Genomic DNA, 115,343 nt, shown 5'->3' with positions numbered 1-115,343 from the left:
AGGACTTCTACGACGAACTCACCCGGTCCGAGGAGTTCACCGCGACCGTGTCGTGGGCGGATGTCGATGTGACGGGGTTCGACGGTCTGCTCCTGCCCGGCGGGCATGCGCCGGGGATGCGGCAGTACCTCGGCTCAGAGGTCCTGCACCGGCAGGTCGCACGGTTCTGGGCGCTGGAGCGGCCCGTCGGTGCGATCTGCCACGGCGTACTCGTACTGGCCCGGTCGCACGACACCGCCACGGGCCGCAGCGTACTGGCGAACCGCCGTACGACCTGTCTGCCCAAGTACATGGAACGCTCGGCCTATCTGACCACCGCGTGGCGCCTCGGCCGCTACTACCGCACCTACCCGGCCTACGTCGAGGACGAGGTCAAAAGCGCCCTCGACGATCCGGGCACTCAGTTCGAACGCGGCCCCAGAGTCCTCACCGCGCGCGGCACCGCGACCGACGACACGCCCGCGTTCGTCGTCCAGGACCGCAACTACGTTTCCGCCCGCTGGCCGGGGGACGCCTACCTGTTCGGCCGCCGGTATCTGGAGCTCCTGGCAGCCTGAGCGAGGCACTGGGCGGCTCTCGGCTGAACGGCCGACCAGGCGGGCGTACCCCGACCGCGCGCCTCAGTCCCCCGCGGCGGGGACTGTCTGCCCCCGGCCGCCGCGGCGGTCCGGCAGTCCGAGCATCGTGAAGGTGCGGTCGGCCGCACCACCGCGGCGTACGACCAGGAGCGCGGCGAGAAGGACGGCGACCGGCACGCCGAGCCACCAGCCGAACAGGTGTACCAGGACCGAGGCGGCGACGGCCGTGCCGAGTGCCACCCCGAAGACGGCTCCGAGCACGGCGGCAAGGATGCGGAAGCGGCCCGTCACAGTCCGCGTGCCACTCTCGCGCTGCCCGGACCGGATCCAGAGCGCCATCGACGCCAGCATCACCGGGACGAGCACGACCCCCATTCCGTAAAGCGTCAGGGCGACCGGCGACGTGAGCCAGTCACCCACGCGCGCCAGTGCCTCTTCCGCCGAGGGCTGCTCCGGCCACGCCGCGAAGGTCTCCCGGTCGGCGGAGAAGAACCGCTGGTAGCCGCGGCCGTCCCAGCCGTGGACAAGGATGAAGAACATGCCCGCGTATCCGATCCCGGCCTGGAGGAACGCCGCGTACACCCGGCCCGAGGCGATGAGCCGCTCAGCGACCCGGAAGCCGAGTGCGCCCTGGCTGACATTGGTCGCGGCGAACAGTGCGACGAGCCAGGCGGGCAGCGCGCCGTGCCCGTCTGCGACCTGCATCGTCTCCCAGTCGGGAAAGCCCCACAGGAGCCATGCGCCGCTGGGCGCGAAGAGGATCGCGCAGTAGAGAACAGCGCCCATCAGGTAGGGGTTGGACCACCGGCCGCCGTGCCCGGTGCCGCCGGTGCGGGCCTTGAGCTGCTGGGCGGCGGCGGTCGCGAAACTCGCGCCTATCCCGTAGGACCAGAAGACATCGACCTGGACCATCGTGCTCCCTTCCGGAATGACACGTCATTCCGTTCTCGAGGCAGAAGAAATGAGCGGTCCGTGCGGGCCTGTGGTTCAGGGGGAACCGAGGCCGTCGAACATGAGCGTCTCCACCGTGCGGATCCACGGATCACGCATGGCCTCGGGATCCTGTGCGTGCAGCAGTCGCACCGCACCGGTGACGATCATTCCGTTCACCGCGAGGCCGACGACATGGGCGTCGAGATCACGCCGCAGAAAGCCGCGGTCCTGTCCGTTGTGGATGAAGGCAGCGGTGTACCGCGCTGCCGCCTCCATGGCCCGGCCGGCCAGCTCCGGCTCGGCCCTGTCGATCGCGATGGCGTCGTAGAAGAGAATGCGGCAGAGCGCCGGTTCCGCGACGACAAGATCGAAGAGCTTGTGCCCGATGCGGCGGACCTGCTCCCGGTACTGCGCCAGCGATTCACAGGAGCCGGGGTCTTCGTCGGCGAGGGCATGGTTGACCTGCCCCAGCGCGCGGGCGACCACGCTGCGCGCGATGTCCTCCTTGTTCTTGAAGTACCGGTAGAAGGTGCCGTGCCCGGCACCCAGCTCTCGGGCGATGTCGGAGATGCCGGTCGCGTGGTACCCGCGCTCGGCGAACACCTTGCCCGCCGCGCGCAGTATCGCGTCCCGCTTGTCCACCAGGCCCTGCGGCACGACCGGCTCCTCCCGCGACGGAATGACGTGTCATTCTGGAACCGGCGAACAACTCACGTCAAGAGCACGGCAGTTGGACCGATGGGCCGCACTCCGCCTGCGCAGTGGGGTGGTCGCCGGGCAACGCACTGACCTGCGCGCAGCCCTCCGCGGTGAGAAAATCGGTGGCGGGGAACGGTGGCCGCTGGAGGACTGTGGACCTGGAGAGCGTTACCGACGAGCTGTACGAGCTGCGGCCCCAGGACTTCACCGCCGCCCGCAACGAGCGCGCGGCCGCGGCCCGCAAGGAAGGGAACAGCGACCTCGCCCACCAGATCAAGGACCTGCGCCGCCCGACGCTCTCGGCCTGGGCCGGCAACCTGCTCGTGCGTCGTCGGCCCCAAAAGGCGCAGTCGCTGATCAGTCTCGGGGAAGGCCTGCGCCAGGCCCACCGGAATCTTGACGGCGAGCAGCTGCGGGAGCTCGGCCGCCGGCAGCATGCTGTGGTGGGCGCGCTGGCCCGCGAGGCACGGCAGCTGGCACAGGCGGCGGGGCAGCCGATCAGCGACGAGGCCCAGCAGGAGATCGAAGCCACCCTCCACGCGGTGCTGGCCGACCCACAGGCAGCCCAGGAATGGGCAACGGGGCACCTCGCCAGACCGCTCAGCCCGCCCATCGGTTTCACCGAGGCCGTACGGACCGCCGTGCCGCAGCGGAAGCCGCCCGCCCGGCCGGCCGGCAGGAAGCAGGAGCCACGCCGCGAGCAGGAGCAGCAGGAGCGGGAACAAGAACAGGAACAGGAAAAGCACAGGAAGGTCGACCAGGCCCGCAAGGACGCAAGAGCCGCCGAGGAAGAGGCGCACACACTGGAGGCGGAGAAGAAGCAGACGGCTGCGGAGAAGGAGCGGGCCGAAGACGCACTCAAGGAGGCCGAGGAGCGGGCCTCCGCACTGGCCCGGGAGCTGAAGGATGCCCAGCAGCAGCGGCAGGCTACCCGTAACAGTGCGCGCGAAGCTCGGGACCGGGCCCAGGCGGCGGACCGTGCGGCTGGAGCGGCGCGGCGCAAGGCGCAGCGGGCTGCCGAGGCTGCCGAGCGTCTGGCGGCCGAGAGACCGTGACAGCGGGCCGTGACAGCGGGCCGTGACACCGCCGGCCGATGTACGCCACGGGAAGTGGCCAAAGCCACGACCCGCTTCGACGAAACCCGCGCCCGGATCCGCTTCAGGGGCACACTCAGGTGACGTTGCCGTCCCTGACGCCGAGGAGCACCGTGCCTGTCCCGATCATCATCGACTGCGACCCCGGGCACGACGACGCCATCGCCATCATGCTCGCCGCGGGGGATCCGGCGATCGACCTGCTGGCGATCACCACGGTCGCGGGCAATCAGACGGTCGAGAAGACCACCTTGAACGCGCGCCGCGTCTGCACGGTCGCAGGAATCACCGGTGTTCCCATCGCGGCGGGATGCGCCAGGCCGCTCGTCCAGCCCCTGCTCGTCGCGGACGACGTCCATGGGGACTCCGGCCTCGACGGGCCGAAGTTTCCGGAGCCCACCGTCGATGTGGTCCCCGAGCACGCGGTCGACCTCATGTACCGGATCCTGACCGGACATCCGGAACCCGTCACTCTCGTCCCGACGGCCCCGCTGACCAACATCGCCCTGCTGCTGACCCGCTACCCCGACAGTGCCGCGTACATCCGCGAGATCGTGCTCATGGGCGGCTCCACCGAGCGCGGCAACAGGACCCCGGCCGCCGAGTTCAACATCCACGTCGACCCCGAGGCCGCTGACATCGTCTTCCGCAGCGGCGTACCGGTCACGATGTGCGGGCTCAATGTCACCCATCAGGCGCTCGCCACGCCGGAGGTGCTGGCCCGTCTCGACGGGCTCGGCACCGAACTCGGCCGTATCTGCGCCGAGTTGATGATGTTCTTCGCGGCCACGTACCGGCGGCTGTGGGGCTTCGAAGCGCCGCCGCTGCACGACCCCGTCGCGGTGGCCCGGGTCATCGACCCGGCCATCGTGCACTGCGCCGACGCGAGCGTGGTGGTCGAACTGCACGGACAGCACACTCGCGGGGCGACGGTGGTGGATCTGCACCACTATCTGGACCGGCCCGTGAACGCGCGGGTCGCGGTGGCGCTGGAGCGCGAGCTGTTCTGGGACCGGGTGATCGCGGCGGTCGAAGCGCTCGGGAAGCGTACGGCCTGAGCCGCGGTTCGCGGCAGGTCCTCGGCAGGTCCTCGGCAGGTCCGCCGACGTAGCATGACGGCATGGAACAGCGAGTGCTGGGCAGGGCGGGCAGGAGCACTTCCGTCGTAGGTCTGGGTACGTGGCAGCTGGGCGCCGACTGGGGTGAGGTGCGGGAGGCGGATGCCTTCGCGGTCCTCGATGCGGCCGTCGAGTCGGGCGTGACTTTCTTCGACACCGCCGACGTCTATGGCGACGGGCGCAGCGAGCAACTCATCGGCCGCTATCTCCAAAGCCACGCCGACGCCGATGTGTTCGTCGCCACGAAGATGGGGCGCCGAGCCGCTCAGCTGCCGGAGAACTACGTCCTGGACAACTTCCGTGCCTGGACCGACCGTTCGCGCACCAATCTCGGCATGGACACCCTCGACCTGGTGCAACTGCACTGTCCTCCGACGCCCGTATTCGCGTCCGATGCCGTATTCGACGCGCTCGACACGCTCGTCGAGGAGGAGCGCATCGCCGCATACGGCGTGAGCGTGGAAACGTGCGCCGAGGCGCTGACGGCCATTGCCCGACCGGGAACCGCCGGCGTCCAGATCATCCTCAACCCCTTCCGGCGCAAGCCACTTGAAGAGGTGCTGCCGGCCGCACGGGCGGCGGGCGTCGGCATCATCGCCCGGGTGCCGCTGGCCTCCGGCCTCCTGTCCGGCAGGTATACGAAGGACACGGTGTTCGCGGCCGACGACCACCGGACGTACAACCGCCACGGGGAGGCGTTCGACCAGGGCGAAACCTTCTCCGGCGTCGACTACGAGACCGGCGTCGAAGCGGCGGCTGAATTCTCCGCGCTCGCCCCGGAAGGTGCCACGCCGGCCCAGACCGCTCTGCGCTGGATCCTCCAGCAGCAGGGCGTCACCAGCGTCATTCCCGGTGCCCGCTCGGTCGACCAGGCCCGTGCCAACGCCGCGGTCGCTTCGCTGCCGCCGCTCACCGAAGAGACTCTGGACGCGGTGCGCGAGCTGTACGACCGACGCATCCGCGGCCAAGTGCACCACCGCTGGTAGCCGCGGCCGGCGGCCCAAGTCGCAAATCGTCCCCTCGGCGCGATGATTGATGTGGGAGTCATCGCCGCATCGGGTCGTGAGCCGATACGGCCGGCTGCTCCAGAAAGGAGCGGCAGCCATGCCCACCACCGGTACGAGGAGATCACCCGGAGCCGCCCTCGTGGCATTGACGGCGGCAGTGATCCTGGCCATGTCCGGATGCGACGGCGGCGGTACGGCCCCATCGCCGGACGGACATACTCCGTCGGCGCGGGAAGCCGTTCCGCGTGCCCACGTCCTCGCCGTGAAGATCGACAACGTGGTGCCGGCCAGGCCGCAGACGGGCCTCGAGAAGGCGGACATCGTCTATGTGGAGCAGGTGGAGGCCGGCCTCAGCCGGATACTCGCCGTCTACTCCTCACAACTGCCCCCCGTCATCGGGCCGGTGCGCAGCGCCCGGGAGAGCGATCTGGAACTGCTTCGCCAGTTCGACCGGCCGACGCTCGCCTATTCCGGGTCACAGTCCAAGCTCGTGCCCCTCATCAAGAAGGCACCGCTGAACGCGGTCCCTCACGGCAGGGCACCCGACGCGTACTTCCGCAGCGGTGACCGGGCGGCACCGCACAATCTCTATCTGCGGCCCGAACGCGTACTGCGTGCCGTCCCCGGAACGAACGCCGCCGAGAGCATCGGGATCCGCTTCGGTCCCCCGCCTCCGGGAGGGGACCGGGCCACCGAGGAGGAGGTGAGCTACCCGGCGGCACGTTTCGCCTTCACGTGGTCCGCGGACAGACAACAGTGGCTGGTGACCATGGACGGCACCGCGGCACGCACAGCCGAGGGTAAGCCGCTGGGTGCGGCCACGGTCGTTCTTCAGTACGTCACCGTGCGCCCGTCGCTCTTCCGCGACCGGTCGGGGAACACCACTCCGTACACCGAGACCGTGGGCGCCGGCGGAGCACTCGTCCTGCGCGACGGCAAGGCGTACGAGGCAGGGTGGTCGCGCAGCACGGCTCCGTCAGGGACCGTGTTCACCACGGCTGACGGAAAGCAGATGGCATTCGCGTCCGGGCAGATCTGGATCGTGTACGTACGACGGTGACGCCCGTCCCGCTCCCACTCCGTGGGATCACCTGTCCCTCGTACGCCCCGACATGCGGGGCTCCACCTCGTCCCACTCCCGCGCCCACTGCGCGTACCTTCTGCGGTCCATCAGGTGGACGAAGCCCTTCCACGACACATAGACGATCCCCGTCACCAGGGCGCTGGTGACAATCGCCGTCAGCCAGCCGGCCACGGCCGCTTCCGAGGCGGTCTGCGGCGGCACCGTGGACACGACGCCACCCGGGCTCACCCAGAGCGGTACGGGCGCAAGGACACTGGTTTCCACGTCCACCCGCACCAGCGCCGTGCGCACCGCGCCGTCGCGCTCGGTCCAGCGGACCGGTGTCGTCACGTTGTCGTCGCCACGGGCGGCCGCCTTGCGCACACCCGCACCACTGACCAGGTGTGCCTCCACGGCATAGGAGCCCGCGGAGGCGTGGACCTTGGCCATCTCGACCCGGTGGACCGCCTGCCCCACGCCGGTGGCCGCCGCCGGGACGGCCGCCAGCGACAGCATCACCACGAGAGCGCCGACCCAGTGCTGCACTCGGTCCGACGTACGGCGCAGCGGGTTCGCACGCGGTGGCGTGCGCTCCGGCTCCGCATGCGTGCCCTGACCCCAATCGGGCAGATCTGCAGTCATGGCCTGACCTCGCTCACTCGATGGACCGAGCTGACGTGATTCGACGGAGCTGACGTCTGTTCGCCGGTACCACGGTGTCTGTTCGTCCCCACTCCAGCATGAGCCCAGCGGGCCGAATTCACAGCTGCCCAGCTCCGATGCGACAGAGGCCCTACCGAGGGGTTGAATGGTTGTATGAGCGTCCGGGCTCGGGTGAGACACCGGCGGAGGCGAGCACTGGCCGTAGCAGGTGTGGCCTCTCTGCTGCTGGCGACCTGCGCCACCACAGCGACCGCAGCAGCGCCGCCCCTGACCCCACCCTCTCTCCTGCGCGCGCCTCCGCCGCAGCCACCACCGCTGCTCACCAAGGCCGATGTCGACGCCGCTCTCGGCAAGCTCGACAGCATCGTCCAGAACGGCATGAAGAAGACCGGCGTCCCCGGAGTGTCCGTGGCCGTTGTGCACCAGGACCGCGTCGTCTATCTCAAGGGCTTCGGCCGGCGCCAGACGGGCAAGCCCGGCGCCGTCGAGCCCGACACGGTGTTCCAGCTCGCGTCGCTGTCGAAGCCCATCTCCTCCACCGTCGTCGCCGGTGTCGTCGGCACCAAGGCGATCACCTGGGACGACCCCGTCATCAAGCATCTCCCGGACTTCGCGCTCAAGGACCCCTGGGTCACGGGCCATGTCACGATCGCCGACCTCTTCTCGCACCGCAGCGGCCTTCCCGACCACGCCGGCGACCTTCTCGAAGACCTCGGATACGACCAGGACTACATACTTGAGCACCTGCGCCACGAACCGCTTGCCCCCTTCCGTGCGAGCTACGCCTACACCAACTTCGGCATCACAGCCGCCGCCGAAGCCGTCGCCCGTGCCAAGAACACCAGCTGGGGGAAGCTGGCCGAGGACACGCTGTACACCCCGGCCGGGATGAACTCGACCAGTTCCCTGTTCGCCGACTACGAAAAGGCCGACAATAAGGCCGTCACCCATGTGAAGTCCGAGGACGGCAGCTGGCAGCCGAAGTACGTCCGGGACGCCGACGCGCAGTCCCCCGCCGGCGGTGTCAGCTCCACAGCACGCGACATGTCCGCCTGGCTGCGCCTCCAGCTCGCCAACGGAAAGCTCGGTGGCAAGCAGATCGTCGCCGCCGAACCCCTGGAGCAGACGCATCTGCCCGAGATCGTCTCCCAGCCGCCGGCAGCCCCAGCCGGCCGGACCGGTTTCTACGGTCTCGGCTGGAACGTCTCGTACGACGACCACGGCAGACTCCGGCTCAGCCACTCCGGCGCATTCGCGCTGGGCGCCAACACCAACGTCACGATGTTGCCGGGCGAGCAGCTTGGCATCGTCGTACTCACCAACGGAGAACCGGTGGGCCTCGCCGACGCCATCGCGTTCGACTTCTTCGACACCGCGCAGGAAGGCAAGCCCACAGCCGACTGGCTCAGCCTCCTGGGACAGATCTACGCGCAGGAAGAACAGGCGGGCAAGTCCCCCACCGACTACGCCAAGCCACCGTCCGACGCCACCGAGGCGGCCCCCCTCGACACATACGTCGGGACCTACCGCAACGACTACTACGGGCCGCTCTCCGTCAGTGCCGACAACGGCGTGCTGACCATGCAACTGGGCCCGAAGCAGATGCGGTTCCGCCTCACGCACTACGACGGCGACACCTTCAGCTTCCAGACCGTGGGAGAGAACGCGGTCGGCCTGTCCGGCGTCACTTTCACGTCCGACTCCGACGGCAAGGCCACAAAAGTGCGTGTCGAAAGCCTCGACGAGAACGGCCTCGGTACCTTCACCCGCCGCTAGGACTACCTTCACCCGCAGCGAGGACTTCCCGACTCTCAGTCCCTCAGTGCGCGGCGTTGAGCTGGTCGAGCGCGCTGTGCCCGCGGGCCGGTGGCGCGGGCGCGCCGCACAGGACACCGCGCGCGCCCTGGCCGCCCGGATGCGGGAGGAGGACGGCGTGGGCCCGGTCCTCGCGGCCGTGAACCGGATCGCCGGGACGCAAGCCGGCTGACGCTTCCGCCTCTCCGGTCCGGCCACCACCACAGCGCCCTGCGGAAGAGCCCGCCGCGACGACGGACCGGCGCGGAGCCGGGATCCGGGTCGCGACGGGCACTGCCCGTGGGGGGCGTCTCGTCAGGCCGTGTGCAGCGTCAGGCCGTACCGGCCGAGGATTTCGTTGACCGGCTGGTACCAGGTCTCGCCTCCACCGCTGCAGTTGCCCCAGCCGCCGGAGGTCACTCCCTGAGCCTGGTCACCGGTGATGAAGGAGCCGCCCGAGTCGCCGGGCTCGGCGCACGCGCTGGTCTTCGTCATCTGATGGACCGCGCCCTGGCTGTAGTTGACGGTCTCGTTCTTGGCCAGGACAGTGCCGCAGTGCCAGTGGCTCGTGGATCCGGAGCGGCATATCGAGGCGCCGACGGGGGCCTCGGCGGACCCGCGGACCAGCCGGTCGGGGACGGTGCCCCAGCCGAGGACCACGGGGACGGTCCACCAGCCGTTGCCGACGCTGACCCAGGCGTAGTCGTTGTCGGGGAAGGACGAGCCCTGGAACGAGCCGATGGTGGAGCCGTCCCAGCCGCGTACCGCCGCTCCCGGCCGGCCGCAGTGCCCGGCCGTGACGAAGCCGCCGTACACGGAGAAGCCGATGGAGCACCGGACGTTGCCGGTGTAGTAGGGGTCGCCGCCCACCGTGCCCGCCGCGAAGGTCTTCGGTGCCGCCGATGTCTCCTTGACCTGGATCGGACCGGCCTGCCGGGCCCGGGTCAGGAATGCTTCGACATCGTTGTCACGATGTTCGGACGCAACGACGTTCACCACGACCCGGTTGGTCTTCGGATCGACGTGCCAACTGCTGACTCCGGCGGGGGCGGAGAGCGCGTCGATCTTCTTCTTGGCCGAGTCGAGCTGGTGCGCGCTGTACGTCACCAGCCGCACCGAGGCACCCGTCGCGCGTACGGCGTCGGCCTTTTGCGTGCCCGCGAGGGCAACCGTCAGCCTTCCGCTGTCCGCGTCGAACCAGGCGCCTCCGTACGACGACCCTGCGGCGCGCCGCGCCTTTCCGTCGATGGCCATCGCTGTCTTCTCCGCCGTCAGACGCGCCTGGGCCTCGCTCTTCGTCAGGCCCAGGTCCGTCTGCATGGCGCTCAGCAGGCCGGCGGAGGCCTGTGGTTCGGGTGTGGGGGTGGGAGTTGCGGCCGAGGCGGGGGCGAACCCTCCGGCCGCCCACGTACCCAGCAGGAGAAGTGCGGACAGGCCGCTACGCATAGCTGTTGTGCGTCTCAAGGCTTTGACCCTTCGGTTGTTCCAGCTTCGTGGGGGTGGAACAGCAGGGAGTGAAAGCGCTCTCAGGGAGCACCCGGCCCGGAGCGTAGCCGAGGAGCGCAAGCAGGTCTACGCCAGTTCTCCGCCAACACGCGTTCGCTGTCCCGAGGTTGGCAGAGTCGGCCGTCCGCTGGACCGAGGCGGGCGTTCACGCTCAGCCGAGTTCCCGTCGTACGGGCGCGGGGAATTCGGCATTGCTTTCCGCGCATTCGTAGCACTAGAGTTGACGACATGACTGCCGGGTCGGCCTTGAGCCATGAACGAGTTGGGCACCCGGCCTCGGCGTGAGTCCGAGGCGGGCGCGAGGCCCGCCTTTCCCTTTCCTTCCGCGCACTTCGCGCGATGCTTCCACATGCACGGCGGTGTCATTCCCGCCGCCGATTTCCGCGAGCCATTCAGGAACCGGCCCGGTCGGCGAATCGCCTGACCACGGCCGGGTATTCGGCACACCTTCCCGCATTGCACGCACCACGGCCGGGCCGCCCCGTGGTGAATTCATGCCGCCACCGGGCGGTTCTTCGTCATGCCCGCGAGCAGCCCGCGGGACCATCAATCCGAGCAGAAAGCAGCGAATGCCGAACGATTTCAACCAGCAGATCGTCGAGGAGTTCCGTGCTAACGACGGGAGGGTCGGCGGCTATTTCGAGGGCGCCCGGTTGCTCCTGCTGACCACCGTCGGAGTGCGCTCCGGCGCCCCGCACACGACCCCCGTCGGCTACCTTCCCGACGGCGGCGAACAAGTCCTCGTCATCGCCTCGGCCGGTGGCGCACCGAAGCATCCCGACTGGTACCACAACCTGGTGGCCAACCCTCGCGTCACCGTCGAGAGCGGTGTCTTCACTTATGAAGCGACGGCCGTCGTCCTTGAAGGGGCCGAACGCGACCGCGCCTTCGCCCGCGCGGTCGACGCCGACCCCGGGTGGGCCGACTACCAGGCCAAGACGACACGCGTCATCCCCGTGGTCGCTCTGCAGGCGGTCCCGGGCCCCCCGCAGCCGAACGCGACATCGTGGGGTGCGGCCCTCAAACTGGTCCACGACGGGTTCCGCCGGGAACTCGCCCTGATCCGCAAGGAGATCACCGAGTCGGGCCGCCCCGGGCTCGGCGCGCAGCTCCGGGTGAACTGTCTGACTCTCTGCCAAGGGCTGCACAATCACCACACCGGTGAGGGCACCATGATGTTCCCGTCGCTCGCCGAGCGCCATCCCGAGCTCGCCCCGGTCCTGGACCGGCTCCGCGAGGAGCACGAGAGGATCGCCGCTCTCCTCGACGACCTGCAGGAGGTCATCTCCTCCGGCGCAGCGGATCCGCTGCTGGTCGTCGCCGAGGTCGAGCGGCTCACAGCGGAGCTCGAGAGCCATCTGGCCTACGAGGAGGAGCAGTTGATTCCGATTCTCGACGCGCCGGCTGCCTGAGCCTCATCGGGCGGCGCGGTTGACGGTCCGCACTCCCTGGCCCCCGGGCCGGGGAGCTCGGCCTGACGCCGCCCCTGCGCGGGCACCATCGGCAGCTGGAGCACCTTGGGCACGCTCACCGGCGCGGAACGGTCGCCACGGCCGCGGGTATCGAGGGTGGGTGCGGCGGACAGCGCGCTCGAAACCTGCGTCGCCGCGCTGGCCGACTCGCCGCGCCCCTGCGACGATGGACTCCAGGAAGTCCGCCCACAGGACGGAGCCGCCCGATGCTCCTGGGTACGTGGAACCTCGAGAACCTCTACCGGCCGGGCGGCGAGTTCGGCCCCAGCGACAAGGCCTCGTACGAGGCGAAACTCGCCTCACTCGCCGCGACCATTTCCGCACTCGAGCCCGGCCTCCTGGGCATACAGGAAGTCGGCGACCCGGACGCTCTGGACGACCTCACCTCGCTGCTCAGCGGGACCTGGCACACGGCACTGTCACAGCACGCGGACGGCCGGGGCATCCGTGTCGGCTTCCTCAGCCGCCATCCGCTCGACGTTCGCAGCGACACCAGCACCCTTGCCCCGCTGCTGCGGCCGGTGCAGAGCGACGACAACGGCGACCCGGCCCCCACCATGGGCCGCGGGGCACTCGTGGTGCAGATCCATCCCGAGCAGGGGCCCGAGCTCCAAGCAGCCGTCTGTCACCTCAAGTCCAAGCTGCTCAGCTATCCGGGCAAGCGGTTCGCGCCGCGCGACGAGGACGAGCGTGCCCGCTACGGCTCCTACGCCCTCTTCCGCCGTGCCGCCGAGGCAACCACCATGCGTGCGCTGGCCGACGGGCTGATCGACGGAAAGGGTAAGCAGCGCGCGGTCGTGGTGCTGGGCGACATGAATGACGAGGCGGGTGCCGCCACCACGCAGATTCTGCACGGGCCGCCGGGATCCGAGATCGGCACAACCGGGTTCGAGCGCGAGGACAACGGTGATCACTGGCGGCTCTGGAACATCGCCCCGCTCATCCCCGGGGACCGGCGGTACTCGCGGATCCACTCCGGGCGCAGGGAGTTGATCGACCACATACTGATCAGCCACCGGCTGCTCAAGGATGTGGAGTCGGCGGGGACCGGCATCATCGGGGCCGCCGACCCGCCGCCGCTGCCCTCGGTCGACGAATCGCCCACCGAGCGCCGCGACGCCCGTGGGTCCGACCACGCGCCGGTCTGGGTCCGGTTGCGCACCTGACGAGACAACGCGCCCTCATCCGTGTCTGCTTCCGGCCAACAAGCCGTCCCGGAGTCCCCGACCGTCCAGCAGAGGTAACTGTGGGTAAGTGATCAGTTTCACTGCGCACGACACTCGGCTCGCGGTTTACGCCCGTTCCCCGCTGCCATGATCCCTACTGACGAGTAGTTCAGTCGGCTGCGTGCCGACCAAATGGGCGGCAGAACAGGGGTGTTGGCGTGAGAATTGCCTTGACCAGGCGATTGGCTGCGGCGGCCGGAACGGGGGTGCTCCTCGGCCAGTTGCTCGGCGGGACACCCGCCGCGGCAGGGACCGCCGCTCTGCCGGGATCTGCGTACCCGCTCGTCCTCGACGTGGATCTGACGCCGAACCCGGTGTGCAGCGGACCCGTACGAGGCCGGGTGGCGGTGTACGACCCGGCTGCGGCGAAGTCCGGTGCCACGGTCGAGTGGCGCCTGCGCGCCGGTCAGCAGCAGCTGGCCGGCGGGCAGGTCGCCATGGGCGCGTCCATGGGGACGGCCGAGTTCAGCATCCCCTTCGACCAGGTGCCGGCCGCCGACACCGCCCTGCAGATCGACGCGCGCCTGGCCTCTCCGTCTCCCGGCAAGGAGCCCGGCCGCTACGGCAAGGTCTGGCGGGACACGGTCCGGCGGGGCTGCGACCCGGTGCGCGTGGCATCCGTCGGTGACTCCGTCGTCTGGGGACAGGGCCTGGACCACGACCAGAAGTTTCCGTATCTGACGGGCGAGTTGCTGGGCCGTGCCACCGGGCGGGGGCATCAGCACCTGGACTACTCGATCTCCGGCGCGGTGCTCGACGCGCCCGGGCTTCCCGCGGGAAACAACGACGCGGCCTGCCTGGACAGGAGGGAGAAGCAGGACCCGGACGACGACGGGGAGATGGAGTTCGGCGAGGTCACCCAGCAAATGCCGGATGTGTTCTGCCAGTTGGAGGTGGCGGGTGCCCAGGCACGTGCGGGCGGATACGGTCTCGACCTCGTCGTGGTGAACGGGTGCATCAACGACCTCGACCCCTTCTTCGGGATCGGCGTCGGCATCACTCCCGGCTCGAAGAACCTGCCCGAGGCCGTGAAACGCGAGTGCTCGGGCATCGGCGCGGCGCCCGAGAACCCGGCCAAGGACGTGCCGTACTTCAGCGGCGCAAAGGTCGGTTACGGCGGGCGCGGCATACAGGAAGCGATCGAGAAGGCCCACTCCCTGCCCGGGCATCCGAAGGTGATCCTGGCCGACTTCTACTATGCGCTCAGCCGCCGAAGCGCCGCGGTCCCGGCGAGCAGATGCTCGACGCCCGGGCTCACCGGCGCACAGCTGAGCAGCTGCAAGGGCGCGCTCGGGCAGGTGGCCGGGCGCTACGAGCAGTACACGCAGCTGGCCAACGACGCCTACCGCCAGGCAGCCGGCGCGGCCAACGAGGCTTCCACGGACGGCCCGTACGCGGTCGCGGCCGACGGTCTGTTCAGCCTGGACAGCGCCGTCCTCGCCCCGCACTCCAAGCTCTGGGGCACTCCGGTCACCGACTCGGCGTTCCCGCTGCGCACGCGGGCCTGCCCGGAGCTGAGCGAGACTCCCGCGCAGTGCCTCACCGCCGCGGTGGCCCATCCGGACATCGAGGGCGCCCGGCAGTACGCCGACTCCTTCCTGCTCAATCCGCGCGTCCGCGAGTGGTTCGGGCTTCCGGCCGGCGGACCGCGGGCGCAGCTGAGCGTCCCCACGGAGACCTCGGTCGGCAGCGACGTACGGCTGAGCGCGACGGTGGACGGCGAGCCACCTGCCGACGGGTACCAGTACCACTGGTACTTCGGGGACGGCACGGTGCAGGTGACGAGCGAGCCGAACGTCAACCACGCCTATGACCGCGAAGGACCCTATCTGCCACGGCTGGTGCTGAGTTCCGGGGACGGCCGCCAGGTCCTGACCGAGGCCGCGCACGCTGTCACCGCGAGCTGACGGCTCTCGGCAGCAGGGGGCGGCTCGCCAACGCGAGCCGCCCTCTCATTTCGTCGCATTGACGATAACGACCCTCTCCATATATCGTCGATACGACGAAAAGGGGAGGCCGTCATGGCAGACATCACCAGGCGCTTCGGCTGGCGCCATCTCCGTTCCACGCCCACCGCTCATGTGCGTCACCACCGGCGCGGACAGCTGGTCCACGACGGGCCCGGGCTGAGCTTCTGGTTCCGCGCCCTGAGCGCCGCGCTGTGCGAAGTACCGGTCGACGACCGGGAGTTGGCCATGGCCTTTCACGCCCGTACGTCCGACTTCCAGGACGTCACCGTGCAGGCGACAGTGACGTACCGGATCAGCGATCCCGCCACTGCCGCCGCCCGCCTGGACTTCTCCATCGACCCCGACACGGGCATCTGGCGCAGTGCCCCGCTGGAGCAGATCTCCACGCTGCTCACGGAGACCGCTCAGCAGCATGCCCTCGATGTGCTGGCCCGTACACCGCTGGCGGCAGCTCTGGTCGACGGCGTCGCATCGGTGCGGGAGCGGATCGGTCAGGGACTGGGTGCCGAGCCCCGGCTGGAGGCCACCGGGATCGCGGTGGTTGCGGTACGCGTCGTCGCGCTGCGGCCGGAGCCCGAGGTCGAGCGGGCGCTGCGCACCCCGGCGCGGGAGCAGATTCAGCAGGAGGCGGACCGGGCGACGTACGAACGACGCGCCGTGGCCGTCGAGCGGGAGCGGGCCATCGCCGAGAACGAGCTGGCCAGCCGGATCGAACTGGCCCGCCGTGAGGAGCAGTTGGTCGAGCAGCGCGGCACCAATGCGCGCCGCGAGGCGGAGGAGAACGCGGCGGCCGACGCGGTACGGGCAGAGGCGGAGGCCGCGCGCGCGGTGCGGCTTGCGACGGCCGAAGCCGAGGCCGCACGCGAGGTCGGCGAGGCACGCGCCCAGGCCCAGGCCGCCTGGCTACGGGTGCACGCCGACGTCGACGCCGCGACCCTGCACGCCCTGACCGCTACCCGGCTCGCCGAGAACCTGCCCCGTATCGACAGCCTCACCGTCTCCCCCGACGTCCTCACCGGCCTGCTCGCCAAGCTCGGCCGGCCGGGCGGGGAGCAGGCATGAGCCTCGCCCCGCGGGCGGTCCTGGTGCATCGCACCACGGAGTACGAGGAGCTGCTCGCCCGGCACGGTACGCACGGCCAGGCCGGGTTCTTCCTCTCCTCGCGCGGACGCGGCATCGAGGAGGTGGCCGAGCGCCACCACCGTGCGCGGCGGACGCTCGCGCAGGTGGCGGCGGCGGTTCCGCTGCAGTGGCGACAGGCGCGCGTGGAACGCGGGGACCTGGACCGATTTCTGTTCGCGCCCGAGGACGTGGTGGTCGTGGTGGGAGCGGACGGGCTGGTGGCCAACGCGGCCAAGTATCTGTCCGGCCAGCCGGTGATCGGGATCGACACCGATCCCGGCCGCAACCCCGGCGTCCTGGTCCGCCACCGGGTGGCCGACGCGGCGACCTTGCTTCCCGCAGCCGCATCGCCCCGGTGCGCGGCCGAGGAGCTGACGATGGTGGAGGCCGTCGCCGACGACACCCAGCGTCTGCTGGCCCTCAACGAGATCTATCTCGGTGCGTCCGGACATCAGACCGCCCGCTACCGCATCGGACAGGACGAGGAGGCGACAGAAACCCAGGCCTCGTCGGGCGTCCTGGTCGGCACTGGCACCGGCGCCACCGGGTGGCTGCGCTCCCTGTGGCAGGAGCGCGGCAGCACGCTGACGCTCCCGAGCCCCGCCGACCCGCGGCTCATCTGGTTCGTACGCGAGGCCTGGCCCTCCCCCGCGACCGGCACGTCCCGGGTGGCGGGCACGCTCCAACGGGACCAACAGCTCAGTCTCGTCGTCGAGTCCGACCGGCTGGTCGCCTTCGGCGACGGGATCGAAAGCGACGCGCTGGAACTCACCTGGGGCCAGACGGTACGGCTCGGCATCGCGGACACGAGGCTGCGGCTGCTCCTGTGAGAGGGCTGCCGGTCAGTGCGCGCGTCGGCCCGTTCAGAACCGGACACACGGGCCGGGTGGTCGAACGGTGGCGATTGCCCCATAGCACCGCCCGCAGCCGCCGAAGCAAACACGGCAGGCATGCCCCCTTCCTGGGCGTGGAGTTGGGCCGGGTGGGGGCGGCAGACGGTTCGAGCACCCCGGCACCGACGGAGAGTGTGTGCATGCGCCACTGTCCCGGATGGACGTGATGCGCGTAGACCCTGGTGGGACATGCGGCAGCGTCACCTCACCCGGGGCGACAGGTCGTTCGATGCCATACGACCCTGAGCAGCGCCTACGGCGGGTGGAATTCCGGTTACGGTTCCGGGCTGCAACTCGGCCGGGGGTCCAATCCTGCTGACTCACAGATCAGTTGACGGACGCCTGCAAACGATGTGCGATCTTTGCCGCGCCCGCGAGACGGGCACGTCGCCCCGCCCGCACCCCCGTTCCGTGCGACAGGCCGCTGAGGCCGGCACGCCCCTGACACCGCGACCCGGCGTACCACCCCCGCTGGACGCGCGTAGAGCGGCCGAAAGGCGATCTTGTCGCCCACGCCATCCGGAGCTGAGGATTCCTAACACACCGATTGTCAGGACCATGACCGGAACCGAGAGATGCAGGTCCGGTCATGGTCCCCGTCATCCGTGCTCTGAAAGGGCCCGCCCCCAACGGGCCCCGGAACCCCCACCGGAGGATGTAGTGAACATCAAGCGCTTCTCCCCCCTCGGCGGCGTCGCGAGACGTGCGCGACTGATCGCTGTCGCGTCCGGTCTGCTGGCCGTCTCCGCGCTCGCCGCCCCGAGCGCCGTCGCCGAATCGGGCGACGGCGTACGGGCCACCACCGCCCAGCTCACGCAGGCGAGCGACGCCGTGCTCGGCGCGGACGTGCCCGGCACCGCCTGGTACACGGACAAGGCATCGGGCAAGATCGTCGTCACGGCCGACAGCAGCGTGTCGGCCGCCGAGATAGCCGAGCTCAAGAAGGCCGCCGGCGCACATGCCGGAGCCCTTGAAATCAAGCGCACGCAGGGCACGTTCAACAAGCTCATCGCCGGTGGCCAGGCCATCTACACCGGCGGCGGACGCTGCTCGCTCGGCTTCAACGTCCGCAGCGGAAGCACGTACTACGCCCTGACCGCCGGCCACTGCACCAACATCGGCAGCACCTGGTACACCAACTCCTCGAACACCACGGTGCTCGGGTCCACGGCGGGCTCCAGCTTCCCGACCAACGACTACGGCATCATCCGGCACTCCAGTGCATCGGCCGCCGACGGCCGGGTCTACCTCTACAACGGCACGTACCGCGACATCACCGCAGCGGGCAACGCGACCGTCGGCCAGTCAGTACAGCGCAGCGGCAGCACCACCGGCGTGCACGGCGGCACGGTGACGGGTCTCAACGCGACGGTCAACTACGGCGACGGAGACATCGTCTACGGGCTGATCCAGACCAACGTGTGCGCGGAGCCCGGGGACAGCGGCGGCTCCCTGTTCTCCGGCAGCATCGCACTCGGTCTGACCTCCGGAGGCAGCGGCGACTGCACCTCGGGGGGCACCACGTTCTTCCAGCCCGTGACCGAGGCGCTGAGCGCCTACGGGGTGAGCATCTTCTAGCAGCGCCGAACGGGACGGCGGTCCTCCCTCGGGCGGACCGCCGGTTCTGTCCCCCTACTGATCCGGCCCGGACTGATCCTGCCCGGTCCGATCCAGGCCGGTCCGATCCAGGCCGGCGACGTCGGCGGCGTACCGGAAGACCTCGACAAGCATCGCGAGGGTGAGAAGCCCGGTGAAGGTGTTGCGCTGGCTCGGGTGGTAGCAGCCGAGCAGGTGCAGCTCCCGCCCCGTAGCACCGTCGGCCAGCGTCACGTGGGCGCCGTGGCCGAACACGGGCCGGGGTCTGGGCAGTTGGTACCCCGCGTCGCTCAACACCGGGAGCAGCGCCTGCCAGCCGAAGGCTCCCAGAGCGACCACGGCGCGCAGGGTGGGGCCCAGCAGTTCCAGTTCTCGCGCGAGCCAGGGCCGACAGGCGTCCCGCTCGCGCGGGGTCGGCCTGTTCTGCGGCGGCGCGCAGTGGACTGGAGCCGCGAGCCGCACGCCGCGCAGCTCCAGCCCGTCACCGATATGGGTGCCGGTCGGCTGGGAAGCCAGGCCGACAGCGTGCAGCGCCTTGAAGAGGATGTCGCCCGAGGCGTCCCCGGTGAACATACGGCCGGTCCGGTTTCCGCCGTGCGCGGCGGGCGCGAGGCCGACCACGGCCAGCGACGCGTCCGGCGGACCGAACCCCGGGACCGGCCTGCCCCAGTACTCCCAGTCCCGGAACGCCGCGCGTTTCGTGCGGGCGACCTCCTCCCGCCAGGCCACCAGCCTCGGGCACGCCCGGCACTCGGTCACGGCGGAGTCCAGCTCGGCGAGTCCCGCGCAGCCGGGCGCCCGGCGCGCGGGAAAGTCGCCGCCCTCAGGATCAGGGCGCGGACCTGCGGACTCCTGCGTGTCCATGTCTCCACGCTAGCCCGGGGAGCCGTCAGATGCGGTGGACCGTGCGCAGAGTGCGGGCGTAGAAACCGGTGCCTTCGAGGAGTGAGGGACCCCGAGGTAGGCGGAATTCCATCGTCTACCTCATTCCTTCCTCGACCTTTCCATCGCATTCGAACCGCGAAAGCACACGCCGCCAAGACGGCCGCCGCGAAAGAACCTGCCGCCACGAGCGGTGGCACGGCACGGGCGGCGAAGGCCGCGGCATGCGGTGTGAGCTGGCAGCAGCCTGGCGGCGCGAACACGACGGTCTTCATGCAGTACGTCAACTGCGGCTCGACCGCCCGGGTGTTGGCGCCCTTCGCCGTGGGCGCGGGCAGCGAGTCCCAGTACACACTCGCCCGGGTGTGCCGGACCGTACAGCCGGAAGGGGGAACGCGGTGGGTGATCGATCCCTCGTACTTCCCGCCCGAGAACACCACTATGCAGACGGTGACCCACTGCTGGCCCCCCGCGCCCGGCGCGGCGGCACGCTCGCAGTCCATCGCGCCGAAGGCCGCCGCTGACCGGGCCGGCACACCGCCCGCGCAGGTCGGCGGTGCCAAGCTGGGCGCGGGCCTGAACCAGCAGGGCACGGGTGGCACCCGGCGCACCGCTGCCGTGCCGTGCGGTACCACCTGGGCCCAGCCCGGCGGTCCGGGCACGACCGTGACCGTCGACTACGGCAACTGCATGGGCGTGCCGACCCTGATCGCGCCGCTCGCCGTCGGTGACGGACACGGACCCGACGCCCGGTACAGCTACACGGGCATCGCCCAGTACGTACCCCCGGGCGGCCAGGCAGCGCAATTCCGCATCGACGCACCGCTGTTTCCGCCGGAGCCGACCAACCTCCAGTGGACCACGCGCGTCATGTAGAGCGTCGCGTGCAGAGCTTCGTCGCACACAGGGGATGCGATGACGCATCGGCCTTCACGAACCCCCGTGGTTCGTGAAGGCCGACGGCGCGTGCTCGTGCCGCCATCGATCTACGGATCGTCGCGCTCCGGGATCTCACTTCCCAGTACACCGGCGCCGAGCGGGGTGGCCAGTGCCAGGCCCAGAACCAGCAGGCGAAGGTACTCCCGGTGCCTGGCCAACCAGAGAGAAGCAACCACAAGCAGAAGTACTGCGCAGGTCGTGACAGCCCACCACCACCGGTCCCACCAGGTGGGCGTGGAGCCGATGGTGACGGACAGGAACTCGGCTCCAAGTCGGCGGTCCGCGTCTGTGGCATCGGTGATGACGATCTTCCCGCCCACCTCGCCGAATTCGGTTCCGGCGCTGAAGGAGACGGTGAACGGCACCGGATCCTTCAGGCCCGGCGGAATCGTGACCGTGCGCGGACTGATTCGGAGCGCGGCATCCGTCGGCTGGTCCTCCAGCGACAGTTGCAGCGTGTGCGGACGGTTGTCGTCGTTGCGGACGATCAGTAGCCGACCGTGTACGCGTCCGCCGGGATGAGTGAGGTGCGTGTCCAGGGAGATGCCGGCCAGGAAGAGCCGCCGGGACGCCGCAGAGACCGATGTGGTGAGGGGGCGGCGGTCGGGCAGCATTCCCGGCGCTTTCGTGTCGGTGGTGAGCTGCAACTTGCCTGTAGCCGTTGACGGCACGGTGAACCAACCCGTGAACTGCAGATCGTTGGGCTTCTCGTCTCCGCTGGTTCCGTCGTCGCGCAGCACCACCTTCGTCGGTGAGAAGCCGTCGCCCGTCAGCAGCGCCCCCGCCTTCACGCCGTTCAGTTGCGATGCGCTGGTGACGAGCATCCCGCGGCCTGTCTGCAGCCGCACCCGGACCCGGACTTCCTCTTTCGGCCGAGGGGAAGCGGGTTCCATGGAGACTGACGAGTGCAGGGACCCCTGCCACATCGCCCCTACGCTGGCGGCCTTGGCAGCCAGCCCTCCGGGGGCGTGAAGCGTGATCCGCCACGTCCCGGGAAGCGGGGCGGTCACCCGCAGTGCCTCGACGGGGCCGTCGCGGCCGCTCACGCTGAATACTGAGCCATCGAATGTGCCGGCCAGCGGCGCCTTGCGCCCCATGGGGTCGAAGTAGGTGACGGAGATCGAAGGATCACCTTTGGTGACAGTGATCGAGCCGGCGGCGGCGAGCGGTGGGATATTTATTTTCAGTTCAGTGGCAGGACTCCCCACGTTCCCGTGCGCAACCCTGGCGCAGCGAGCGACGGCAAATGCCAGCTGCAGGGCTGCTTCCACCTCGCTCGAGTCCGCGACAATGTGCGCGCGGGGCACGGCCTCCGGCAGGTCCGAGCAGCCTTTCTGGTAGCCGTTTGCGGCGATTTCCCAGAGCGCGCGCTTGTCGAGTTCTTCACCGAACCCGAGTGGCCAGATCTGCACCTGGTCTTTTTGGGCTTGATTGAGGACGGCATGCATGGCCCTGATCCCATTTGCTTCCCGCTCGACTGTGTCAGAGCCGTACGAGGGAACGTCCCGCACATCCAGTCTTCCGTCAGTGAGGAGGAAGATCATCTTTGGTGCGCCGGAGGGGTGCCCGCCGTCAGCCAGGCGGCGCAGAGCCTGGTTGAGAGCTGCGGGAAAGTCAGTGCCCGGTCCGAGGTTGAGTGACGCTCTGCTGTTGAGTCTCCGCGCACATTCGGTGAGCTTCTTCCGTCCCACCGCGTCGACAACCGTGGGTGGGCAGATCTCGTTGACCGGCCGCTGGCCGGACTTCTCCGCGCTGCCGAAGGCGATGAAGGTCGCGCGGGACCGGTCCGAGATCTCTGCCTGGCCGAGCAACGCGGCAGCTTGGGCCTCCCTGTTCAGGTCCTGTCTGTCCAAGCTTGCCGAAGCGTCGACGAGCACAACAAAGTCGACTGGTTCGATGCCTTCGGATTGCGCGACCGAGCCTTGCGCGCTCACGGGGTCGGCCAGCGGTCCAGCCAGTACGCACAGCGCCGCCATCAGCAGCACCGTCAGCTTCCGCATCCGTGAACTCCAGTGTTCAGCGTCAGGAGCCGGCCGGCTCATCGTTCTCACCCCCCCGTGCCGGTTGGTGATGAGCCACCCGTCCGGAGAGATGCCGTCGGAGCGGCGGGAGGCCTTCGCCGCAATAGCGGCAAGATGGCGAACGCCGCTCCGGCCGCCAGAACCGCAGAGATCAACAGGACGCGCGCGTATCCGACGGACAGCGCTTCGGCGTAGCCCCAAGCCTGTGGCTGGTCGGCGAGCGTGTGTTCCGTGTGGCGGACGGCAACACTGGTCAGCGCGGCCAGGCCGAACGCACCGCCTGCCAGCGACGCTACATGGGTCAGCTGCTGCGGCAGTCCGTCAGAGGTTGTGTCACGGCCCGCGAGGCCTGCCAGGCGCGCCGGTACGAGCCCGAGGCCCAGTGCCGTGACTTCCAACGGGCCGAGAAGGTCGGTGAGGAAACTGCCGTCCGGGGAGACTCGGCTGAGCCAGGCCAGACCGGCGGCGATCAGGAACAGTCCCAGGAACAGCGGGCCGTGCTCACCGGAAGCCGGTCTGGGCCCCGCCATCGACACCGCAATGACGGTCGCCGCAGGGACGAGAAGCACCAGTCCCGCGGCCAGTGGGCCATAGCCCAGCACGTTTTGCGCATAGAGGGAGACGAACACAGCTTCGCTGAGCAGGGCGGCGTGGAGCAGCGCGCTGACGGTCACGGCCGCACCCAGCGGCAGGGACCGGACCCGTGCCAACGGCACGAGCGCTCTCTGGCCGGACCGCCGCTGGCAGGCCACGAACCCCACCGAGCAGACCACCCCGGCCGCGAGCGACAGCAGAGTCGGGACAGATCCCCAACCGTGCTGCTCGGTGCCGGCGAAGGCGAAAGTGATGGCCACGAGCGCCCCGCTGAGGGCCAGCGTGCCAAGGATCCCGAGCGTGATCCCCTGGTCGGTGGCGTCCTTTCGCAGCAGCGACACCCCGGCAGAGAAGAGGCTGACCGCCACAGCGAAGTTGACCAGGAAGAGAGCCCTCCACCCGAACTGCCCGGTGATGAGGCCGGCGATGGCGTCGCTGCACAAGACAGCCACACTCGTCGCTGCGGCGAGCCGGCCCAGGCCGCGTCCGCTGAGGGCGGCGGCCGCAATCGACATCGCCGATGCGCTGACCAGCGCGGCACCGCATCCTTGCGCAGCACGCGATGCCAGCAGAAGCTCCGGCGACAGCACACCAACGCAAGCCAGGCTCGCCAGGCCGAACAACGCGACACCGGCGAGGAAGACCGGGCGGGCACCGTAGCGTTCGGTGGCTCGCCGACCGGACAGCAACAGACCGGCCAGGCCCAGGCCGTAGGCGTTCACCGGCCATGCCGCGTCGGCCAGGTCCAGGTCGAGGGACTCCTGAAGGGAGGGGAGAGCGACGTTCATTTGCATGGCTCCGAGGACGACCGCGAACTGGGCCACGCAAGCCATCAGCATGACGCGCCACACCGGGGCGCCATCCGATGCCTCGCTCTCGGCCGGGCCTCGGGTCTTCGTCGGTCCGCGCTCGGTCGGCGATGGCACCGCGATGCCCACAGCGTCAGGGGCGGGCACCGTTGATTGAGCATTCTCGATGCCTTGCGCGCGTGAGCGCCCGTCATCTGTGTCGAGGCCATGGGTCGCAGTCTCGGCTTCCACCGCCGCAACTCTCATGACATCGCTGTCCGGTTGACCGGAGTCCGGCCTGTTCAGAGGATTGTCCGGAGTTGTCGCGGACAACCCCGCGTCCTGCACCACCTCGCCCCGCACGACAACAACGCCGTCCGGGCCCGGCTCCGTGCCGGGTGTGGCCTTCCACCCGATGTCCTCGGCCGCCTCCTTCGTGGCTTCGTGCCCCTCGTGCAGGACACGCTTGAACGTATCCAGTGTCCGGTCCACGTCAGCGAGCGCCCCGTCCAGGGGATTGGGGAACGCCAGGCCCGGCTCCGCCACCTCCGGGCCATCGCCCTGCGAGGTGTCGGCCGGCGGTACCTGGCCGGCCGTTCGGTCCTGCAGCCGAGCGACCTCTGCTTCCAGGGTCTGGATCCGCCGCGCCGCGAAATCCACCACCTGCTGTGCGGTGTCCCGCTCCTGCACAGCATGATCAAACTGTTGCTGAATGGAGCGCTGCCGCTCCTCATACCGTGCAAGGAGTTGCTCCAGCAGGCTCAGCTCTCCCGGATCGCCCGCGAGGCGAGCCTGAAAGCCGTCGATCTGACGACTCAGCTCATCGATCTTCGACTGCGCCCAGCCCAGCAGGAGAAACAGCATGCCGCCGACCCGCTCGGCCTGAAACCGGCTTGCCTCGCTCACTTGTAGTGCTTGCCGCGCACGGCCGAGTTCCTCCTGCGTCTCGATGATCCGGTCCTTCGCCGCGGACAACTCCCGGCTCAGTTCCCAGTCACCGGCCGACCGAGCCCCGACTGACGTGGGATGATCCCGTGCGGCCAGCCACAGTCTCCGGGCATCCCCGCACCGCTCCCGTGTCTCCTCGGCGCTGTCGGCGGGAAAGCAAAGCTCCGCGACGGCCTCCACCAAGTCCCATCCCAGGTCGTCGCCCGCGAGCATGGCGTAGAGCTTTCCCTCGGAGGGCACCGCGCCGGAGCCGAAGTGATCAGGTGTCAGACGCTCCCGCAGCTTGCGCGCGGAGATGCCTGCCGCGTCCAGCCATCCACGCAGCAGCCAGGCGAGCTCGTTGCTCTCCTCGCAGTTCCCCCGGACAGGGCCCCAGGGTCTCCCCGCCCTCGCCGTGCGCGGCGCCCCCGCGGACTGTGCCTCCACTTGCCCCGCCCCGTTATCGCCCGATAACCCCGTGTTGTCGCAGGGACAATATCCAACCGCTGGAACGCCCTCCTGTACAGGCTCATCGTCGACCCAACGCCCGCACCGCATAGGAGTTTTCGATGAATCTGCCCACCCCCACGCTCGTCACCACTGCGACCGCCGCCAGCGCCACGACCGCGTTCTTCCTCGCGGGGGTGCCTGGCTGGATCAGTGTCGCTCCCGCCCTGGCCGGCGCCGCGGTCGTGCTCGTTACGCATGTGCACCAGGAGGTCCGGGCCACGCGTCGGGTCACCCACCAACAGCGCCAGGAACGCGCCCATGCCCGGCAGCAACGCGCTTTGGAGCACCAAGCCGTAGCGGCGGCGCAGGCCCTTACTGATCCTGATCTGCGCGTCGACGCTCTCCTGCGTCTCGTCGAACTCCACAACACCGCGCCCCCAGGGGCCCTTGAACCCGCCCCGGCCGAACCAGGTCAGTCGGTGCCGGGCGGGTGAGCGCTGATGCGTCGAAAGAGACGCCTGGTTGTGCAGACAAGGACGGTTCATCTGCCACAAGTCCATCGGGGAGCGACGTGAGTCGCTCCCCGATGGCACTGCGGTCCGGTCATCCCTCGGAAGGGCCGCCGTCCGGCTTGGGCTCATCCGACCCGGCGTCCTCCACGGGGGCCTCGGCCGCCGCGGGATCCAGGATGCGCATCAGGAAGTTCCTGGTCCGCTCGTGCTGCGGATCGCCCACAACCTGCTCGGCCGGCCCCTGCTCGACGATGACTCCGCCGTCCATGAACACGACCCGGTCGGCGACCTCCCGAGCGAAGCTCATCTCGTGCGTGACGACCATCATCGTCATGCCCTCGGCGGCAAGCAGCCGCATCACCGACAGCACATCGCCCACCAGCTCGGGGTCGAGCGCCGAGGTCGGCTCGTCGAAAAGCATCACCTCAGGACCCATCGACAGCGCCCGTGCGATCGCCACCCGCTGCTGCTGCCCACCGGACAGCTGTGCCGGATAGGCATCCGCCTTGTCGGCAAGACCCACGCGGTCGAGGTTCTCCCGGGCCACAGCCGCGGCCCGTGTCTTGTTCCGGCCCAGCACGCGCCGCTGTGGCAGCGTGAGGTTCTCGGTCACGTTCACGTGCGGGAAGAGGTTGAACTGCTGGAAGACCATGCCGATACGGCGGCGTACCGCGTCGATGTCCACGTCCAGGTCGGTGACTTCCGTACCGCCCACGAAGACCTGGCCGGAGGTGGGCTCCTCCAGCAGATTGACGCAGCGCAGCAGGGTCGACTTGCCCGATCCGGACGGCCCGATGACGCACACCACCTCGCCGCGGGCGATGTCCAGGTCGATTCCCCGCAGGACCTCGTTGTCCCCGAAGGACTTGTGCAGGCCCCGGATCTCGATCTCCGCGTGGTCCGCACCCATGCTGTCCACCGTGTCCGTCTTCTGAGACATCACGTCCTCACCTGGCCTTCTCGGAGCGGGCCTCCAGGCGGCGCACCACGAAGCTCAGCGGCACGGTCACCAGGAGATAGCAGAGCCCCGCGACCAGGATCGGGGTCGAGTTGGCAGTCTGGCTGGCCAGGTCCCTGCCGAACTTGGTCAGCTCCCGTTCCTCCAGCGTGACACCGAGGAACAGCACCAGCGAGGAGTCCTTGAACAGCAGGACGAGCTCGTTGGTCAGCGGTGGGATGACGATGCGGAACGCCTGCGGAATGATCACCGACACCATGGCCCGGCCGTGTGAGAAGCCGAGCGAACGGGCCGCCTCCATCTGTCCCTTGGGCACCGCCTGGATGCCGGCCCTGATCGTTTCCGCCATATAGGCCGCGGCGACCAGTCCGAGACCGAGCGCGACCTTGCCGTACGTACCGCCGGGGATCTGGGTCCCGGGGAACGCCAGTGGCACCGCCACGCCCACGAAGATGAAGATCAGCAGGGCGGGCAGGCCACGGAAGAGCTCGATGTAGACGGTGGCGACCCACCGGTAGGGAGCGACGGAGGAGAGCCGCATCAGCGCGATGATCAGACCGAGTACCAGGCCGAAGACGAAGCCGGAGAGCGTGTACACCACCGTGTTGCGCAGCGCGGTGGTGATGATGTCGGGGAAGAGCTCCTTGGCCAGGTCCTTCTGCGCGAACTGGTTCTGCAGCCTGCCCCAGTCGGCCAGCAGGCCGATCACGACTATCGCGGCGACGAAAACGGCGTACTGGATGCCCTGCGAGACGCGGCGCCGCTGGCGCCTGGTCAGCCGAGATGTCACGACGTGCCCTGGGGCAGCGGGCCGATCCACTGCTCGTACAGCTTCTTGTACGTGCCGTCCGCGCGGGCGTCCGTGATCGCCTTGTTGATGGCGTCGAGGAGCTTCTTGTTGCCCTTCTTCACCGAGATGCCGTACTGCTCGCCAGTCTTGATGTTGTCGCCGAGGACGAATTCGGCGGCGTTCTTCTTGTCCTTGAGCCAGCCCTGGACGACCGGGTAGTCAATGACGACGGCGTCGACCTGGCCGGTGCGCAGCCCGTTGAGCACCGCGTCAGAGCTCTCGAACGCGACCGGGTTGAAGCCCTGCTCCTTGGCGTAGCTCTCGCCGGTGGTCTCCGCCTGGGCACCCAGCTTCTTGTTCTTGGCCTTGACGTCGGCCAGGGACTTCACGCCGCTCTTCTTGGTCGCGAGCAGCGCCTGCGTGGCGTCGAAGTACGGGACGGAGAAGTCCACGTTCTTCTTGCGCTCATCCGTGATCGTCATGCCCGCGGCGGCCAGGTCGCATTCCCCGGAGTTGAGGAAGGCGCCGGTCTTGAAGTTCTCGAACGGGGTGTCCACGATCTTCTGCTCGACCTCGAGGTTCTTCGCCACAAGATCGACCAGCGACACGTCGAATCCGACGACCTTACCGCCCTGCTCGAACTGGAACGGCGGGTACGGCAGGTGGGTGCAGGTGGTCAGCTTGCCCTTGTGGACCACGGGAACGCCGCCCGCCGCTTCGCCCGCTCCGTCGTCCCCGGAGGAACAGCCCACGGCAAGGAACATCCCCGCCGCCACGGCTCCGGCGGTGGCGCGGGCGCGGATGCTGGTGCGGTTACTGCGGTGTCCGCTGGCCGTCCAGAACACGGTTGACCTCCATGGGTGAGCGGTGCGGGCGGTCCGCACTTCGCGACTGCCCGCGGAGATCGTAAGGCACCGAGGGCGCGGCATGACGCAGCTGTCCACGCCGCGTTCCGCCTGGTGAGACGGTGGTCGCCCAGTCCCGGCCGGACAAGACAGGCTGAATGGGCGCGAACGAGGGCGTGTGCGTCGGGGCGTGCGGTGGTCCGGCCCGGGTCCTCGTCAGGTGATCGCAATGACCAGTTCGGGACGGTCCCACATCACCGCGGGCGGATTAGCGCGCACGGTGCCGATCCGCTGCGCGCCCACGCTGAGGTAGAAGCCTTCGGCGGGCGGGTGTGAGACGACGCGCACGGCCTCGATCCCCGCGTCGCGCGCCTCGCCGGCCATGTGCTCGATGAGCAGGCGGCCGATGCCGAGTCCCTGGGCGGCATCGGCGACGAACATCAGGTCGAGTTCCGGCGGGGACAGGATGAGGGCATAGAAGCCCAGAGCTCTCCCGTCCTCGCCGACGGCGGCGAAGACCGGATGAGTCTCGAGGTAGTCGGGCCCCACCCGGTATCCGGCGATCATCGGGGCATACGGGCCCTCATAGGCGCGGGAAGTGCGCACCAGCCGGGTCAGCCGCTTCGCGTCGCGGGCGGTGGCTCGTCTGATCCGTACGGCCGCCCGGCGCGCCCCGCCGCGGCCGTCCGTCATACGCGAAGTCATGGAGTGAGTATTACCTGTCGGCGCAGGCGCGGCAGTCCACCTGCAGACTGGACAGAAGAATGGGGACCAAATGATCAGTCCCAGCGCCATCGATCGGCGATTGCCCGAGAGCCCCTCGCCACGCCAGGTCTGGTACGCCTCGTACGGCTCCAACATGCACCTCGGCCGGCTGATGCACTACATCGCGGGCGGTCGGCCACCCGGCGCCATGAAAACGCACCCCGGATGTCGCGACAGCCGGCCGCCACAAGCGTCCGTCCCGGTGGAGCTGCACGGCCAGGTGTACTTCGCCACCGAGTCGGCCGTGTGGACCGGCGGGCGAGCCCTCTACGATCCGGACGCCCCGGGGCAGGCGCTCGCGAGGGCGCATCTGGTCACAGCCGGACAGTTCTCGGACATCGCGGCGCAGGAGATGTACGCGGAGCCCGGCCTGGACCTCGACCTCACGGAAGTCCTGCGCGACGGCAGGGCGGCGCTCGGGGACGGGCGTTACGAGACGCTTGTCTGTCCGGGCGCGCTGGACGGCGTTCCGGTCCTCACCTTCACGGCTCCGTGGGCCATGGCCGATGTCGAGTGGAACACGCCGTCGGCGCCCCACCTGAAGCAACTGTCGGCCGGCCTCCTGGAGGCGGGTGCTTGGAACATGTCCGACATTGCCGAGTATGTGGCGGCGCGCCCAGGCGCAGCCGGGCACTGGAGTGCGTTGGAGATCGCCCGCCTCATCGAGTGATGCCGTGCACGGCGCCCTCTGCGTCGCAGCCCGTCCAGGGGTCCCCCCTTGCCCATTATCTGCACACCTGCATATATTGCAGATACGCAACCTTCATGTCGGCGCAACCAACGGGAGGACCCCATGGACACCACAGCGGACGAGCACGCGGTCGCCGCCGTCATCGCCGCCCTCGTCGAGGCCTGGCGACGGCACGACGCCGACGCGTACGGCGAGCTCTTCACCGCCGACGCCACGTACACCACCTTCCTCGGCACCCACTACCGCGGCCGCCGCGACATCGCCGAGAGCCACCGCACCCTGTTCTCCACCTTCCTCAAGGGCACCCGACTGGCCGACGAGATCGTCGGCATCCGCTTCTACGGGCCCGACACGGCCGTGGTCACCGGACGGGGCGACACCTACAAGGGCAAGCAGCCGAAGAAGCTCGGCAAGGCGCAGACGTACACGATCGTCCGCGAAGCCGACGGGCTATGGCGCATCGCTGCCTTCCACAACACCAAGGGCAGACCGTTCATGGAGGGCATCTCCTTCAAGGTGGCCCCCGGGCTCGTACCGGCGGCCCGGAGGTAACCCCTACTACGGGGGGCTGCTCGGGCGGCACCTCCACCCTGAGCCGGACGGCGAGTTGGCTCCGTGGAGTGATGCCGCACCTCCTGCGTGATTCCTAGGCTCGCCTCCATCAGGCCGTCGTCCGACGCCCGGCCACCAGGAGAAGGAGACTCCGGGATGACCCGAGTCCGTCATGCCACCATCGCCGCCGCGCTCGTGCTGTCGATGGCCGGGGCGGGTACGGCACTGGCCGCTCCGCAGCAGGGGAGCGCCGCCGCGCCCGCCGCCGCGTCCTTGGACGCCAAGGGCGTTCAGCTGGAACTGCCGCGCCCTACAGGGCCGTACGCCGTCGGGCGCAACACGCTGCACCTCGTCGACGCGTCCCGCCGCGACCACTGGGTGCCCACAGCGGGTGCGCGGGAACTGATGGTGTCGATGTACTACCCGGCACGGCCCGGTACCGGCACGCCCTCCCCTTACATGACCACCAATGAAGCCCGGCTGCTGCTGGAGTACCAGGACCTGGACAAGCTGATTCCGGCCACGGTCCTCAGCGGCACCCGCACCCACTCGGCGCTCGGCGCGCGGCCCGCGCACGGCCGTTTCCCGCTCGTGGTGCTCTCCCCCGGCTTCACCGCGCCGCGCAGCACTATCACCGCTCTCGCCGAGGAACTGACCAGCCGCGGCTATGTCGTCGCCACCGTCGACCACGCCTACGAGGCGGTGGGTGTGACCTTCCCCGGCGGCCGGACCCTGCCCTGTACGGCCTGTGACTCCGCTCAGGGGACCGGCCAGATCGCCGACGGGCGGGCGAAGGATCTCTCCTTCGTACTGGACCGGTTGACGGGACGTCACCCGGCGTGGCGGTATGCCCGGATGATCGACCCGAGGCGGATCGGCATGGGCGGTCACTCCATCGGCGGCGCGAGCACCGCTGCGACCATGGCGCTCGACCGGCGGATACGTGCCGGTGTGAACATGGACGGCGCCTTCGCGACCGCGCCCACCGCCGCGGGCCTGGGCGGACGTCCCTTCATGATGCTCGGCACCGAGGCCGGGCACAGCCCCGGCAGCAAGGACACCACCTGGGACCGCGCCTGGAGCAATCTGGACGGCTGGAAGCGCTGGGTTACCGTCGCCGGTTCGGGCCACTTCGCGTTCACCGATCTGCCGGTGCTCGGTGCGCAGTTGGGACTGAGCGATCCCGAGGATCCGCTGCCCGGGAAACGTGCGGGCGAGATCACCCGTGACTATGTGGGGGCCTTCTACGACCTGCATCTGCGGGGCATCGCACAGCCCCTGCTCGACGGTCCGTCGCCGCAGAACCCGGAAGTAGAGCTGCACAGCCCTTCCTGGGCCCGGCGCTCGCATGTGGTGTACGTGGCGGGAGTTGCGCTCTGGCGCGGGGCGGTGCGTGCGCGATGGAATGTGCGCGCGCTCCCCGCGTGATCGTCACTTTCCGGGCTCTGGAGGCACGATGGCGAGACCCACCGCGTTACGTACGGCACGGAGGCTGGGCGTCGGTGCCCTCGCGGCCTGCCTGATGACGGCGCTGCCCGCCCCCACGGCGCGGGCGAACGACCCCGCGCGCCCCGAAGCCCCGGCACTGAAGATCGTCGGCAATGAGACACAGCCCGCCTTCTCGCGCGCCGACGCGATGTTCCAGCAGGTGAACGTCGAGACGAAGACGGACAGCGACGGCGACGGGCAGCGCGACACCGTGCGGATGCGGATCCTGCGGCCGAAGGAGACCGAGACCGGACTGAAGGTCGCCACGATCATCGAGGCGAGCCCGTACTGGGCCGGGGGGAACGATGTGCCGAACCATGGGGTGGATCTGGACGAGGACGGGCTGCCGGCCGACAGGCTGCGCTCCGGCGAACGGCGGCAGCCCGGCCTCGTCGGACCGTCCGTGCCGTTCTCCGGCTATACGGACAACTACTTTCTGCCGCGCGGCTATGCGGTCGCCCAGGTCGACAGCGTCGGCACAGGCGGTTCGACCGGCTGCCCGACGTCCGGTGGCCGCAATGAGACTCTCGGCGCGAAGGCGGTCGTGGACTGGCTGAACGGCCGGGCCAGGGGCTGGGACCTGGAGGGCAGGCCCATCGGCGCGGCCTGGTCGACCGGCAATGCGGCGATGATGGGGATCTCGTACAACGGGACGCTGCCGACTGCCGTTGCCACGACGGGAGTTGAGGGACTCAAGGCGATCGTGCCGATCTCCGGCATATCGTCCTGGTACGACTACTACCGGGCGAACGGCGGAGTCGTGGCCCCCGGCGGCTATCAGGGCGAGGACACCGACGTCCTCGCCAAGTACGTCTACAGCCGCACCGACCGGGAGATCTGCAAGCCCGTCCTAGACCGGCTGACGGCCGATCAGGACCGCACGACCGGTGACTGGAGCCGGTTCTGGGCTGAGCGTGACTATGTCAAGGACGTACGGAAGATCAGGGCCGGGGTCTTCGCGGTGCACGGCGGCAACGACTGGAATGTGAAGACCCAGCACTTCGGGCAGTTGTGGGAGGCCCTGAAGAAGTACGACGTGCCGCGCAAGCTGTGGCTGCATCAGGCGGGCCACACCAACCCCATGCCGCTGCGGATGGAGGAGTGGCTGCGGCAGCTGCACCAGTGGTTCGACTACTGGCTGTACGACCTGGACAACGGCGCGCTGGACGCACCGCGGGTCGATGTCGAGCAGTCCGACTTCAGCTGGCGTCAACAGTCCGAGTGGCCGGCGCGCGGCACCCGTGATGTGACGCTGCGGCTGAACAAGGGTGGCCTCGCGCCGCTGCCCGGCCCGCCGGTCAAGCAGTCGCTGACGGACGAGGGCCGCACGGTCACGGCGGAGCGGCTGGCAGCCGATCCGGATACGGCGAAAACGAACCGGCTGGCGTACACGACCGGCCCACTGCCGCAGGATCTGCGGGTCAACGGCGTGCCCGAGGCGTCAGTACGGGCCTCACTGGACGGGACGTCCCCGTATGTGACGGCGCTGCTCGTCGACTACGGCACGGACACGCGCGCGACAGCGGGCACGGTCGCGGACACCTCCAAGCTGATCTGCTACGGAGAGGGCATCCCCGAGGACACCGGCTGCACCTACCGGACGGTGCACCGCACCGAGACCGCCGACTTCAAGATTGTGTCGCGCGGCTGGCTGGACGCCCGTAACCGCAATTCGATCGCTCGGCAGGACAAGGTCGTGGAGGGCCGTGAGTACCGGCTGGAGTGGTCGATGCAGCCTCAGGACTATGTCTTCAAGAGGGGACACCGGCTGGGTGTGGTGCTGATCTCGACGGACTACGACTACACGCTGCGGTATCCGGCAGGGACGCGGATGACCGTACGGGCCGGGGTCAGTACGGTCACGCTCCCGATCGGGAGGCCGTAAGTCCCGTACACCTCACCCGTGCACCGGATAGGAGGCCTGGAAGTCCAGGCGCGCGTCGGCGCCCTCGCCGATGCGCGCCAGGACTGCGTCGAACTCCATGAACTCCTCCCAGACCGACCGCCTGGCCGGAATTGTTTCTCGAACTGCCATCATCTAAGTTAGGTCAGCCTAACCTAAGAGAGTCGGGGAGCAGTGTGAACGCAAAGATCTACCGGGACGCCTGGGGGATCCCGCATCTGCGGGCCGGCAGTCCGGACGAACTCGCCTACGTCCAGGGGCGCAACGTCGCGGCGGACCGGGCCTGGCAGATCGAGGTCGAGCGGCACCGTTCGCAGGGCACCACTGCCGCCTTTCTCGGTGCGGAGGCCGTCGGCTGGGACCGCTTCGTACGCCAGGCGCGCCTTGACGACACCGCGCGGCGCTGCTTCCGCAGCCTCGACGCGAGCACCGCCGTGTGGCTCACCAGGTACGTCGACGGTGTCAACGACTCTCTCGCCGACGGGGCTCGCCGCGCTCCGCAGTTCGCCGCCACGGGGCTTGCCCCCGGACGGTGGGAGCCGTGGACGCCACTGGGGATCTGGCTCAGCGCGCACATTCTCTTCGCCGGCTTTCCGACCAAGCTGTGGCGAGAGGAGGTCGCCCACGCCCTCGGCGACGACGCGATCGAGCTGTTCGCCACCGACGGGAACCGCACCTCGGGAAGCAACGGCTGGCTCGTCACCGGCGAGCGCACGGTCACGGGGGCGCCGCTCATCGCGGGCGACCCCCATCGGTTCATCGAGGACCCGGGGATCTACCAGCAGATCCATCTGTGCTGCCCCGAGTTCGACGTGGTGGGACTGGCCGTGCCCGGCGTCCCCGGCATCGCGCACTTCGCGCATACAGGCAGCGTGGCATGGGCGATCACCAACGCCATGGCCGACTACCAGGACCTCTACCGGGAGCGCCTGCGAAGACGGGGAGCGGAGGTGGAGTCGCTCGGCCCCCAGGGCTGGCGGCCCGCGTCCGCGCACCGGGAAATCATCGAGGTGGCGGGCGGCGACCCGGTCGAGATCGAAGTGATCGAGACCGAGCGCGGGCCTGTCGTGATCGGCGGCGTCGACGAGGCGACCGCGATCAGCCTCCGTCTTCCCCCGCGGGTCGGCGGGGACCTGGGCTTTGGCGCACTGCCCGCGCTGCTGCGGGCGCGGACCGTCGACGATGTGGACCGCGCCCTCGACCAGTGGGCGGAGCCCGTCAACGTCGTACAAGCCGCCGACACCGCGGGCGGACTGCTGCACCGCGTCGCCGGCCGGGTGCCGCAGCGGCACCGGGACAACACGCTGCGTGTCGTGCCCGCCTGGGAGGCGGTGTACGAGTGGCACGGTCCGCACGAACCACTACCCCGCGAGACGGTCGACGGCATCGCCGTGATGGCGAACCAACGAGGTCTGGCCGCTCCCCTCGGGGTCGAGTTCGCACCCTCGCACCGGGCCGAGCGCATTCGCAGCCTCCTTGAGCAGTCGGCCACGTGGTCCGCCAAGGACATCGCGACTGTCCATATGGACACTCAACTCGCCTCCGCCAAACCGTTGTTGGAACTGGTAGGCAGACTCGACGGGTTGAGCGCCGGCGCCACACTGCTGCGGGACAGGCTGGTGGGCTGGGACATGCGGATGGACGCCGAGAGCACGGACGCGACGGCCTACGCCGACGTGCGGTCGGCGGTCGTACGCCGGATCGCGGCCCACCTGGCACTGCAAGAGCTGGCGGAACGGGTCGAGGCCGCGCCGTATCCACAGCTTTTCGCGCCCTGGCTGGCCGTCGTCCCCCGGGTCGCCTTCGCGCTGGAGGGGCTGCTCACGGCGGACGCGCTGCCCGGCATCGACCGTCCGGCGGTCGTGCGGGAGGCCGTCGAGGAGGTGGCCGCCGCCGGCCGGACAGCAACACCCTGGGGCGAGCGGCACCGGCTCGCTCCCTGGCAGGCGCTGCCCGACGCGCGTCCCGAGGTGTGGCAGGGGCTCTCCGGCGACCACGACTGTGTGCTGTCCACGTCGAGTGTGCCGGGCCTGACCGACCTCAGCTCACGGGGACCGGCGGCGCGCTACGTATGGGACCTGGCCGAGCGCGAGGACAGCCTCTGGGTGGTCCCGTTCGGCGCGTCCGGCATCCCCGGCGACGCCCACCACCGCGACCAGCTGCCGCTGTGGCTGCGCGGCGAACTCGTCCCCGTCATCACCGACTGGAACCGACTCACCGAGGAAGGCATGACGTCCGAAACCCCCGCCCGCCGCGAGGCCGTGTACGAACAGACTGTCGACGGCTTCGGGACGGTACGCATCGTCCCGCTGGATCCCGCCGCCGACGTCGATCTGATCCACGGTTGGGTCACCGAGGAACGGGCCCGGTTCTGGGGCATGGCCGACCACACCCGCGAGCAGGTCCTGGAGATATACGAGTATCTGGACTCGCTCACGACCCATCACGCCTTCCTGGTCCAGCGGGACGGCGAACCGGTGGCGCTCTTCCAGACGTACGAACCGGACGCCGACCCGGTCGGCGAGTGCTACGAGGTGCAGCCCGGCGACTACGGCATACATATCCTCATCGGTCCCGCGGACGGTGGTACGGAGCGGGGCTTCACCGGCGAAATCTTTCGCGTCCTCATCGCCTACGTGCTGGCCGACCCGGAGCACCGGCGGATCATCGTCGAGCCGGATGCCCGCAACCAGAAGGCCATCGAGCGCATGGTCCGCGCCGGGTTCGAGCTCGGACCGGAGATCGACAAGCCGGAGAAGCGGGCGCGGCTGGCGTTCTTCAGCCGCGAGCCGCAGGAGCGCCGCGGCTGAACGACCCGGGCCGACCGGCTCGGGCTGCACCCCGGACGACCGGCTGGGCCCGGGCTACCAGCTGGGCCCCGGACGACCGGCTGGGCCCCGGATGCGGGCCCGGCCGGTCGGCGCGGCGGGGCACGCCGTTCGGAGCAAGAGGCCCGGCCCGTCAGCCGGTCAGGCGTGCTGGTCGAGGAAGTCGGCGACCAGCTCCGCGAACTCGTCCGGGGTGGCGATCCGAGTGCCCAGCTGTTCCGCCTTCTCCCGCTTCGATCCGGCGTTCTCACCGGCGACGAGGAGCGACGTGCGCTTCGAGACGCTGGAGGACGACTTGCCCCCGGCCCGCTCGACAAGTTCGTTCATCTGATTGCGGGACAGCTTCTCCAGAGCTCCGGTCATCGCGCCGGTCACCACCACGGTCATGCCGTCCAGCGGGGACGCGTCCGCATCGGCCGAGTCGTCGCCTTCTTCCGCCTTCCCCGCTTCGGGGGGCGGGGTCGCACCGGGCTCGGTCATATTGACGCCCGCTGCGGTCAGCTTGTCGATGAAGGGGCCCAGTTCGGCGAGCTCGGCGACCACCAGCCTGGCCTTCTCCACACCGATGCCGTCGACCTGCTGAAGGGCTTCATCGTCGGCCGCGCGTATGTGCTCCATCGTCGCGAAGTGGCGGGCGATGCGGCGCGACATCGAACGGCCGGTGCCGCGTACGCCGAGCGCGCAGAAGACCCGGGACAGCGGCCGCGCCTTCGCCCCCTCGATGGCCGCGAGCAGATTGTCGGTGCTTGTCTCCCCCATCCGCTCCAGGCCGAGGAGCTGTTCCCGGTTGAGCGTGAACAGATCGGCGAAGTCGCTGACGAGTTGCGCTTCGACCAGCTGGACGACGCGGGTCGCGCCGAGGCCCTCGATGTCGAGCTGGTCGCGTCCGGCCGCGTACGAGACGGAGGCCACCAGCCGGCAGTCGCGTCCCCGCACACACCGCCAGCGCTGCTCGGAGCTGTCGATCTCCGAGCCGCACTGCGGGCATGCCTCGGGGAAGGCGATCGGCTGCTCCTCGCCCGTCCGCAGATGGGCCACCGGCGCCTCGATGCGGGGGATGATGTCGCCCGCCTTGTAGACCATGACGCGATCGCCGATGCGCAGGTCGCGTCGGGTGATGTCGGCGGGGTTGTGGAGGGTCGCATAGGTGACGGTCGATCCGTCGATCTCCACCGGCTCCAGCACGGCGCGGGGCGCGATGATGCCGGTGCGTCCCACGTTCCACTCCACGCCGAGGAGGGTGGTGACCTTCTCCACGGCGGGCAGCTTGTACGCGATCGCCCAGCGCGGAGCCCGCGAGCCGGACCCGGCGGCGGCCTGATCGGCGGCGAGGTCCGCCTTGATGACGATGCCGTCGATACCGAACGCCAGCTCCGGCCGCAGCGCCGCTATTTCATCGACACGTGCCTGTATCCCGTCGACCGTCGCCAGGGTGCGCGGCGCGACCGGGGTGGCCTCGGCGGTGTGCACACCCAGGCCCGAGACGTAGGTCATGAGGCTGCTGTGCGGCCAGTCCCGCAGTTGCCCGGCGAGCCCCGCGTCGGAGGCGGCCAGCGGCAGTGCGCCGTAGCCGAAGAACGTCATCTCGACCCGGTATTGGCGGTCCTTGGCGCGCAGCGTGCCCGCCGCGCCGTTGCGCGGGTTGGCGAAGGGCGCGCCGCCGTGCGCGGTGCGCACCGTGTTGGCCTGCTCGAACTGCTCGTTGGTCATCAGCACTTCGCCGCGCACCTCCAGCGTGACCGGCTCGGCGAGCCGGTCCGGCAGGCCGATGACCGTGCCGATCGCGTGCGACACGTCCTCGCCCGCGCTCCCGTCACCGCGGGTGATGAGCCGGGTGAGCCGTCCGTCCTCGTACCGCGCGGCGATCGCGAGTCCGTCCAGCTTCGGCTCGACGCTCCACTGCTCGACCGTCCTGCCGATCCGGCGCTCCACCGATGCGACCCACGCGTGCAGCTGCTCGCCGGAGAAGACGTTGTCCAGGGAGAGCATCGGCACCGTGTGCGGCACATCCCCGACGGCCGCTCCCCCGGCGACCTTCCCGGTCGGCGACGCGGCCACTGTCTCGTCGGGATGGGCCTGTTCGTACGCGGCGATCCCGTGCACCAGGCGGTCGTACGCATCGTCGTCGAGGGTGCTCTCACCCGTCGCGTAGTACGCAGCGGCGGCCTGTGTCGCGGTCTCGACCGCTTCGGCGTACGCGGCGGAGTCGGCGAGAGCCGCGGCAGCGGCATGCGCGGCAGTTGAAGTCGTCATGGCTCTCATACTGCCGCCCACCACTGACAATGGCCCCGGCCCGCGACTTCGCCCGGGCGGCCGCACCTGCCCCCGCGCGCGGCCTCCCGCTCCGCTCGGGCTTCTGCTGGGGCTCTACTCCTCGCCGATCGGCGTGCCCTGGTGGAAGTACATCCGCCAGCCTTCCGAGGTCCAGCGCCAAAGGGAGCTCCGGCGGGCCCGGCGTCCGCCGGAGTCGGACACGTACGTCAATTGGACGAGGCCGGGAGCCAGCAACTTCCCGACCAGGTCGCTGACCGCGGTGGTGGTCACCGGCTCGCCAGGAGCCGGCGTGATCGCGCCCAGAATCGTCTTACGGTCCCAGCGCCGGCCCGAAGCGCCGAATTCGAAGAACTCCGGGTCCAGCAGCTCAAGGACCAGGTCGGGTGAGTCACGCACCGCGGGATCGAGGAGCCGCAGCTCCCTCTCGACGACGGCATCGACGGCCTGCTCCTCCTGGTCAGTCATGCCGGGAGCCTAACTCCCCACGTCATCGAGCTCGGGCAGACGTGCGCGGTCGGCCTTCCCGCTCGTCGTGTGCGGCACTCCGTGACGACGATCCTTGCGGAAGGCGCATCTCTGCGGCTCACATGGGGCAGTGCGTCAGAAGGGAAGGACTCTGCCTGACGGAGTCCGCAGGTCCAGATCGCGTGCGGGCTTCTGACGCACGGGTTTGCGGATACGGATCTGAGGAGTCTTGGCCATCGCACTCACCCTCTCGAGCCGCCGCCCGCACACGCTCTTCGGCCGCGTACCAGGGCGACACCACCCGTCCGTCGGGCAGCAGTTCACCCAGGTCGTCGGAAACGATCGCACCATCGCACAACAGGCTCCAGCCTGGCTAGGGACGCGATACAGCGACGCGGGCGACGCCATGGCCGACGCTCCCGCCGAGAGCCGATGACCCAACCGCCCGGCCTATGGCATATGACAAAGGCACCACCGTATCGAGTGTTGCCAAATCCCTTACGGGCCATCGCTCCCTGTGCAACAGTCGTAACGGTCCCTTTGTCGAGACTTGGCCGTGGCCGCGCCTGTATCGGAGTACGAGATGCCGTCCCATGTGTTCGCGGACCGTCCCGCCCCACAGCCGCCCGAGCGTGGCTCCGTCGACGCCCTGATCACCCGGACGCGTCGGCTGCGTGGAGATGTGGACGCCGTGCGCCGGGAGGCCGTTTCCGACGAGGACGACGCGCAGGGACGCTGGCAGCGGGCGCTCTGCGACCTGGCCGTCCACCATCTCGACGACCTCGGCGCGCACCTGGGACAGCTCAAGGAGGGCCTGCCTCAAGAGAGCCTCGAAGCCTTCGAGGACGAGCTCGCGGCGTACGAGGCGGACAGCGCCCAGAGCACCGGATCGCTCCTCAGCAGGGTCGGCAGCGCCCAGTGGAACCTCCTCACCGACGAGGTCAGCTGGTCCGACGAGCTCTATCAGATCCTCGGGCGCTCCCCGGAGAGCGGCCCCATGTCCCTGGACGAGCTGCCCTCCGTCGTGTTCGCGGAGGATCAGGCCCTGCTCACCGCGATGGTCACGGACTGTCTGGTCGACGGCCGTCCGATCGACGGCGAGTTCCGCATGGTCCGCAGCGACGGGCGGGTCCGTACGGTCCATATGATGGGCGAGCCCGTGCTCGACTCCGACGGCTCCACGGCCTCCATGTGGGCGGTGCTGCGTGACGTCAGCGAACTGCGCCGCAGCCAGCGGGCGGTGCGCGAGAGCCGTGACTCCCTGGAGCGCAGGGAGTACGTCGCGCAGACGGAGCGCCGACTCACCATCGAGCTGCAGGAGGCCGTCCTTCCGCCTTGGCGGGGTTCCCTGCAGTTCCCGCTCGACGGCCCCGCCACCCTCGATGTCTCCGCGCACTATCTGCCGTCCGCCAACAGCGCACTGATCGGCGGCAATTGGTATGACGCGCTGCAACTGCCGAATGGTGACTCGCTGTTAAGTGTCGGCGACCTCACCGGGCACGGAGTGACGGCTACCTCGTCGATGGCGATGCTGCTGGGCGCCCTGCGCGGAATGGCCGTGGCCGGGATCAGTCCCGGCCCGCTGATGGCACATCTCAACCAGCTGCTCGAGACCTCGGTACAGCCCGCCCTCGGCAGTGCGGTGTGCTGCCGCTACGCGCCGAAGAGCCGCACGCTGTCCTGGGCCCATGCGGGACACCCCGCCCCGCTGCTCTTCCGCAACGGAACGGGGCGCGCGCTGACGCCGCCCGCCGGTGTGCTGCTCGGTGCGACTTCCGGTGCCCGGTACGAGCAGGCCGAGGTGCCGCTCCTCCCCGGCGATCTGCTGGTCCTGCACAGCGACGGCCTGACGCGTACGAGCGCGGCCGAAGAGGGCGACACGAAGCGGCTGCTGGCGCTGGCGCCGCGGTTCGCCGAGGCCCGAGATGCTCAGGAGTGCGTACGGGTGGTCGTCGAGGAGTTCGGTGAGCACGACCGCGAGCACGACGCCTGTGTGTTGGTCGCGAGGATCGGCTCGTAAGCCTCCCCGCAGGCGGACACGAGATGTTGGTGGATACGCAGTAGTGGACGGGCAATAGGCCGGGATTCGGGGCAGTGGCCGCTAGATCCCGGTGCTCCTCGGCTTCCTTGAGGGGCTGTTGGGCAGGGCCAGCTGGATCTCCTCGCGCAGATCCTGGATCTTCGCGTACCCCGCGTAGTGGCCCGTCAGCCGGTACATCTCCCGCAGCCTGTCCCACGTCCGGTGTGAGGAGGTCTCCCCCATCGAGACGAGTGCCAGCCTGGCGTAGCGGTCGGCCTGTTCGGGATCGTCGGCGATGAAGCAAGCCGATGCCAGTGAGATGTAGTCGAAGATCTTCGAGCGCTGACGCCCGCCTTCGCGCAGCTCCAGCGCCTGTTTGGCGTGGTTCTGTGCGGTGGTGGCGGCGGCCGGGTCGTGTTCGGCGAGGGTGCGGTACGCCAGTGCCTCCATGCCGTGCAGATCCGCCTCGTCGAACATCTGCATCCAACTCGGCGGCGGTACATCGCCTTTGTCCGAGACAAACAGTTCCTCGGCCTCGCCCAGCGTGCGGCGCATGGCCTGGCCCCGCCCCATCGAGGCCTGTGCCCAGGCCTCGATGGTGTGCAGCATCGCCCGGGTGCGCGGCAGGGTCTGTTCCCCGGAGCCGGACTTGGCGAGCTTCATCAGGTCGAGCGCGTCGTCGGGACGGCCCAGATGGACCATCTGCCGGGCGGCGCGGGAGAGAGCTTCGCCGGCGCGCGGGCGGTCGCCGCCCTCGCGTGCCGCGTGGGCGGCGATGACGAAGTACTTCTGGGCGGTGGGTTCGAGGCCGACGTCGTGGGACATCCAGCCGGCGAGCACCGCGAGGTTGGCGGCGACGCCCCACAGGCGCCGCTGCAGATGGTCGGGGTGGCGGTAGGCGAGCATGCCGCCCACCTCGTTGAGCTGCCCCACTACGGCCTTGCGCTGGAGCCCGCCGCCACGGGCGGCGTCCCAGGCGCGGAACACTTCGACAGAGCGCTCCAGTGCCTCGATCTCCTGCGACCCGATGGGGGCGGCCTCATAGCGGTCGAACCCGGCGGGGTCGGCGTGCAGGGGACTGTCGATTCTGGGGGCGTCCTGGGCGAGTGAGGGGTCGGTGTGCAGCCAGTCGTGCATGGCGCTGCTGAGTGCGGAGCCTGCGGCGAGCGCGGCACCCGCGCCCACCAAGCCGCGTCGGTTGAGCATGAGGTCCATTCCCGTGAATTCGGTGAGGACCGCAGCCGTTCGGTCGGGCGCCCACGGAAGACTGTCGGGGTTGTCAGCTCCCTCGACGTCTCTCCGCCTTCCCGTTCGCCCGCTCCGTACGAACCCGAGGTCCTCGATGGTCACGACACGGCCGAGTCGCTCGGTGAACAGGGCTGCCAGCACTCGGGGCACGGGATCGCGCGGGGTCTCCCCCATGTCGATCCAACGCCGCACCCGCGAGGTGTCGGTCGCCAGCTGAGGGTGGCCCATGGCGGCCGCCTGCCGGTTCACAAGTCTCGCGAGCTCCCCCTTGGACCAGCCGGCCAGGCCGAACAGGTCGCAGAGGCGGGTGTTGGGTTCTCCGCTCACGTCAAGCCCCCAGGTTCTCGGCTGAGTTGACAGTAACCCCCTGTCAGATGCGTGGCGACTATTCGCCAGGGTTCGCCAGGGTGCGCCAGATGGTGTGCCACCCGTCACCGGGTGTCACGTAGGAACGCGCCACCTCGGCCCGGCAGCCGCACGCATTCCCCAGGATGCGGACCGGCTGCCGGGACGGGGCCGCGCACGCAAACACGTCGGCACACGAAGGGATCTGTCACCCCATGTACACAGCATCGTCCTCCGTGTCCGCGCCGAACCGGCCGCAGCGCTCCCCCGCTGCGGGCGGCACCGGACCGTATCTCGACCCCACTCACGCCGGTCGGGCTCGACGGCCGGCGGGGACGGTCGGCCAGCCCCTCAGTGGGAGAATCGACTTGTCCGGCCCTCAGGGCGCGCAGCTGCGTATGGCTGTCGCGTCGGTGCACCGCATCTGCCCGGAGTTCAATCCGGTGCAAGTGCTGCGCCGCAGCGGACGCTCCGTACTGCTCGTCGGCACAACAGGACGTACGACGGCGGTAGCCAAGTGCTTACTGGACCACTCGCCCGTCTGGGCCGAGCGGCTCCGCCATGAAATAGCTGCATATCGCGCCTTCGTCCGGCACCGCCCACCGGTGCGGGTGCCCCGGCTGATCGCCGCGGATCCCGACAACTGCACACTGGTGATCGAGCGGATGCCGGGCCGGGCGGCGGCCCTTGCACGGCACCCGGCCGAGGCTCCGCCCCGTGCCGATGTACGGGCCGCCCTCGGCGCGCTCGCCAGGCTCAACTCCTGGCGGCCGCCGGCCGGGATGTTCGACGCCCCTCTCGACTATGCGTCGCGCATCTCGCGCTATCACGAGCTCGGTCTGTTCACCGACCGTGACCTCGGGGATCTGCAGAAGCTGCTGCACGGTCTGGCACATGCGGGCGGCCGCCAGGGCATGGGGCAGTTCTGTCACGGCGATGCGCTGCTGTCCAACATCCTGCTGTCGCCCGCGGGTCCGGTGCTGGTCGACTGGGAGCACGCGGGCTGGTATCTGCCGGGCTACGACCTGGCGACGCTGTGGGCGGTACTGGGGGACGCGCCGGTGGCGCGCCGGCAGATCAGTCAGCTGGCGCAGCAAACCGGCACTGCGGCGCGGGACGCGTTCCTGGTGAATCTGATGCTGGTGCTGACCCGGGAGATCCGTACCTACGAGACGGCTGTACAGCGGACGATGCGGGAGGCCCCGCCCGCGAGCAGCCAGACTCCGACCGGCTGTCTGTCGGCCGGCGAGGAGCAGCGGCTGCTGCTGCGGCGGCTGCACGACGACTGCGCAATGGCCCGTCGGGCCGTGCGTGCCGCGGTCGGCACTCGCTGACCGGCCGTCACAGAGGGGGAAGCGCGCTGCGCGTCCAGTGCCGACACACTGGGCGCGCAGCGCACTGTGATGCCACAGGGGTCATGGCGCGTGGAACTCCACCGCGTCCACGTCGAAGGAGTTGTGCTGCGGCGACGTGAAGACGGGACAGAGGGTGTGGGTTCCGGTGAGTGCTTCGACGGAACGGCCGTCGTGGCCTGGTAGTTGCCCCAGCCTCCGGTGTTCTGTACGGGGGTGGTGGCCAGCAGCTTGCCGCCCGGGGCGTCGGCGCGAAGTTCGATCGCGCCGACGCCGAAGGAGGATCCGCTCTCGATCGCGGACGGCCCCGAGTCCGTGCTGCGCCATGTGGAACGCACGCTGCACACTCCTCAAGGAGGCGGTCCCGGGCGGCGCGGCTGGCGGACCTGGGTCTGGACGCCGCGTCGGGCAGCGATGTCGTACGCCTGGTGAAGTCCGGCAACCGTGACGCGGTGCGCAAGGCCATTGAGCACGCCCTCTCCCCTGCTCAGGTGGACCGCCGGCCGGCGCGGGCCGCGGCCTCCTGAGGCCATTCCGGGGAACTCACCTTCTGTATACGAATATTGGTCCACTCCACTGACGCGCCGCAGGCCTGCGCCCTCTTCCCGCGAAACTCCGTGACACCGGTGCTGACATGCGAAATCCTTCCGGCGGAGGTTGATTGACGGATCGTCCGGAAGCAGATACCCATACCCCTGTGGCGAGTCCGACCCCACAGGCCCCGCCGCGCCCCACCCGTCACTGGAGGCTGCCTTGCCAGGATCCGCCCCCGCACGTGAGACCCACGAGACACGAGCCCGCCGTCGCATGCTCAGGACAGCCGGCGCGGTGGCCTCGGCCGCCCTGCTGCTGCCACTGGTCTCGGCCGGTCCGTCGGCCACCGCCGAGCGGCGCGCCTCCGACGCCCTGCAGCGGGACTTCGCCGCGGCCGCCGAGCGCTACGGCGTGCCGCAGAGTGTGCTGCTCGGCGTGTCGTATCTGCAGTCCCGCTGGGACACGCACGGGGGCGCGCCCAGTGTCACGGGCGGCTATGGACCGATGCATCTGACCGATGCCGCTGCCGCGCTGGCCGAGGCGCCGCACCACTCGGACGGCAGTGAGGACGCGCGCGGCGACGACGCCCGTCCCGCCCGACGGACCGCCCCGGCCGAGCTGCCGAGGGCGGCCGCACTCCCGGCCCGACTGCGGACCCTGGACCGGGCGGCCAGGCTCTCCGGTTACCGCGCCGATCAGCTGCGCGACAACGCCGCCGCCAATGTGCACGGCGGCGCGGCTCTCCTCGCCGACGCCCAGAAGAAGCTGGGGCGGCCGCTGAGCGAGGACCCCGCCGACTGGTACGGCGCGGTCGCGCGTTTCTCCGGCGCGGACGACACGGCGACCGCGACGACGTACGCCAACGACGTCTTCGACGTGATCCGTACGGGCGAGTCGCGCACCACGGACAGCGGCCAGCGGGTCGCGCTCGCTGCCCTCCCGGCCGTGGCCCCCGACCCGTCGCAGACTGCGGGTCTCGGCCTGCGGACCGCCGACGCACGGCAGACGGAATGCCCCCGGACGGTGGCCTGCGAGTGGATCCCCGCGCCGTACGAGGAGTTCGGCGACGGCGACTACGGCAACCACGACCTGGCGGACCGGCCCGCGTCCCAGTCGGTCAAGTACATCGTCATCCATGACACCGAGGGCTCCTGGGACACCACGATCAAGCTGGTGCAGGACCCGACGTATGTGTCCTGGCAGTACACCCTGCGCTCGTCGGACGGGCACGTCGCCCAGCATGTGCCCCTCAAGGACGTGGCCTGGCACGCCGGCAACTGGTACGTGAACGCCAAGTCGGTGGGCCTGGAGCACGAGGGCTTCCTGGTCTCGCCGGACGCCTGGTACACGGAGGCGATGTACCGCTCGTCGGCCCGGCTCGTGAGGTATCTCGCCTCGCGGTACGCAATCCCGCTGGACCGTCAGCACATTCTCGGGCACGACACTGTGCCGGGCACGACCGCCGCGACGATCCGCGGGATGCACACCGACCCGGGTCCCTACTGGGACTGGGCGCATTACTTCACCCTGCTCGGCAGGCCCCTTTTGCCGGCCGCGGGCCCGAACAGCGCCGTGGTGACGATCCGCCCCGACTACGCCACGAACCAGCCGCTGTACACCGGCTGTGTGAAGGCGGGCCAGGCCTGCGCGCCGCACGGATCCGGCGCGGTGCGGCTGCACACCGCGCCCGCCGAGGACGCCCCGCTGGTCAAGGACGTCGGTCTGCGCCCGGGCGGCGAGGACTCGACGAACGGCGTCAACGACACGGGTGCGCGTGCCTCGACCGGCCAGCAGTACGCGGTCGCCGGGCGCGAGGGCGACTGGACGGCGATCTGGTACCTGGGGCAGAAGGCGTGGTTCAACAACCCGCGCAGTGAGCCGACGGCGGTGGGCGCCCGGGGCTGGACACTCACCCCGAAGGACGGCGCTGCCGACATCCCGGTCTACGGGCGTGCCTACCCGGAGGCGGCGGCCTACCCCGTCGGCGTCCCGGTGCAGGCGATCTCGCCGCTGCCCTACAAACTGCTCGCCGGCCAGCGGTACGTGGTGGGCGACCGGGTGCCGGGCGAGTATCTGTACGCGCCCACCTTCGACACGGCCGGCCACCGGGTGGTGCGCGGCCAGGAGGCATACTACGAGATCCAGTTCGGTCACCGGGTGGCCTTTGTGAAGGCCTCCGACGTGCGCCTGGTGCGCTGACCGCCAGCTGCGGTGCGTCACCGTTCGTGGGGTCCGGTGGCGCACCGCACTCTCCTTGTGTGCTTGTGCGACTAATAGTCCGTGCGGCGTGGCCCACAGGGACGACGGGTAGGGGTGGGCCGTTCCTGACCGGTCCGCGCCTGCGTGCGCGGATGCTCACGAAAGGCCCTCGCACACATGGCACAGCCCTTCGTACTGCCGGATTTCTACGTCGCATATCCCGCGCGCCTCAATGGGCATGTCGAGGAGGCACGGCGCCACACCAAGGAGTGGGCCCGCCACATGGGGATGCTCGAAGGATCCGGCATCTGGGAGGGGAGCGATCTCGACGCGCATGACTACGCCCTGCTGTGCGCGTACACCCATCCCGACTGCGACGCCGCCACTCTCTCCCTCGTCACGGACTGGTATGTGTGGGTCTTCTTCTTCGACGACCACTTCCTGGAGATCTTCAAGCGCACCCAGGACCGCGAGGGCGGCAAGGAGTATCTGGACCGGCTGCCTGCCTTTATGCCGATGGACATGGCGCAGGGCACTCCCGAGCCCACCAATCCGGTCGAGGCCGGTCTCGCCGACCTGTGGGCGCGCACTGTGCCCAGCATGTCCGACACTTGGCGGGTGAGGTTCGCGGAGGCCACGAAGAACCTGCTCAACGAGTCCCTCTGGGAGCTGACCAACATCAACGAGGGGCGGATCGCCAACCCCGTCGAGTACATCGAGATGCGCCGCAAGGTGGGCGGCGCGCCCTGGTCGGCGGGGCTGGTGGAGTACGCGGCGGGGGCCGAGGTGCCCGAGCCTGTGGCCGGTTCCCGCCCGCTGCGGGTGCTCACGGACGCCTTCGCCGACGCTGTTCATCTGCGCAACGACCTCTTCTCCTACCAGCGGGAGGTCGAGGACGAGGGCGAGCTCAGCAATGGCGTGCTGGTGCTCGAGACCTTTCTGGGCTGTACGACGCAGGAGGCGGCCGAAGCCGTCAATGATCTGCTGACCTCGCGGGTCCAGCAGTTCGAGAACACCGCGCTTACCGAAGTCCCCGCGCTCTGCCTGGAGAAGCGACTGGACCCGGCGGAGTGCGCGGCGGTCGCCGCGTACACCAAGGGACTTCAGGACTGGCAGTCCGGCGGCCATGAATGGCACATGCGCTCCAGCCGCTATATGAACGAGGGGGTGGACACCGGGCGGCCCCTGCTGGGTGGTGTCCTTGGTACCTCGGCGCTCGACATCAAGACGCTCTTCGGCCGCCCGGCAACCGCGCGGCTGCGCAGCCTCACCCATGTGCCGCAGCAGGTAGGGCCTTCACTGCTGCCGGAGTTCGACATCCCCTTCCCGCTGGCGCTCAGCCCGCACCACGAGGACGCCAAGAAGAAGTCCGTCGAGTGGGCGGGCCGCATGGGTCTGCTGAACGACATCTGGGACGAACGGATGCTGGAGGGCTTCGACTTCGCGCTCTGCTCGGCCGGGCTGGACCCCGACGCCACCCCCGAGGAGCTGGAACTCAGTGCGGAATGGCTGACCTGGGGGACGTACGGCGACGACTACTACCCACTCGTCTTCGGCCGTCCGCGCAACCTCGTCGGCGCGAAGGCCTGCACCGACCGGCTGATGGACTGCATGCCGGTGGACGAGCCGGCCACCGGCCGCGCGGTGGCGGTGAGTCCGCTGGAGCGGTCTCTCGCCGATCTCTGGGCACGCACCGCGGGGCCGATGGGTCCCGAGGCACGTGTCGCGCTGCGCACGGCGCTGGACGACATGCTCGAAAGCTGGCTGTGGGAGCTGCACAACCAGGCCCAGCAGCGGGTCCCCGACCCCGTCGACTACATCGAGATGCGGCGGCTGACCTTCGGCTCCGACCTCACGATGAGTCTGTCCCGGCTGCGGCACGCGCACCAGCTGCCACCGGAAATCCTGCAGAGTGGGACGGTACGCAGCCTGGAGAACTCCGCCTCGGACTACGCGGTGCTCCTCAACGACCTGTTCTCGTACCAGAAGGAGATCGAGGTCGAGGGCGAGGTGCACAACGGAGTACTGGTGGTGCAGTCCTTCTTCGACTGCGACTACCCGACCGCCGTCGCGATCGTCGACGATCTGATGCGCGGGCGGCTGCGCCAGTTCCTGCATATCAAGGAACACGAACTCCCCATCCTGTGTGAGGACTTCGCGCTGGACGAGGCGGGCAGGAGCGCGCTCGATACGTATGTGCGGGAGCTGGAGGACTGGATCGCCGGCATTCTGAACTGGCACCGGGGAGTGCGCCGCTACCGGGACGAGGATGTGCGGCACGGCGCCGCGCCCCCGTGGCACCTGGGCGGTCCCACGGGCCTTGGCACTTCGGCGTCCCGCATCATCAGCAGGCTCGCCCGGTCCTCCCCCCTCGCGACATAACGCTTGGCCGCGAGGGCCATGAGGGTCCGCCCGGACGAAAGGCGTGGCCGGACGAAAGGTATGGCCGGAAAGGCGTCAGCCCTGCTGGAAGAGCTCCGCGGGCAGCGGCTTCAGCAGCGTGTACAGATCGTCGGTGATCGGCCGGTCCCAGCTGGCGATGGTGACCAGGACATTGTCACTGCGGTCGAACTGGACGCAGGAGATACGGCTTTCGGAGAGCTTGAGGCGGCGCACGATCAGCAGGTTGTCGCCCTGCATCACCGGCATGTCCTCGATGTTCACGACAGAGACGGGCTCGTCGTTCTCCAGGGCCAGCAGCAGCTGGGCCACCTCGAAGGGGGCCTCGCCCTCTTCGAGGTCGCGGGCCGGCGAGCCCTCCGGCAGATTGCCGATGATCATCGCGGGGCCGCGGCCGCCGAACAGGTCGTACCGCAGAAAGACGCCCTGGCAGGTGCCGTCGGGAGCGGGAAGCAGACCGGCGCCGAGATTGCCGGGCCAGTCTCCCGGATCCATGGCCAGGACGTCGAAGTCCGGGCCCGCGGGTGTGGCGGCGCTGCGGCGGCGGAGGAAGGACATACCGCCATGGTACGTGTCCGGGCGTACCCGGCCGAGTCGGGGCCCGCTGCCTCTCGGCCGCCGTCGGTCACCGTCCATGGCCGCCGCCCGTGCCCTCGGCCAGGCCGTCACGGAGGGCATCCGCCGGGCCTGCCTCGTCGGTGCCCGCCGTGCGGTGGTCGGCGGAGAGCGGACTGGTCACGGACCGTTCGTCCAGGTGCGGGGCGGCGACGGACGGCTTCTCGCGCGCGGTCAGGAGGGCCGCGCTCCGCTCACGGGCCGTGAGGCCCTCGGCCTCGAAGGCGCGCAGCCGACGGGCGCGCAGCCCGGCGGCGGCCAGTTCGGCCTCGCGCTCGCAGAGCCGGCGCCTGGACCTGCCGACAGGTCGCGTCATGGTGCACCCCCACGGCCAAGGCGTACGCCCGGCGCGATGAGGGGATTGCCGGACGGACGTCCTCAAGGCACCTCAGGGTACGCCCGCGGAGGCGAACGCGACCCTGTCCTGCGAAAGGCTTTGGCGGGCGCCGTTCGAGTGCTGAGGAAGCCCGGGGGGTGAGGGCGCTCAGGAGGGCGTCGACCGTCGCACCCGCCGAACGCCGACGGTCGCGGCTCCGCGCAGGCCGATGGTCGCGGCCCGCGCGGAGCCGGCGGCCTGGGTCAGGCCGATGTCTGGGTGTGGCCGAGCCCGGGTCCGGTCGTCCCGTTGATCTTCTCGATCGCCTGCCGGGCATGCTCACCGGGGGTCCGGGCCGTGAGCGACGAGACGGACGACGGCACGCCCTGCTGGGCCGACGGCGCGGGCCTGGCATGTCCCGCGGCCCGCGTCCGCAACCGATGGCTCGCGGCCTCGTCGAGTGTCACCGGGCGCTGCATCTGAGCGGCCAGCCGGCCCGCCTCCTGCCCCAGCGCGGCGACATCCTCCCACTGCAGGCGGACCACCAGACGGAGTTCGGCCTCCCCGTCCGGAAGGGCTTGGAGAGGCGGGTTGATGGGGTCACTCATGGGCTGATCCTCACGGTCTCGGGACGGAATCTCGCGGGAACGCTGCGCACCCCGGAATCCGGGGTGCGCAGAGTCATACGGGAAACTCGCCCGAGGTGTTCAGTCGATCCGAGCGTCCTGCTCGAGCACGAGGAAACGAGGACCCGACTGTCCGGGGGCGCCCGCCGGGCAGCGCTGCGACTCGGCCGGCGGCGGACCGGTGCCGGTCATGGTGGCGGGCCGCCCAGCGGCCTCACGCGGCAGGGGGAGCCGCCGCGGGGGCTGCCCCGCTACGTGAGGTCGAACTCCCCTTCACGGGCGTTCACGACGAACGCGCGCCACTCGGCCGGAGTGAAGATCAGCGACGGGCTCTCCGGCCGGCCGCCGTTGCGCATCGCGATGAAGCCCTCGACAAAGGCGATCTGGACGTCTCCCGTTCCCTGACTGCTCGACTGCCAGTCGGCGTTACTGAGGTCGAGTTCCGGCTTGTCCCAGCCCGAAAACATCTGCGTGGTGGTAGTGGTCTCGGCCACGTCCGTGCTCCTCCCGCGTCGTCTCCGGGCCTCAGACTAGCGATCGTCCCCGGCTGCGGACAGGCCGCGGAAGCAGGACCACGGCCGGTCCGCCGTCACGCGACGTACACCGATCGATCGGCGCGCCGTACACCGGTCGATCAAGTGGTGGGCGGCTCGGCGCCGACCAGCCACATGGAGAAGAACTGCGACCCGCCGCCATAGGCGTGGCCCAGCGCCTTGCGGGCCCCCGCCACCTGGTGTTCGCCCGCCCGGCCGCGCACCTGGAGGGCCGCCTCGGCGAACCGGATCAGGCCGGAGGCCCCGATGGGGTTGGTGGACAGCACCCCGCCCGACGGATTCACGGGCAGATCGCCGTCGAGTTCGGTCACACCGGACTCGGTGAGCTTCCAGCCCTCCCCCTCGGCGGCGAAGCCCAGGTTCTCCAGCCACATCGGCTCGTACCAGGAGAACGGAACATACATCTCCACCACGTCGATCTCCCGGCGCGGATCGGCTATGCCCGCCTGCCGGTAGACGTCGGCCGCGCAGTCCTTGCCGGCCCGCGGGGACACAAAGTCCTTGCCCGCGAACATCGTGGGCTCGCTGCGCATCGCGCCGCCGTGCATCCAGGCGGGCGGCTGCGGTGAACGGGCCGCGCCCGCACGGTCGGTGAGGATCATCGCGCACGCGCCGTCCGAGGACGGGCAGGTCTCGGAGTAGCGGATCGGGTCCCAGAGCATCGGTGACGCCTGCACCCTCTCCAGCGTGATGCCGTGCTCGTGGAGATGGGCGTACGGATTCTTCAGGGCGTTGCGGCGGTCCTTGTACGCGACGAGTGAGCCGACGGTGTCCGGCGCGCCGGTGCGGCGCATGTACGCCCGTATGTGCGGGGCGAAGAAGCCGCCCGCGCCGGCAAGCAGCGGCTGCTGGAACGGGACCGGCAGGGACAGGCCCCACATGGCGTTGGATTCGGACTGTTTCTCGAAGGCGAGGGTGAGGACGGTGCGGTGGACGCGCGATGCGACGAGGTTGGAGGCGACGAGGGCGGTGGAGCCGCCGACCGAGCCCGCGGTATGGACGCGCAGCATCGGCTTGCCGACCGCTCCCAGCGCGTCGGCGAGATAGAGCTCCGGCATCATCAGGCCCTCGAAGAAGTCGGGGGCCTTCCCGATGACGACGGCGTCGATGTCCGGCCAGTTCAACTGGGCGTCTTCCAGTGCACTTTGGGCCGCTTCGCGAACCAGGCCCGCGATGGAGACATCCCGGCGGGCGGCTACGTGCTTGGTCTGGCCGATGCCGACGACGGCCACGGGCTCTTTACTCACGGGCCTCTCCTTCGAAAACGGCGACCAGGTTCTGCTGGAGGCAGGGGCCGGAGGTGGCGTGCGCGAGCGCCCGGTCCGACGCGCCGCCATGGATGCGGGCGGCGGCCTCGCCGAGACGGATCAGGCCGGCCGCCATGACCGGGTTGGCGGCGAGTGCGCCGCCTGAGGGATTGACCGTGACGTCGTCGCCCAGCTTCAGCGCCTTGCGCAGGACGACCTCCTGCGAGGTGAAGGGCGCATGCAACTCCGCCGTGTCCACGGGCCGTTCGAAGGCTCCCGCGCGCTCGGCGGCGAGCCGGGTCGACGGCGAGTCGGTGAGATCCCGCACGCCGAGGCTGTGCGCCTCGATGCGGTGGTCGATGCCCCGGATCCAGGCGGGCCGCTCGCACAGCTCGCGGGCCCTGTCGCCGGCCGCGAGGATCACAGCGGCCGCGCCGTCGCCGATGGGCGGGCAGTCGCCGGTGCGCAGCGGCTGGACGAGATAGTCGCCCTGCGGCCGCGAACCCGCCAGCTGCGCATGAGGGTTGGCGGTCGCCGCGTCACGGCTGCGGGCCGCGATCGTCGCGAGAGCGGGTTCGTCGGTGGCGCCCGCGTCGATCAGCGCCTGGGCCTGCAGGGCGGCGAGCGCCACCGAGTCGGGCCACAGCGGTGCTACGTAGTAGGGGTCGAGCTGCCGGGTCAGCACATCCCGTACCGCACCGGGCGAGGACTTCCCGTAGGAGTAGACGAGCGCGGTGTCGGCCTCACCCGTGAGGATCTTCACCCAGGCCTCGTAGAGGGCCCAGGCGCCGTCCATCTCGACATGGGACTCGGAGATCGGCGGCCAGGCGCCGACGCCGTCCAGCGCCATGGTGAAGGAGAAGGCCCGTCCGGCGAGATAGTCGCTGGAACCGGAGCAGGTGAAGCCGATGTCGCTGGTCTGCAGGCCGGTCCGGCGCAGCACCTCGTGCAGCACCGGCATCAGCATCTCGACCTCGGAGAGCTCGTCGGTGCGCCGCAGATGGTCGGTCTGCGCGAAGGCGACGATCGCCACGTCTCGGGTCACAGGAGCTCCTTGTACGTGTCGTATTCGGCGTCGGGCTCGCCGGTGGGCCGGTAGTGGTCCGGATGGCGGCCGTCCTCGCTCCACACCGGTTCGACGCGCAGCCCCAGCCGCACCTGGTCGTAGGGGATGCCGCCGATACGGCCGTGCAGGGCGAGATCCGCGCCGTCGAGGGCGATGTGCGCGTAGACGTACGGCACCTCGATGTCGAGATTCGCCGTGTGCGCAGCCTTGATGTTGACGATGCAGTACGTGGTGACGGTGCCGCGCGGGCCGACCTCGACCTGCTCGTCGGTGGCGACGCCGCAGGTGGGGCAGGCACCGCGGGGCGGCACATAGACCTTCCGGCAGGAGGGGCAGCGCTCGCCGACGGTCCTGCGCTCGGAGAGGGCATGGATGTAGCCGGCCTGGGCGCGGCCGGGCGAATAGGTGTAGTCGAGCCGGGCGGGGGCGACGATGCCGGTCACCGCGTCGGCGAACTCGCCGCTGTGCCGGGTGACGTCAGTGGCCGGCTTCCCCTCGTCCAGGTCTGCGTCGTAGGGCTCGAAACAGGCGATGTCGGTGATGGCTCCGGTGCGCTCCTCGGCCCAGCGGATACGGACGCGCATGCCGCTGCGTACGTCCTCGGGGCCCGGTGCGTCGAGGACATGGAGGAGCGACGTGTCGGCGCCGTCGAGTCTCACCAGCACCCAGGCAAAGGGCGTCGCCAGCGGCTGGTCGCGGCGCGGGCCGGGGTTCCATGCCCAGGTGGTGACGGTTCCGGTGGTGGCGACCTCGACCAGATCGCGGATCTCCTCGGCGGTGACGGGGTCGTACTCGACGGGTGGTACGAGGACCTTGCCGTCGCTGGTCCGCACGCCGAGGACGGTGCGCTGGCGCAGCCCGGTGAGGAAGTCGGACTGGACGGGGCCGAGGGAGCGGGTGAAGGGAAACTCCACGACGAGGGGTGCGGTCAGCGCGTGTGGGGCGGGGGGCATGGGCGGCGCTCCTTCTGGGGGTCGGCGGGGGTGCGGAGGGGCCGCTGCGCGGGGCTGTCCCCGGCGGGCTCGAACTGAGCCCCGCCGGCGATTGAGGCGTGGGGGTCCCTCCACGCCCGCCAGGGCGTCGGGGGAGGGTCGGGGCGGATCCCCCCACGCGGCGGAGCCGCACATTGTCACAGTCGGGAAGGGGCGGGTAGGGGAAACTCACCCCCGGCGATACACCGCCCCCCGTTTCTCCGCGAACGCGCGCGCCCCCTCCTTCGCATCCGCCGTGTCAAAGACCGGCCACCCCCGTTCGAGTTCCGCCGCCAGCCCCTCCGTCTCGGTCATCTCCGCCGTCTCGTACACCGACGCCTTCACCGCCTCGACGGCCAGCGGCCCGCAGGCGTTGATCTGCTCCGCGACGGCGAGCGCCTTCTCCAGCGCGGTGCCGTCGGGGACGACATGGCCGACGAGCCCGATGTCCCGCGCTTCCGACGCGCTGTACGGGCGGCCGGTGAGCAGCATTTCCAGGGCGTGCGTACGGGGAATCTGGCGCTGCAGCCGTACGGTCGAGCCGCCGATCGGGAAGAGCCCGCGTCTGACCTCGAAGAGGCCGAACGTGGCGCTCTCGCCCGCGACCCTGATGTCGGTGCCCTGGAGGATCTCGGTCCCGCCCGCCACGCAGTGGCCCTCGACGGCGGCGATCACCGGTTTGCGGGGGCGGTGGTGGCGCAGCATGGCCTTCCAGTGCAGATCGGGGTCGGCCTTCAGCCGGTCCCGGTACTGCTCTCCCTCCATCCCGTTGCCCGCCAGGGCTTTGAGATCCATGCCGGCACAGAAGGAGCCGCCTGCTCCCGTCAGCACGATGGAGCGGATCCCGTCGTCCTCGTCCGCCTCCAGCCAGCCGTCGTACAGACCGACCAGCATCGGCAGTGAGAGTGCGTTCTTCGCTTCCGGCCTGTTCAAAGTGAGCACCAACGTGGCGCCTTCGCGCTGCACGGTGAGGTGTTCCGTGCCACCCATGGCTGTCCTCCCGTCTTCAGACCTAGAACAGGTTGCAGTAGGCGAGGGCCCAGTTCAATAGTTTTCTGACAGTCAGTCAGATTCTTCCGCGTCACCTCTTCCCAGTTGCACGCCCCGGCGCTCTAATGACCGGCGAGCCAGTCGGGCCGCGGTCAGGAGGAACGGTGGAGTACAACCTTGCCGACCTGTTCGAGTCGGTCGTCGACGTGGTCCCGGACCGCGAGGCGCTCGTGTACATCGACCATCCCGGCACGGGCGCGGAGCGCCGGCTCAGCTACGCCGAACTCGACGCCGCGGCCAATCGCGTCGCACACCATCTCATCGGGGCAGGCATCGAGCCCGGCGAGCATCTCGGCCTGCATCTCTACAACGGCGTCGAGTATCTGCAGACCCTGCTCGGCTGTCTGAAGGCACGGATCGTGCCGGTCAACGTCAACTACCGGTATGTGGAGGAGGAGCTGGTCTACCTCTACCGCGACGCCGATCTCGCCGCGCTCGTCTTCGACGCGGAGTTCACCGAGCGGGTCGCGGCCGCGCTGCCGAAGACCGAGAAACTCCGGCATCTGGTGCGGGTCGGCACGCCGCCGGACGGATCGCCGCAGCTCGACGCCGCCCCCTTCACCGAGGCCGAGGCCCTCGCCCCGCCCGAGCGCGGCTTCGGGGCGCGCTCCGCCGACGACCAGTTCATCATCTACACCGGGGGCACCACCGGTATGCCCAAGGGTGTGATGTGGCGCCAGGAAGACCTGTTCTTCTCCGGGCTCGGCGGCGGCGCGCCCACCGGCGAGCCGGTGGCGGCACCCGAGGAGCTCGCCGAGCGGGTGGCCGCGGGCGGCGACGGCATCACCTTCTTCCCCACTCCGCCTCTGATGCACGGCACCTCCACCCTCACCACGTTCATCGGCTTCAACTTCGGCCAACGGATCGTCGTCCACCGCAAGTTCGTGCCCGAAGAGGTGCTCCGTACGATCGAGAAGGAGAAGGTCACCAGCGTGTCGGTGGTCGGCGACGCGATGCTGCGGCCGCTGATCGACGCGCTGTCCGGGCCGATGAAGGCGGCCGACTGCTCCTCCCTGTTCAGTGTGTCGTCGTCCGGCGCGATCATGTCGGAGACGGTGCGGGCGCAGTTCACGGCGCTGGTGCCGCATGTGATGCTGCTGAACAACTTCGGCTCGTCGGAGTCCGGCTTCAACGGCACCGCGACCGACGACTCAGGACCGGAGAAGGGCTTCAGACTGCGGGTCAACGCCCGTACGGCGGTGGTGGACCCGGCGACGTACGAACCGGTGAAGCCGGGCGAGCCGGGCCGCATCGCCCAGCGCGGACACGTCCCGCTCGGCTACTACAACGACCCCAAGAAGACCGCCGAGACCTTCTTCCAGCGCGGCGACGAGCGGTGGGTGCTGCTCGGCGACATGGCGACGGTCGACGAGGAGGGCATCGTCACCGTTCTGGGCCGCGGCTCGCAGTGCATCAACACCGGTGGCGAGAAGGTGTATCCGGAGGAGGTGGAGCAGGCGCTCAAGTCGCATCCGGATGTGTACGACGCGCTGGTCGCCGGGGTGCCGGACACCAGGTGGGGCAACCATGTGGCGGCCGTGGTGCAGCTGCGCGAGGGCGCGCTCACGCCGACCCTCGACGACATCCAGACGCATTGCCGCACCCGGCTGGCGGGGTACAAGATCCCCCGGCAGCTGGTGATCGCGCAGGAGATCCAGCGTTCACCGAGCGGCAAGGCGGACTACCGCTGGGCACGGACGGTCGCGGTGGAGTCGGCCCCGCAATGACCTTCCGACCCGTCGTCGCGCACCCAAGGTTCCCGGACGCGCGAACCCGGGTCAGTCGCCGCAGACGGATCGGGGTTGATCGTACGAGACGGGGGCGCATTGACCGAGCCGTCGGCCTCAGTCCTCGCCGTCCGTCCGGCTGAGGATGGGCTCACCTTCGAAAATGCCGAGCCGCTCCCGGTAGAGCTCCAGTGGGACGCCGTTGGGGTCACGGATGTACAGGCTGTCCTCGACCCCGCGGTCGGGTCCGAGGTATTCGATGCCCGCCTCGTCCAGCGCCTTGCGAGCCGCATCGAACTCCGCGGCGCCCACCGACAGGGCGAGATGCTGCACCCCGCCGATCGTCTCCTTGATCGGCGGGTGCTCATGGCCCGGGAAGTCGAAGAAGCCCAGCAGATTGCCGTGGCCGATGTCGAAGAAGAAATGGGTGGAGCCGCGGTAGTCGCGGTTCTCGACGATCTCGACCAGCGGGAAGCCGAGAAAGTCCTGGTAGAAGCGGATGGTCTCCTCGACGTCGCGACAGATGAAGGCGACATGGTGGACGCCACGGGCGGCGGTCGGCGGCCGGTCGGACATCGGGCGCAGATGGCGCCGCCGCAGCTCCTCCCTACGGGCGTGGACGGCGTCGAGCTCGGCTCCCTCGGGCTGGGGCATGGCGGACTCCTTTTCGGGCTGCGAAAATATTTGCGGATTTCAACTTCTATCTCGCATCATCCCCCCTCGATCACGGCCCGTCCCGACGGGAGTGCGGTAATCGTCCGTACGTACCAGTAGGTAGGCCGAGAGCGCATGGTGCGAGCCGGGGCATGGCGTCGGCCGCCGGTGACGCGCTCGGCATTCACGAGCCCTGATTGCGGGAACCGACCTCTTGCCAGGAGACGGAAGATCCTGGATTACTGATCCCGGGGCACCACGACCGAATGATCGGTCGTCCGGTTTGGGACGGGAGTATCAAGATGGCGGACCTGCTGGACGCGGCGGAGCGACTCAGTCGCGAGGAGCTCGAGGCGCTGCAGCTCGAGCGGCTGCGGGCGACCCTGCGCCATGCGTACGAGAACGTCGGCTTCTACCGGCAGTCCTTCGACGAGGCGGGGCTGCGTCCCGAGGACTGCCGCACGCTCGCCGATCTCGCCCGGTTCCCCTTCACCGCCAAGGCCGATCTGCGGGACAACTACCCGTTCGGGATGTTCGCCGTGGACCAGACCGAGGTGCGGCGGATCCATGCCTCCAGCGGGACCACGGGCCGGCCCACCGTCGTCGGCTACACCGAGCGCGATCTGGACATGTGGGCGGATGTCGTGGCCCGCTCGATCCGCGCGGCCGGCGGCCGGCCGGGCCACAAGGTCCATGTGGCCTACGGATACGGGCTGTTCACGGGCGGTCTCGGCGCGCACTACGGCGCGGAGCGGCTCGGCTGCACGGTCATCCCGGCCTCCGGCGGCATGACCGCCCGTCAGGTGCAGCTGATCCAGGACTTCCGCCCCGAGATCATCATGGTGACACCCTCGTACATGCTCACGCTGCTCGACGAGTTCGAGCGGCAGGGCGTCGATCCGCGTTCGACGTCCCTCGAGGTCGGCATCTTCGGGGCCGAGCCGTGGACCGAGGAGATGCGTCGCGAGATCGAGGAGCGGTTCGCGATCGACGCCGTCGACATATACGGGCTGTCCGAGGTCATCGGCCCCGGCGTGGCGCAGGAGTGTGTGGAGACCAAGGACGGGCTGCACATCTGGGAGGACCATTTCTATCCGGAGGTCGTCGATCCGTTCACCGGCGAGGTGCTGCCGGACGGCGAGCACGGCGAGCTGGTCTTCACCTCGCTCACCAAGGAGGCCATGCCCGTGATCCGTTACCGGACGCGGGACCTGACGCGGCTGCTGCCGGGCACGGCCCGGGTGTTCCGGCGGATGGAGAAGGTGACCGGGCGCAGCGACGACATGGTGATCCTGCGCGGTGTCAATCTCTTCCCCACCCAGATCGAGGAGATCGTGCTGCGTACGGCGCATGTAGCGCCGCACTTCCAGCTGCGGCTGACCCGCGAGGGCCGCCTCGACGCGCTCACGGTGCGGGCCGAGGCGCGCGCGGAGGCGACGTCCGACCAGCGGGAGGCCGCCGCGCGGGCGATCGCGGCGGCCGTGAAGGACGGCATCGGGGTGTCGGTCGCGGTCGAGGTGGTGGACCCCGAGACCCTGGAGCGGTCGGTGGGCAAGATCAAACGGATCGTGGATCTCAGGACGAAGTGAAGCGGTCCCTCAGCTCACGCTTGAGGATCTTTCCGCTGGCGTTGCGCGGCAGCTCGTCCACGAACAGGACCCGCTTGGGGGCCTTGAAGTGGGCGAGTTTCTCGCGCGCGTGGTCGATCAGCTCGGCTTCCGTCACCTCACCTCGCGGGACGACGACGGCGGTGACCGCCTCGATCCAGCGGTCGTCCGGCAGGCCGATGACGGCGGTCTCGGCGACCGCGGGATGGGTGTAGAGGGCGTCCTCGACCTGCCGTGAAGCGACCAGCACTCCCCCGGAGTTGATGACGTCCTTCACCCGGTCGACGACGGTGTAGTACCCCTCGGCGTCGCGGACGGCGAGGTCGCCGGAGCGGAACCAGCCGTCGCGGAAGGCGTCTTTGGTCTCGGCCGGCTTGTGCCAGTAGCCCTCGCACAACTGCGGTGAGCGGTAGACGACTTCGCCCGCCCTCCCGTCCGGGACCTCGTCGCCGTTCTCGTCGACGACCTTCGCCTCCACGAAGAGTACGGGTCGGCCACAGGAATCCATCCGTCCCTCGTGCTCGTCCGGTCCCAGCACGGTAGCCAGCGGACCGATCTCGCTCTGCCCGAAGCAGTTGTAGAAGGCCAGGCCGGGCAGCCGTGCACCCAGTCGCTCCAGTACCGGTACGGGCATGATCGACGCCCCGTAATACGCCTTGCGCAGTCCGCCCAGCTCGCGGGTGGCGAAGTCGGGATGGTTGGACAGTCCGATCCAGACCGTGGGCGGCGCAAAGAGACTGTCCGCCTTCCCCGCCTCCACCAGATCGAAGATCCTCGCCGCGTCCGGCCCGTCGATGATGATGTTCTCCGCGCCGACCGCGAGATACGGCAGCAGGAACACATGCATCTGCGCCGAGTGGTACAGCGGCAGCGAGTGGATGGGCCGGTCGGACTCGTTGAGATCCAGCGCGGTGATGGCGCTGACGTACTCGTGGACGAGCGCGCGATGCGTCATCATCGCGCCTTTGGGCAGGGCGGTGGTGCCGGACGTATAGAGAAACTGCACCACTTCTCGCGCGTCCCGGTCCGGGTCGTACGGGCGTGGGGTGTCCAGCGCGGCGAGCAGCGAGTCGTCCGCCCCGCGCAGCGGGCGCACGGCAAAGCCCTCGGGGACCCGGCCCGCGAGATCGGGATCCGCGAGCACCAGCGCGCTGGCCGAGTCCTGAAGGATGTACGCCAGGTCGTCACCGGTGAGGTTCTGATTGACCGGCACATGGACCAGTCCGGCCCGCGCGCAGGCGAGGAAGGCGATCAGATACACGTCCGAGTTGTGGCCGTAGGCCGCCACCCGGTCGCCGTACTCCAGACCGTTCCCGATGAGCTCGGCGGCCGCGGTGGAGACGGCTGAGTCCAGCTCGGCGTAGGTCCAGGCCCGGTCCGCGTACCGCACGGCGGTGCGGTCCGGGGTGCGCCGGGCGCTGCGCCGCACGATGCCGTCGACTGTGCTGTTGCGTACACCGGTCATGGCGCGATCCTGTGCGGCGGCGACCTGAGGGTCAAGTACCCGGATACCGAACGGAATGTTGACACCACTCCTCTCGGCTGAATGCATGGACCAACTCTCTTTCTCTGCAGTCCCATTGGGAGGCACGTTGCTCTTCCGCACCCGCCTGAGACGGCTCGCGCTCACCGGCATAGCCCTGGTGACTGCCACGTCCGCGCTGCCGCCGGCCGCGGCCGCCGATTTCCCTGACCGGCACGACCGGCACCCTTCCGGCGGTGGTCTGTCCGCCGTCATCCGCTACACCGAGTACGGAATTCCACACATCGTCGCGAACGACTACGCGGGTCTCGGCTTCGGCACCGGCTGGGCGCAGGCAGCCGACCAGGTGTGCGTCCTCGCCGACGGCTTCGTCACGGTGCGCGGCGAGCGCTCGCGCTACTTCGGCCCCGACGCGGCCCCCGACGGCTCGCTCTCCTCGGCGACGAAGAATCTCTCCAGTGATCTGTACTTCCGCGGCGTACGCGACGCGGGCACCGTCGAGAAGCTGCTGGCCACACCTGCACCGGCCGGTCCAGGACGGCATGTCAAGGAGCTGATGCGGGGCTGGGCCGCCGGCTACAACGCCTGGCTGAAGCAGCGCCCCATCACCGATCCTGCCTGCAAGAACGCCGACTGGGTGGATCCGGTGACCACGCTGGACGTGGCCAGGCGCGGCTTCGCCGTCTCGGTGCTCGGCGGTCAGGGTCGGGGCATCGACGGCATCACCGCGGCGCAGCCGCCGGGCCAGGCACCGGTCGGCGCGCCCGACGCGGCGTCGACGGCGAAGGCCGCGAGTGAACTGTTCGCCGCCGAGAACGCCGACATGGGCTCCAATGCCGTGGCGTTCAGCGGCAGTACAACTGCGGACGGCCGGGGTCTGCTGCTCGGCAACCCTCACTATCCGTGGCAGGGCGGCCGCCGCTTCTGGCAGTCGCAGCAGACCATCCCCGGCGAGCTGAATGTCTCGGGCGCCTCGCTGCTCGGCACCGCCGTGGTCAGCATCGGCTTCAACGACAAAGTGGCGTGGAGCCATACCGTCGCCACCGGCGTGACCCTGAATCTGCATCAGCTGACGCTGGCTCCGGCCGATCCCACCGCGTATCTGGTGGACGGCAGGCCGGAGCGGATGACGAGGCGGACCGTCACCGTCCAGGTCAAGGACGGGCCGCCCGTGACCCGTACCCAGTGGTGGACGCGGTACGGGCCGGTCGTCACCTCTGTCGGCCCGACGCTGCCGCTGCCCTGGTCGGCCACGACGGCGTACGCCCTCAATGACCCCAACGCGTCGAATCTGCGCTCCTCCGACACCGCGCTCGCCTTCGGCAGGTCCCGCTCCACCGACGACGTGGTGCGGGCGCTGCGGCGCACCCAGGGGCTGCCCTGGATCAACACGATCGCCGCCGACTCCAAGGGCCACACGCTCTTCACCCAGTCGCAGGTGCTGCCGAGGATCACCGACGAGCTTGCGCAGCGCTGCTCGACCCCGCTGGGCAGGGTGACGTATCCGGCGTCGGGCGTGGCCGTGCTGGACGGATCGCGCGGAGACTGCGCGCTGGGCTTGGACGAGGACGCCGTGCAGCCCGGCATCTTCGGCCCGTCGAAGATGCCGACGCTCAAGGACGCTCCGTACGCGGAGAACTCCAACGACAGCGCCTGGCTGGCCAACGCCGACCGGCCGATCACCGGCTACGAGCGGGTCTTCGGGTCGATCGGCACCCCTCGCTCGCTGCGCACCCGAGGCGGCATCGAGGATGTGGCCGCGATGGTGGGCAAGGGCCGGCTGACCGTCGCCGACCTGCAGAAGCAGCAGTTCGCGAACCGGGTGCCCGCCGGGGATCTGGCCGCTGCCGACACGGCCAAGGCGTGCGCGGCACTGTCCGACAAGAGCGCCGAGCTGGGAAAGGCGTGCGATGTGCTGGCGCAGTGGGACCGGACCTTGGACACCGACAGCCGGGGCGCGCTCCTCTTCGACCGGTTCTGGCGGGGCCTGACCGCGTCGGTCCCGCCGGCCGAGCTGTGGAGGGTGCCGTTCTCGGCGGCCGATCCGGTGCGTACGCCGAACACCCTGAACACCGCGTCGCCCGGCTTCGCCCGTGCGCTCACCAATGCCGTCGCCGAGCTGCGTACGGCCAACATTCCACTGGACGCGCCGCTGGGTGAGCACCAGTTCGTCGTACGCAACGACAGGCGCATCCCGGTCCCCGGTGGCACGGAGGGTCTCGGCGTCTGGAACAAGGTCGAGCCGGTGTGGAGTCCGGCAGTCGGCTACACCCAGGTGGTGACGGGTTCGAGCCATATCCAGGCGGTCGGCTGGAACGGCGGGCACTGCCCGGTGGCGCGCACGCTGCTCACGTACTCCCAGTCGTCGAACCCCAATTCCCCGCACTACAGCGACCAGACCGAGCTGTTCTCGGGCGAGCGCTGGGTGCCGTCCCGGTACTGCGAGCGGGACATCTGGCGCTCGCCCGCACTGAAGGTGGTGTGGGTCAGGGGCTGACGCGGTTCAGGGGCCCGGACAGCCGGAGCGCTGTCCGGGCTCACATCGCGCGCTCGCGGCCTTCCCAGTAGGGGTCACGCAGCCGCCGCTTGTAGAGCTTGCCGTTCGGGTCGCGCGGCATGACCTCGATGAAGTCCACCGTCCTGGGGCGCTTGTAGCCTGCCAGTCGGCGCTCGCAGTGGGCGAGAATGCCGGCCGCGAGCGCAGCGTCCGGCTCGTGTCCCTCGGCGGGCTCGACGACCGCCTTGACCTCCTCGCCCCAGTCGGCGTGCGGGATGCCGAAGGCAGCGGCGTCGGCCACGGACGGATGGGTCAGCAGGGCAGCCTCTATCTCGGCGGGGTAGATATTGACGCCGCCCGAGATGATCATGTCGATCTTGCGGTCGCGGAGGAAGAGATAGCCGTCCTCGTCGAGGATGCCGAGATCGCCCACGGTGAAGAAGTCCCCGATGCGGTTCTTCGCCGTCTTGGCCTCGTCCTTGTGGTAGCTGAAGCCGCCGGTGCTCATCTTCATGTAGACGGTGCCCAGTTCGCCGGGCGGAAGCCTGTTGCCGTCGTCGTCGAAGACGGCGAGCTCGCTGATGGGCCAGGCCTTGCCGACGGTGCCGGGCTTCTTCAGCCAGTCCTCGGCGGTCGCGAACGCCCCGCCTCCCTCGCTCGCCGCGTAGTACTCCTCGACACAGCTCCCCCACCAGTCGATCATCGCCCGCTTCACATGGTCGGGGCAGGGGGCCGCGCCATGGATGGCATGCCGCATGGACGAGACGTCGTAGCGCTCCTTGACCGCGTCGGGCAGCGCGAGCAGCCGGTGGAACTGCGTCGGCACCATGTGCGTATGGGTGCAGCCGTACGCGTCGATGAGGCGCAGCATCTCCTCGGGCGTCCACCTGTCCATCAGCACCAGCGGATGCCCGATGTGCAGGGCGGCGCCCGCGAATTGGAGTACGGCGGTGTGGTAGAGCGGCGAGCAGACCAGATGGACGTTGTCGTCGAAGGGCCCGATGCCGAAGATGCCGAGGAAGCCGCCGAGGTGGGCCTCCTCGGGGAGCTTGCCGGACAGCGGACGGCGGATGCCGCGCGGCCGGCCGGTGGTGCCCGAGGTGTAGTTCATGACCCAGCCGAGCGTCCGGTCGTCGGGCGCGGACCGAGGCTGTCCGGCGAGGAGTTCGGCGTACGGACGGAATCCGTCGACCGCACCCACGGCGTAGCGGTGGCTCGCGGGCAGCTTCGCCTCGTCGGCGGCGGCCGTGGCGGCGTCCGCGAAGCGCTCGTGCGCGATGAGCACCACCGCTCCGGAGTCGGAGAGGATCCAGGCGATCTCGGGGCCGATGAAGTGGTGGTTGACGGGGACGAGATAGAACCCGGCCTGGGACGCGGCGAGATAGGCCGTGAAGAACTCGACGCCATTGGGAAGGACGACCGCGAAGGCGTCCCCCTTCTCCAGGCCCGCCGCGCGCAGGCCGTGGACGAGCTGGTTCACGGCGGCGTGCAGCCGCCCGGCCGTCCACTTCTCGCCATCGGGAGCGATCAGGATCGTCCGGTCCGGGTCGGCGGTCGCCTGGGCCCAGAAGCCTCCCGCAGACTGCGTCCGGGAGGATGGCTGCTCACTCACGACTGGCTCCTTCCGTCGATGCGGTTGATCCGGTCCACGGCACGCTCGAAGCCGCGTGTGAGGTCGTCGAAGACCTGCTGCACACTGCGCTCGGAGTTCATCCGGCCGACGATCTGCCCGACGGGCGTCCCGAGCAGCGCCCCGACTTCGTACTTCTGGATACGCGATACGGCGTCGGCGACGAGCAGTCCCTGGAGCGGCATCGGGAGGGTGCCGGGCCCGTTCGGGTCGTCCCAGGCGTCCGTCCACTCGGTGCGCAGCTGACGGGCGGGCTTCCCGGTCAGGGCGCGCGAGCGGACGGTGTCCCCGGAACCCGCCGCGAGCAGCCTTTCGGTGAGGGCCCGCGAGTGGAGGTCCGCCTCGGTGGTGGTGAGCCACAGGGAGCCGAGCCAGACGCCCTGGGCGCCGAGCGCGAGACCGGCGGCGATCTGCTCGCCGCTGCCCATGCCGCCGGCGGCGAGTACGGGCAGCGGGCTCACGGCCGCCACGACCTCCGGGGTGAGCACCATGGAGGCGATCTCGCCGGTGTGGCCGCCCGCCTCGTAGCCCTGTGCGACGACGATGTCGATGCCCGCCTCGGCGTGGCGGCGGGCGTGCTTGGCGCTTCCGGCCAGGGCGGCGACCAGGATGCCCTGGTCGTGGGCGCGCTGGACGACGTCCATGGGCGGGGAGCCGAGGGCGTTGGCGAGGAGCTTGATCGGGTGGTCGAAGGCGACGTCGAGCTGGCTGCGCGCCACCTGTTCCATCCAGCCGGTGATGCGCCAGCCGGAGGCCGCGCCCTCGGGGAGCTGCGGTACGCCGTGCTTGGCGAGGGTCTCCTCGACGAACTGCCGGTGCCCCGCCGGGATCATGGCCTCGATGTCGGCCTCGCTCACACCCTCCACCTTCTTGGCGGGCATGACGACGTCGAGGCCGTAGGGCTTGCCGTCCGTGTGCTCCTGCATCCAGTCGAGGTCGCGTTTGAGGTCGTCGGGGGCGGTGTAGCGGACCGCGCCGAGGACGCCGAAACCTCCCGCCCGGGTGATCGCGGCGGCCACCGCCGGAAAGGGCGTGAAGCCGAAGATGGCGTGCTCGACGCCCAGTCTCTTGCTCAGCTCCGTCTCCATGGGGCGCAGGATGCCGCAGTGGGCCGGACGAGGGAAGAGATTTTCTGATGCAGTGTCAGATTCTTTGCCGCCTTGACGGCCCCTGCCGCCGGTAAGAAAGTTTCACGTGTTGCGGAAGAGTTCGAAGGAATCTTTCAGGGAGGGTGAGGATGACGGAGGACTCGGCGGACAGAGAGATCAGCCGGCGCCGACTCGGCAGCGGCGTCCTGGCCCTGGGAGGTGCGCTGGTGATCGGTTCGATTCCGGGTGCCTCCGCGGCGACGCAGGCAGGAACATCGGGCGGCGGCCGTTCCACACTCCGGCGCGGCTCCGCCGAGCGGGCCGGGCTGATCCCGAGCCATCTCGACCAACTGGTCGCCGACGCCGAGAAGTTCCTCACCCCCTCCCCCAAGCACCCCTGGTACGCGGGAGCCGTGCTGCTGGCGGGGCGGGGCGGCACCGTGGCGCTGCACCGGCCCATCGGCAAGGCGGTGCGCTATGCGGCGTACGACGAGAAGACCGACGCGGGCGTGGAGTTCCCGGCGGAGCAGCAGATCCCGATGGCCGAGGACACCGTCTTCGATCTGGCGTCCGTCTCGAAACTGTTCACCTCGACTCTCGCCGTGCAGCAGATCGAGCGCGGGGCGTTGGAGCTGGCGGCCACCGTCGCCTCGTACCTCCCGGAATTTGGGGGCGCGGGCAAGCAGGACATCACCGTGCGCCAGCTGCTGACCCACACCTCGGGATTCCGTGCCTGGATTCCGCTGTACAAGGAGCCGACCCGGGAAGGAAAGCTCCGGCTGCTGTGGAACGAGTCCCCGGCCGGCCCTCCCGGCACCAGGTACCTGTACTCCGACCTCAATCTGATCTCGCTGCAGCTGGTCCTGGAGGAGATCACCGGTCACCCTCTGGATGTACTGCTCCGCAACGAGATCGCTGCTCCACTCGGGATGCACCGCACTCGCTACAACCCGCCCGCTTCCTGGAAGCCGAAGATCGCCGCCACCGAGGACGCCAGGCTGCCCTGGTCGGGCCTCGACCGCGGCCTGGTCTGGGGCGAGGTGCACGACGAGAACGCGTACAGCTTCGGCGGAGTGGCGGGGCACGCCGGCGTCTTCTCGCGCGCCTGGGACCTCGCGATCCTCGCACGCACGCTGCTGAACGGCGGCTCGTACGGCCGGGCCCGGATCCTTCGACCCGAGTCCGTGGAGCTGATGTTCACCGACTTCAACACCGCCTTCCCCGGTCATGACCACGGCCTCGGCTTCGAGCTCTACCAGCACTGGTACATGGGCGGGATGGCCACGCCCCACACCGCGGGCCACACCGGCTTCACCGGCACCAGCCTGGTCCTCGACCCGAGCACCGACTCGTTCCTGGTCGTGCTGGGCAACTCCGTGCATCCGGTGCGCAGTTGGCGCTCCGGCAGTGCGCCGCGCGTCGCCGCGGCCAACAACATGGCCCGCGCGGTCGCCGTCCGCCCCGAGCACGGCCGCACCGCCTGGTTCTCCGGCATGGCCGCTTCGACGTCCGCCACACTCACGCTGCCCCCGCTCGCCCTCACCTCGGGGCGTGCGCGGCTGTGCTGCTCGCTGTGGTGGGACACCGAGCCGGGCTCGGACGCCCTGTTCCTGGAGGGGTCGGCGGACGACGGGGCGACCTGGCGGGTGGTGCCGTTCACGACCGTACGCAAGGGGGCGGAGCCGCAGCCGCACCCGGCGGGCACCGCGACCGGCTGGTCCGGGCGGGTCTGGCACCGGCTCACCGCGGACCTCTCGGCGTGGCGCGACACCACGGTGCGGCTGCGCTGGCGTTACGCGACCGACCAGCTCTATGTCGGGCGCGGGGTGTATGTGGACGCGCTGCGGGTCGAGGACGGCGGCCGTCCCGTCTTCGACGAGTCGAGACCCACGGACGCGGCCCTGATCGAGGTGGAGGGCTGGGCGGTGTCGCGGGACTGAACTGGGGCGAAGCCCCAGTTACGGGAAGGGGCCAGGTGGAGCAAGGCCCGCCGCAGGCGCACCCGCACCCGCCGCGCACCGGCTCAGTGGCCGAGCACCGCCATCGCCGCGTTGTGCCCCGGCACCCCACTGACCCCGCCGCCCCGGACGGCGCCCGCCCCGCACAGCAGCACATTGGCATGCGCCGTCTCGACGCCCCAGCGCCCCGTGGACTCGGTCGCGTACGGGAAGGCGAGATCGCGGTGGAAGATATGGCCGCCGGGCAGGCGCAGTTCCCGTTCGAGGTCAAGCGGCGTCTTCGCCTCGATGCACGGCTCGCCGTGCTCGTCGAGCGCGAGACAGTCGGCGATCGGCTCGTCCAGGTAGGCGTCCAGCTCGGCGATGGTGGCCGCCAGCAGTTCGCCGCGCGCCTTGTCGTTGTCGTCGGCGAACAGCCGGGCAGGGGTGTGCAGCCCGAACAGCGTGAGCGTCTGGTAGCCCTTGGCCACCAGTTCGGGGCCGAGGATCGAGGGGTCGGTCAGCGAGTGGCAGTAGATCTCCGAGGGCGGCGCGCTCGGCAGACGCCCCTCGGCGGCCTCCCGGTAGGCGGTCGCCAACTGCCCGTACCCCTCGGAGACATGGAACGTTCCGGAGAAGGCATCGCGCGGGTCGACCGCTCGGTCGCGCAGCCGTGGCAGTCGGCGCAGCAGCATATTGACCTTGAGCTGGGCGCCCTCGGCGGGGGCCGGCGGCTCTTCGCCCAGCAGTGCGGCCAGCTCCTGCGGCGAGGCGTTCACCAGCACCTGGCCCGCCGCGACCGTGCCCAGCACCCCGTCGGAGCGGAAGCCGACCTCTGCCCGCCCCCCGTCTGTCTCGATCCCGGTCACCTCGTGCAGCACCGCGATCTCGGCGCCCGCCGCCCTGGCCGCGCCCGCCAGTGCGTCGGTCAGCGCGCCCATGCCGCCCACCGGGACGTCCCAGTCCCCCGTCCCGCCGCCGATCACGTGGTAGAGGAAGCAGCGGTTCTGGAGCAGCGAGGGGTCATCGGCGTCGGCGAAGGTGCCGATCAGTGCGTCGGTCAGCACCACACCCCGTACGAGATCGTCGGCGAACCGCTGCTCGATCGCCGCGCCGATAGGCTCCTCGAAGAGCGTCCGCCAGGCCCTCTCGTCGTCGATACGCGCACGCAGCCCCTCGCGCGTCGGCAGTGGCTCGGTCAGCGTCGGGAACACCCGCTCGGCGACCCGCCCGGTCATTGCGTAGAACTCCTGCCAGGCCGCGTACTCCCGCTCCCCACCGGTGAGCCTGGCGAACGACTCGCGGGTACCCGGTCCACCGACGAGCAGTCCGCCGTCTTCCTTCGGCGTGTACGAGGAGATGGTGCGTTTGCGGACGGCGAAGTTCAGCCCCAGCTCGCGGACGATCTTGTCCGGCAGCAGCGAGACGAGATACGAATAGCGCGAGAGGCGGGCGTCGACCCCGTCGAAGGGGCGGGTGGAGACGGCCGCTCCCCCGGTGTTTCCACGGCGTTCCAGGACGAGGACGGAGCGTCCGGCGCGGGCGAGGTATGCGGCGGCGACCAGGCCGTTGTGGCCACCGCCGACGATCACGACGTCGTACGAGGTGTGTGCGGGCATGGCCGGACCCTAACTGCTTGGTCCTGTCCGGTCGATCAGGGCGAGCCCGGCAGGATCCTGAAGGCACCCCCTCGGCCTGATCGGCCGGACAGTGCCTAATGCCCGTGGGCGGCTCGCTGCTGCCGCAGTGCCGCGACCCGCCGGTACAGGTCCACCGCCTCGGTGTGGCGGCCGAGCTGCTCAAGGCAGTGCGCCTCGTCGTTGCGGCTGGCCAGCGCGTCGGGGTGGTCCATGCCGAGCACCCGCTCACGGGCCTGAGCCACCTGGCGGTAGACGTCCAGCGCGTCCGCCCAGCGGCCCAGCCAGCCGAGCCCCACGGCCACCTCGCGGCGGCTGACGAGGGTGTCGGGGTGGTCCGCGCCGAGCACCCGCTCGCGCAGTGCGCACACATCGCGCGCCTCGGCCAGCGCCTCCTCCCAGCGCGCGAGCCTGCCCAGATTCACGCCGAGGCCGTGCCGTGCGCGCAGTGTCTCGGGGTCGGCGGGCCCGTGTATGCGGGTGCGGTCGTCGACGAGATCGCGGTAGAGCTCCAGGGCCTCCGCACTGCGGCCCAGCCGGCCGAGGCTGATGCCGATCTCGTAGCGCGCGGCGAGGGTGTCGGGATGGTCCGCGCCCAGCGCCCGGGCGCGTGCCGCGGCCACCTCCCGATAGGTGTGCAGCGCCTCGGGCCAGCGCCCCAACTGGCCCAGTGCATACGCCACTTCGTACCGGGTGACGAGAGTGTCCGGATGCTCTGCGCCGAGCACCCGGGCGCGCGCGGCGGCGACCTCGTACGCCATCCGGTAGGAGTCCTCGAGGCGGCCCAGCCTGCTGAGGTTGAAGGCGAGGTTGTGCCGGCAGCGCAGGGTGTCGGGGTGGTCGGGGCCCATGGTGCGCTCGCGGGACCCGAGGACCGCGGCGTACGCCTCGTGGGCCTCGAAGTACCGCCCGAGCTGGCCGAGGACGTACGCCATCTCCTGGCGGGCGCCGAGCGTCTCGGGGTGGTCGGCGCCCATGGTCCGCTCGCGCCCCTCGGCAACCCGGCCGAACTCGCTCAGGGCGTCCGCGGCCCGCCCCGTCCTGCTCAGCGTGAAGCCGACCTCGTAGCGGCTGGCCAGGGTGTCCGGGTGGTCGGGGCCGAGCGCGTGCTCGCGCTCGGCAGCGACGGCGCGGTGCACCTCGCCGGCCTCCTCCCAGCGGCCGAGCCGGCCGAGGCTGAGGCCGGCGTTGTGGCGGCCGGAGAGGACGGCGAGCAGGTCGGGCGGCGGGGTGGGGCGCTCGGGTCTGACCCGTGGCGGCAGCAGTGGGCCGCCGCGGGGATCGGTGTATGTGGTCCACTCGCCGGTCAGCCCGGCGGTGTGGTCGGGCAGGTCGGGCGGCAGGACCGAGGTGCCGGTGGCCTTGTGGCCGGTGGTCATGCCACGGGTCCAGGACGGCAGCCGCGGCTCGCGGGAGTCCGGCTGCTGGGGGCGGGGCCCGGGCAGGACCTGGTGCGTCCGCCCGTGGCGGGTGGCCGTACCGAACCGGCGGCGCAGGTCCTCGGCGTCGGTGGGCCGCTCCTCGGGGGTCTTGGCGAGCAGGTCGAGGACGATCCGCTGGAAGTACTCGGGAATCTCGGCCCGGTGGGTGCGCAGCGGCCGGGGCGCGGTGTCCCGGTGCCCGACGAGCACGGCCCAGGTGTCGTCGTGGTCGAAGGGCGGGGCGCCGGTGGCGATCTCGTACAGCACACAGCCCAGCGAGTACAGATCGCTGCGGTGGTCGACATGGTCGCCGCTGATCTGCTCGGGCGACATGTAGTGCGGGGTGCCCATGGCGATGCCGGTGCCGGTGAGCTTGGAGGTGAAGCCGATGTCCGCGCCGAGGCGGGCGATGCCGAAGTCGCAGATCTTCACGGCGCCGTCGGTGAGCCGCATGATGTTGGCGGGCTTCAGGTCACGGTGGACGATGCCCTGTTCATGGGTGTACGCGAGGGCGTCGGCGATCTGCTCGGCGATGTCGACGACATCGGGCACCGGCAGGGGCTGCTGTTTGTTCTCCTCGAGCAGCTGGCTGAGGTTGTGGCCCTCCAGCAGCTCCATCACCAGATACAGGACGCCCTCGTACTCGCCGAAGTCGTGGACTACGGTCACCCCGCGGTGCTGAAGTGCCGCGGCGACGCGCGCCTCGCGCCGGAAACGCTCCCGCAGCACCCGGGTGAAGGACTGGTCGTGCTGCGGTCCCAGCGGCTTGAGGCACTTGACCGCGACGCGCCGTCCGAGGGACTCGTCGCGGGCCCGCCACACCTCGCCCATGCCGCCGCGCCCGATGAGATCGAGCAGCCGGTACCGGCCTTGGATCAGCCTGGATTCCGCCATCGCGTGCTATCGCCCCCGTTGCTTCGCTGCGCCCTCCCCGGCCCGTCCAGTATGGCCTCCTGTCTGCGTAGTTTGTACGGGGCCGGGCGGCTGCCGGGGCCCAGCCGCGCCATCGCTTTCAAGATGTGACCTGGCGGCAGCTGCCAGCGGAGACGCGAGGGAATGCAGCGCAGCAGGTTGCCCGTGGCGGTGAGTTGATACGTGACGCGTTCGGGGGTGGGGGCGGGTCTGCCGTAGAGCTCATGGGCGTATGGGGGCAGTGCGTTGTACGCGAGCGTGGCCACGCGCCGCCAGAGCAGTTCGCGTGCCGGGACGAGGAGTGCGGTGATGGGTGGCCGCTGGAGGAAGTCGTCGACGTCGTGCGCCTCGGGTCCGGCGGCGAGTTGGGGACGGACCTTCGTGAAGTAGGCGGCGAGCTGCTCGGTGGTCGCGGGCACCTCGGCGGGGTCGAGGCCGACGAGGCGTGCGCCCTCGCGCTGTTCGGCGAGGTAGCGGTCGGCCTGGGCGTCGCTGAGCGGGAAGCCGGAGCGGCGCCCGACGTCGAGATATGAGCCGACCTCGGCGCAGTGCACCCAGAGCAGCAGTTCGGGCTCGTCGACGCCGTAGCGCTCCCCCGTCGCGGGGTCGGTGGCCCCCAGGCGGCTGTGGATGCGGCGGATGCGGGCGCCCGCCTGTTCGGCGGCCTCGGTGGTGCCGTAGCTGATGGTGCCGACGAAGTCGGCCGTGCGTATCAGCCGGCCCCAGGCGTCCTTGCGGAAGTCCGAGTTCTGCATGACACCGCGTACGGCCCGGGGGTGCAGGGCCTGGAGGTACAGGGCGCGCACCCCGGCGACCCACATCATCGGGTCGCCGTGCATCTGCCAGGTGACCGAGTCGGGCCCGAAAAGCCCGGAGTCAGCGTCCGTCATGGCTCGATCCTCCCCCACCGTGTCCCCCGACTTCCCAGGGACAACTGCACGCCGAGGCGTCAGGAGCCCATCATCTCGCGGACCCGCGGTGCCACGGGCCCTGGTGATCTCGTCTTCGCAACCCGGACGATCACCGGAAGCCTGACAGGCAGCGCCGTCGGCAACGAGGAAAGGCCCGGTTCCGCATCGTGCTCGCCATGGCGGCCGGCCGATCGGCCGCCGCCGCTGCCGCAGCCCAGTTCTGAGTACGTCATGCCAGGTCAGACCCTGTGATGTCATTCTGGAGCGCTCTTGGGCCGCAATGGCATCCGCGGCCGCGGAGATCTACTATCACGTGAAGGCATGACGCGCCCTGCGGTCGTAGGGAGGCCGGAATGGCGAAGGCCGGATTCGGACAAGCGGGCGGCCCCTCCTCGCCCTATCTGCCGATCGCCGAGCACGGCCTGATCGGCGATCTTCACAGTGCGGCGCTCGTGGGCACCAACGGCACCATCGATTGGTACTGCTGCCCGCGCTTCGACTCACCGAGCGTCTTCGCCTCCATTCTGGACCGGAACCGCGGCGGATCGTTCCAGCTGGCCGCCGACGTGCCGACGCGAACCCGGCAGTTCTACTTTCCCGACACCAACGTCCTCATCACCCGGTTCTTCGCCTCTGACGGGGTGGCCGAGATCCAGGACTTCATGCCGGTCACCGACGACTCGGGCGCGACGGCCCGGCACCGGCTGATCCGGCGCGTGATCTGCGTCCGGGGAACGCTTCCGTTCACGGCGCGGGTGGCTCCCCGCTTCGGCTACGGGGCCGAACCGCATTCCGCGCAGTTGCAGGGCAACACCGCACTGTTCCGGTCCAAGAGCATGTCGTTGGCGCTGACCGCCACGTCGCCTCTGGAGTGCGACGGCCGGGATGTGTGGTCGCGCTTCAAGCTTCTCGAAGGCGAGTCCGCGGTGTTCGCCCTTGACCAGGTCAGCGATGACGTCATGCCGCGGGCCTGCCCCCAGGCCGAGGCTGAGGACGAGTTCGAGACAACAGTCAGGTTCTGGCGCGGCTGGCTGGCCGGCTCGCGCTACCACGGACGGTGGCGGGAGATGGTGCACCGCTCCGCGCTCGTGTTGAAGCTGCTCACCTACGCGCCGACCGGTGCGATCGTGGCCGCCCCGACGACCAGCCTGCCCGAGCAGATCGGCGGCGAGCGCAACTGGGACTACCGGTTCGTGTGGGTCCGTGACGCCGCCTTCTGTGTCTACGCCATGCTCAGGCTGGGCTTCACCGGAGAGGCCGAGGCGTTCATGGGCTTCCTGTCCGAGCGGGGCATCATGCGCGGCAGCGGTCCCTCGGGTCCGCTGCAGATCATGTACGGAATCGACGGGCGCGGCGAGCTGCCCGAGCGTGAACTGCCCCATCTCGAGGGCTACCTGGGGTCCGCCCCGGTGCGAGTGGGAAATGCCGCCACCGGCCAGCTCCAGCTGGACATCTACGGAGCGCTCATCGACTCCGTCTATCTGTACGACAAGTGGGGCCAGCCCATCAGCAGCGATCGGTGGGACGAGCTCGGTGTACTGGTGGACTGGCTCTGCGACCACTGGGACCAACCCGACGACGGCGTCTGGGAAACGCGCGGGGGACGCAAGGACTTTGTGTATGCGCGGCTGATGTGCTGGGTGGCGATAGAACGGGCCATCCGGATGGCGAACCGCCGGGGCCTGCCCGCCGACCTGCCCCGGTGGCGGCAGAGCCGTGATGCGATCTACCGGCAGATCATGCAACGCGGCTGGTCCCCCGAACGGGGAGCGTTCGTTCAGCACCTCGACGACCATGTACTCGACGCCTCTGTGCTGATGATGCCGATGGCCAAATTCATCTCACCCACCGACCCCAAATGGCTCTCGACCCTGGACGCGCTCACCACGGACCTGGTGTCCGACTCATTGGTCTACCGCTACGACCCCGAAGCCAGCCCGGACGGCCTTCGCGGGGCCGAGGGCACCTTCTCGATCTGCTCCTTCTGGTACGTCGAGGCGCTCGCCCGCGCCGGACGGCTGGAGGAAGCCCGGCTGGCCTTCGAGAAGATGCTCACCTACGCCAACCACGTCGGCCTGTACGCCGAGGAAATCGGACTGACCGGCGAACAACTGGGCAACTTCCCACAGGCGTTCACCCATCTCTCACTGATCAGCGCCGCGTTCAACCTCGACCGCGCCCTCGGCTGACCGTGCCCGGTATTTCCAGTCGGCACTCGCTGACGTCCGTCTGGTCGACGAGGATCACGCAGGGGGCAGACCGGGGCAAATCCCCGTCGGGCAGCACCGCCTGAATGATCAAAGTGGCGGGGGGTTAGCATATGAGCACCGCCTAGCTCGAAAGATAAACCTGTGACTGTCAATGACGACTCGTTCACCAACTGGAAGAACCGCGAGGAGATCGCGGAGTCGATGATCCCCATCATCGGGAAGCTGCACCGGGAGCGGGACATCACGGTCCTGCTTCACAGCCGCTCCTTGGTGAACAAGTCGGTGGTCAGCATCCTCAAGACCCACCGATTCGCCCGGCAGATCGCCGGCGAGGAACTCTCGGTCACCGAGACGCTGCCGTTCCTGCAGGCTCTCACCACGCTCGATCTCGGCCCTTCCCAGATCGACATCGGCATGCTCGCCGCGACGTACAAGACCGACGACCGCGGTCTCTCGGTGGCAGAGTTCACCGCCGGGGCCGTCGTCGGCGCCACAGGCGCCAACAAGATCGAGCGCCGCGAGCCGCGCGACGTCGTCCTCTACGGGTTCGGTCGCATCGGCCGCCTCGTCGCCCGCCTGCTCATCGAGAAGGCCGGCTCCGGCAACGGCCTGCGGCTGCGTGCCATCGTCGTCCGTCAGGGCGGCGACCAGGACATCGTCAAGCGCGCCTCGCTGCTGCGCCGCGACTCCATCCATGGTCAGTTCCAGGGCACGATCACCGTCGACGAGGCGAACAGCACGATCATCGCCAACGGCAACGAGATCAAGGTGATCTACGCCAACGACCCGTCGGAGGTCGACTACACGGCGTACGGCATCAAGGACGCCATCCTCATCGACAACACCGGCAAATGGCGCGACCGCGAGGGCCTGTCCAAGCACCTCCGCCCCGGCATCGACAAGGTCGTCCTGACCGCGCCGGGCAAGGGCGACGTTCCCAACATCGTGCACGGCGTCAACCACGACATGATCAAGCCGGACGAGCAGATCCTGTCCTGCGCGTCCTGCACCACCAACGCGATCGTCCCGCCGCTGAAGGCGATGGCGGACGAGTACGGCGTCCTGCGCGGCCACGTGGAGACCGTCCACTCGTTCACCAACGACCAGAACCTGCTGGACAACTACCACAGCTCCGACCGTCGCGGCCGCTCGGCGCCGCTCAACATGGTCATCACCGAGACCGGTGCCGCCTCCGCCGTCGCCAAGGCGCTGCCCGGCCTCAAGGCGCCGATCACCGGCAGCTCGATCCGCGTTCCGGTGCCGGACGTCTCGATCGCGATCCTCAGCCTGCGGCTCGGGCGCGAGAGCACCCGCGAGGAGGTCCTCGACTACCTGCGCCATGTGTCGCTGACCTCGCCGCTCAAGCGCCAGATCGACTTCACCACCGCCCCCGACGCGGTCTCCAGCGACTTCATCGGCTCGCGCCACGCCTCGATCGTCGACGCCGGCGCCACCAAGGTCGACGGCGACAACGCGATCCTCTACCTCTGGTACGACAACGAGTTCGGCTACTCCTGCCAGGTCATCCGCGTCGTCCAGCACGTCTCCGGGGTGGAGTACCCGACCTACCCGGCCCCCGTGGTCTGATTTTTCGGCGGACCGTCCGTCCGGTGTCCCGGCAGGCGGGACGGGAGTGCGGCATCCGGTTGCGCTCCCACCGCCGGCCGCCGGCCGGACGTGTCGGTGTTCATTTGCTCAGGCCGTCCGCACCGACTGGTTTTCGTTGAGCCTGCTGTAGATCCGTTCCGGAGTCAGGGGCAGCGCGCGGTAGCGGACGCCCGTGGCGTCGTGGAGCGCATTCGCCAATGCGGGAGCCACCGGGTTGATACAGCATTCCGCCATCCCCTTCAACCGCATGGGCCCAACGGAATCCCCGCGATCCAATCACCTGGCAGCGCAAAGGAATACAGGTCGCGGATGGTGCACGTTTGCGCCGATTTCGAGTCCCTCGTCGCCCGGGACGAGCGGATCCCGACGCAACGCTGTCAGGTCGATCAGACGGCGCAGGCTTGGCTGCTCCGCAGACGGAGACAAGCCCGTCATTATGGACCGTGGCGGCGAGGCGACACCCTCCGCACATGCCCGCACCGCTCAGCGTCGTCCTCGTCGCCCTCCCCGGCGTCGAGCTGTTGGAGACTCCTCCTTGAAATGGCCCAGTCGCTCAAAGCTGGTCGCCATATGCATAGTTGGAGATTTCGAAAAGGGAATCCCGAAGTACGTTCGAATTCACCATTTCTTCACGGGTGTTAATGCGGGACGTTCGGTGGAACTGTCCGTTCTCACAGGGGAGACAGGTGTTGTGAGAGAGGTATTGCACCCTCGATTTTACTGACGCGTAGTGCCGGGGAATCGTCGCGCCGCTCCACTCCTTCGCATCGCAACTCATGTGACCACGACAGGAGTGCCCATGCCCTTCATTCCCAGGGCGTCATGGCCGGCGGATCACCGTGACGAGGTCGTCGCGGGTGTGCTTGTTGCGGCGGTGGTCGTTGTCCTTGGATACGCCTCCGGCATCGGCGCTCCACGGGCCGACGGCGTGACCAGTGCTTCACCGCCGACTACTTATCCGTCGGCGCCGCCGTTCTTCTCGGCGCCCGCCGCAGGCGCCGCTGGGGCGGACAGCGCCGCAACAGACGTGCCCGGCACTGCAGGCGGATGGCAAGACGGGGGCGCAGGTGGGATGTTGCCGGTGGCGGACGCGCCCGACGGAGGATCCGCGCACGATCACGGTTCTCAACCTGGGGGCCACGCGGGCCATCCGATGGAACCCGGCGCGCCATCCTCGCCCAGTCCCGCGCCGTCCGAGTCGCAGGCATGCCAGGGCGGCGAAGTGCACCTCGTGCAGCCCCTGCTCAATGGTCTCGTCGCCCCCGTGAATGGATTGCTGGACAGCCTCCTCGTGTCCGGCGCTCCCTCAGCGTCGCCCTCGCCCGCAGCAGCCTCCTCAACTCCGCTCCTGTGCACCGGCCTCATGCCCGGCGTCGTATCCACCGGCATGCCGAGCGCCGCCGCGGAGGCGACGCCGTGACCATCCGCCGAGCGAGCGTCGTCCTCCTCGCGCTCGTAGCTGTGCTGCTGTGCGCGCCCACCGCCTCCGCCCACACCGAACTCACCTCCTCCACGCCCAAGAACGGCACGCGGCTCGACCACGCCCCACCCACCGTGCAGCTCACGTTCAGCGAGCCGGTCGATCCGGCCGACGTGCGGGTGACAGCAGGCGGCAGGAAGCTGGCAGTCACCCGGCCCGATACCAACCGTCTCCGCACAGTCGCAGTAGCCGTCCCGAAGTCCGTGGGCGCCACAGGCAAACGGCTGACCCTGGTGTGGCAAGTGACCGACGAACACGACGGCCACGCCACCGCGGGAAAACTCTCCTTCCAGATACCCGCCGTCGCCGCGAGCCGCAGCGGCGAGGATGCTGTCCCGGCGTCCTCCTCCACGCTGCGGGACTCCGTCACCGCCGCACGCTGGGTCGAATACCTCGCCCTCGCGCTGTTCGTCGGCGGCCTCGGATTCCTCACCTTGATATGGCCGCAGGGCAGCGAGGACCGTCACGCCCGCACCGTGCTCACCCTCGCCTGGGGGTGCGGGCTCGCCGCAACGGTGGCCGGCACCGGACTGCAGGGCGCGAACGCCGCCATGGGATCACTCGGCGACGCCCTCGACCCGGCGACGTACGCCGATGCCCTGGCCGGCGAGGCGGGGATCGTACGCGCCGCGCGGGCACTGCTCTGGCTGCTGGCCACCGTCGTACTGGCCGCCGTGCTGCAGGGCGGAGAGCGGACCGCCCGTTCCCCGGGCTGGCGGGTGGGCGCAGCCGTGGTCTGCCTCGGACTGCTGCGCACAGTCGGCATGTCCGGGCACGGCACCGAGGGCACCCACGCCGGCTGGGGTGCGGTCGCCGATCTGGTGCACCTGCTGGGCATTTCGCTGTGGATCGGTGGTCTCGTGCTGCTGCTGACCGGCGTACTGCCGCGGCGCCGACCGGACGAGCTGGCCCCGGTCGTGCACCGCTACTCCACGCTCGCGGGGGTGTCGGTGACGGCCGTCGCAGCGGCCGGAGTGGTGCTGTCCTGGCAGGTCCTGGGGTCCTTCGAGGCGCTGTTCGACACGTCGTACGGGCGGCTGCTGCTGGTCAAGGTCGCGCTGCTGGCCACCGTGCTGCTCGTCGCTCGGCGCAGCCGGAGCTGGGTGCGCACCCGGCTCGACATTGCCGTACTGCTGCGGGGCGACCGCGCCACCGTACGGCCCTTCGTCTACTCGGTCGCGGCGGAGACGGGCCTCGTGCTGGCCGTCCTCGCCGCGGCGAGTCTGCTCGTCACGGCCGCCCCTGGCCGATGACCGTTCCAACTGCCCTTTCTAAGCAAGGAGTCTGTGCTGTCATGCAGGATGAAGACACCCGGCGCCGCAGGGCGCCGTCCGGGCGGGGCAATCTCGCGCTACTGATCGGCGGACTGGCCGCCGCGGTCACCGCCGTGACATGTCTGGCACTGCTGCAGTCGGCGAGCGGCGCGCCGACGGCGGACACCGCCGCCCCCGCCGCCGCGCAAGCGGCACAGCCCGCGGCGGACAAAAAAGCCGATCACACCGTCGTGATCAAGAACATGGCCTATGCGCAGCCCAAGATGACGGTCACCGTCGGCCAGACCGTGAAGTGGGTCAACGAGGACTCCGCGCCGCACACGGTCACGACCACCAGCGGCCCGGAGAAGTTCGACTCCGGCAACCTGAAGAAGGGCGAGAGCTGGTCGTTCACCTTCACCAAGCCGGGCACGTACTCGTACTACTGCGCCGTGCACCCGGACATGAAGGCGCAGATCACCGTCGTCGACAACAGCTCCGGCAGCTCCGGTGGATCGGGCACGGGTGGCTCCGGCTCCGGGGGTTCGACCTCCGGCGGGTCGACCGGCGGGAGCGGTACGGGCGGTTCAACCGGTGGCCACACCGGCGGCACGTCGGGCGGCTCGGACTCCGGCGGCAGCCACTCGGGAGGTACGACGGGCGGCAGTGGCTCGACAGGTGGCAGCGGCTCGACGGGTGGCAGCGGTTCCGATGAACAGTGCCACAGCGTCCAGCAGGTTCTGCTGCCGATCCTTCAGCACCTCAAGTCCGCTCACCTGGAGGAGTCTCCGGGCGAGCAGATCCAGGACGCCCTGAATCTCGACAGCTACATCAGGATGCACACGGTCTGGCTCGAATCTGTCCTCACACCCGCGGTCGACGGCGGCGGTGCCACCGTCGACGGGACGCTGAGCGTGCTGCTGCAGCACGTCAAGTCCGCCCACCTGGAGGAGTCACCCGGCCAACAGGTCCAGGACATCCTCAACCCCGACGCGTACGTCAGGACGCACACCGTATGGGCCGAGCACCTGTTCGCCCCCACCGAGAAGTACCTCACGCAGTCCTGCTGAGGGCCCCCCGAGCCCGCTGAGGATCACGTAGGTACGACGAGTGACGGGCCGGCCGAGTCACAGTCGGCCGGCCCGCCACCCCACCATTGTCCCTCCGCCGACTGCGCCGCCTACAGAGGTGCCCGGATGACCACCGAACCCCTTCCCCTGTCCCCTCTTCCGCACTGTGCCGACGGACCGCGCCGGTTCCCCCGCCCCGGCACCTACACCGCCACGACCGGCCGCTGCATCGTCGAACTCACCGCCCGCTACGGCCCGTTCGTCACGCTGCGCCGCCGCCTCACCGCCTCCGACGCCGTCCTGACCGTGCCCGCGGACGCCGACAGCTGCGCCCTGCGCATGGAGCTCACCGGCGGACCGCTGCGGCACTTCCCCATCGTCTTCGAAAGCGATCACGGCGAACCGGCCGACGACGGGACCCGTCTCGTCTGCCCGGGCAGGCTGACACTGCGCGGCAGGCACTTCCCCACCGAACTGCCGCTGCGTGTTGTCGAGTGCACCGCCGAGCGGCTGCTGGTCACGGGCACCACTCGGGTGTCCTACCGTCCCCTGCGCGCCGCCACTGGTTTCGCGCTGCCTCACACCCGTCCCGCAGGCCAGCTGCGTCTGCTCGTCGCCGCGGAGTTCACGTGACCGCCACCCCCACGATCACCATCCTTCTGCGCGCCTTCCCAGCCGGGATGCTCCTGGTGGCGGCGGCCCTCCTGGGCCTCCCGTCCACCGCAGCCCATGCCGCCGGCCAGTACCAAGTCCGCATGTCCGGCTACGCGTTCACCCCGAGCACCCTCACCATCACCGCCGGGTCCACCATCACCTGGACCAACCAGGACACCGCACCCCATGACGTGAAGAGCACATCAGGTCCTCATGCCTTCCATTCCCCGATGCTCGACAAGGGCGGCAGCTGGAGCCACACGTTCAGCAGTCCTGGCACGTACAGCTACCTCTGCACGGTCCACCCCGGTATGAGGGGACAGCTCATGGTGAAGGCAGCCGCCCCGAGCCCGGCGGCCACCCACTCGCACATGCACCCACCCACCGCTCAGCACCAACCCACCGCACAGCACCAGCACGCCGAGACATCCGGCGCCGCAACGGCCACCACACCCCGCAGCGGCACCCGCCCGCCCTCCCTCTCCGCGGGCTCACCGACTCCCCCCACCGGCTCATCAAGGCCGGCCCAGACGCAGCCCGCCCCCTCCACCCAGGCCGCCGCGTCCAACGCTCCCCTCCAGCCACTGCTGCTCCTCACCGGAGCCGTCGCCGGAGTCGCCGTTCTCTGCCTGCTCCTGGTGGGCTCCCGCTCGGCAGCCGCACGCCGGACGGAAGGGAGCGGCGACGTGTGAAACATCTGGTGACGAGGAAGGCCTCGCCGTTTCTCTCATCGTCCGGATCTGCGAGTCCGCTCGGGACCGGGACCGGGAATCCTTGTCGCAAGACGTGTGACGAAGATTCGTTGTTGGCACGCCGACGACGGGCCAGCGGCTCTTCGTGACGAGGCCGGCCACCGCCTGCCGCACCCGGCGCCGCAGACGCCGTGAGCCGAGGGCGGGCAGTGAGACGTCGACTTGCTCGTCCGCCACCAGGGCGCCGTCGGTGTCCGCCTGCCAGCGGATGCCCCTGGCGGTGCTGCGGCGCAGATCCTCCGGCAGGCCGGGGGCGAGGTCCCGGGCTGTCTCGGAGGGCAGGCCCGGGTCGGCGACCAGGACGAGCCGCAGGTTCCTGTCTTTCGTGTCCGCGTCGGGCTGCCTCATACACCCTTGTCCTGCCGCCCTCGGTGATGTCGCGCCTCGCCGCTTCCCTCAGGCTGCCACCACAGGGAGGGATCCGCTGGTCCACCCGTTCGGCAGCACGCCGCGCCTGCGGGCCTGGGCACCCCTAGCATGCTGACTGTGCGACCCATTCTCCCGAAGATCGAGGGCGGCCGGGTACAGGGCGTCCTGCAGCTCATCGAGGACGGCATCCACCTCGTCGTCGCGGCGCTCCTCGTACTGCTCGCGGGGCTCCTGACCGTCGGGGTCGCCCACGACGTCATCAGGTCGATCCAGGGGCCGTACCGCGAGGAGACGGTCGTTCTCTCCGCCCTGGACAACGGCCTTGTGCTGTTCATCGTGGCCGAGCTGCTCCACACCGTCCGCCTCACCATCAGGAACCAGACCCTCGACGCGGAGCCGTTCCTCGTCGTCGGCCTGATTGCCGGCATCCGCAAGGTGCTCATCGTGACGGCCGAGGCGGAGAAGTCCTTCCGGTGGAACGTCGAGGGGCTCGAATTGCTCATCCTGGCGGGGCTGATCCTCGTGATGGCGACAGCGGTGTACGTGTGGCGGCGCTCGACGCGGCCGGGAGACTACTTCCCGCTCCAGGAGGCGCGGCGCTCCCCGTCGCCGGAGCCGTCACCCACCCCGGTGCGGGGGTCCTGATTCGTCACCTTCCGCCGCCACGGCCGCCCGCACCCGCTGCTCCTCGCGAGCAGAGCCGATGTCCCGTTCCAGGGGTGTGCGGCTCACGGCCGTCGTGAGGTCCTCCAAGGCCCGCTTCTGCAGTTCCGCCCCGCGCCGCACCACCGGGCTCCGGTCCCCGGCGGCGGCGCCCTCCCACGCGCGGAGCGCCTCCTCCACGCGCCCCCAGTCCGGATTCCTGTGCTCGCGCACGTCGACTGCCGCCTGCGCGGTGTCCGCCTCCAGGGCCTCGGCGAGCCGCTCCGCCTCGGGGACGAAACGGCTGTCCGCCGGCGGAACGTGGCTCTCCATGAGCATCGTCGCCCGGCCGAACCCCTTGAGCGCCTCCTGTGCCTCCTCCGCCTCGCGCGACGTCAGACCCCTGGGACGGACCGGTTCCTGCCTTGCCCGGTCGTAGGCCTCCTGCCAGGCGGCACGTGCCTCCCTGCTCGCCAGCAGGGCCCTGCGCATGTCGGCGCGATGCTCCCGGGTCGGTTCGGCGTAGCTGCGGAGCACCGCGGCGGCGTAGCGGCCGTTGGCGGCGAGCCAGTCCGCAAGCCGGCCCGGCAGCCGGGGCGTCTCCCATGCGGGGAACACCACGTACGCCAGCATTGCCAGGGCCCCGCCGAGCAGGGTGAGCACCACCCGCTCCGGAACCGTCTGCTCCCATGCCTGGCCGCCCATGCCGAGCAGGAAGACGACGTATGCGGCAGTGAAGCACTGGGAGAAGGCGTAGCCGGTACGGATCAGCGTGTACGACAGGCCCGCCGAGACCACCGCCAGCGCGCCGAACACATGGGTGTCCGGGCCCAGGGCCCGCACCATCCCGGTGGCGAGCGCGACCCCCGCCAGGGTCCCGGCGAGACGGGCCACCGCACGCGCGTACGTCCGGTGGAAGTCCGGCCGCATCACCATCACCGAGGCGATGGGCGCCCAGTAGCCGTGGCCCAGGGGTAGCCGGGCGGCGATCAGATAGCCGAGCGTGGCCACCGCCGCCAGGCGGACGGCGTGCCGGAACACGGGCGAGTCCCGGCGGAGCTCACGGCGGACCGCCCGGACGACGACCGGGAGCAGCCGGAACATTGTCGGGCGCACCAGGAACTGGGCGCCCGCGGGACCGGGCGGCGTGGGCGTCTTCCCGCGCGCGCCGCCGCTCCCGGCGATCTCCAACGCCTCGCCGAGCAGTTCCACGAGCCGCTCGGCGGCCTGCCGCGCGGGCCCCTCCAGCACCTCGTGCTCCTCATCGACGCGCAGGACGTCCGCGGTCCTGGGCGGCACCTCGGCGGGAGTGCCGCGGCGGATCGAACGGGCGGCCGCGTCCAGGACGTCGGCGGCCGCGTCGAGCAACTCCCGCGCGCGGTCCCGCCCGGGTCCCTCCGCTGGGGCACCGACGTTCGGGTCGGCGAGCGCGGCGACGACCGGCCGAATGCGCTCGGCGAGGCCCCGCGGGCCATGGAGGACGGGGGGACGGGTGCGGGCCTGTGATGGCGTCACGGCGGCCGCGTCCCGGGCCGTCATCAACGGCTCCGGGTCGAACGGGGCGGTCGGGTCGTGCCGCAGCCGGCGGGCGTAGTCCGCCACGGCGGCCAGGGCGTCGGCGAGCGCGTCCCGATGTGCCCCCCAACGGCGGATCGGGAACAGCAAGATCAGCACGGCCTGCGCCAGGCCTCCGAGCGCGATGACCCCGGCGTGCTCCAGGGCTCGCCCGACGCTCGTGGGCAGGGTGATGGTCACCAGCATGCCGCCGACCGTCGTCGCTGCGACGATCCCGGCGGTCGATCCGACGGCCCACGCCATCCCCGCGACAAAGGCCCATACGGCCAGCAGCGGGAGGAACGTCACGAGTCGCCCCGCCGCCAGGTAGCCCACGAAGGTGTGAGCGCCAGACCCGCGCCCGCGCCGAGCGCGATCACCTTGCGTGGACGCCAGGTGCGCTGGAAGGTGGCCCCACCCGCGGAGTAGGCACCGAGGGCGGCGGACGCGGCGTACGCAGGGGAGACCAGCCACAGCGCCGGCCCGATGACGATCGCCACCCCAGCAGCCGTGCGCAGCGCGAGCAGAGGCTCCAGCCGCGTCTCCTCGATCGTGAGCCCGGATCGCACGGCCTCCACGAAGGCCCGCAGCCACGTCACGGGTGTGAGCCTAGCCGGACCGCAGCCCCAGCGGCCGCGGCTCGACGTCGTCCTCGTGGCCGATCTGGGATGGCCGACGGAGGTCGCGAAGGGACTGAAGAAGGGTGACTGACCTGCCCTACAGGGACAACACCCGCCCCGTCATCGCCAGAATCAGCCCGCCGGAGCACATCGCGCTGCTGTCGCTTCCCATGGTTGGCCTGGTGCGCGTCGCCCACCGGCTGAGTGGAGCGGCTCTCGGCGTGATCGGAGCGCTGATCCCGGAGTCCGGCAACGCCCTGCCACTCGGGGGGATCCAGTACACCGGCGAGGCACAGCAATACGTCCTGCCGCGGGCGGTTGCGGCTACTAGGCGGGATGGTCCGCGTCGACCGGCCCAGCCTCTCCCGAGCGCTCGCTGGCGTGTCCGCCACCGCGGCGTTCGGCCTCATCAGCAGCGACATCTGGGGGGTCACCCCTTTACGCGGGGCCGCTCCGCGACGCGGTGTTCACCCTGCTGTCGATCCGCACGCCTGTCCGACTACCCCGGCAGTCGGAAGCCTGGGCCTGGTAGGGCAATACAGGGAGGCTAATTGGGCCCGACATGCGCATGCGTTCGCGCGCCCCCGTCTGCCAGGCTGAATGGGAAGCCCAGGGGGCCGGGAGCCACCCCGGCGCCCGCAGCCGGAGGTTGCCGTCATGACCGTGATGTCCATCGCCAGGTTCGAAAGGTTCTTCCGCGCGGCCGCGGGGCTGGACGTCGACAAGAACGATCTCAAGCGCTACAGCGACTTCGTCGACGCCAAGCTCTACGATCTGCTGACCGTCGCCCAGGCCACTGCCAAGGCCAACGGTCGCGACATCATCCGGACCTGTGACCTACCGATCACGAAAGGCCTGCAGGAGAGCATTCACCACTTCCGGAAGATCGACCAGGAAGTAGAACTCAAGCCGATCCTGGAACAGCTCGCCGCCCACCCCGTTCTGGACCGCACGCCCGACGAGGAGACCGAGGCGGCCTATCCGGACATCATCGGCGGACTCAGCCTGGCCCTTGCTCAGAGCTTCAAGATCATCCACCCCGACCTGAAGAACCCCCGGACCGAGCACTGGGACGAGGCCCGAGCCGTCTTCGACCTCCTGCTGTGAGTGGCGACCGGACCAGGCGGTGCAGGCCACGGCCAAACAGCGTCAGCGAGCTCCTCGGCTGCCGCAACGATCCTGCTGGCCCGCCGCAGGGCCTCGTCCACATCCAGGGTGCTGCCGAGAGCGGTCGTGACCTCCGCCAGCAGCGCCAGGCGGTCCAGAGCCCGCTGCAGCACCGCGTCCACGTCGAACTCGTCCTGCGAGAGAGCGCAACGCCCGACGCGCGCTGGGCAAACAGCCCTCGGGGCGGCTGACGCACCTGGTCGGTGAGCCGGCTGAGACCGCGGTGGGCACCCGGCGGCTGCTGGAGCAGACCGCTGTGCGGCTTGCGGGTGCGTGCCCAGCCAAGGGGCCTGTCCTGCATGGCACCACTGCGGTGGCGCCGGACGGGCGTGGTCATTCCCATCGCCTCCTTCTCCTTCTCGTGATCCCGTCGCCCGCTGGGTGTCATGCGAGCCAAGCGGACTCCTTCGGACGGGTGTGCGGGGAGTTGTCGGTGCCGCCGGGCGCGGCCGTGTGGTCCAGATAGCGGTGCACGAAGTGGATGCTCATCGCGCCTTCTCCAACCGCGGAGGCCACGCGCTTCACCGAGCCGCTGCGGACGTCGCCGGCGGCGAAGACGCCAGGCAGGCTGGTCTCCAAGGTCAGGCAGTCGCGGCCCTGGCTCTGCCACAGTTCGGGAACGGAGCACGCCTGCGCCTCCGCGCCGGTGAGCACGAAGCCGCGCGCGTCGAGGGCGAGCGCGCCGGACAGCCAATCGGTGTGAGGGTCTGCGCCGGTGAAGACGAACAGGGCCCGCACCGCGAGGCGGCGGTGCTCGCCCGTACGGTGGTCGACCACGGTGACCGCCTCCAGCGCCTTGTCGCCGAGCGCCTCGGTCATCTCGGTGTGCAGCAGCACACGCACCCGCGGGTGGCGCTCGATCTGATCGATCAGGTAGCGGGACATGTGCGCCTCGATGCTCGGCCCACGGACGAGCAGATATACCTGCGGTGCGTACCCGGCCAGGAAGAGCACGGCCTGCCCCGCGGAGTTGCCGCCGCCGACCACCGCCACCGGGTCGGTACGGCACTGCTGGGCCTCGTAGACGGTCGCCGAGTAGTGGACGCTCGCGCCCTCCAACGGCTCGATGCCGGGCACATGGAGGCGGCGGTAGCGGGCTCCGGTGGCCAGGACGACGGTACGGGCGGTGATCTCGCTGCCGTCGGCGAACCCAACGGCGTAGTGGCCGTCCCGCCGTTCGACCCGGGCCGCCTCCGCCGGGACGCTGATCCGGGCGCCGAACTTGCCCGCCTGGAGCACAGCGCGCTCGGTGAGTTCGGCGCCGGAGATGCCGGAGGGGAAGCCGAAGCAGTTGTCGATGCGGGACGACGTCCCGGCTTGGCCGCCGGTGGCCATCGCCTCGACCACGGTCGTGCCGAGGCCCTCCGAGGCGGCGTTCACCGCGGCGGCGAGACCGGCCGGTCCGGAGCCGACGATGAGGAGATCGCCGCGACCGTTGCCCGACGGCAGGGGCGGCAGACCGATGAACCGGGCCAGTTCGGCGTTGCTCGGATTGCGCAGCAGGGTCGTGTCCCGCCAGATCACCAGCGGCGTCTGCTCCGGAGCAACCGCGAAGCGGCGCAGCAGCGCCTCGGCCTCCTCGTCCGTCTCCAGATCGATCCAGCGGTGCGGCAGCCGGTTGCGGGCGGCGAACTCGCGCAGCCGCCGGGTGTCGGGCGAGTAGCGCGAGCCGATGATGCGGAAACCGGCGCCCTGCCCGACGAGCAGGGCACGGCGGCCCAGGCAGGCGCGCAGCACCACATCACCAAGGAGGGAGTCCCGGGTCACCAGGTCACGCAGCTGGTCCATGGACAGGGCGAGGATCTCGCCGGGGTCCCTGACCACGGCGGTGTAGAAGGCCACCTGTCCGTTCAGGAGGCCGAGTTCGCCGATGAAGCGGCCAGGGCCGTGCACACGCAGCAGGCGTTCACCGGGCGTGCCGTAGTCCTCGACGATGGCGACCGAGCCACTGAGGACGACGTAGAACGTCTCGCACCGCTCCCCCTCCCGGATCAGCACGTCACCGGCGTCAACCGCGCGCCGCCGGCCATGCTGCGCCAGGCGGGCCATCTGGTCGTCCGGCAGGCGGGGATAGGCGCCGTAGATGTCGGGGGTCTCGAAGGGGACGCTCTCCTCGGCCTCGTCCGGCACAGGCGCTGCGCCCGGCCGCGTCTCGTCGCCGGGCATCACACGAACGCCTCGTGGACGAAGCACCACCGCCAGTCCTCGCCGGGCTCCAGCGACGCCACGATCGGATGGCCGTCGGCGGCGGCGTGACGGCGGGCGTGCCGGTTCGGCGAGGAATCGCAGCAGCCGACGTGGCCGCAGGTCAGGCAGAGCCTGAGGTGGACCCAGGGGGAACGCGTGGCCAGGCATTCCTCGCATCCCGGGGAGCGCGGGGTGACGGGGCGTACGAGGGCGAGGTGGGGGTCGGTTCGTACGGTCATGGCCGATCATCCTTTCCCGGCCGTTTCGCGGCCCGCGATCGACTGCTCCACCCACCGCCGCAGGGCAGGGGCAGGTGCGGCACCCGACTGTCGGGCGATGGTCTGTCCTTTGTCGAGGACCAGCAGCGTCGGTACGGCCTGGACCTCGAACCGCCGCGCCAGGCGCGGGTTCTTGTCGATGTCGACCTTGACCAGCTTGATCTTTCCCGCGAGATCGGCGGCGACCTTCTCCAGCGCGGGGCTCACCATGCGGCAGGGGCCGCACCAGGTGGCCCACAGGTCGACGACGACGGGCACGGTGGCCTGTTCCACGACCTCGGTGAAGTCGTCGTCGCCCGCGTCGGCCATCCATGGCAGAGGCTGCTTGCAGTTGCCGCACCTGGGGCGGCCCTCGGCGGCCACGGGTACCCGGTTGGTGCGCCCGCAGTGCGGGCAGGTGGCGTTGGTGGCTTGCACGGTACTCATGCCGCCCTCGCTCCCGTCACGTCCTCGGGCTGGTCGTAGGTGACCACCAGCTCTCCGTTGTCGGCGTCGACGCGGACCTTCGCGCCGTCCTGGACGTCGCCGCGCAGCAGGGCGCGCCCGACCAGTGTCTCGACCTCGTGGGAGATGTAACGCCGCAGCGGCCGGGCCCCGTACACCGGGTCGTAGCCCTGGTGGGCGATCAACTCTCGGGCTGTATCCGTGAGTTCGACGGTGATGCGGCGTTCGGCGACCCGCTGCCGCAGCTCGTCGAACTGCAGCTCCACGATCCGCTCGATCTGGGACTCGCCGAGCGGCTTGAACAGCACGATGTCGTCGACGCGGTTGAGGAACTCAGGGCGGAAGTGCCCGCGCAGCTCACCCATCACCAGGGCGCGGGCGTCCGGCTTGATCTCACCCTCGGCGGTGGCGCCGTCGAGGAGGTACTCGGAGCCGATGTTGGACGTCATGATGACCACGGTGTTGCGGAAGTCGACCGTGCGGCCCTGAGCATCGGTGATGCGGCCGTCATCGAGGATCTGCAGCAGGGTGTTGAAGACATCGGTGTGTGCCTTCTCGATCTCGTCGAACAGCACAACCGAGTACGGCTTGCGGCGTACGGCCTCGGTGAGCTGACCGCCCTCCTCGTAGCCGACGTATCCGGGCGGGGCCCCCATCAGCCGACTGACCGTGTGCCGCTCCTGGTACTCACTCATGTCGAGGCGGACCATGTTCTCCTCGGAGTCGAACAGGGCCCGGGCGAGGGTCTTGGCCAGCTCGGTCTTCCCGACGCCGGTGGGGCCGAGGAAGATGAACGAGCCGATGGGGCGGCGAGGGTCGCGGATGCCGGAGCGGGCGCGGATGATGGCGTCGGCGACGAGCTTGACCGCCTCGTCCTGGCCGATGACGCGCTCGCGCAGGATCTCGTCGAGGCGCAGCAGCTTCTCGCGTTCGGCCTCCTGGAGGCGGGCGACGGGGATGCCGGTCCAGGCGGCGACGATCTCGGCGATCTCCTCCTCGGTGACGACCTCGCGCAGCAGCCGGTTCTGGCCTTGTTTGGCGGCCAGTTGCTCCTCCTCTGCGGCAAGTCGGCGCTCCAGGTCCTGGAGGCGGCCGTAGCGGAGTTCGGCGGCGCGGTTGAGGTCGTAGGCGCGTTCGGCCTCCTCCGCCTCGTGGCGGACCTGCTCCAGTTCCTGGCGCAGTTCCTGCACGCGGCGGATCGCCTGCCGTTCGGCCTCCCACTGGGCGTGTTTGGCGTCGGCCTCGCCACGCAGGTCGGCCAGTTCCCTGCGCAGTTCCTCCAGGCGGGCTTTGCTGGCGGGGTCGGTCTCCTTGGACAGGGCCGCTTCCTCGATCTCCAGGCGGGTGACGCGGCGGGTGATCTCGTCGAGTTCGGCGGGCATCGAGTCGATCTCGGTACGCAGCCGGGCGCACGCCTCGTCGACTAGGTCGATGGCCTTGTCGGGCAGGAACCGGTCGGTGATGTAGCGGTGGCTGAGGGTGGCCGCGGAGACCAGCGCGTTGTCCTGGATCTTCACGCCGTGGAAGACCTCCAGGCGTTCGCGCAGTCCGCGCAGGATGGAAATGGTGTCCTCCACGCTCGGCTCGTCGACCAGCACCTGCTGGAAGCGGCGTTCGAGGGCGGCGTCCTTCTCGATGTGCTTGCGGTACTCGTCGAGGGTGGTCGCGCCGATCATGTGCAGTTCGCCGCGGGCGAGCATCGGCTTGAGCATGTTGCCCGCGTCCATGGCCCCTTCGGCAGCGCCCGCGCCGACGACGGTGTGCAGTTCGTCGACGAAGAGCAGGATGCGCCCCTGGGCGGCCTTCACCTCAGCCAGCACGGCCTTGAGGCGTTCCTCGAACTCACCGCGGTACTTGGCGCCGGCGACCAGGGAGCCCATGTCGAGTGCGAACACGGTCCTGTCGCGCAGACCTTCGGGCACGTCGCCGCGGACGATGCGCTGGGCGAGACCCTCGACGATGGCGGTCTTGCCGACGCCGGGATCGCCGATGAGGACCGGGTTGTTCTTCGACTTGCGGCTGAGGATCTGAGTGACGCGGCGGATCTCGGCGTCCCGGCCGATGACCGGGTCGAGCCTGCCGTCCCTGGCCTCGGCGACCAGGTCGCGGCCATACTTCTCCAGAGCCTCGTAGGCCACTTCGGGGTTGGCCGAGGTGACGCGCTGGTTGCCGCGGACCTGGGTGAGCGCGCTCAGGAACGAGTCCCTGGTGATGCCGGCCTCCCTGAGCAGGCGCCCGGCGGCGGTGGACGACCCCTCCTCGGCCAGGGCGAGCAGGAGGTGCTCCACGGACACGTACTCGTCCTTGAGGCGTTTGGCCTCCCGCTCGGCGGCATCGAGCAGGCGGGCGAGGCGCTGAGTGACGAAGACCTGGCCGGGTGCCGCGCCGGGGCCGGTGACCTTCGGGCGGCGGGAGAGTTCCTCGCGCACGGCCGCGCGCAGTTCCTTCGGCTCGGTGCCGGCCTGTTGCAGCAACCGCGGGATCAGACCGTCCTCCTGATCGAGAAGTGCGAGCAGCAGGTGTTCCCCGTCGACCTCGGTCTGGCCCATGCGGACGGCCGCGGTCTGGGCCTCCTGGAGGGCTTCCTGGGACTTCTGGGTGAGACGGTTCATGTCCATGGGGGTGTTTCACTCCTCGTGCCGCGGCCGCGCAGGGCGGCTTCGAGCAGGCTGATGCGGTCGAGCAGGTCGAGCACCAGGCCGATGGATGCGTAGTTGAGGCAGAGTCCGGAGCGCAGCCGCTGGATGCGGGCGAGGACCGCCGGGGCCGTGGGGTCGAACACCAGGTGCCCCGCGGCGTCGCGTTCGGCGTCGACCAGGCCGAGGGCGACGAACCGGCGGATCAGATCGGGGTGGAGGCCCGAGCGACGGGCCACGGCGTCCAGGGAGAGCCTGGGCGCGGGCACGAGCGCGTACCGGACAGCCGTCGAGGCGGCGACGTCGGCGCCCGTTCGTACCGTACGGTCGCCCACGCCGGCCCGGCCGATGCCTGCCGCTCCCGAGGGTCGGTCGTTCATCGCGTCCTCCTGGGGTCGAACGAGGAGGTGGCGGCGAGTTCCTCGAACAGTTCGCGCTCCCGGTCGCCGAGGGTGGGCGGCACCATGACGCGGATTTCGGCGTACAGGTCGCCGTTCGCGCCGCGCGGGTTCGGCATGCCCTCGCCTCGCAGCCGCAGCCGCCGGCCGCTGGACGAGCCCGCGGGCACGGTGACCTTGGCCGTGCCGCCGCCGGGGGTGGGCACCGGCACGGTCGCACCCAGGGCCGCCTCCCAAGGGGCGACCGGGACCTGGACGTGGACGTCGCGGCCGTCCAGCCGGAACCTGGGGTGGGGCTGGATACGCGCCCGCAGGTACAGGTCGCCCGCCGGGGCGTCACCACTGCCCCGGCCGCCCTCGCCCGCCAGCCGGATGCGCTGCCCGTCGGTGACGCCCGCCGGCACGTCGACCTCGTACCGCCGCGGCTGCCCGGTGGGACCGGCGAGCGTGACGGTGCGGCGGCCGCCCCTGTACGCCTCCTCGACGGTGAGCGGCAGCTCGGCCTCCTGGTCGGCTCCCGGTACACCGCCGGGGGCTGCGCCTGCTCCGAAGAGCGAGCCGAGCAGGTCCTCGATGTCGACACCCTCCGCTGCGAAGTCGTCGCCGAAGCCGGTGGTGTACCGGACACGGGGGCCGCCCGCGCCCGCGGTCCTCCGAGCGCGGAACCCGTCGCCCGCTCCAGCCGCGACCCGTTCGTCGAAGTCCTCGGGGATCTTGCGGAAGTCCTCGCCGAAGCGGTCGTAACGTGCCCGGGTCTTCGGGTCCGACAGGACGCTGTATGCCTCGTTGAGGTCCTTGAAGCGTTCCTCCGCCTCCGGGTCCTTGTTGACGTCGGGGTGGTACTTGCGGGCGAGCTTGCGATATGCCTGCTGGATCTCGTCCTGACTCGCGGTCCGCGACACGCCCAGCACCTCGTAGAAGTCCCGTGCCATGACCGGTCACTCCCGCTTCGCGACAGTCACGGCGGCGGGCCTGAGCTGACGTTCGCCGTCCCCGTAGCCCGGGCGCAGCACCTCGACGACCGTGCCCGGTGCGGCGTCGGGGTCCTGGACCACGCCGACCACCTCGTGCCGGGCCGGGTCGAAGGCGACGCCGGTCTCCGCGTGCCGCGGGTAGCCGAGCAGTTCGAGGACGTTCACAGCCTGGTCGCGTACGGCCCGGATGCCCTCCACGATCGCGCCGGGGTCGGCTCCGGCGTGCGTCAGGGCGAGTTCGAGGTTGTCCAGGACGGGCAGGAAGGCGGCGGCCGTACGGGAACGCTCGACCGCCCGTTCCCGCTCCAGTTCCCTGGCGTGGCGCTTGCGGAGGTTGTCGAGGTCGGCGAGCGCGCGCCGCCAGCGGTCCTCCAGTTCCTGGATCGCGGTCGTGTACTCGTCCTCGGCAGGCGCGGGGCCGGCGGCGTCGGGTCCCGGTTCGTCGTGCGCCGCTTCCGGCCGGGGAGGGCCCGGTTGCGGCAAATCCCCGCGAGGAGGGCGTAGGGCGCCTTCCGGGACCGGTTCGACCGGATCCGAAGCGGGCCGGTCAGGTTCCTGGGGGTGGCTGGGCATGGCGTGCCTCAGTCCTTGTCGAACTCGGCGTCGATGACATCGTCGTCACCGTCACCGCCGGTCGCGCCGCCCCCGGTGGTGTCCTGGCCGGGACCGCCCGTGGCGGTGCTGCCCTGATGCGCCACCAGCCCTGCCAGCACCTGCTGGAGTTCGGAGGTCAGGGGCCGCACCCGCTCCACGCCTGCCTCCTCCTTGACCGCCGCCCGGGCATCCGACACCAGCATCTCGGCGCGTGCCTTCTCGTGCTCGGGTGCGGCCTCGCCCAGCTCGGCGAGGCGCTTCTCGACCTGGTACGCGACGGCGTCGAGCTCGTTGCGGGCATCGACGGCCTCGCGCAGCACCTGGTCCTGGCCCCGGTTGCGCTCGGCCTCCTGGACCATGCGTTCGACCTCGCCGCGGTCGAGGTTGGAACTCTCGGTGATGGTGATGCCCTGTTCCTTGCCGGTGTCCCGGTCGCGGGCCCTGACGTTGAGAATGCCGTTGGCGTCGACGTCGAAGGTGACCTCGATCTGCGGTTCGCCGCGCGGCGCCGGGCGGATGTCGGTGAGCTGGAAGCGGCCGAGCACCCGGTTGTCGGCGGCCCGTTCGCGCTCGCCCTGGAGGACCACGATGTCGACGGCGGGCTGGTTGTCCTCGGCAGTGGAGAAGGTCTCGGTGCGGCGCACGGGGATGGTGGTGTTCCGCTCGATGATCTTCGTCATCACGCCGCCGCGTGTCTCGACACCCAGCGACAGGGGCGTGACATCGAGCAGCAGGACGTCCTTGACCTCGCCCTTGAGTACCCCGGCCTGGATCGCGGCGCCCAGGGCCACGACCTCGTCGGGGTTGACGCTCATGTTGGGTTCCTTGCCGCCGGTCAGCCGGCGCACGAGGGCCTGGACAGCGGGGATGCGGGTGGAACCGCCGACGAGGATGACCTCGTCGATGTCGCTCTCGCCGACCTTGGCGTCGGCCATGGCCTGCTGGACCGGTCCCAGGCACCGCTCCACCAGGTCGCTGGTGATCTGCTCGAACGTGGACCGCATGATCGAGTCGGTGAGGTGCTTGGGGCCCGAGGCATCGGCAGTGATGAACGGCAGGCTGACCTGCGTCTGCGTCACCGAACTGAGCTCGGTCTTGGCCTTCTCCGCCGCCTCGAACAGGCGTTGCAGGGCCTGCGGATCCTTGCGCAGATCGATGCCGTTCTCCTTCTGGAAGTCGTCCGCGAGGTAATCCACCAGACGCCGGTCGAAGTCGTCACCGCCCAGGTGGCTGTCGCCCGCGGTGGAGCGCACCTCCACCACGCCGTCGCCGACGTCGAGGATGCTCACATCGAAGGTGCCGCCGCCCAGGTCGAAGACCAGCACCGTCTCGTGCTGCTTCTTGTCCATGCCGTACGCGAGGGCCGCCGCCGTCGGCTCGTTGATGATCCGCAGCACCTCCAGACCTGCGATCCGTCCGGCGTCCTTGGTGGCGGTGCGCTGAGCGTCGTTGAAGTAGGCGGGCACCGTGATGACCGCCTCCGTCACCCGTTCCCCCAGCTGCTTGGAGGCGTCGTCGGCGAGTTTGCGCAGCACCTGGGCGCTGATCTCCTCAGGCGCGTACAGCTTGTCGCGCACCTTGAAGCGGGCCGCCCCGCCGTCGCCCTCGACGACGTCGTACGCCACCGCCCTGGCCTCGTCGGAGATCTCGTCGAAGTGCCGGCCGATGAACCGCTTGGCCGAGTAGATGGTGCCCTTGGGGTTGAGGATCGCCTGGCGCCGGGCCAGCTGGCCCACCAAGCGCTCGCCGGTATCGGTGAAGGCCACCACGGACGGTGTCGTGCGGTTGCCCTCGCTGTTGGGCACGACGGACGGCTCGCCGCCCTCCCACACGGCGATGACCGAGTTGGTGGTGCCCAGGTCGATGCCCACTGCTTTGGCCATGAGGAACTCCTCCCGGTGCCGCGGCATGCGCCGGCACTGCGGATCCGATCGTTCAGGTATGGGGAGGACGTCCGCCGACGCCGGTGGTCTGCAGCCCGTCGAGAAGCCGTACGGCCTCGTCGGCGACCGCTTCGTCCACGACGACGTCGTACCGGCTGGGCTGCATCGAGCGGACGGAGGCGAAGTCCCGGCGGCCGCCCTGCAGGGCGTGCAGCAGGAGGCCGAACAGCGCGCCCACGATCGCCCCGAAAATCAGGCCGTAGAGGGCGACGAGCAGAGCGGAGACGAGGGGGTCCACCCAGTCGACCAGGCCGAAGAGCCAGCCGATCAGCGCACCAGGCAGCGCCCCGCTCGCCGCTCCGTGCAGGGCGGCCCTGCCATAGTCCATACGGCCGATGACCTGCTCGACGAGGCGGACGTCCTGGCCGATGATGGCCACCCTCTGCACGGGAAACCCCTGGTCCGAGAGGTGGTCGACGACGCGTTCGGCTTCCTGGTACGTCTCGTACGTGGCAACGGGCCTACGAGGCTGCTCGGTCATCACCCAGTCCTTCCTGCCGGTGCGCACGACGGCCCCGGCAGGTCCCAGACTCGCGAACCGAGCAGCTCTACGCCTGCACCCGGCAGGTCAAAAAACAACGGAGCCCGTCGGCCCGCGAGCACGAGACGAAGACTCCGAACATCTCGGGTAGGTTGGTCGGAGGGGCGTACAGGAAGGGCCGCCGTCACCTCTCCAAAAGTCGGAGGAAGGGAGTAATCCCATGCCCGGCAGCCGGGTGCACAACCTGTACCGCCGCCGCTCCGGCCGGGAGGGCAGCCTTCCGCGGGGCAGCGCCGGGCGGCCCCCCACCGCCACGCGGACGCCCCGCCCGCCCGTTCCGACCCCGACCGACCATGCCCTCCACGAACTGATGGTGCTCTCCCGCGCCCTGTTCGACTCCCGGGACGAAGGCGAGATCGTGCGCCTGGCCATGGACCGCATAGCCGCCGCAGGGCCATACAGCGCCGAGGCCGGATACCTCAGGGTGGACGGCGACATGGTCCCCAGCCCGAGGGACGGGCAGATCCATGCCTTGGCCGTGGACCGGAGGGTGCGGGAGCTGGCCGGGCAAGACGGCCCTGTGACCGTACCCGGCCGGCCCTGGGGCCGGGCCCTGGGGCTGCGCGGACCTGAGGGGCTCCACGGCTACCTCGTGGTGACGTCCCGCTCCCGGCCCACCGACGCCGAGCGATCCCTGCTCGCCAAGCTCGTCCGGCACACCGCTGCTGCTCTGTCAGTCGCCTTCGTAGACCGCCGCCGACGCGAGGACGCGCTGGAGCTGTACCGGCTGAGGGCGGAACGGACAGCCCTCCAGCGGCAACTGATCTCCGTCACGGCTGAGCTGGGGTTCCAGCGGGCCGTTCACGCGCTCATGGCCGACGTCGCTGCCTCGGGCGGCGGCGAGGAAGCCATCACCCGCGCACTGCACGGGCTCACTGGACTCCCCGCGCTGGTCGAGGACCGCTTCGGTCGGCTGAGGTCCTGGACCGGCCCCAGCCGCCCCGACCCCTATCCGGAACCGGACCCCGTGCGCCAGGACGAAATGCTGCACGCCGTCGCCCGGGAGGTCGGGCCGGTGCGGATAAAGGACCGGCTGATCGCCCTGGTCCGCCCGCACGGCGAGATCCTGGGCGTGCTGGCCCTGGTCGATGCCCGGGGCGAGGCCGACGAGCACACCGTGCTCGCGCTGGAACACGCCGCCACGTCGCTCGCCCTGGAGCTGGCACACCTGCGCAGTCTGGCCGAAGTGGAGCTGAGGCTGCACCGCGAGCTGGTCGACGACCTCCTGGCAGGGACGGACAAGACGAGCGCCTACGCCCGGTCCGAGGCAGTCGGACACGACCTGCACCGCGGCCACTACGTCGTCGTGGTGCAGTGGTCGAACCGGACGGCGGACGACTCCTTCGCGCAGACCGTGGGCCGAGCGGCCTCTGCCGTGGGCATGCGCTCGCTGCTGACCCGACGTTCCGACCACGTGGTCCTGGTCGCCGACGCCAGGCCGCACGCCCGCGCGCTGTACGAGGCGCTCGCCCGGGAGACCGGGACACGGTCCGGGACGATCGGGGTGAGCGCCCCTTGCGACTCCCTGGACGACATCCCCCACCGCTACCAGGAGGCGCAGCGTGCCCTGGAAGTGCGCCGCCACTCCCGCGAGCGCTACGGCACCACGTTCTTCGACGAGCTTGGCCTCTACCGCATCCTGGGACCCGGCAACGACTACCGGGAACTAGAGACGTTCGTCCACGAGTGGCTCGGGCAGCTCATCGACTACGACTCCCGGCACCACGGGGCCATGGTGGAAACCCTGTCCCGGTACTTCGACTGCGGCGGCAACTACGACGACACCGCCGAATCCCTCGCGATCCACCGCAGCACGCTGCGCTATCGGCTCCAGCGCATCCGCGACATCAGCGGCAACGACCTCGCGAACGTCGAGGACCGGCTCAACCTCCAGGTGGCGACCCGAGTGTGGAAGATCGTGCTGGGCGGACCCGGCTGATGCCCCGCTAGAACTGTTGCGCGAGCGGTCAACGGCGGATCTGCTGACCCAGGGAGAGACGCCAAGTGAGCGAGACGATCGGGCACGAGTCCGTGGAGGAGTCGGCGGTGGTGGGATGCCGTCGGCTGCGTCGGACGAGCGAGTCGAAGGCAGGCCATTGGAGCGGCAGGTCAATGAACGTCAGCTTTCGGTGCTGCAGTGGGTGGAGGCAGGATGCCCGGCCGGCGTAGGGAAGTCCAGCTCCTACAAGACCAGCTGGGCGCCGCACGCAGGCGAAGGGCGCCGCCGACATCGGCACCTCGCGGCACCCCAACCAGTATCCATAGCCCCAGGTCAACGTACTCGTCCGCGCGGCTTCAGGGGCACTAGCGGGAGTTCGGGAGCCAGCAGTGGAGCGCCGCCGTATCCCTTACCTCCCCGAACCGAGCTCCCTCCGTCCACGCCTTCCGAGCCTCATCGATTTCCTGATGGGAACGCCCGATGAAGTTCCACCACAACAACATCGCTGAGAGCCACCGCAGGTTTGGGCACGCCCCAGCACCAAGAGACCAGGCACTCGCCTCCGACCAGCCTCAGGTCATGGTCTGACCACGAGCTGCCCTCTCTTCGGGCTGTCGATCTTGATGCCAACTATCCCTCCTTTGTGTCAACTAAAATTCTTCGTCACAAGACGCTAACGCCGTACTCGCGGCATCCCGAGCCCGATCCAGGAGATGATCTCCCGCTGGATCTCGTTGTTGCCGCCGCCGAAGGTGAAGATCACGGCGGAACGGTAGCCGCGTTCCAGTTCGCCATGGAGGACGGCGCCGGCCGAGCCCTCCTTGAGGGGGCCGGCCGCGCCGACGACCTCCATCAACCAGGCGTACGCGTCGCGGCGCGCTTCGGAGCCGTAGACCTTGACGGCGGATGCGTCCTGCGGGGTGAGCGTGCCGTCCTGGACGGCGCCGACCATCTGCCAGTTGAGCAGCTTCATCGCATCCAGCTTGGTGTGGGTCCGCGCGAGGCGCCCGCGCACCCAGCCGAGGTCGATGACGCGGCGGCCGTCGGCGAGCTTGGTGTCCATGGCCCACCGCTGCACATCGTGCAGTGCCCGGATCGCCGTGGTGCCGTGCGCGGCAAGGGTGACGCGCTCGTGGTTGAGCTGGTTGGTGATCAGCCGCCAGCCCTTGTTCTCCTGGCCGACGCGGCGGGACGCGGGCACCTTGATGTTCTCGTAGTAGCTGGCGGTGGTGTCGTGCGAGGCGAGGGTGTTGATGAGGGTGCAGGAGTAGCCGGGGTCGGACGTCGGGACCAGCAGCATGGTGATGCCCTTGTGCGGCGGGGCGCCGGGGTCGGTGCGCACAGCGAGCCAGACCCAGTCGGCGGTGTCGCCGTTGGTGGTCCAGATCTTCTGTCCGTTGACGGTGTACGTGCCGGTTTCCTCGTCGCCGTCCCGGACCGCACGGGTCTTGAGGGCGGCGAGGTCGGTGCCCGCGTCGGGCTCGCTGTAGCCGATGGCGAAGTCGATCTCGCCGGAGAGAATCTTCGGCAGGAAGTACGCCTTCTGCTCGTCCGTGCCGAACTGCATGATCGTCGGCCCGACGGTGTTGAGTGCCATCAGCGGCAGCGGTACGCCTGCCTGTGCGGCCTCGTCGAAGAAGATGAACTGCTCGATGGAAGTGAGGCCGCGGCCGCCGTACTCTTCGGGCCAGCCCACGCCGAGCCAGCCGTCGGTGCCGAGGCGGCGGACGGTCTCGCGGTAGAAGCGCTTCTGCTCGCTCGGGTCGGCGTAGCGCGCGTAGACGTTGTCCGGCACGAGCCCGGCGAAGTACGTGCGCAGCTCGGCGCGCAACTGCTGCTGCTCAGGCGTGTATTCGAGGTGCACGGCCCCTCCAGGAGTCTCGCGGTCCTTCGATGCGCGGCGCACACAGTAGAACGTGTTGCAAGAATCTGGAAGGGGCCGCAGCGGCCCGGGTACGGGCGCACCCGCGAAGAGGGTCGTCCCGGACGCGCTAGGCAGCTGCCTCCACCGACGCGTACACCGCGTCGACCAGCGCCATCTTGCGCGGGTCGTCGGCGATGTGCGGGCCCATGCGGTTCATCACGTAGCCGAGGCTGAGACCCGCCTCCGGGTCGGCCAGGCCGCAGGAGCCGCCGAAGCCGTCATGGCCGACAGCGCGGGGGTTGGGTCCGTACGAACCGTTCTCGCCGCTCAGCCAGAGGCCGAGCCCGACCTCCGTCTCGTTCTCGAACCCGGCGCCGAGCACCAGGTCCCGGCAGCTGCCCTGGCCTTCGCGGACGTGCTCGGCGGCCTCGGGGGACAGCACGCGCCGGCCCCCGAACTCACCGCGGCCCGCGAAGATCCCGTAGAGCGCGGCGACGGCGCGGGCGGTGCCATGGCCGTTGGCGGCGGGGATGTGGGCCGCGCGCCAGGCGGGCGTGTTGGCGTCCGCCGCCCCGACGATCGGGTTGACCAGGGCGGCCAGGGCGGCAGGCTGCAACTGGGCGAAGACGGCGGCCTGTTCGCTGCCCGACGCGGCCGGCGGATGCACCAGCTCGGCGGCGCGCCCGGCCTCCTTCTCCGGCAGCCCTATCGTGAAGTCGATGCCCAGCGGCCCGGTGACCTCCTGGTGCAGAAATTCTCCGGGGAGTTGCCCGGTGATGCGTCTGACGACCTCGCCGACCAGGAATCCGTAGGTCATCGCGTGGTAGCCGGACTGCGTGCCGGGCTCCCACCAGGGCTCGGTGGCGGCGAGGCGGGCACAGGTCAGCTCCCAGTCGTAGAGCTGCTCGATGGTGTGCGGCTCGCGCAGCCCGGCCAGGCCCGCGCGGTGCGAGAGCAGATGACGTACGGGAAGGGACTGCTTGCCGGCCGCGGCGAACTCCGGCCAGTAGGTGGCCACGGGCGCGTCCAGGTCCAGCAGTCCGCGGTCGGCGAGCAGATGGGCGCACAGCGCGGTGGGCCCCTTGGTCGTCGACCAGACGTTGACCAGGGTCTCGCGCTCCCAGGGGCGGGTGCGCGCCTCGTCCGCCCAGCCGCCCCACAGGTCGACGACACTCTGCCCACCCAGCAGCACGGTCACGGCCCCGCCCAGTTCGCCGCGTTCGCGGAAGTTCTCCTCGAAGGCGGTACGCACCGCCAGGAAGCGTTCGTCGCAGTGGCCTTCGATCGTGGGTGCGCTCTGTGACATGGGTGCCTCCGTCGCCTGGGACCGGGTGTCCGGCCTGCCGGTATCCGGCTCCGGAAGAACGTACCGACTGGTCGGACTGCCGGGAAGAGTGCGAACAGAAGGCACGCGGCGTGGCACTCATTTCGAGCCGACCGGCTCGGCGGTGGGCACGGCGGTCGGGCGAACCGGGCCTCACCGGCCCGGTTCAGCCGGCCAGGAACCCCCGCAGCGAGGCCGTCATCCGGGCGACGAAAGCCTCGCGGACGCTGTCCTCCACAAGGTCCAGCGAGAGATACGGATTGAGGTCTTCCAGCTCCACCAGCAGCAGTTCGCCGTCCGGGGCGCGGCAGGCGTCGACGCGCTGGATCCCGTGGTCAAGGGTGTTCCAGTCGACGAACCGCTGCGCGAACGCCAGGTCGTCCGGGCCCGGTTCGTACCGCTCAAGCTCCCAGCGGCGCTCCGGGCGCGGGGCGTAGAGCGCGTACTGGAAGTCGCGGTCGACGAAGTAGAACGACACCTCGTAACGGAACGGGATCCTCGGCTGCACCAGCACATCGTCGTACGCCAGGTCAGCGAGGGCGTCCCGGTCGACGAGCCGCATGCCGATCGAGTCCGCGCCGAGCTTGGGTTTGACGACGTATCTCCCGGCCCCCGGCAGTCTGCTGAGGTCCGCGGCGCGGTCGACGGTCGGTATCACCGGAAAACCGGCCGCGCTCAGCTCGACCAGATACTGCTTGCCCGCCATGTCGGCGCGGCCCGTCAGCGGGTTGTACAGGCGGGTGCCCCGCTGCCGTGCGAGGGCGCGGAACTCGTCGAACTCCCGCTGGTAGTGGAGCACCGGGCCACTGTTGCGTACGACGACGGCGTCGAAGGCCCCCATCAGACGCGCCGCCTCCAGCGGATGGCACAGGGCGATGTCGAAGTCCTCGCGCAGGCGCCCGGAGAGCCTGATGTCCTCGTCGCAGTAGCGGCGGCCCTTCGCCTCGTAGCCGAGATCGGTGACGTAGAGGATGCTCGGGCGTGCGGCGGACATGGTGCTCCCGGTACTCGGCCTGCGTGATCGTGTCTGATCGTGCAGCCTTCCTATCAGACCGGTTGCGTAGGCATGGCGGCGGAGGCGGCCCTGGTCAGCGCTGCGGGCGGAGCAGTAGCAGCGCCGTGTCGTCGCCGCCCTGGATACCGCCGGTCGCACGGCCCACAAGATGCTCCGCCAGGGCGTCGAGTGGCTGGTCCGCGGCCTCCTCCAGCTCTACGGCCAGGGCCGCCAGGGCGTCGTCCATGTCGGTGTCAGGCGTCTCGATCAGTCCGTCCGTGTACAGAACCAGCAGAGATCCGGGGTGCAAGGGCACCACCGTGGTGGGATAGGCGGCCCCGCGGTCGACGCCGAGCAGTGGGCCGCCGGCCAGGTCGAGGATGTGGACCCGGCCGTCCGGATCCAGGAGCAGCGGCTGGGGGTGTCCGGCACGGGCCAGCCGGGCGCGGTGGCGCTGCAGGTCCAGATGGAGATAGACGCAGCTGGCGAGCAGTTCGGCATCGAGGTCGATCAGGAGTCGGTTGGTGCTCACCATGACCTTGCCGGGCGGCTGGCCGACCGCGGTGTATGCGCGTACGGCGGTGCGGATCTGGCCCATCAGCGCTGCGGCCGTGACGTTGTGGCCCTGTACATCGCCGATGACGGCGGCGGCGGACGCGTCGCCGGTGCGGATGAGGTCGTAGAAGTCGCCGCCGATGTCCATGCCCTGGGTGCCGGGCAGATAGCGCGCCGCGACCTCCAGACCTGGCACGGTGGGCAGGGAGTGCGGCAGCAGGGCGGACTGGAGTCCGTGGGCGAGGCGGTGTTTGGTGTCGTAGAGCCGGGCCCGCTCCAGCGCCTGGGCGATCAGACCGCCGAGGCTGGTGAGCACGAAGCGCTCATCGGTGGAGAAGCTGTGTGGCTGTGAGTAGCCGAGGACGCAGGTGCCGACGGGGCGTCCGGAGGCGATCAGCGGCAGATAGGCCCAGGCGGCCATGCCGTCGGCCGTCGTGAAGCGTTCGGGGTAGATGTGCTCGAGCTCGGCGCGGGTTTCGAAGAAGGACGGCACTCCGGTCGCGAGTGTCTGGGCGCCTGGCGCATGAGCGGTCAGGGGCATGCCGTCGAACCGGTCCACGATCGTGGGGTCCTCGTAACCACGCTGTCCGAGGACGCGCAGGCGGCCCGCCTCGGACGCGAGCATGACCAGCGACCGGCTGCCGACGGCCGGCATGATCTCGTCCGCGACCAGTTCGATCACGTCGGACACGCCCACGGCCTCGGTCAGCGCGCTGGCCAGGGTGAGGATGTGGGAGATCGCCACCAGGCCCGCGGGGCGCTGCGGCGGCTTGTCGTGCGGCATCTCCTGGACCGTGCCGCGGGCAGGGGTGACGTGCACGCTGATGCCGTTGCGGCTGGGGTGGAGCTGGAACATCAGCCAGTCCTGCGGCGGGCGCAGCGCGACGAACGAGGTGGTGTGCTGGCTGATCATCGCCGCGCGGTAGCGGTCTTCGTACACCGGGTCGTTCAGCCACGGCACAGAGGTCCACAGCTGCTTGCCGAACAGCGCGGACGCCTGTACGCCGAGCAGCTCGCGGGCCGCGGGGTTGGCGTAGGTGAGGTGCCCGTTCACATCGAGGGAGCACATCCCGTCCGGCACCCGCGCCACCATGCGTACGGCCTCGATCGCGCCGGTCGTCCCCGCCATGGCGGCGGGTCCGAGGAAGTCCGCCTCCGGGACGAGGGGGCTGCCCGACTCGGCGGCCCGCCGCAGCCGCAGGGCGAGGCGGTCGCAGGACGCGACGAGGCGGTCGCGTTCGGAGTCGGAGATCTCCGGCGGATGAGAGCCGGGCCAGGTGACGAACACGGCTCCGTACACGGTGCCGTGTGTGGCGATGGGCAGGGCGGCGAGGGAGAACGGATAGGGCAGGACGACGGCGATACGGGGGTAGCGGCTCGCCATGTCCTTCTCGCCGGCGACCCAGACGAGCCCGCCTCCGCGGACGGCGTCGGCGACGGGTATCGGTGAGGTGATCGCCACGCGCTCCCAGGGCGCGGCGAAGGCGCGCGGCAGCCCGGCCATGACGGCCATCTCGAGGACCTGCTCGTCGGGAGAGAGCAGGTACACGGCTCCGGAGTGGGCCTGGACGTCGTCCATCATTCCGGCCAGCGCGAGCGACAGGAGGGGGTGGGAACCCTCGCCCGCGCCGCCGTCCGACGTGCCGGGCCCGGAGGAGAGCAGATCAGACAACGGAAATCACCTCCTCCGCAGTGCTCCCAACCAAGGCTGCCGGTTACGGGGCGGTACCGCACGGCGAACGGGGTGCGGGTCGGAACGCATGCGGCGGGCCCCACCCCGCCCTCCCCCAGAGCTTCGCCTGGGTGACGCCCTTCGGGCGTGTCCTCAATCGCCGGACGGGCTTGATTTGTGCGGCCCAGGCGCACAAATCAAGCCTCGCGGGCGATTGAGGCGTGGGGGTCCCACCACGCCCGCAGGGCGTAGGGGGAGGGTCTGGGGCGGAGCCCCGGTCAAGGCAAGGGGAGGGTGGGGTGAAGCCCCCGTCGCCGCCTACGCCACGCGGCCCCGGCCCACTCCCTCCGCCGCGATGCGGACCTCCGCACGCTGCGTGACCCCCGCCACCGTCACCGCCAGCGTCACCGTCCCCGGGCGCAGCCCGGTCAGGCGGCCCGTCGAAGGGTCGAAGGCCGCCGCATGGCGGGGGCGGGCGTCCTCGGGTGCGCCGATGTACAGATTGAGTGATCCTGTCCAGTCGGCGCTGAGGGGAAAGGCCACCGGGATCCGCCGTGCACCCTGCGCCACCGTCGCCCGGGCGTCCCCGCGCCGGCCCGGCGGCAGTGATGCGGGCGCCTGAAGGGTCAGGCCGTCGACATGCGCGCGGGTCTGGACGGAGACCCAGTCCGGGCGTCCCTCCCAGGGCCTGAGCCGGCCCGCCGGCTGCTCGCCGTGCGTCACCTTGTCGACACCCACCAGCGACCAGCCGGTGAAGCCGCCCTCGTCCGCCGGGGCCGCCGGCGCCTTGCCCGAGTTGCCGTTGATCAGATACGGCACGCCGTCCACGTGCCCGGCGTGGAAGACCCCGACATGGCTGCCGATGAGCCCCGCACCCTTCCCCGTCGTACGGCGGAACTCCGCGAGCCACCGCTCGATCAGCGCCGCCTCCTTGCGGTCACCCAGCTGGCTGCCCTTCTGCACGGTCGTGTCGCGCGGCGGGACATGCTCGACGAGCATCACCGAGCCGACGTCCGCGTCCCTCGCCGCCGCGTCGAGCTGCGCCCGCACCTCCTTGATCTGGGCGAAGCCCCCGCCCCGCAGGGTCAGACTCGATGTGTCCAGCGTGACGAAGCGCGTACCGCGATGGTCGAACGTCCGGTGCGCGAGCCCGAATTCGGCGATGAAGTTGTCGATCTTCCCGCCCATCACCTCATGGTTGCCGGGCACGTAGTACCAGGGCAGCTCGTCCCCCAGTTCCTCCGTCAGCACCCGCCTGGCGAAGGCGAGGTCCGCGGGCGAGCCTTCGTCGACCAGGTCACCGTTGACGATGAGGAAGTCGGGCCGCGCGGCCTTGATCTCGCGCAGCGTCCGCCGTGCCTGCGCCACGATCGCGCTGCCGGGGTCACGCGCGACGAACTGCGCGTCGGACATGACCGCGAACTGCCAGTCCCTGCCCTCGGTTTCGGTCGCGGTATCGATCAGCGGATCGGCTGTCCGCGGCTGCGCCGGCAGCTCGACGGTCGGCGGCACCTGCGCGCTCAGCCCGTCGATGACGATCTTCCCTGTGTACTGCTTCGCGGCCGCGGTCTCGGCCAGATAGAAGCGGTACACCGACAGCGGCATCGCGGCCCCCGCGGGCACCGCGAAGGTCACCTGCCGCCACCCGGTCCAGGTGACGAACGGACCACGCAGCAACTGGTCGGATCCGGCCGCGTCCTTCAGATGGAGCGTCGGCCACGCGCCCTGCCCGTCACCCTTGATCCAGAGCGTGAAGGACTGCGGCTGCCCCGCGACGGCAATCGGCCGCTGTGGATTGGCGTACGCCGCACGGGTCGCGGTCGACTGCGTGAAGTCGTAGGTCAGCTCAAGGCCGGTACCGGTCTGCCCCTCGGGCGTCGCCGCGACCGACCCACTGGCCCGCGCCTGGCTGAACGTCCAGGACGCCGCGTCGTCGAAGCCGGACACGGGCTGCTCGGCGAGGCCGACGCTGACGGCGAGAACCGTGGTGACACCCGCGACGCTCGCGGTGATCCGCCCGGCACCACTGCCCGTGCGGGACGTGACGGTGAAGGAGCCCCGGCCGTCGTCACCTATGCCGAACAGCGAATGGTCATAAGTGAGATGGACATCGGCCGGTTCGACGGGAGCGCTGTTGCCCTGGGCGTCCAGACCGAGAATTCCGAAGGTGCCGGTTCCGTTCCCGTCCATGAGCCCGACACGCCGGGTCGTCGGCTCGATGCGGGCCAGGTCGTCCAGGACGGTCAGCTCGGTGCTGCCGTGTGCGCCCGCCCGCTCCGCGCGTATCCGGGTGCTGCCGCTGTGCCGCGCCCGGAACACGCCGTGGTCGTCGATCCGGCCCACCGATGGGCGCGCGACCCGCCAGTGCGGGCTCCCTTCGGCCGGTCCGTACGTCTCGTCGTACCCGGCGGCGGTGAGAGGGCGGGTCAGTCCGGGGAACACCCGCTCGGGGTGGCCGCCCTTGACCGGGTCGGCGGTGGGGGCGCTCCCCGCGGGCGTGCGGGTCTCGACCCAGAAGCCGCGCAGCCGTCCGCTGCCGTCGGGCGCGGTGAGCGCGAGGCCGTTGGGTACTGTCCGCTCGCTGCCGTCGGAGGGGCTGTTCTCGACCTGGAGCGCGTCACTGCCGGGTTCGCGGGCGACGAGCGTGGACGAGCCGCCCCCGTCCAGGTTGAGCGCGCTGAAGGCACCGGCCTGCTTCATCATCAGGCCGAGCTCGGTGAGGGTGACGCCGCCGCTGTCGGCCTGCCGGCCGTCGACGGTGATGACCTGCATCGCACGGCCGTCCTTGGAGAAGCCGACGGCGGTGCGGGGGGCCGCGGTGTTGTTGCCCTCGCCCTCGTGGTTCTGGGGTACGCCGTCGACGACGAGGAGTTCACGGCCGCCGACCGCGGTGCGCGGGACGGGGCCGCCGTCGGTACGCGGCCGGTACTCCAGGGCCACCGGGTCGCCCGGCCGTAACGCGGCGAGAAGACCGGCTCCGGCCTCCCGGCCGACCAGGACCGTGGTGTCCGGGGCGATCGGCCCGGTGCCGGGCCGGCCTGTGACCGCGACGACTTTGCCGTCCCGTACGAGCGCTTCGGCGACGGGAGTTGCGGCATCGGCGGTCAGGGCGCGGTCGGCCGTTCCCCATGCCGCGGTATACGCACCGATGCCGCCGGACGGGACGTTCGCGGCGTTGTACGCGGCAAGCGGGTGCGGCCCGGAAGGCAGCGTCAGGGTTCCGTCGAAGTACAGCTGCAGAACGCGTCCCGCGCTCCCGGGACCTATGCCGACGGCCCGGTTGGCGCCGGTGGCCGGCGAGTGGGTGAGCCGGCCGTCCTTGATGCCGGGGCCCTGCGGCGCGCCGGTCTGGTTGATGTCGAAGAAGTCGGCGTTGATCGCGGCGACCGTGCGCCGGCCGGGCCCGGGATCGTGGCCGGCGGCGAGTGCGGAGACGGTGTGGCGGTCGGCGACCGTGCCCGAGGAGAGGTAGTCGGCCTGGACGCCGCTGCCGTCGAGGTCGACGGAGAGCGCGTCCACTCGCAGCCACTTGTCGGATTCGAGCCGGTCGTACGAGGTGAGGCTGATGCCCGGAGCGATGGGCCGGGAGCTGCGCGCTGTCTCGATACCGTCGCCGTCCGCGATGGCTCGGGGGCGTCCGGCCGGGCCGCTCGCGGGCGGGGGCGCGATCGGGCGCAGCACTTCGGCGGAGTCTCGGGGACGGGGGTCGGGGGTGGAATCGGCGACGGCGGGGGGTATCGCTCCCGCCGCCAGCGCGGACACCGTCGCGACCAGCACGACGGAGCGTCTTGCTCTGCCAAGGTCCACAACTACTCCTGGAATACGGCGTGTTGAGCGCGAAGTAAGCGCTGTCGGCGCACAGCATCGCGGCGCTCGCACGAACGCACCAGGGGGCAACGGGAACACCGGGAAGAACAGCGGCCGTCAGGACCGTGGCCACTCCGAGGCCATGACGCCGCCTGACCGACCACATTCGTGAAAGAAATCCGTAACAATTCACCATGCGAGACGATTTCCGATACTCATTGACGTGACCGGAAATCGCTGCCACTCTCACCGTTGTGAGTCAAGCTGACATTCTCGTATCGCGCCTGCACGTCGATCTTCGACGGCACGCCAGCGCACTCTGTGCCGCCGGCCGCTGAAACACGCACAGCTGACTTCTTCACCCGCGTCCAGCCCCTGCTCCGGGGGCTTCTGACGGGCTGAGCACCTCAGCCCCAGTACGCGGCAATTCCTTCGGCAGGACTCTCCCGAACTCACCTGCCGATGCATGGCCACCCTTTCCTGAATTCACCGCTGCCTTTTCGCGCTGAATTTTTCAGGCATCTTCGCGTACCCCGAAACGGAATGACTGATGACCTCCTCCAGACGCTCCTTCCTTGTGCTCACCGGGCTCTCCACGCTGGCGGTCGCGGGCTGCGGCACAGCGAGCGGCAGCGGCGGCGTCCGCAACACCAGGACGCTCCGCTACCAGGGTCAGGCCGGCCAGGTCAACCCGCCCGAACTCGCCGCGGCCCTGGGCTACTTGGGCGATCTGAAGCTGGACTGGGTGGGCAACACCATCAGCGGCCCGCAGGACATCCAGTCCGCCGCTTCCGGCCAGATCGATTTCGGCGGCGCGTTCAACGGCGCGGTGGTCAAGCTTGCCTCCCGCAAGGCCCCCATCAAGGCCGTCGTCAGCTACTACGGCTCCGACAAGTACGCCTACAGCGGCTACTACGTGGCCGAGAAGAGCGCCATCCGCCAGCCCCGCGACCTCATCGGCAAGAAGGTCGGGATGAACACCCTCGGCGCCCACGCCGAGGCGATGCTCGACATCTACCTCAAGAAGAACGGCCTGAGCCGTGCAGAGGCCGAGCAGGTCGAGCGGATCGTCATACCCCCCGTCAACACCGAACAGTCGCTGCGCCAGCGGCAGATCGACGTGGCGGTCCTCGGCGGCATCCTGCGCGACAAGGCACTGGCGACGGGCGGCGTACGCAAGCTCTTCAGCGACTTCGAGCTGCGCGGCGCCTTCAGCGCAGGCACCTATGTGCTGACCGAACGCTTCATCAAACAGAACCCGGAGACGGTGCGGACCTTCGTCACCGGCGTGGGCAAGGCCCTGGACTGGTCCCGTACGACACCGCGGGACGAGGTCGTCGCCAAGATGACCGAGATCGTCGCCAAGCGGAAGCGCAACGAGAGCGCCGACGCGCTCAAGTTCTGGCACTCCTACGGGGTCTCCGCGCCCGGCGGCCGTATCGAGGAGCAGGAGCTGTCGGTCTGGTCCGACTGGCTCGCCGAGCGCGGAGACATCAAGTCCGGCCAGGTGAGCGTCTCCGACCTCTACACCAACGAGTTCAACAAGAGCCACACCAAGGCGGGGAGTTGATCCCATGTCGACGGCGAAGATCAGTTTTCAGGGCATCGGCAAGACCTTCCCGGTACGCGGAAAGCAGCGCCACGTCACCGCACTGGACGGCATCGACCTCGACATCGCCGCCGGGGAGTTCGTAGTCATCGTCGGCCCCAGCGGCTGCGGCAAGTCCACCCTGCTCGACCTGCTCGGCGGACTCTCCGAGCCCACCTCGGGCCGGATCCTGCTGGACGGCAAACCCGTCTCGGGGCCGGGTCTGGACCGCGGCATCGTCTTCCAGCAGTACGCGCTGCTGCCCTGGCGCACCGCCCTGGGCAATGTGGAGTTCGGCCTCGAAGCCACCCGGGTGCCGCGCCGCGAACGCGCCGAACGGGCCCGGGAGTATCTGGCGCTCGTCGGGCTCACCGGCTTCGAGGACCGGCACCCGCACGAGCTCTCAGGCGGTATGCGCCAGCGCGTGGCCATCGCCCGCAGCCTCGCCTACGACCCCGATGTGCTGCTGATGGACGAGCCGTTCGCCGCGCTCGACGCACAGACCAGGGAGTCCCTCCAGGACGAGCTGCTGCGGATCTGGCAGCGCACCGGCAAGACGATCGTGTTCATCACGCACGGCATCGACGAGGCGGTCCATCTGGGGCAGCGGGTCGCCGTGCTCACCTCACGGCCCGGCCGGATCAAGGAGGTCGTGCAGATCGACCTGGGTGACCGCAGCGCCGACGCCGATCCGCGATCCAGCCCCGAGTTTGCGCACCACCGACATCAGATCTGGAGCCTGCTGCGCGACGAGGTCAGCCGGGCTCAGCGCGAGGAACGGGAGGCGGCAACGCTATGAGCATCACCACCGAGAAGGCGCTTGCGACCGCGGACGTGGGCGGCGCGGCACTGCACACCGATCCGGCGCTCGCGGCGGAGCGCCGCGAACTGCCGGCCCCGCTGCGGCACACCGGCCGGGTCCTGCTGACCGTGTTCACCCGCACCGTGGCGATAGCGACACTGCTGGCGGTGTGGGAGATCGCGCCGCGCCTCGGCCTGGTCGACCGGACTTTTCTGCCGCCGTTCTCCGAGGTCGCCGTCGCCTGGTGGCAGCTGCTGCTCGACGGGCAGCTCGCCGAGCACGCACAGGCCAGCCTCACGCGATCGCTCACCGGCTTCGGGCTCGCGGTCGTCGTCGCCGTACCGCTCGGCCTGCTGATCGGCTGGTACCAGCCGCTCGCGGGGCTCCTCGGACCACTCCTCGAAGTCTTCCGCAACACCGCCGCGCTGGCGCTGCTGCCGGTCTTCGTGCTGCTGCTCGGCATCGGCGAGACCTCGAAGATCTCCATCGTCCTCTATGCGTGCACCTGGCCGATCCTGCTGAACACCATCAGCGCCGTACGCAACGTCGATCCGACCCTGCTGAGGCTCGCCAGGTCGATGGATCTGCCCGCGCCGCGGATCTTCCAGAAAGTGATCCTGCCCGCATCGGTCCCGACGGTCTTCACCGGCATCCGGCTGGCCGGCGGGTTCGCGATCCTCATCCTGGTCGCCGCCGAGATGGTGGGCGCCAAGGCCGGGCTCGGCTATCTCGTCAACTCCTCGCAGTTCAACTTCGCGATCCCCGAGATGTACGCCGGGATCATCACCATCTCCGCCATCGGCGTGGCCTTCAACCAGCTGCTCGTAGCCCTGGAGCGCCGCTTCACGTCCTGGCGTACCCCGACCGGAAACTGAGGTTTCGCCCATGGCCGCCGACGCCCCCCGCCAGTTCCATCTCAACGCGTTCCTGATGAACGCCGGCCATCACGACGCGGCCTGGCGCCATCCAGGCACCCAGCCCGAGCGGATCACCGATCTCTCGTACTGGCAGGAGCTGGCCCGCACCGCCGAACGTGGCAGGCTCGACTCGCTGTTCCTCGCGGACGGCGTCGCCCTGTGGGGCGACGCCCGCTACAACGCGGCCGGCGGTTTCGAGCCGCTCACCCTGCTGTCCGCACTGGCCGTCGCCACCGACCACATCGGGCTGATCGCCACCGTCTCGACCACCTTCAACGAGCCCTTCCATGTGGCTCGCAAATTCGCCTCGCTGGACCACATCAGCGGCGGCCGCGCCGGCTGGAACATCGTCACCTCCGGGAATGTGGCCGAAGCCAAGAACTTCGGCCTCGAAGAGCATCTGGAGCACTCGCTGCGCTACGAGCGCGCCGCCGAGTTCGTCGATGTGACCAAGGAGCTGTGGGACAGCTGGCGCGACGATGCTCCCGTGATCGACCGCGAGCGCGGTGTCTACGCCGAGGAGGGTGCGATCCGGCCGATCGGACACCGCGGCACCCACTTCCGGGTCGACGGGCCGCTCAACGTACAGCGCCCGCCGCAGGGTCATCCGCTGCTGGTGCAGGCCGGATCCTCGGAGGACGGCAAGGAGTTCGCGGCACGGTACGCGGAGGCCGTGTTCACGGCGCAGCAGACCCTCGCCGACGGCCAGACCTTCTACAAGGACCTCAAGTCGCGGCTCGTGAAGTACGGCCGCACGCCCGACCAGCTGAAGATCCTGCCCGGCATCTGCCCGATCATCGGCGCGACCGAGGCCGAGGCGCTGGCACTCGAGGACGAGCTCACAAACCTGCAGGTCCCCGAGTACGGGCTGCAGCAGCTGTCCCAGATGCTCGGTACGGATCTGAGCGGTCTGCCGCTGGACGGACCGCTGCCCGACCTCCCCGAGGAACAGGACATCAACGGCAACAAGTCCCGTTTCACGCTGGTCGCCGAGCTCGCCAGGCGCGAGCAGCTCAGCATCCGCCAGCTGATCGCCCGCCTCGGCGGCGGGCGCGGCCACCGTGTCTTCGCCGGCACGGCCGAGCAGATCGCGGACCAGCTGGAGGAGTGGTTCACCGAGGGTGCCGCGGACGGCTTCAACATCATGCCGCCGTATCTGCCGGGCGGCCTCGACCACTTCGTCGACCAGGTGGTGCCCCTGCTGCAGGCCCGGGGGCTTTTCCGCACCGAGTACAGCGGGCGGACCCTGCGCGACCACTACGGCCTCGAGCGCCCGCCCGGCCGGACCCACTGACCTCCGCGGCTTCCCGGACCAGACCCGCACCTTCCCGTACAGAGAGAGGAAGTTCCCCCATGACCAGCACCGGTTTCGACATCCGCCGGGTCGGCGGCCGCATCGGCGCCGAGATCCTCGGCGTGGACATTTCGGCCGACATCGACCCCGCCATCGTCACCGAGATCAACGCGGCGCTCGTGGAGCACAAGGCGCTCTTCTTCCGCGGCCAGCAGCTCGACGACGCGGCTCAGATCCGCTTCGCCTCGCTCTTCGGCGAACTCACCACCGCGCACCCCACCGTGCCGTCGGTCGAGGGACAGCCGCACATCCTGCCGGTCGACGGCGACGAGGGCATCCGTGCCAACCAGTGGCACACCGATGTCACGTTCCTGCGCACTCCGCCCAAGGCGTCCACGCTGCGCAGCCTCGTCGTCCCGCCCTACGGCGGCAACACTCTGATCGCCAACTCGGCCGCCGCCTACCGGGATCTGCCCCACGCGCTGCGCGAGCTGGCCGACCGGCTGTGGGCCGTACACACCAACGCGTACGACTATGCCGAGCCGAAGAGCGAGAAGGCGGCCGAGCACCGCAGGCAGTTCGTCTCCACGAAGTACCGCACCGAGCATCCCGTGGTGCGCGTGCACCCGGAGTCGGGTGAACGCGGCCTGTTCATCGGCGGATTCGCCCAGTCCCTGGTGGGCCTCTCCCCGTCCGAGTCACGCGACATCCTGCGGATCCTGCAGGCGTATGTGACCCGCCCGGAGAACGTCGTCCGCTGGACCTGGGCACCGGGCGACCTGGTCCTCTTCGACAACCGCATCACCCAGCACTACGCGCCGGACGACTATGGCGACCTGCCGCGCCTGCTGCACCGGGTGACGGTCGCGGGCGACGTCCCGGTCGGCGTCAATGGCGAGGGCAGCCGGGTGGTCGAGGGCGACGAGGCGGGGCACTACACCCCGGCCGCGGCCGCCTGACAACGGCGCGGGGAGGGCGGGCCGTCCCCCGACGACCCCCCTCCCCGCCTGCCTGGTGCGGCAAACGTCAGCCCTGAACGCTGCGACGCTTGCGCGCGGCCCACATGATGCCGCCACCCGCGACTATGACCACGGCGGCAGCGCCGGCGATCAGCGGAGTGGAGCTGGAGGAGCCGGTCTCAGCCAGGTCGCCCGGGGTGGGGCTCGGCTTGGCAGAGGCCGGGGGCGCCTCGGCGGAGCTGGTGGCCGTGCTCGGCGTGTCGGTCTGAGTGTCACTCGGCGAGGGAGTGGAGCTCGGCGGCTGAGACGGCGTGGCCGACGGGCTCGGCTTGTTGTCGTCGCAGACCGGCGCCGTCTTGGTGTCGTCACGCGAGAACTTGTCGTCGTCGCCGGCCTTCACGACGAGACGGACGGTGAGCTCCTTGTCGTGCTTCGGAAGCTCGAGCGTCTTGTGGAAGTTCCCCTTGAACGTCTCGGTGGGCAGCAGGTCCTTGCCGTCCACCGTGACGGTCACGGTGTTGTCCTTCTCGGGGCTGTAGGCCTTCAGGTCGACGCTGACCTCCGTGCAGGTCACCTTCCACACCGGGGTGTGCGCCTGCGCGGTGCCGGCGCTCAGGCCGACGCCGAGAGCGCTGACCGTCGCGACAGCTGCGAAGGCTCCTGCACGCCGCCACGATCTGTTGATTGTTGTCACTAATTCCTCCACTGATGCCACGCCACCCATCTGGCGGTGGGCGCACAGTACCGCCACGCTCCCAGTCGTTTACACCCACCCCACCCCTTTCTTTCGCTTACTCGCGT

At 70.0% G+C, this 115,343-nt stretch carries 89 protein-coding genes and 4 pseudogenes (1 of these 93 only partly in view); 43 read left to right on the top strand and 50 right to left on the bottom strand.

The genetic code is table 11. The annotated features are described in order from the left end of the window. On the top strand, positions 1–557 hold the 3' portion of the coding sequence (locus ACQEVG_RS16250; protein WP_432983486.1) for a type 1 glutamine amidotransferase domain-containing protein. 190 nt of this gene lie to the left of the window's left edge; only the last 557 of its 747 coding nucleotides appear in the window; its start codon lies off the left edge, out of view; its stop codon occupies positions 555–557. A gap of 63 nt (positions 558–620) precedes the next feature. On the opposite strand, the gene ACQEVG_RS16245 is transcribed toward ACQEVG_RS16250, so the two are convergent. Continuing rightward, positions 621–1,490 carry a hypothetical protein gene (locus tag ACQEVG_RS16245; protein WP_432983483.1) on the bottom strand — a complete coding sequence of 290 codons (870 nt, stop codon included), beginning with the start codon at positions 1,488–1,490 and terminating at the stop codon, positions 621–623. A gap of 75 nt (positions 1,491–1,565) precedes the next feature. Beyond that, positions 1,566–2,168: a TetR/AcrR family transcriptional regulator gene (locus ACQEVG_RS16240; RefSeq protein ID WP_432983480.1), complete on the bottom strand. Its 603-nt coding sequence runs from the start codon at positions 2,166–2,168 to the stop codon at positions 1,566–1,568. A gap of 194 nt (positions 2,169–2,362) precedes the next feature. On the opposite strand from ACQEVG_RS16240, the gene ACQEVG_RS16235 reads away from it, so the two are divergent. From ACQEVG_RS16235 to ACQEVG_RS16220, 4 genes are all read left to right on the top strand, one after another. Further along, positions 2,363–3,265 carry a hypothetical protein gene (locus ACQEVG_RS16235; protein WP_432983477.1) on the top strand — a complete coding sequence of 301 codons (903 nt, stop codon included), beginning with the start codon at positions 2,363–2,365 and terminating at the stop codon, positions 3,263–3,265. Between the two features lie 152 nt (positions 3,266–3,417). Further along, positions 3,418–4,362, top strand: a complete 945-nt coding sequence (locus tag ACQEVG_RS16230; protein ID WP_432983474.1) for a nucleoside hydrolase — start codon at positions 3,418–3,420, stop codon at positions 4,360–4,362. A gap of 62 nt (positions 4,363–4,424) precedes the next feature. Beyond that, a complete protein-coding gene (locus ACQEVG_RS16225) occupies positions 4,425–5,408 on the top strand; it encodes an aldo/keto reductase (RefSeq protein WP_432983471.1) in 984 nt (327 codons plus the stop codon). 118 nt (positions 5,409–5,526) lie between these two features. Beyond that, on the top strand, positions 5,527–6,489 hold the full coding sequence (locus ACQEVG_RS16220) for a DUF3048 domain-containing protein (RefSeq protein ID WP_432983468.1): 963 nt from the start codon (positions 5,527–5,529) through the stop codon (positions 6,487–6,489). Positions 6,490–6,516: 27 nt separating this feature from the next. Here the strand turns inward: ACQEVG_RS16220 and ACQEVG_RS16215 are convergent, their stop codons facing one another. Beyond that, a complete protein-coding gene (locus ACQEVG_RS16215; RefSeq protein ID WP_432983465.1) occupies positions 6,517–7,134 on the bottom strand; it encodes an Rv1733c family protein in 618 nt (205 codons plus the stop codon). Positions 7,135–7,308: 174 nt separating this feature from the next. On the opposite strand from ACQEVG_RS16215, the gene ACQEVG_RS16210 reads away from it, so the two are divergent. Then, positions 7,309–8,931 carry a serine hydrolase gene (locus tag ACQEVG_RS16210; RefSeq protein ID WP_432983462.1) on the top strand — a complete coding sequence of 541 codons (1,623 nt, stop codon included), beginning with the start codon at positions 7,309–7,311 and terminating at the stop codon, positions 8,929–8,931. A gap of 46 nt (positions 8,932–8,977) precedes the next feature. Next, positions 8,978–9,142, top strand: a complete 165-nt coding sequence (locus tag ACQEVG_RS16205) for a hypothetical protein (protein WP_432983459.1) — start codon at positions 8,978–8,980, stop codon at positions 9,140–9,142. A gap of 122 nt (positions 9,143–9,264) precedes the next feature. Here the strand turns inward: ACQEVG_RS16205 and ACQEVG_RS16200 are convergent, their stop codons facing one another. Continuing rightward, positions 9,265–10,395, bottom strand: coding sequence for a S1 family peptidase (locus ACQEVG_RS16200; protein ID WP_432983456.1), 1,131 nt, complete (start codon positions 10,393–10,395; stop codon positions 9,265–9,267). Between the two features lie 629 nt (positions 10,396–11,024). Between ACQEVG_RS16200 and ACQEVG_RS16195 the strand changes: the two genes are divergently transcribed. The 6 genes from ACQEVG_RS16195 to ACQEVG_RS16170 all read left to right on the top strand — a co-directional run bounded on the left by ACQEVG_RS16195 (position 11,025) and on the right by ACQEVG_RS16170 (position 18,716). Then, positions 11,025–11,867, top strand: a complete 843-nt coding sequence (locus ACQEVG_RS16195) for a nitroreductase/quinone reductase family protein (RefSeq protein ID WP_432983453.1) — start codon at positions 11,025–11,027, stop codon at positions 11,865–11,867. A 266-nt stretch (positions 11,868–12,133) separates the two neighbouring features. Next, complete coding sequence (locus ACQEVG_RS16190) at positions 12,134–13,093, top strand: endonuclease/exonuclease/phosphatase family protein (RefSeq protein ID WP_432983450.1); 960 nt, start codon at positions 12,134–12,136, stop codon at positions 13,091–13,093. A gap of 218 nt (positions 13,094–13,311) precedes the next feature. Continuing rightward, positions 13,312–15,060 carry a PKD domain-containing protein gene (locus ACQEVG_RS16185; RefSeq protein WP_432983447.1) on the top strand — a complete coding sequence of 583 codons (1,749 nt, stop codon included), beginning with the start codon at positions 13,312–13,314 and terminating at the stop codon, positions 15,058–15,060. Between the two features lie 114 nt (positions 15,061–15,174). After that, on the top strand, positions 15,175–16,185 hold the full coding sequence (locus ACQEVG_RS16180; RefSeq protein ID WP_432983444.1) for an SPFH domain-containing protein: 1,011 nt from the start codon (positions 15,175–15,177) through the stop codon (positions 16,183–16,185). Beyond that, positions 16,182–17,075: a hypothetical protein gene (locus ACQEVG_RS16175; protein WP_432983441.1), complete on the top strand. Its 894-nt coding sequence runs from the start codon at positions 16,182–16,184 to the stop codon at positions 17,073–17,075. The genes ACQEVG_RS16180 and ACQEVG_RS16175 overlap by 4 nt, the downstream gene beginning before the upstream one ends. 723 nt (positions 17,076–17,798) lie before the next feature. Further along, positions 17,799–18,716, top strand: a complete 918-nt coding sequence (locus ACQEVG_RS16170; RefSeq protein ID WP_432983438.1) for a S1 family peptidase — start codon at positions 17,799–17,801, stop codon at positions 18,714–18,716. A 54-nt stretch (positions 18,717–18,770) separates the two neighbouring features. Here the strand turns inward: ACQEVG_RS16170 and ACQEVG_RS16165 are convergent, their stop codons facing one another. Next, on the bottom strand, positions 18,771–19,598 hold the full coding sequence (locus ACQEVG_RS16165) for a uracil-DNA glycosylase (protein ID WP_432983435.1): 828 nt from the start codon (positions 19,596–19,598) through the stop codon (positions 18,771–18,773). A 249-nt stretch (positions 19,599–19,847) separates the two neighbouring features. Here ACQEVG_RS16165 and ACQEVG_RS16160 point away from each other — a divergent pair, with 249 nt between their 5' ends. Further along, complete coding sequence (locus ACQEVG_RS16160; RefSeq protein WP_432983432.1) at positions 19,848–20,492, top strand: hypothetical protein; 645 nt, start codon at positions 19,848–19,850, stop codon at positions 20,490–20,492. A gap of 110 nt (positions 20,493–20,602) precedes the next feature. Here ACQEVG_RS16160 and ACQEVG_RS16155 read toward each other — a convergent pair whose 3' ends face one another. Both ACQEVG_RS16155 and ACQEVG_RS16150 read right to left on the bottom strand, forming a co-directional pair. Next, positions 20,603–22,555, bottom strand: coding sequence for a vWA domain-containing protein (locus ACQEVG_RS16155; protein WP_432983429.1), 1,953 nt, complete (start codon positions 22,553–22,555; stop codon positions 20,603–20,605). Between the two features lie 47 nt (positions 22,556–22,602). Then, on the bottom strand, positions 22,603–25,332 hold the full coding sequence (locus ACQEVG_RS16150) for an MFS transporter (protein WP_432983426.1): 2,730 nt from the start codon (positions 25,330–25,332) through the stop codon (positions 22,603–22,605). Positions 25,333–25,454: 122 nt separating this feature from the next. Here ACQEVG_RS16150 and ACQEVG_RS16145 point away from each other — a divergent pair, with 122 nt between their 5' ends. After that, entirely contained in the window at positions 25,455–25,829 is a 375-nt protein-coding gene (locus ACQEVG_RS16145) for a hypothetical protein (protein WP_432983423.1), read from the top strand. A gap of 109 nt (positions 25,830–25,938) precedes the next feature. Here ACQEVG_RS16145 and ACQEVG_RS16140 read toward each other — a convergent pair whose 3' ends face one another. The 4 genes from ACQEVG_RS16140 to ACQEVG_RS16125 all read right to left on the bottom strand — a co-directional run bounded on the left by ACQEVG_RS16140 (position 25,939) and on the right by ACQEVG_RS16125 (position 29,145). Continuing rightward, entirely contained in the window at positions 25,939–26,787 is an 849-nt protein-coding gene (locus tag ACQEVG_RS16140; RefSeq protein WP_432983420.1) for an amino acid ABC transporter ATP-binding protein, read from the bottom strand. Positions 26,788–26,794: 7 nt separating this feature from the next. After that, entirely contained in the window at positions 26,795–27,625 is an 831-nt protein-coding gene (locus ACQEVG_RS16135; RefSeq protein ID WP_432983417.1) for an amino acid ABC transporter permease, read from the bottom strand. Next, complete coding sequence (locus ACQEVG_RS16130; RefSeq protein ID WP_432985386.1) at positions 27,592–28,359, bottom strand: ABC transporter substrate-binding protein; 768 nt, start codon at positions 28,357–28,359, stop codon at positions 27,592–27,594. The genes ACQEVG_RS16135 and ACQEVG_RS16130 overlap by 34 nt, the downstream gene beginning before the upstream one ends. A 297-nt stretch (positions 28,360–28,656) precedes the next feature. After that, a complete protein-coding gene (locus ACQEVG_RS16125) occupies positions 28,657–29,145 on the bottom strand; it encodes a GNAT family N-acetyltransferase (RefSeq protein WP_432983414.1) in 489 nt (162 codons plus the stop codon). Positions 29,146–29,215: 70 nt separating this feature from the next. On the opposite strand from ACQEVG_RS16125, the gene ACQEVG_RS16120 reads away from it, so the two are divergent. The 4 genes from ACQEVG_RS16120 to ACQEVG_RS16105 all read left to right on the top strand — a co-directional run bounded on the left by ACQEVG_RS16120 (position 29,216) and on the right by ACQEVG_RS16105 (position 33,821). Further along, positions 29,216–29,875, top strand: coding sequence for a histone deacetylase (locus ACQEVG_RS16120; RefSeq protein WP_432983411.1), 660 nt, complete (start codon positions 29,216–29,218; stop codon positions 29,873–29,875). Between the two features lie 123 nt (positions 29,876–29,998). After that, positions 29,999–30,448: an SgcJ/EcaC family oxidoreductase gene (locus ACQEVG_RS16115; RefSeq protein ID WP_432983408.1), complete on the top strand. Its 450-nt coding sequence runs from the start codon at positions 29,999–30,001 to the stop codon at positions 30,446–30,448. Positions 30,449–30,604: 156 nt separating this feature from the next. Further along, complete coding sequence (locus tag ACQEVG_RS16110) at positions 30,605–31,876, top strand: alpha/beta hydrolase family protein (protein WP_432983405.1); 1,272 nt, start codon at positions 30,605–30,607, stop codon at positions 31,874–31,876. Positions 31,877–31,904: 28 nt separating this feature from the next. Then, positions 31,905–33,821 carry a Xaa-Pro dipeptidyl-peptidase gene (locus ACQEVG_RS16105; RefSeq protein WP_432983402.1) on the top strand — a complete coding sequence of 639 codons (1,917 nt, stop codon included), beginning with the start codon at positions 31,905–31,907 and terminating at the stop codon, positions 33,819–33,821. Between the two features lie 12 nt (positions 33,822–33,833). Here the strand turns inward: ACQEVG_RS16105 and ACQEVG_RS16100 are convergent, their stop codons facing one another. After that, positions 33,834–33,974 carry a hypothetical protein gene (locus tag ACQEVG_RS16100; RefSeq protein ID WP_432983399.1) on the bottom strand — a complete coding sequence of 47 codons (141 nt, stop codon included), beginning with the start codon at positions 33,972–33,974 and terminating at the stop codon, positions 33,834–33,836. Between the two features lie 41 nt (positions 33,975–34,015). Here ACQEVG_RS16100 and ACQEVG_RS16095 point away from each other — a divergent pair, with 41 nt between their 5' ends. Further along, positions 34,016–36,649, top strand: coding sequence for a GNAT family N-acetyltransferase (locus ACQEVG_RS16095; protein ID WP_432983396.1), 2,634 nt, complete (start codon positions 34,016–34,018; stop codon positions 36,647–36,649). A gap of 159 nt (positions 36,650–36,808) precedes the next feature. Here the strand turns inward: ACQEVG_RS16095 and ligA are convergent, their stop codons facing one another. The 3 genes and pseudogenes from ligA to ACQEVG_RS16080 all read right to left on the bottom strand — a co-directional run. Then, the gene (gene ligA / locus ACQEVG_RS16090) at positions 36,809–38,929 is read right to left on the bottom strand and encodes an NAD-dependent DNA ligase LigA (RefSeq protein ID WP_432983393.1); all 2,121 of its coding nucleotides are present in this window, start codon (positions 38,927–38,929) and stop codon (positions 36,809–36,811) included. Between the two features lie 105 nt (positions 38,930–39,034). Then, entirely contained in the window at positions 39,035–39,406 is a 372-nt protein-coding gene (locus tag ACQEVG_RS16085; protein ID WP_432983390.1) for a DUF4440 domain-containing protein, read from the bottom strand. A 253-nt stretch (positions 39,407–39,659) separates the two neighbouring features. Then, positions 39,660–39,776, bottom strand: a pseudogene (locus tag ACQEVG_RS16080) (DUF5999 family protein); the annotation flags it as partial. A gap of 213 nt (positions 39,777–39,989) precedes the next feature. On the opposite strand from ACQEVG_RS16080, the gene ACQEVG_RS16075 reads away from it, so the two are divergent. Then, on the top strand, positions 39,990–41,426 hold the full coding sequence (locus ACQEVG_RS16075; protein WP_432985383.1) for a PP2C family protein-serine/threonine phosphatase: 1,437 nt from the start codon (positions 39,990–39,992) through the stop codon (positions 41,424–41,426). A gap of 81 nt (positions 41,427–41,507) precedes the next feature. Here ACQEVG_RS16075 and ACQEVG_RS16070 read toward each other — a convergent pair whose 3' ends face one another. Next, positions 41,508–43,001 (bottom strand): DNA-binding protein NsdB, encoded by a 1,494-nt coding sequence (locus ACQEVG_RS16070; protein ID WP_432983387.1) that lies wholly within the window; start codon positions 42,999–43,001, stop codon positions 41,508–41,510. Positions 43,002–43,234: 233 nt separating this feature from the next. Here ACQEVG_RS16070 and ACQEVG_RS16065 point away from each other — a divergent pair, with 233 nt between their 5' ends. Then, entirely contained in the window at positions 43,235–44,353 is a 1,119-nt protein-coding gene (locus tag ACQEVG_RS16065; protein ID WP_432983384.1) for an aminoglycoside phosphotransferase family protein, read from the top strand. Between the two features lie 239 nt (positions 44,354–44,592). Here the strand turns inward: ACQEVG_RS16065 and ACQEVG_RS16060 are convergent. Then, a pseudogene (locus tag ACQEVG_RS16060) lies at positions 44,593–44,709 on the bottom strand (hypothetical protein); the annotation flags it as partial. A gap of 469 nt (positions 44,710–45,178) precedes the next feature. On the opposite strand from ACQEVG_RS16060, the gene ACQEVG_RS16055 reads away from it, so the two are divergent. Together ACQEVG_RS16055 and ACQEVG_RS16050 are read left to right on the top strand one after the other, a co-directional pair. Then, positions 45,179–47,104 carry an N-acetylmuramoyl-L-alanine amidase gene (locus ACQEVG_RS16055; RefSeq protein ID WP_432983381.1) on the top strand — a complete coding sequence of 642 codons (1,926 nt, stop codon included), beginning with the start codon at positions 45,179–45,181 and terminating at the stop codon, positions 47,102–47,104. Between the two features lie 177 nt (positions 47,105–47,281). Continuing rightward, positions 47,282–49,486: a terpene synthase family protein gene (locus tag ACQEVG_RS16050; protein ID WP_432983378.1), complete on the top strand. Its 2,205-nt coding sequence runs from the start codon at positions 47,282–47,284 to the stop codon at positions 49,484–49,486. A gap of 75 nt (positions 49,487–49,561) precedes the next feature. Here the strand turns inward: ACQEVG_RS16050 and ACQEVG_RS16045 are convergent, their stop codons facing one another. From ACQEVG_RS16045 to ACQEVG_RS16010, 8 genes are all read right to left on the bottom strand, one after another. After that, positions 49,562–50,062, bottom strand: coding sequence for a hypothetical protein (locus ACQEVG_RS16045; RefSeq protein ID WP_432983375.1), 501 nt, complete (start codon positions 50,060–50,062; stop codon positions 49,562–49,564). Between the two features lie 67 nt (positions 50,063–50,129). Continuing rightward, complete coding sequence (locus tag ACQEVG_RS16040; RefSeq protein ID WP_432983372.1) at positions 50,130–50,435, bottom strand: hypothetical protein; 306 nt, start codon at positions 50,433–50,435, stop codon at positions 50,130–50,132. A gap of 263 nt (positions 50,436–50,698) precedes the next feature. After that, positions 50,699–51,043, bottom strand: a complete 345-nt coding sequence (locus ACQEVG_RS16035) for a hypothetical protein (RefSeq protein WP_432983369.1) — start codon at positions 51,041–51,043, stop codon at positions 50,699–50,701. Positions 51,044–51,312: 269 nt separating this feature from the next. Then, positions 51,313–51,555, bottom strand: coding sequence for a DUF397 domain-containing protein (locus ACQEVG_RS16030; protein WP_360868538.1), 243 nt, complete (start codon positions 51,553–51,555; stop codon positions 51,313–51,315). 140 nt (positions 51,556–51,695) lie between these two features. Beyond that, entirely contained in the window at positions 51,696–52,862 is a 1,167-nt protein-coding gene (locus tag ACQEVG_RS16025) for a thiolase domain-containing protein (RefSeq protein ID WP_432983365.1), read from the bottom strand. Continuing rightward, positions 52,855–53,907: a thiolase domain-containing protein gene (locus ACQEVG_RS16020; RefSeq protein ID WP_432983362.1), complete on the bottom strand. Its 1,053-nt coding sequence runs from the start codon at positions 53,905–53,907 to the stop codon at positions 52,855–52,857. Before ACQEVG_RS16020 ends, ACQEVG_RS16025 begins: the two co-directional genes overlap by 8 nt. Further along, positions 53,904–54,881, bottom strand: a complete 978-nt coding sequence (locus ACQEVG_RS16015; RefSeq protein WP_432983359.1) for a Zn-ribbon domain-containing OB-fold protein — start codon at positions 54,879–54,881, stop codon at positions 53,904–53,906. The genes ACQEVG_RS16020 and ACQEVG_RS16015 overlap by 4 nt, the downstream gene beginning before the upstream one ends. A gap of 207 nt (positions 54,882–55,088) precedes the next feature. Beyond that, positions 55,089–55,889 (bottom strand): crotonase/enoyl-CoA hydratase family protein, encoded by an 801-nt coding sequence (locus ACQEVG_RS16010; RefSeq protein ID WP_432983356.1) that lies wholly within the window; start codon positions 55,887–55,889, stop codon positions 55,089–55,091. Positions 55,890–56,053: 164 nt separating this feature from the next. Here ACQEVG_RS16010 and ACQEVG_RS16005 point away from each other — a divergent pair, with 164 nt between their 5' ends. Then, positions 56,054–57,676 (top strand): acyl-CoA synthetase, encoded by a 1,623-nt coding sequence (locus ACQEVG_RS16005; protein ID WP_432983353.1) that lies wholly within the window; start codon positions 56,054–56,056, stop codon positions 57,674–57,676. Between the two features lie 117 nt (positions 57,677–57,793). On the opposite strand, the gene ACQEVG_RS16000 is transcribed toward ACQEVG_RS16005, so the two are convergent. After that, on the bottom strand, positions 57,794–58,330 hold the full coding sequence (locus ACQEVG_RS16000) for a VOC family protein (protein WP_432983350.1): 537 nt from the start codon (positions 58,328–58,330) through the stop codon (positions 57,794–57,796). Positions 58,331–58,632: 302 nt separating this feature from the next. Between ACQEVG_RS16000 and paaK the strand changes: the two genes are divergently transcribed. After that, entirely contained in the window at positions 58,633–59,919 is a 1,287-nt protein-coding gene (gene paaK, locus ACQEVG_RS15995) for a phenylacetate--CoA ligase PaaK (protein ID WP_432983347.1), read from the top strand. Here paaK and ACQEVG_RS15990 read toward each other — a convergent pair. After that, on the bottom strand, positions 59,906–61,402 hold the full coding sequence (locus ACQEVG_RS15990; RefSeq protein WP_432983344.1) for an acyl-CoA synthetase: 1,497 nt from the start codon (positions 61,400–61,402) through the stop codon (positions 59,906–59,908). The genes paaK and ACQEVG_RS15990 overlap by 14 nt on opposite strands. 127 nt (positions 61,403–61,529) lie before the next feature. Between ACQEVG_RS15990 and ACQEVG_RS15985 the strand changes: the two genes are divergently transcribed. After that, entirely contained in the window at positions 61,530–63,917 is a 2,388-nt protein-coding gene (locus ACQEVG_RS15985; RefSeq protein WP_432983341.1) for a penicillin acylase family protein, read from the top strand. A gap of 40 nt (positions 63,918–63,957) precedes the next feature. Here ACQEVG_RS15985 and ACQEVG_RS15980 read toward each other — a convergent pair whose 3' ends face one another. Continuing rightward, positions 63,958–65,529, bottom strand: a complete 1,572-nt coding sequence (locus tag ACQEVG_RS15980; RefSeq protein WP_432983338.1) for an acyl-CoA synthetase — start codon at positions 65,527–65,529, stop codon at positions 63,958–63,960. Then, on the bottom strand, positions 65,526–66,635 hold the full coding sequence (locus ACQEVG_RS15975) for an NAD(P)H-dependent flavin oxidoreductase (protein ID WP_432983335.1): 1,110 nt from the start codon (positions 66,633–66,635) through the stop codon (positions 65,526–65,528). Before ACQEVG_RS15975 ends, ACQEVG_RS15980 begins: the two co-directional genes overlap by 4 nt. A 149-nt stretch (positions 66,636–66,784) precedes the next feature. Here ACQEVG_RS15975 and ACQEVG_RS15970 point away from each other — a divergent pair, with 149 nt between their 5' ends. Further along, the gene (locus ACQEVG_RS15970) at positions 66,785–68,575 is read left to right on the top strand and encodes a serine hydrolase (protein WP_432983332.1); all 1,791 of its coding nucleotides are present in this window, start codon (positions 66,785–66,787) and stop codon (positions 68,573–68,575) included. Between the two features lie 83 nt (positions 68,576–68,658). On the opposite strand, the gene ACQEVG_RS15965 is transcribed toward ACQEVG_RS15970, so the two are convergent. The 3 genes from ACQEVG_RS15965 to ACQEVG_RS15955 form a co-directional block, all read right to left on the bottom strand. Further along, entirely contained in the window at positions 68,659–70,191 is a 1,533-nt protein-coding gene (locus ACQEVG_RS15965) for a phytoene desaturase family protein (RefSeq protein ID WP_432983329.1), read from the bottom strand. A gap of 95 nt (positions 70,192–70,286) precedes the next feature. Continuing rightward, positions 70,287–72,524 carry a tetratricopeptide repeat protein gene (locus ACQEVG_RS15960; protein ID WP_432983326.1) on the bottom strand — a complete coding sequence of 746 codons (2,238 nt, stop codon included), beginning with the start codon at positions 72,522–72,524 and terminating at the stop codon, positions 70,287–70,289. Continuing rightward, positions 72,506–73,432, bottom strand: coding sequence for an oxygenase MpaB family protein (locus tag ACQEVG_RS15955; protein WP_432983323.1), 927 nt, complete (start codon positions 73,430–73,432; stop codon positions 72,506–72,508). Before ACQEVG_RS15955 ends, ACQEVG_RS15960 begins: the two co-directional genes overlap by 19 nt. Before the next feature lie 374 nt (positions 73,433–73,806). Between ACQEVG_RS15955 and ACQEVG_RS15950 the strand changes: the two genes are divergently transcribed. Both ACQEVG_RS15950 and ACQEVG_RS15945 read left to right on the top strand, forming a co-directional pair. After that, positions 73,807–75,642, top strand: a complete 1,836-nt coding sequence (locus ACQEVG_RS15950) for a glycoside hydrolase family 15 protein (protein WP_432983320.1) — start codon at positions 73,807–73,809, stop codon at positions 75,640–75,642. 162 nt (positions 75,643–75,804) lie between these two features. Further along, a complete protein-coding gene (locus ACQEVG_RS15945) occupies positions 75,805–77,250 on the top strand; it encodes a glyceraldehyde-3-phosphate dehydrogenase (RefSeq protein ID WP_432983317.1) in 1,446 nt (481 codons plus the stop codon). A gap of 108 nt (positions 77,251–77,358) precedes the next feature. Here the strand turns inward: ACQEVG_RS15945 and ACQEVG_RS15940 are convergent, their stop codons facing one another. After that, complete coding sequence (locus ACQEVG_RS15940) at positions 77,359–77,520, bottom strand: hypothetical protein (protein WP_432983314.1); 162 nt, start codon at positions 77,518–77,520, stop codon at positions 77,359–77,361. Positions 77,521–78,687: 1,167 nt separating this feature from the next. Between ACQEVG_RS15940 and ACQEVG_RS15935 the strand changes: the two genes are divergently transcribed. From ACQEVG_RS15935 to ACQEVG_RS15915, 5 genes are all read left to right on the top strand, one after another. Beyond that, complete coding sequence (locus ACQEVG_RS15935; RefSeq protein WP_432983311.1) at positions 78,688–80,004, top strand: CopD family protein; 1,317 nt, start codon at positions 78,688–78,690, stop codon at positions 80,002–80,004. A 41-nt stretch (positions 80,005–80,045) separates the two neighbouring features. After that, entirely contained in the window at positions 80,046–81,074 is a 1,029-nt protein-coding gene (locus ACQEVG_RS15930; RefSeq protein ID WP_432983308.1) for a cupredoxin domain-containing protein, read from the top strand. 126 nt (positions 81,075–81,200) lie between these two features. Beyond that, positions 81,201–81,707 (top strand): hypothetical protein, encoded by a 507-nt coding sequence (locus ACQEVG_RS15925; RefSeq protein ID WP_432983305.1) that lies wholly within the window; start codon positions 81,201–81,203, stop codon positions 81,705–81,707. Further along, positions 81,704–82,420 (top strand): plastocyanin/azurin family copper-binding protein, encoded by a 717-nt coding sequence (locus ACQEVG_RS15920; RefSeq protein ID WP_432983302.1) that lies wholly within the window; start codon positions 81,704–81,706, stop codon positions 82,418–82,420. Before ACQEVG_RS15925 ends, ACQEVG_RS15920 begins: the two co-directional genes overlap by 4 nt. A gap of 537 nt (positions 82,421–82,957) precedes the next feature. Continuing rightward, positions 82,958–83,494, top strand: coding sequence for a phosphate-starvation-inducible PsiE family protein (locus ACQEVG_RS15915; RefSeq protein ID WP_432983299.1), 537 nt, complete (start codon positions 82,958–82,960; stop codon positions 83,492–83,494). Here ACQEVG_RS15915 and ACQEVG_RS15910 read toward each other — a convergent pair. After that, positions 83,468–85,644, bottom strand: a pseudogene (locus tag ACQEVG_RS15910) (FUSC family protein). The gene ACQEVG_RS15915 and the pseudogene ACQEVG_RS15910 sit on opposite strands and share 27 nt — an antisense overlap. 678 nt (positions 85,645–86,322) lie before the next feature. Between ACQEVG_RS15910 and ACQEVG_RS15905 the strand changes: the two are divergent. After that, a complete protein-coding gene (locus ACQEVG_RS15905) occupies positions 86,323–86,772 on the top strand; it encodes a DUF1931 family protein (protein WP_432983296.1) in 450 nt (149 codons plus the stop codon). Between the two features lie 444 nt (positions 86,773–87,216). Here the strand turns inward: ACQEVG_RS15905 and ACQEVG_RS15900 are convergent, their stop codons facing one another. The 9 genes from ACQEVG_RS15900 to ACQEVG_RS15860 are packed head-to-tail and all read right to left on the bottom strand — an operon-like array spanning position 87,217 to position 96,767. Further along, positions 87,217–88,998, bottom strand: coding sequence for an FAD-dependent oxidoreductase (locus ACQEVG_RS15900; protein WP_432983293.1), 1,782 nt, complete (start codon positions 88,996–88,998; stop codon positions 87,217–87,219). Beyond that, positions 88,998–89,258, bottom strand: coding sequence for a UBP-type zinc finger domain-containing protein (locus tag ACQEVG_RS15895; protein WP_432983290.1), 261 nt, complete (start codon positions 89,256–89,258; stop codon positions 88,998–89,000). Before ACQEVG_RS15895 ends, ACQEVG_RS15900 begins: the two co-directional genes overlap by 1 nt. A 6-nt stretch (positions 89,259–89,264) precedes the next feature. Beyond that, the gene (gene trxA, locus ACQEVG_RS15890; RefSeq protein ID WP_432983287.1) at positions 89,265–89,723 is read right to left on the bottom strand and encodes a thioredoxin; all 459 of its coding nucleotides are present in this window, start codon (positions 89,721–89,723) and stop codon (positions 89,265–89,267) included. Continuing rightward, positions 89,720–92,359: an ATP-dependent chaperone ClpB gene (clpB, locus tag ACQEVG_RS15885; RefSeq protein ID WP_432983284.1), complete on the bottom strand. Its 2,640-nt coding sequence runs from the start codon at positions 92,357–92,359 to the stop codon at positions 89,720–89,722. The genes trxA and clpB overlap by 4 nt, the downstream gene beginning before the upstream one ends. Beyond that, the gene (locus tag ACQEVG_RS15880) at positions 92,350–92,757 is read right to left on the bottom strand and encodes a chaperone modulator CbpM (protein WP_432983281.1); all 408 of its coding nucleotides are present in this window, start codon (positions 92,755–92,757) and stop codon (positions 92,350–92,352) included. Before ACQEVG_RS15880 ends, clpB begins: the two co-directional genes overlap by 10 nt. Next, entirely contained in the window at positions 92,754–93,707 is a 954-nt protein-coding gene (locus ACQEVG_RS15875) for a DnaJ C-terminal domain-containing protein (RefSeq protein ID WP_432983278.1), read from the bottom strand. The genes ACQEVG_RS15880 and ACQEVG_RS15875 overlap by 4 nt, the downstream gene beginning before the upstream one ends. Before the next feature lie 6 nt (positions 93,708–93,713). Further along, positions 93,714–94,322 (bottom strand): nucleotide exchange factor GrpE, encoded by a 609-nt coding sequence (gene grpE / locus ACQEVG_RS15870; RefSeq protein ID WP_432983275.1) that lies wholly within the window; start codon positions 94,320–94,322, stop codon positions 93,714–93,716. 8 nt (positions 94,323–94,330) lie between these two features. After that, positions 94,331–96,226 carry a molecular chaperone DnaK gene (dnaK, locus tag ACQEVG_RS15865; protein ID WP_432983272.1) on the bottom strand — a complete coding sequence of 632 codons (1,896 nt, stop codon included), beginning with the start codon at positions 96,224–96,226 and terminating at the stop codon, positions 94,331–94,333. Between the two features lie 52 nt (positions 96,227–96,278). Beyond that, positions 96,279–96,767 (bottom strand): general stress protein, encoded by a 489-nt coding sequence (locus tag ACQEVG_RS15860; RefSeq protein WP_432983269.1) that lies wholly within the window; start codon positions 96,765–96,767, stop codon positions 96,279–96,281. A 220-nt stretch (positions 96,768–96,987) separates the two neighbouring features. On the opposite strand from ACQEVG_RS15860, the gene ACQEVG_RS15855 reads away from it, so the two are divergent. Next, complete coding sequence (locus tag ACQEVG_RS15855) at positions 96,988–98,766, top strand: PucR family transcriptional regulator (RefSeq protein WP_432983266.1); 1,779 nt, start codon at positions 96,988–96,990, stop codon at positions 98,764–98,766. A 333-nt stretch (positions 98,767–99,099) separates the two neighbouring features. On the opposite strand, the pseudogene ACQEVG_RS15850 reads toward ACQEVG_RS15855, so the two are convergent. From ACQEVG_RS15850 to ACQEVG_RS15825, 6 genes and pseudogenes are all read right to left on the bottom strand, one after another. Further along, positions 99,100–99,269, bottom strand: a pseudogene (locus tag ACQEVG_RS15850) (pirin family protein); the annotation flags it as partial. 170 nt (positions 99,270–99,439) lie between these two features. Further along, positions 99,440–100,630 carry an acyl-CoA dehydrogenase family protein gene (locus ACQEVG_RS15845; RefSeq protein ID WP_432985380.1) on the bottom strand — a complete coding sequence of 397 codons (1,191 nt, stop codon included), beginning with the start codon at positions 100,628–100,630 and terminating at the stop codon, positions 99,440–99,442. A 127-nt stretch (positions 100,631–100,757) separates the two neighbouring features. Further along, positions 100,758–101,936, bottom strand: coding sequence for a serine hydrolase domain-containing protein (locus ACQEVG_RS15840; protein WP_432983263.1), 1,179 nt, complete (start codon positions 101,934–101,936; stop codon positions 100,758–100,760). Positions 101,937–102,120: 184 nt separating this feature from the next. Continuing rightward, the gene (locus tag ACQEVG_RS15835) at positions 102,121–102,948 is read right to left on the bottom strand and encodes a hypothetical protein (RefSeq protein ID WP_432983260.1); all 828 of its coding nucleotides are present in this window, start codon (positions 102,946–102,948) and stop codon (positions 102,121–102,123) included. Positions 102,949–103,042: 94 nt separating this feature from the next. Then, a complete protein-coding gene (locus ACQEVG_RS15830; RefSeq protein ID WP_432985377.1) occupies positions 103,043–105,085 on the bottom strand; it encodes a SpoIIE family protein phosphatase in 2,043 nt (680 codons plus the stop codon). Positions 105,086–105,493: 408 nt separating this feature from the next. Beyond that, positions 105,494–108,982 (bottom strand): phosphodiester glycosidase family protein, encoded by a 3,489-nt coding sequence (locus ACQEVG_RS15825; protein ID WP_432983257.1) that lies wholly within the window; start codon positions 108,980–108,982, stop codon positions 105,494–105,496. A gap of 254 nt (positions 108,983–109,236) precedes the next feature. Between ACQEVG_RS15825 and ACQEVG_RS15820 the strand changes: the two genes are divergently transcribed. The 6 genes from ACQEVG_RS15820 (at position 109,237) to ACQEVG_RS15795 (ending at position 114,542) form a co-directional block, all read left to right on the top strand. After that, positions 109,237–109,320, top strand: coding sequence for a putative leader peptide (locus ACQEVG_RS15820; RefSeq protein WP_351446407.1), 84 nt, complete (start codon positions 109,237–109,239; stop codon positions 109,318–109,320). A gap of 212 nt (positions 109,321–109,532) precedes the next feature. Then, positions 109,533–110,552, top strand: coding sequence for an ABC transporter substrate-binding protein (locus tag ACQEVG_RS15815; RefSeq protein ID WP_432983254.1), 1,020 nt, complete (start codon positions 109,533–109,535; stop codon positions 110,550–110,552). A 4-nt stretch (positions 110,553–110,556) separates the two neighbouring features. Beyond that, entirely contained in the window at positions 110,557–111,369 is an 813-nt protein-coding gene (locus ACQEVG_RS15810) for an ABC transporter ATP-binding protein (protein WP_432983251.1), read from the top strand. After that, positions 111,366–112,247, top strand: a complete 882-nt coding sequence (locus tag ACQEVG_RS15805) for an ABC transporter permease (protein WP_432983248.1) — start codon at positions 111,366–111,368, stop codon at positions 112,245–112,247. The genes ACQEVG_RS15810 and ACQEVG_RS15805 overlap by 4 nt, the downstream gene beginning before the upstream one ends. Positions 112,248–112,257: 10 nt before the next feature. Then, on the top strand, positions 112,258–113,583 hold the full coding sequence (locus ACQEVG_RS15800) for an LLM class flavin-dependent oxidoreductase (RefSeq protein WP_432983245.1): 1,326 nt from the start codon (positions 112,258–112,260) through the stop codon (positions 113,581–113,583). Positions 113,584–113,642: 59 nt separating this feature from the next. Next, complete coding sequence (locus ACQEVG_RS15795) at positions 113,643–114,542, top strand: TauD/TfdA dioxygenase family protein (protein WP_432983242.1); 900 nt, start codon at positions 113,643–113,645, stop codon at positions 114,540–114,542. 67 nt (positions 114,543–114,609) lie between these two features. Here the strand turns inward: ACQEVG_RS15795 and ACQEVG_RS15790 are convergent, their stop codons facing one another. Next, positions 114,610–115,236 carry an Hsp20/alpha crystallin family protein gene (locus ACQEVG_RS15790; RefSeq protein WP_432983239.1) on the bottom strand — a complete coding sequence of 209 codons (627 nt, stop codon included), beginning with the start codon at positions 115,234–115,236 and terminating at the stop codon, positions 114,610–114,612. Positions 115,237–115,343 lie beyond the last annotated feature (107 nt).

This window comes from Streptomyces sp. CA-135486, assembly GCF_050936555.1.
In the GTDB taxonomy this organism is placed as follows: domain Bacteria; phylum Actinomycetota; class Actinomycetes; order Streptomycetales; family Streptomycetaceae; genus Streptomyces.
The sequence above is the reverse complement of the archived record's forward strand: the minus strand, read 5'-3'. Positions and strand labels throughout refer to the sequence as shown.

Excerpts from the sequence above, each read along its gene's own strand:
- ACQEVG_RS16245 (WP_432983483.1), bottom strand. The coding sequence starts at position 1,490 with ATGGTCCAGGTCGATGTCTTCTGGTCCTACGGGATAGGCGCGAGTTTC.
- ACQEVG_RS16225 (WP_432983471.1), top strand. The coding sequence starts at position 4,425 with ATGGAACAGCGAGTGCTGGGCAGGGCGGGCAGGAGCACTTCCGTCGTA.
- ACQEVG_RS16220 (WP_432983468.1), top strand. The coding sequence starts at position 5,527 with ATGCCCACCACCGGTACGAGGAGATCACCCGGAGCCGCCCTCGTGGCA.
- ACQEVG_RS16215 (WP_432983465.1), bottom strand. The coding sequence starts at position 7,134 with ATGACTGCAGATCTGCCCGATTGGGGTCAGGGCACGCATGCGGAGCCG.
- ACQEVG_RS16210 (WP_432983462.1), top strand. The coding sequence starts at position 7,309 with ATGAGCGTCCGGGCTCGGGTGAGACACCGGCGGAGGCGAGCACTGGCC.
- ACQEVG_RS16200 (WP_432983456.1), bottom strand. The coding sequence starts at position 10,395 with ATGCGTAGCGGCCTGTCCGCACTTCTCCTGCTGGGTACGTGGGCGGCC.
- ACQEVG_RS16195 (WP_432983453.1), top strand. The coding sequence starts at position 11,025 with ATGCCGAACGATTTCAACCAGCAGATCGTCGAGGAGTTCCGTGCTAAC.
- ACQEVG_RS16190 (WP_432983450.1), top strand. The coding sequence starts at position 12,134 with ATGCTCCTGGGTACGTGGAACCTCGAGAACCTCTACCGGCCGGGCGGC.
- ACQEVG_RS16180 (WP_432983444.1), top strand. The coding sequence starts at position 15,175 with ATGGCAGACATCACCAGGCGCTTCGGCTGGCGCCATCTCCGTTCCACG.
- ACQEVG_RS16175 (WP_432983441.1), top strand. The coding sequence starts at position 16,182 with ATGAGCCTCGCCCCGCGGGCGGTCCTGGTGCATCGCACCACGGAGTAC.
- ACQEVG_RS16165 (WP_432983435.1), bottom strand. The coding sequence starts at position 19,598 with ATGGACACGCAGGAGTCCGCAGGTCCGCGCCCTGATCCTGAGGGCGGC.
- ACQEVG_RS16155 (WP_432983429.1), bottom strand. The coding sequence starts at position 22,555 with ATGCGGAAGCTGACGGTGCTGCTGATGGCGGCGCTGTGCGTACTGGCT.
- ACQEVG_RS16145 (WP_432983423.1), top strand. The coding sequence starts at position 25,455 with ATGAATCTGCCCACCCCCACGCTCGTCACCACTGCGACCGCCGCCAGC.
- ACQEVG_RS16140 (WP_432983420.1), bottom strand. The coding sequence starts at position 26,787 with ATGTCTCAGAAGACGGACACGGTGGACAGCATGGGTGCGGACCACGCG.
- ACQEVG_RS16130 (WP_432985386.1), bottom strand. The coding sequence starts at position 28,359 with ATGTTCCTTGCCGTGGGCTGTTCCTCCGGGGACGACGGAGCGGGCGAA.
- ACQEVG_RS16125 (WP_432983414.1), bottom strand. The coding sequence starts at position 29,145 with ATGACTTCGCGTATGACGGACGGCCGCGGCGGGGCGCGCCGGGCGGCC.
- ACQEVG_RS16120 (WP_432983411.1), top strand. The coding sequence starts at position 29,216 with ATGATCAGTCCCAGCGCCATCGATCGGCGATTGCCCGAGAGCCCCTCG.
- ACQEVG_RS16115 (WP_432983408.1), top strand. The coding sequence starts at position 29,999 with ATGGACACCACAGCGGACGAGCACGCGGTCGCCGCCGTCATCGCCGCC.
- ACQEVG_RS16110 (WP_432983405.1), top strand. The coding sequence starts at position 30,605 with ATGACCCGAGTCCGTCATGCCACCATCGCCGCCGCGCTCGTGCTGTCG.
- ACQEVG_RS16105 (WP_432983402.1), top strand. The coding sequence starts at position 31,905 with ATGGCGAGACCCACCGCGTTACGTACGGCACGGAGGCTGGGCGTCGGT.
- ACQEVG_RS16100 (WP_432983399.1), bottom strand. The coding sequence starts at position 33,974 with ATGATGGCAGTTCGAGAAACAATTCCGGCCAGGCGGTCGGTCTGGGAG.
- ligA (WP_432983393.1), bottom strand. The coding sequence starts at position 38,929 with ATGAGAGCCATGACGACTTCAACTGCCGCGCATGCCGCTGCCGCGGCT.
- ACQEVG_RS16085 (WP_432983390.1), bottom strand. The coding sequence starts at position 39,406 with ATGACTGACCAGGAGGAGCAGGCCGTCGATGCCGTCGTCGAGAGGGAG.
- ACQEVG_RS16075 (WP_432985383.1), top strand. The coding sequence starts at position 39,990 with ATGCCGTCCCATGTGTTCGCGGACCGTCCCGCCCCACAGCCGCCCGAG.
- ACQEVG_RS16065 (WP_432983384.1), top strand. The coding sequence starts at position 43,235 with ATGTACACAGCATCGTCCTCCGTGTCCGCGCCGAACCGGCCGCAGCGC.
- ACQEVG_RS16055 (WP_432983381.1), top strand. The coding sequence starts at position 45,179 with ATGCTCAGGACAGCCGGCGCGGTGGCCTCGGCCGCCCTGCTGCTGCCA.
- ACQEVG_RS16050 (WP_432983378.1), top strand. The coding sequence starts at position 47,282 with ATGGCACAGCCCTTCGTACTGCCGGATTTCTACGTCGCATATCCCGCG.
- ACQEVG_RS16045 (WP_432983375.1), bottom strand. The coding sequence starts at position 50,062 with ATGTCCTTCCTCCGCCGCCGCAGCGCCGCCACACCCGCGGGCCCGGAC.
- ACQEVG_RS16040 (WP_432983372.1), bottom strand. The coding sequence starts at position 50,435 with ATGACGCGACCTGTCGGCAGGTCCAGGCGCCGGCTCTGCGAGCGCGAG.
- ACQEVG_RS16035 (WP_432983369.1), bottom strand. The coding sequence starts at position 51,043 with ATGAGTGACCCCATCAACCCGCCTCTCCAAGCCCTTCCGGACGGGGAG.
- ACQEVG_RS16015 (WP_432983359.1), bottom strand. The coding sequence starts at position 54,881 with ATGCCCCCCGCCCCACACGCGCTGACCGCACCCCTCGTCGTGGAGTTT.
- ACQEVG_RS16010 (WP_432983356.1), bottom strand. The coding sequence starts at position 55,889 with ATGGGTGGCACGGAACACCTCACCGTGCAGCGCGAAGGCGCCACGTTG.
- ACQEVG_RS16000 (WP_432983350.1), bottom strand. The coding sequence starts at position 58,330 with ATGCCCCAGCCCGAGGGAGCCGAGCTCGACGCCGTCCACGCCCGTAGG.
- paaK (WP_432983347.1), top strand. The coding sequence starts at position 58,633 with ATGGCGGACCTGCTGGACGCGGCGGAGCGACTCAGTCGCGAGGAGCTC.
- ACQEVG_RS15990 (WP_432983344.1), bottom strand. The coding sequence starts at position 61,402 with ATGACCGGTGTACGCAACAGCACAGTCGACGGCATCGTGCGGCGCAGC.
- ACQEVG_RS15975 (WP_432983335.1), bottom strand. The coding sequence starts at position 66,635 with ATGGAGACGGAGCTGAGCAAGAGACTGGGCGTCGAGCACGCCATCTTC.
- ACQEVG_RS15970 (WP_432983332.1), top strand. The coding sequence starts at position 66,785 with ATGACGGAGGACTCGGCGGACAGAGAGATCAGCCGGCGCCGACTCGGC.
- ACQEVG_RS15965 (WP_432983329.1), bottom strand. The coding sequence starts at position 70,191 with ATGCCCGCACACACCTCGTACGACGTCGTGATCGTCGGCGGTGGCCAC.
- ACQEVG_RS15960 (WP_432983326.1), bottom strand. The coding sequence starts at position 72,524 with ATGGCGGAATCCAGGCTGATCCAAGGCCGGTACCGGCTGCTCGATCTC.
- ACQEVG_RS15955 (WP_432983323.1), bottom strand. The coding sequence starts at position 73,432 with ATGACGGACGCTGACTCCGGGCTTTTCGGGCCCGACTCGGTCACCTGG.
- ACQEVG_RS15950 (WP_432983320.1), top strand. The coding sequence starts at position 73,807 with ATGGCGAAGGCCGGATTCGGACAAGCGGGCGGCCCCTCCTCGCCCTAT.
- ACQEVG_RS15940 (WP_432983314.1), bottom strand. The coding sequence starts at position 77,520 with ATGCGGTTGAAGGGGATGGCGGAATGCTGTATCAACCCGGTGGCTCCC.
- ACQEVG_RS15930 (WP_432983308.1), top strand. The coding sequence starts at position 80,046 with ATGCAGGATGAAGACACCCGGCGCCGCAGGGCGCCGTCCGGGCGGGGC.
- ACQEVG_RS15925 (WP_432983305.1), top strand. The coding sequence starts at position 81,201 with ATGACCACCGAACCCCTTCCCCTGTCCCCTCTTCCGCACTGTGCCGAC.
- ACQEVG_RS15915 (WP_432983299.1), top strand. The coding sequence starts at position 82,958 with ATGCTGACTGTGCGACCCATTCTCCCGAAGATCGAGGGCGGCCGGGTA.
- ACQEVG_RS15905 (WP_432983296.1), top strand. The coding sequence starts at position 86,323 with ATGACCGTGATGTCCATCGCCAGGTTCGAAAGGTTCTTCCGCGCGGCC.
- ACQEVG_RS15900 (WP_432983293.1), bottom strand. The coding sequence starts at position 88,998 with ATGCCCGGCGACGAGACGCGGCCGGGCGCAGCGCCTGTGCCGGACGAG.
- ACQEVG_RS15895 (WP_432983290.1), bottom strand. The coding sequence starts at position 89,258 with ATGACCGTACGAACCGACCCCCACCTCGCCCTCGTACGCCCCGTCACC.
- trxA (WP_432983287.1), bottom strand. The coding sequence starts at position 89,723 with ATGAGTACCGTGCAAGCCACCAACGCCACCTGCCCGCACTGCGGGCGC.
- clpB (WP_432983284.1), bottom strand. The coding sequence starts at position 92,359 with ATGGACATGAACCGTCTCACCCAGAAGTCCCAGGAAGCCCTCCAGGAG.
- ACQEVG_RS15880 (WP_432983281.1), bottom strand. The coding sequence starts at position 92,757 with ATGAACGACCGACCCTCGGGAGCGGCAGGCATCGGCCGGGCCGGCGTG.
- ACQEVG_RS15875 (WP_432983278.1), bottom strand. The coding sequence starts at position 93,707 with ATGGCACGGGACTTCTACGAGGTGCTGGGCGTGTCGCGGACCGCGAGT.
- grpE (WP_432983275.1), bottom strand. The coding sequence starts at position 94,322 with ATGCCCAGCCACCCCCAGGAACCTGACCGGCCCGCTTCGGATCCGGTC.
- dnaK (WP_432983272.1), bottom strand. The coding sequence starts at position 96,226 with ATGGCCAAAGCAGTGGGCATCGACCTGGGCACCACCAACTCGGTCATC.
- ACQEVG_RS15860 (WP_432983269.1), bottom strand. The coding sequence starts at position 96,767 with ATGACCGAGCAGCCTCGTAGGCCCGTTGCCACGTACGAGACGTACCAG.
- ACQEVG_RS15855 (WP_432983266.1), top strand. The coding sequence starts at position 96,988 with ATGCCCGGCAGCCGGGTGCACAACCTGTACCGCCGCCGCTCCGGCCGG.
- ACQEVG_RS15840 (WP_432983263.1), bottom strand. The coding sequence starts at position 101,936 with ATGTCACAGAGCGCACCCACGATCGAAGGCCACTGCGACGAACGCTTC.
- ACQEVG_RS15835 (WP_432983260.1), bottom strand. The coding sequence starts at position 102,948 with ATGTCCGCCGCACGCCCGAGCATCCTCTACGTCACCGATCTCGGCTAC.
- ACQEVG_RS15830 (WP_432985377.1), bottom strand. The coding sequence starts at position 105,085 with ATGATGGACGACGTCCAGGCCCACTCCGGAGCCGTGTACCTGCTCTCT.
- ACQEVG_RS15815 (WP_432983254.1), top strand. The coding sequence starts at position 109,533 with ATGACCTCCTCCAGACGCTCCTTCCTTGTGCTCACCGGGCTCTCCACG.
- ACQEVG_RS15810 (WP_432983251.1), top strand. The coding sequence starts at position 110,557 with ATGTCGACGGCGAAGATCAGTTTTCAGGGCATCGGCAAGACCTTCCCG.
- ACQEVG_RS15805 (WP_432983248.1), top strand. The coding sequence starts at position 111,366 with ATGAGCATCACCACCGAGAAGGCGCTTGCGACCGCGGACGTGGGCGGC.
- ACQEVG_RS15800 (WP_432983245.1), top strand. The coding sequence starts at position 112,258 with ATGGCCGCCGACGCCCCCCGCCAGTTCCATCTCAACGCGTTCCTGATG.
- ACQEVG_RS15795 (WP_432983242.1), top strand. The coding sequence starts at position 113,643 with ATGACCAGCACCGGTTTCGACATCCGCCGGGTCGGCGGCCGCATCGGC.